Here is a 111911-nt window from a genome sequence, read left to right as displayed (position 1 = left end):
ACTGGTTTCGGTTCGTCGAACTCGTCGCACATGACTAATAGTCGCCCGGGTAGTGGCAGTGCGTCGGCAGTGGCGATGCCGAACTCGTAAGCTGAGCCGATGTCGAGTCGGATCCGCTCCGGCCGGCTTTGAATCTGTGCGTATGATTCGTCCCGGTCGGAGAAGTGTACGGCGGTTGCATCCTTGTCGCCGACATTGACGATCCTATACAACGCGTTACTTACGTGTTCGACCTTGAAGGCTGGCAAGCGTTCTCGATCAGCCTTCCGGCGAGCCGCTTCGATCTCTCTACGGCCCTGCCGGCGGTCCAGTGCGCTGTTCAGCCGTCCGAAGCCGAAGCCGACGCTTCCGCCGAGGAAAGCCGTGAATATAGGAAGCGTGACCTGTAGCCAGACTGGCATCGTGCGTCCTCAAGCCCGTAGTGCCGCCACTCCAGAGCGTGGTTGCGCTGGCTCGCACGGAAAGTGCTGGCTAATCCCAACCTCGCTCGCAGCGGTGACAGGCATAGACCTGGTCAGTCGCCAGCTGCACTGGAGTGCTGGCGAAGTCGCGTACTTGTTCATGTCGTATAGATCGCTTCTGCACGCTAAGTACGCAACATGCGCCGACGATGGTGACCCAACCGTGATCATGCGCGTGGCTGTGCCCGAGTCGCTGGTTGGGGGTGGGCGAGCTTGGTGGGGCGATCGTCGGACGCTGAGCTAGGTGCAGGGGTCCTAACAATCAGATTCGTCGTCCGGTCGACCGCGTCGCTATTGGCTCCGCGAGGCGGGCAATGGGAGGTGGGTGGATAGTGTGCAGGTCGCCCCTCGGACACTTACCATAACCCCACACGTGCGGATCGAGATTTACCTCGATCCGCACGTGTCGTTGACCGGGGTGGTAGGTGGCCTGCAGCTGTAGCTGGCGGTAGACCTCCCGTTTACGGACGGGGTCGGCCGCAGCCAGCACCTTCCTGATGTCACCGAGCCGCTCGACGAGTTCGCGGATCTGGTCCTTGGTCAACCGCTCCTGCTTCGGCTTCACGCTGACACGCGCTTTGGCTTCAGCTCGTCGCGCCTGCGTCTCGGCAATCCATCCAGTGACCAGCTGGACGTCGGCTCCGGCTTCGAGCGCCGCGCGGTGCCGCTCCAGCGCCCGATCGCATTCCGCGATGAGCTTCTCGGCAGCTGCAGCGGCGGGATCAACGTCGAGATCAGGCTGCGCGGCGTAGAGAGCGTCGATGGTGTCGTGGAGCCGGTGCGGGGCGAAGCTGGTCGCGAGCCAGTCGTCGATGGGGCCGAGAAGGTCACGCTCGGCGAGGTAGACGTTGCGCGGGTGCTCGGTCTTGTTCGCCAACCCGTATTCGGTGGGGTAGCGGCAGCGGTAGAACGGCCGTTCGTGGTTGCGCTGGCCCTGCATCCGGCGGCTGCAAACCCCGCAGTGCAACAGACCGCTGAGAACGTAGGGATGGCGGGTCCGGGTCCGTTCCCGGGTCTTGCGGCCCGCACCCTTGGCTGCTGCGATCTCCTGAGCGCGCTGGAAGGTCTCGACGTCGATGATCGGTTCGTGGACGATCTGCTCGGAGAAAATCCACTTGCCCCGGGCGTTCCAGCGCATCTTGGTTTCGTGACCGAGCCCGACGTCTTCGACGTCGATGAGGACCTCCTCTTTGCGTTGCTAGTTCCAGACCTGCCGCCCGGTGTAGCGGGGGTTGGTGAGGATGACGCCGACGGCGTCTTTGGCCGAGGCGACGCCGGTGCGGTGCCGGTTGCGGGCGGGATCGTCCATCGAGGGGGAGAGGATGCCGTCGCGGGCCGGTGCCTTCCGCACCTCGCCGAAGAGGACGTCGTCGGTGAAGTGCACCAGCGCGGACGCGAAGTCGCCGGACATCTTTTCCGCGCCGGACGGCTCGGGCCGGAACGGTCGACGTCGGCGTCATCGTCGAGTTCTTCGCCGTCTGGTCTGTCTGATTCCGTTGGCTTTGCTTGCCGGGTGGAGTTGGCAGCGTGGAACGGCGAAGCAGCCCGCTGGGGGCGTGGCGGGGTAGAATCTCAGCGCTTCACGGCTCCGGATCCGGAACAGCCACCTGCGGTGCGGAGCGTAGATGCTCGGAAAACAACCCGTCGACGCCGTCTTGACCGACGATCACGCCAGCACGCGCTGGGCCGGCGGAAAGCACGGCATCTTCCCAGCGCTGCAACACCAGCGCCGCCGCCATCACCACCCCAGGCGTGAGCAACGGCACGAAAAGCCACCCTAAGCCCGCCATGCGACACACACCCCGCGAAGTCGACGACTCATCGCTTCGGTCATGATCTTGACCATTCAGCCCTCCGAACCTTCGGCCACCTAACCGGTGGCGCCGCCGGGGGCTGGGGCGGTGCACTCGTGAACTACACGACCTGCTGACGATAGACCGCGCCGGCCGAAAAGTATCTGTCAGATCGGGTCCTCTCCGCCACCGAAGAGGAAACTCGGTGCGACTATCCCGTTGCGGCGTGGTTGTTGTCCTGGGTCACCGTCGCAGGGACCAGCCCGTTCGACCGTCCCACGATCGGCTGGGAGATTCCTTTCTTGACAGACTCGAGGATAGCCATGCCCTGCCCGACCAGGCCGGCGGCGATCTCCCCGAGACCGTCACTTCCATTGAGGACGGTGACGTGCGCCCCGCTGAGGCCCTGCGCGGCTTCACGGACGATCTGCGGGAGCTGCTCGATGACCAACCGGTCGAGGGCCACCCGGTCGTGCGACGCGGCCGCCGCCGCCTTGACCTCCATCGCTTCGGCGTCGGCGCGCGCCATCACCCGCACCTGCTCTGCTTGGGCTTCGGCGGGCTTCACGATCTCCGCGACCAGCTGCTGCTGACGCAGCAGCGCCTCGCGCTGGGCCAGCTCGGTCCGCGCGTGGATCACTTCACGCTGCGCCGTGGCCTGGGCCAGCGGGCCCGCTTGGGCGGCTTCGGCCTGGGCCTTGTCGACCTCGGCCTTGTACTGGGCCTGCACCACCGACGTCTGGCGTGCGTATTCCGCCTGCCGCCGCTGCGACTCCTGGGCGGCCTCGGCCGAGGCCTGGTCGGCGCGGGCCTGGGCGATCTGGGCCTCACGCTGGATCGCGGCGTTGTGCGGCGCGGCCATCGCGGCGATGTAGCCGAGCTTCATGTCGTCGATCGACTGGATCTGCAGCGAATCGATCGTCAACCCGATCTTCGCCATCTCCGCGGCCGACCCGTCGAGCACTTCGGTGGCGAGCTTTTGCCGTTCGGTGACGATTTCCTCGACGGTCATCGACCCGATGATCGAGCGCAGGTGCCCGGCGAAGATCCGCCCGGTCAAGACCGACATCTGGCCCTGGTCGGACAGGAAACGCTGGCCCGCGTTGACGATGCTTTCGGTGTCGTTGCCGACCTTGAACGCGATGACCGCGCGGACGTTGAGGGTGATGGCCTGCTTGGTCACGCAGGTCTCGGACACTTCCGATTCGGCCATGCTCAAGGTCAGGAACCGGACCTTGCGGAAGAACGGCATGACGAACGCGCCGTGCCCGGTGACCACCCGGAACGGTGTTTCGCCCACGCCGCTGCGCTTGCCGCCGGAGATGAGCATCGCTTCGTCGGGCGCGGGTACTCGGTAACCGAACATGATCGTTTTCCTAGCTGTCGGTGAAGGGGTCGGACCAGGCGACGACGTCGACGGCGCGGTGTGCGCGGGATTCGACGACCAGGACGGTCGCGCCCTTCGGGAGCGACTCGTCGGAGTAGGCCCGGTAGGTTTCGGTGCCCCCGCGGATCCTGAGCAGGACCTCGCCGGGACCGGCCGATCCGCGGGTGCCGGTGAGCAGGACGCCGATGCGGCCCAGCGGGGACGGATCGGCGGTCATCGGTCAGCGCGGTCCGCCGGCGAGCGCCGCGCGGGCGTGGTCGGCGTGCGCGGTCTCGACGAGCACGTCGAACCGGGTGGGCACGGTGGCGCTGCGGGAGGTGAAGTCGCGGCGTCCGCGGGTCATGCCGTAGCCGATCACGGCGAACACCGCGCCGAACACGAGACCCCAGCCGATGCCCCAGCTCAGCGCCCGCAGCAAGGTCGTGTCCGCGACGATGCTCAGCAGCAGGCCGACGAAGAGCCCGAACCACGCACCGCTGGCCATGCCGGCCACCAGCGCACGCGCCCAGGTGAGCGGCCCGGTGACCTGCTCGACGAGCCGCAGGTCGGTTCCGACGATCTGGGTGGTCTCCAGCTCGAAACGCGCCTTGGCGAGCTGTTCCACCACGCTTTGCGCCTCGGCGTAGGTGGGGTAGGAACCGAGCGAGACGCGTTCGATCGCGGGGGGCGCGGGAAATCGGTGCGAGCGGGTCCAGCCGGATGTCGTGTTCACGATGTCTACCTTCTCGGCGCGGTAGAGGACGGTGCGCCTGTGGGTAGCTTCGTCCGCGTGACGTGCGCGGCTCCAGTCGCCGAAGTCCTCGATCGAGGAGCACTTCGGCACATCGGCTCCGACGTCACTCGCGGCGGCTCGCTCGCCGGCGGAGGTTCCGGCAGTGCCGAAACCGATCAGGATCCGGTCGCTGTCGTCGCCTCCTCGTCAGGGCCGCGTTGACCGCGGTTTCCCAGCCGATCCCCGCAGCTCAGGCGTTGCGGATCGCCTCGATGAGCGTGATCGTCGTGCCCGCCAGGGTGCCGTCCCCGCGGCGGGCGACACCGCCGGCCACCGTGAACTCGACCGCGCTCATGCGGTAGGTCCCGTCCGGGCAGCCGCCCGCGGCCAGATCGTCGGTGACCAGGACGACCCGGCCACTCGCGGCGCGGAAAGCGAGCCGGATGGCCTCGGGGGAGAGGTGGCGGGGATCGGCGTTCACCCCGACGTCGTCTCGGGGCAGTGCCGCGCCCACGATGCCCGGGTCGCGGTGGGTGAACGGCCGCATGGCGTCGAAGAGGTGGGTGACCAGCCGGGCGCCCCGGTCGAACGCGGCATCCGCCTCGGACCAGGAACGTGACCAGGTCCAGCCCCTGGCAGTTCGGGCGCCAGCGTCACCTGGGTGACCGGTCCGGCTGCCGGCAGCCGCGTCGTCAGTTCGAGGTCCGGGCTGCGCAGCAGGTCGGCCGGGTGGGTGCCGGCCCGTCGCGGTGACAGTAACGGGCCCCCCAGGTGGGCGCCGAGGATCCGCGCGCCGTCCGGGTACGACCGGGCCTTGCCGGTCCGCCGCGGCGATCGCGGCGGCGTCTGGCCGGACTCACTGGTGATCAAGGTGGGCTGGTAGGCCACCACACCGGCGCGGGCGAGTTCGGCACCGGCGTGCCGGAAGCCGTCGACGTCCGCGGTGAGGAAGTCGATCCGGCGAACCCGTTGACCTGCAGGTCGATCAGGCCGGGGACGGCCAGCCCGGTCCACCTCGACGTCGCCTTCGCGGTAGGCGCCATCGACGAGCGCACCCCGCGACACCCGACCGCATGACAGGTCTCCTCTTCCGTAGGTGTTCAGGTCGCGGTGGTCAGCCACCGGTGTCGTCATCCGGAGGTGCGCCGGCTCGCTCGACGGTGCTGAAGTACGCGGCCCGGCGGCGAAGGTGGCGGCGGTGGCTGTAGGGTCTCGGCCCGGTCGGCGGCGCGCCCGCGGCGCGGTAGAGATCCGCTTGCCGGCCTCGATCAGGACGAGGTAGCCCAGTGCCATCCCGGCCAGCGCGGCGAAGAACCCGCCCGGCAGGGGCGAGAACCCCAGTGTGGCCGCGAGCGGTGTCGCGGGCAGCAGGGCGCCGACGGTCACGACGCCGAGGGCGCCCAGGGTCAGCGGCAGGCTCGGGTGGCTGCGGAAGAACGGGATCCGCCGGGTGCGGATCGCAAAGATCACCAGCGTCTGCGTGGCCAGGGATTCGACGAACCAGCCCGAGCGGAACTGGTCCGGGCCGGAGTGGAACACCCACAGCATGACGCCGAAGGTGACGAAGTCGAACACCGAGCTCAGCGGACCGAAGAAGACCATGAACCGGCGGATGAACCCGATGTCCCAATGGGACGGACGACGGAGCTGCTCCTCGTCGACGGTGTCGGTGGGGATCGCGAGCTGACTGGTGTCGTAGAGCAGGTTGTTGAGCAGGATCTGCGAGGGCAGCATCGGCAGGAACGTCAGGAACAGCGACGCACCCGCGGCCGAGAACATGTTGCCGAAGTTGCTGGACGTGCCCATGAGCACGTACTTGATGGTGTTGGCGAAGATCCGCCGCCCTTCGGTGACGCCGTCGGCGAGCACGTCGAGGTCCTTCTCCAGCAGGATCACGTCGGCGGCGTCCTTGGCGACGTCGGTGGCCGAGTCCACCGAGATGCCGACGTCGGCCGCGTGCAGGGCGAGCGCGTCGTTGACGCCGTCGCCGAGGAACGCCACCCCGCCGCCACTGAGCCGCTGCACGCGCACGATGCGGGCCTTGTGCTCCGGGCTCACCCGGGCGAACACCGTGGTGCGGGTGATCGCGTCGGCGAGCTGGGTGTCGTCGAGGCGGTCGAGGTCAGCCCCGGTCAGCGCGGCACCGTCGCCGAGTCCGAGGTCGTGGCAGACCTTCGCCGCGACCGCGGGGTTGTCGCCGGTGACGACCTTGACCGCGATGCCGAGGTCGCGCAGCCGCCGCAGGGACTGCGCGGCGTCGTGCTTGGGCGGGTCGAGGAACACCAGGAACCCCAGCAGCGTCAGGCCGTTTTCGTCCGCGGGTGCCGGTGGCTGCCCGCCGGGGAAGGGCCGGGTGGCCACGGCGACGACCCGGTTGCCCGCCGCGAACTCGGCGTCCAAGGCTTGCCGCGCTTCGGGCGGGACGACGGTGCAGCGGTCCAGCACCGTCTCCGGAGCGCCCTTGGTGACCAGGACGGTGTGGCCCGCCGGGTCGCGGACGACGACGGAGACCATCCGCCGCTCGTGGTCGAAGGGCAGCACGCCCAGGGTCGTGTGACCGGCCAGCGCGGCTCGTTGCGCCACCGAGCCCGGCGACGTCCACAGAGCCTGGTCCAGCGGGTTACCGCCGACGGCGGCGGTGTTCTCGGTGCAGAGCAAGCCCCAGCGCAGCACTTCGCCGGGATCGCTGCCGACCGCCGGAACGGCCCGCATGTAGTCGATGCGGCCGAGGGTCAGCGTGCCGGTCTTGTCGGTGAACAGCACGTCGACGTTGCCCAGGTCCTCGATGCACACCAGCCGCTTGACGAGCACCTTACGCCGGCTCATCCGCCGCGACCCGGCGGCGAGGCTCGTGGACACGACGGCCGGGAGCAGCTGCGGGGTGATGCCGACCGCGATCGCGAGCGAGAACAGCAACGCGTCCAGGATCGGCTTGTGCAGCACCACGTTGACCGCGAAGATCGAGGTCGTCAGCGCCCCGGCGACGTACACCAGCAGCATCGAGAACTTCCGCAGCCCGACCTGGAACTCGGTGTCGAGCTGGTGGGTGCTCAGGCCCGCGGCGATCGCCCCGAACCCGGTGCGGGCACCGGTCGACACCACGACGCCGGTGGCGCTGCCGGCGTGCACGACCGTGCCCATCAGCGCGCACCCGGACAGCTCGGCCAGCGCGGTGCCCTCGGGGACGGCCGCCGTGTCCTTCTCCAGCGGCAACGATTCCCCGGTCAGCACCGACTCGTCGCATTCCAGGCCGGCGACTTCCAGCAGCCGCAGATCGGCCGGGACGACGTCGCCGAGCTTCAGTTCGACGATGTCGCCGGGCACCAGCTCGGTGACGTCCACCGCCACGGGGTGCCCGTCCCGGCGCACCACCGTCTCGTGCCGGATCTGCGCGTGCAGTGCTTCCGCGGCCTTCTCCGCGCGGTACTCGTTGACGAACCCCAGCCCGACCGAGACCGCGACGATCACCCCGATGATGACCGCGTCACTGCGCTCGCCGACGAAGTAGGACGCGACGGCGGCGACCACCAACAGCACCAGCAACGGCGAGCGCAGCTGGTGCCAGAGCACCGGGACCAGCCGCGCGCGGTGCGACGACACGGCGTTCGGCCCGTACCGCGCCGACCGTTCGGCGACGTCGCTCGCGGCCAGCCCGCCGAGGGTGACGCCGAGTTCGCGCAGCACCTGCTCGGTCGTCTGCGCTCCCGCCGAGCTGATTCCGGCCTGAGGTGCGGCCGCGCGGGCCGGATCCGTGGCCGGTTGTGCGCTTTTCACGGCTTGCCGCCCGGGGTGATGACGGTGCCTTCGGTGCCGCGCAGCATCGCGGCGGGGGAGTCGAGTGCACCGATCGCGGCGACGTTGCCGGTCAATTCGACGAAGCGGCAGGCGGCGTCGACCTTGGGCCCCATCGAGCCGGCCGGGAAGTCCCGGGACCGCAGCTGCGCCGGTGTGGTGCGGTGGATGGGCGTGGCCTGAGGGGTGCCGTAGTGGTCGACGACCGCGGGCACGTCGGTGAGCAGCAGCAGGGCGTCGGCGTCGAGGGCTTCGGCGAGCAGAGCCGCGGTCTGGTCCTTGTCGACGACGGCTTCGACGCCGCGCAGCCGCCCGGTGTGTTCGTCGCGCACCACGGGAATGCCGCCTCCGCCGGCGCAGACCACGATCGTGCCGGACTCGACGAGTGCGCGGATCACCCGGGTTTCCACCACGCGCTGCGGGCGGGGCGACGGGACGACCCGGCGCCACGCCGGGCCGTCCTCGCGCACGGTCCAGCCGCGTTCGGCGGCGAGCGAGGCCGCCTGGTCCCCGGTGTAGACCGGGCCGACGAACTTGGTGGGATCGGCGAACGCGGGATCGGCGACGGAGACGAGCGTCTGCGTCAGCAGCGTGGCGACCTGCCGGCCGGGCACGACGTTCTGCAGGGCCTGGCCGAGCAGGTAGCCGATCATGCCCTGGGTCTGGGCGCCGAGGACGTCGAGGGGGTACGGCCGGGTCAGCGCGGGGTCCGCGGCGCTTTCCAGGGCGAGCATCCCGACCTGGGGGCCGTTGCCGTGGGTGAGCACGACCTCGTGCTCGGCGGCCAGCTCCGCGATCGCCTCGGCAGCGGCGAGCACGTTGACCTGCTGCAGGTCCGCGTCCGGCCGTTCGCCGCGGCGCAACAGGGCGTTGCCGCCCAGGGCGACCAGGATCCGCACGGCTCAGGCGCCCAGGGTGGCGACCAGGATCGCCTTGATGGTGTGCATCCGGTTCTCCGCCTGCTCGAACACCAGCGACGCCGGGGATTCGAAGACCTCGTCGGTGACTTCGACACCGTCGAGACCGAATTCCCGGAAGGCTTCGGCGCCGACCTCGGTGTCGCGGTCGTGCAGGGCCGGCAGGCAGTGCAGGAACCGGACGCCGGGATTGCCGGTGGCCTCCAGCGTCTTCGCCGTGACCTGGTAGGGAGCCAGCAGCTCGACCCGCTCGTGCCACGTTTCCGCGGGTTCGCCCATGGACACCCAGACGTCGGTGTAGAGGAAGTCCGCGCCCGCGACAGCCGCGTCGAGGTCGTCGGTGACAGTGATCCGGGCACCGGTGGTGGTGCCCACCCGCCGGCAGGCCGCCAGGTGCTCCTCATTGGGGTGCAGCGTGCGTGGTCCGGCCAGCCGGACGTCCATGCCGAGCTTGGCGCCCATCGCGAGCAGCGAGTTCGCGACGTTGTTGCGGGTGTCACCGAGGTAGCAGAACTTGATGTCCCGCAAGGGTTTGCCGCTGTTCTCCCGCATGGTGAACACGTCGCACAGCGACTGGGTCGGGTGACAGGTGTCAGTGAGTCCATTGTAGACGGGCACGCCGGAGTACTGGGCGAGTTGTTCGACGGTGCGCTGGTCGTGGCCGCGGTACTCGATCCCGTCGTACATCCGGCCGAGCACCCGGGCGGTGTCGCGGGCGGACTCCTTATGTCCCAGGTGGGTGTCCTGCGGGCCCAGGTAGGTCGTGGTGGCGCCTTCGTCGGCAGCGGCGACTTCGAACGCGCAGCGGGTGCGCGTGGACGCCTTCTCGAAGATGAGCGCCAGGTGCTTGCCCGCCAGCCGGTGCTCGCTGGTTCCGGCGTAGGCAGCGGACTTCAGCCGGCTCGCCATGTCCAGCAGGAAGACGAGCTCTTCCCGGGTGAAGTCCAGCTCGGTCAGGTAGCTGCGGTTGCGCAGGTTGAAGGCCATTCCGGTTCCGTTCAGCTCGGGTCGCGGTCGATCGGGCAGGTCATGCAGCGCGGGCCGCCGCGGCCGCGGCCCAGCTCGCTGCCGGCGATGGTCACGACTTCGATGCCGTGCTTGCGCAGCATGGTGTTGGTGGCGACGTTGCGTTCGTAGCCGAGGACGGTCCCCGGGGCGACGGCGAGGTAGTTCGTGCCGTCGTCCCACTGCTCGCGTTCGGCGGCCCGGATGTCTTCGTCGGTGCTGAGCAGGGTGACCGCCGGGACCTTCAGGAGTTCGGCGAGGGTGTGCCAGAGGTCGGGATTCGCGCGCACGCTCAGGGTGCCGGGTTCTTCGCCGGCGGTGACCGTCCAGCTGCGGGCGGCGCGGTCGAAGTAGGGGTAGACGACGAACGTGGCCCGGTCGACCATGCTCATCACCGTGTCCAGGTGCATCGTCGCGTGGGAGCGCGGGAGCTCCACGGCGACGACGGTGTGGGCCTGGCAGGTCGAGAACAACTCCCGGGAGAGGATTTCCACGGCCATCGGCGTGGTGCGTTCGCCCATGCCGATGAGGACGGCGCCGTCGCCGAGGACGTGCACGTCGCCGCCTTCGATCGTGGCCGGCTGGTGGCTGACGTCGTCGTCGCCGTAGTAGGTGAGGAAGCCGGCCCCGGCGAACATCGGGTGGTGGCGGTAGATGGCCCGGGTGTGCAGGGATTCCCGCTGCCGCGCGGGTTTCGCCATGGGGTTGATCGACACGCCGCCGTACACCCAGCAGGAGTCGTCGCGCTGGAACAGGTGGTTCGGCAGCGGCGGGAGCACGAAGTCGTCGGCGGCCAAGGTGTCCCACCGCAGGCTCTGCGCTCGCAGCGGCCGCAGGTCGGCCTTGAGCACGCCGCCCACGAGGTACTCGGCCAGGCTTTCCCCGTCGAGGTCGTCGAACAGCCGACGCAGCGGAGTGACCAGCGCGGGGCCGAGGATCTCGGGGGTGCACACCCGGTCCAGCACGAAGGACCGGCCTTCGGGCAGCGCGAGGGTTTCCGCCAGCAGCTGCCCGTAGTAGTGCACCCGGACTCCCTTGTCCCGCAACGCTTCGGCGAACGCGTCGTGCTCCTGCTTCGCCTGCTTGGCCCACAGGACGTCGTCGAAGAGCAGCTCGCCGATGTTGCGCGGGGTGAGCCGGGACAGTTCGAGCCCCGGCCGGTGCACGATGGCCTGGTTCAGCCGGCCGACCTCCGAATGCACGGCGAAGTTCACGGCTGCTCCGGGGCGAGGAAGTACGGGCTGTCGGTGGGGTATCGGATGGGCTGCACGGGTGTTTCGCCGTATTCCTTCCGCTGGGACTTCATCCAGACGTAGACGGGGATGCCGAGGAAGAACACGAACACGCCGTAGTACACGGCCTGGTAGCCGCTGCCGGCCAGCGCCCAGAAGGTGAAGACCAGCGCGAACGCGGTCACGACCAGGTCGCGGACCAGGTGCGGCCAGTTCAGCGCGCGGCCCTGGACGATGAGCCAGTACAGGTGCGCGGCGGCGGAGTACAGGTAGGGGATCACCGCGGTGAACACCCCCAGCAGCACCACGTTGGTGAACACCGACTTGAAGCTCCAGTAGCCGAACGCGGTGAGCACCGACGCCAGCACGGTGGCGACCACGATGCCGAACACCGGGATCTCCTTCTTGCTCAGCTTGGCGAACTGGGTGGGGAACAGCCGGTCGCGGGCCGCGGCCATCGGCATCTCGGCGCAGATCAGCGTCCAGCCGTTGAGGCAGCCGAGCCCGGACACGATCGCCACCACGGCCATGGCCTGCCCGGCCCAGCTCGCGCCGAAGATCGCGGTGGCCGAATCCGAGAACGGCGAGGTGGAGTCCACCAGCGTCTGGCGTCCGACGGTGCCGAACACCGTCACGGTCCCGAGGACGTACACCAGAGCGCAGACCAGCGTGCCGAGCACGGTCGCGCGGGACACGTTGCGCCGCGGGTCGCGGACGCGTCCGGCGGCCACCGAGGCCGTCTCGAGCCCGATGTAGCTGAACAGCGCGATCGCGGCCGCCGCGGAGATGGCGCCCACCCAGGACAGGCCGCTGGGGTTGAACGAACCGAGGTTGCTCGTCTTGACGAAGAACAGCCCGATCGTGGCCATGAAGACCAGCGGCACGAACTTGAGGACCGTGGTGACGATCTGGAACCACGCGAGGTTGCGGACGCCGGAGATGTTCACGGCGGCCGGCAGCCACAGCCCGGCCAGGGCGATGACGATCGACCACCACGGGTTGTGGCCCTTGTTGACGAACACCTCGACGTAACCGACCCACGCGACCGCGATGCCGGCGTTGCCCACCCAGGTGGTCAGCCAGTAGGACCACGCGGTGACGAATCCGCCGAAGTCACCGAAGGCGTCTCGGGCGTACAGGTACGGTCCGCCCGAGCCCGGCACCCGTTTGTTGAGCCACCCGAAGACCAGCGCCAGGGCCAGCGCGCCGAGCGTGACCAGCACGAAGGCCAGCAGGCTCGACAGGCCGTACGGAGCCAGCGACGACGGCAGCGCGAACACGCCCGTGCCGATGACCGAGCCCACCACCAGCGCCGTCGCCGTCGGCAGGCCGAACCGGTTGACGAACTCCTTGCCCTGTGCCGCGGCCGGATTGCCCGATGTGGACTCTTCGGCGGGTTCCTGCTCTGCCATCGATCGTCCGATCTGCCGGTCACGGGTTTGCGTCGAGCATCTACGCCGGGCACGGGGGTACCAGGGGGCTTAGGTCCACAGCCGGCGGGCCGAAGGACCGGACTCACCCGTCGGCGGTCAAATACCGTTGCGGGTCTCCGCCCGCGCGGGCGCCGCTGGCCAGCCAACGGGCGAAGCCGTCGCGATTGCGGTTCTCGAGCTCGTCGAGGTACTCCTGCCGCCGCACCACCACGTCGTGCCGGGCGGCCTCTCCCTCGGCGTTCTGCAGTTCGAGGTAGCTCCGCCGCCAGGCCACGCACAGCTCCGCGGTGGACATGCTCGTCGCGGCCGGCCGCGACGCCGGTGCCGGGGCAGGCTGCCGGATCATTCGAGCGGGTACCCGGCGAACGGCTGACGCGAGCACGATCCGCCAGTACACCCACGTCAACCCGACGCTGAACACCCCAGCCGCGGCCGCGGCCACGCCGACAACAGCTACCAACCCCTCGATCGTGAGACAGACCGTGACCACCGCACCGGCGGCCACGGCACCACAACGCACGTCGGAACTCGCCCATCGGGGACGCAGACGGGTCGCAGGCAGTTCGCTGGCGCCGAGCCACCCGCAGAGGCCGGCCAAGAGCCCCAGCAGACACCAGCAGATCAACGCCGCCACCGTAGACGTCGCTACTCCGACGGAGCCGAAGACGAAACAGAAGACGAGCAGCGCGGTATGCGCGGTACGTGGGAGCATCAGGATGGCTCGGCCTTCAGGAGTGAATCCGATTCGGCGGCCGGCACACGGCACGCCGAGAGGGCAACGGAAAACCGCACCGGGGTCTTGGGCGCCAGAGTCAGCGGAACGTACCAACGATCGTATCCCCACCGGCACCTGTTTTCCGAGGACTTCGGACCCTTGATCGCAAGGCTTTGGTCCTTGCCGCGCGTGGTGAACCAGCCTGCAGTGGAGGAACGTGGTGATCGCCGCCACCTTTGCTCGTGGCGGTCATCGAGGGTGTCGCGGCCGTGCCGAGAGCAACGGCGGTGCGGCACACGGGTCCCCACCGCTGCCACGAGCCGCACGATCTCAGCTATGCCTGCGGTCGATGCTCGGGTTCTTGACGTGCCTTCGTGGTGACTTCTCGTGTGTTGCGAGGCGGCCGCTGGGGTCAGCCGAGCTGTTCGCCGGTCAGGGCGGCGAGGGCATCGTCAACTTTGGTGCGGCTCATCTTGAAGATCGAGCTCTTTCCATCGGAAGTGGATACCAGCAGCGACGCCGTGCCCATTGCGGGCTTGTCTGCGTCGACGGAGACGATCGCCTGCCCGCAGGATGCGGTAAGTCTTCATGTCGAAGAGGATCCTGTACCGGAACTCCACCACCCCGGGCGTGATGTGGAGGCTTCCTGGCTTCTTCTGGTCCTTGCCGTGGTTGCCTGTCGGGATCGTGGCGTTGACATGCCGGATCTCCATTACTTCTCCCGCGCAGTCGACGGATACAGTCCCACTTGACGTTCCTTTCTCCAGAGAGCGTCCGGTCGTGCCCAGCTGCTAGAGGAATTCGTCCCGCCGTGTGGGGACCTCGGCCTCTGGGGGCGAATCGGACGTCAGGCGAGGGTGGGGGTTCGGCACGCCGCAAGAGGGGAAGTGCCGGTTCGGTCGGCCATGTCATCGACTGGGATGCGGGGAGCACTGGACCTGCTGCTGCCGGGCATGGATTGCGCTCGACACGTGTGGAGTTTCCCATGACCAACTGGATAGCGCGTTCGGCCTTGGCACTGGCGATGCCGGGCTTGGTGATCGGCATGACGCCGGCGGCCGCCCACGCCGACGATACGACGGTCACCATCACTGTCGGCGCGATTGGTGCCCTGCTCGACCCGACACTCGTCCGCGTCCCGGCGAACATCACCTGCGCTACACTCGAGGTGGCCACCAACCAGGGAAGCGCAACCCTGAAGCAGGCGGTTTACGGTCGCATCGCTTTCGGCTCCGGCTATGCGGAGAAACCCGTGATCTGCGACGGCACTCCGCACGCGAACAGCTACCTGATCTGGGTCGACTCCACCAGCCGCGCCCCCTTCCGCCAAGGCAGCGCGACCGTGCAGATCTCCGCCTACCTCTGCTCGCCGACGTTCACCTGTGAAAGCGGCGGTTCGGGAATCCAAATTGTCCATCTCAAGCGGTAGCGGAATCCCGGCCCGCCGTGGCGGTAGGCCGGAAAAGCACATCCGGCCGGCTCCACCAGGTCCGAGTCAGGTCGTGGTGCGGAATTGACCGGTGACGCCGCGATCGCGTTCGGCTTCGCCGCTGCCCTGCTCGCGGCCGTACTCGACGGCGTCGCGACCGTCCTGCAGGCGACCGCGGCGCAGCACACGGGGTCCTCCCTGCCGGTACGGGCCGCGCTCTACGGCGCCGGGCTGGTCGTCGACGTCCTCGGCTGGGGCGTGGCCGTGTTCGCGCTGCGGTTCTTGCCCGTGTTCGCCGTCCAGTCGATCGTCGCCGGGCAGACCGCGATCGCGGTTCTGCTGGCGCGGGTGGTCCTGCGCTCGGCGCTGCACAAGGTCGACTTGTTCGGCATCGCCGCCGCCGGCGCCGGACTCGGTCTGCTGGCCGCCGGCGCCACGGGTTCGACCGGCTGGTCCGCGCCGCCACCGGTGGTTCTCGCGGTGCTGCTGATCCTGTTCGTCGTCCTGCTGGTCGCCGGGCTGTCCGCGCTGCGGCGCGGGACCGTCGCTCGTTCGGTGGTCGCCGGATGCGCTTATGGTGGCTCGGTCCTCGCGGTCCGTGCTCTGCTGCTGCGGCCGGGTGCCACCTCGAGCGTCGATGCGCTGCTGGCCCAGCCGCTCACCTACGTGACGATCGGCTTCGCCGCTCTCGGCATCCCGCTGTACGCCGCCGCGTTGCGCCGGAGCACCCCCACGGTGCCCAGCGCGATCGTCACCATGATCGAGGTCGTGGTCCCCGGGGCGCTGGCCATGATCCTGCTCGGCGACCGCATCCGGCCCGGCTGGTGGTGGCTGTCGGGCATCGGCCTGGTGCTCGCCGCGCTCGGCGTGACCGCGCTCGTCGTCCGGGACGCCAATGCCCAGGCACACCTCGGCGCGAACGCCCGGGTACCTCCTCACGTCGCTGCCGTAGCCGTTCGTCGAGACATCGCGCCCGAGGCACTCCCCGATGCGAAGGACGAATCCGCTGTCCAGCCGACCCGTGGTCACAGTCGAGTTCCCTTGCCCGGGGAAGGGGCGTAGGTTGAGGGTGCGGCCGGTCCACCGGCCGCATCAGTGCTGGTGACGTCGGTCCAGACCCCCGCTGACGCGAGATCGTCAACGGGATGCGAGCAGGACATGAGCGAGATTCCCGGCGCTGGGTCCCAGGATGGTCGACGGCCGGACGACTTCGGTCCGCTGGCGTTGCCGTTCCCGGATCTGCCGCGGATGGAGCTGGAGAAGCTGCTGGGCGACGTCGCGGCTCGCGCCCAGGAGGTGCTCGCCACCCAAGGACGGCTCAGAGCGTTGTTGCGCGCCCACGCCATGGTGGCCGGTGAGCTGAGCCTGCAAGTCGTGCTCCAGCACATCGTGACCGCGGCGAGTGAGCTGGTGGCATCCCGCTACGCGGCGTTGGGTGTGATCGGTGAGCACGGGCTGCTCGACGAGTTCGTCCACACCGGTATGGACGCCGAGCTGATCGAACGCATCGGTGAACTGCCGCGAGGCCGGGGAATCCTCGGCCTGCTGACCCGCCGGCCGACGCCGCTCCGGTTGACCGATCTGAACGCCCATCCCGACGCGGCGGGCTTCCCGCCGGACCACCCGCCGATGGACAGCTTCCTCGGGGTGCCGATCCGGATCCGTGACCGGATCTTCGGCAACCTCTACCTCACCGGCAGCGCGAACGGTGAGTTCAGCGCCGAGGACGAACAACTCGCCGTGGCGCTGGCGGCCACGGCCGGGGTGGCGATCGACAACGCGCGCCGGTTCGACGAATCCGAGCAGCGCCGTAGGTGGCTGGCCGCCTCCACCCAAATCACTCAGCGCCTGTTCGCCGGGGACGACGAGCATCCGCTGGACCTGGTGCTGCGGCACGCCCAGGATGGCGCATCGGCCGATTTCGCGACGCTCGCCCTGCTCACGGAGTCCGGGCGCTGGGAGGTCACCGCGGCGATCGGCGCACCGGCCGAGCACGTACTCGGCACCGTGGTGGACCTCGACGGCAGCCTCACGGGGCAGGTCGTGCGTTCCGGGGCTCCCAGCTTGACCGAGGACTACGCCGCAACCGGGTCCGCCGAGTTTCCGGTGCCCGTCGGGTCGGTCGTCGTGGTTCCGCTGTCCGCCGGCGAGCGGGTGCTGGGCGTGCTGAGTGTGGGACGGCTGGCCGGGCGGCGCGGGTTCACCGAGTCGGACATGGGGCATCTCGCCGGGTTCGCCAGTCACGCCGGGGTCGCGATCGAGCTGCAGCGGGTCCGCGTCGAGAAGCAGGCGCTGTCCATTGTCGACGAGCACGACCGGATCGGGTCCTCGCTCAACGAGCACGTGAGCGGGAAACTGCTCGCCGTCGCGACCGGACTGCAGGGGCTGGCCAGCGCGAGCACCCGCCCGGCGGTGCGTGACCGGCTCCGCTCCTACATCGCGGTCCTCGACGACACGATCGGGCGCATCCAGGCCACCGTCTACGACTTCGATCCCCGCTCGCACGAGACGGAGAACCTGCGCGAGCGGCTCCTGACGGTGATCGACACCGCGGGGTCGGTGCTCGGGTTCGACGTGGAGACCAGCTTCGTCGGAAGCCTTGCGGTGGTCCCGCCGGCCATCATCGACGCCGCGGTGGTGATCGTCGAGGACACGCTGTCCGAGATCACCGGGCAGGCCGACGCCACGGCCGTCGAGGTCCGGATCAGCATCCTGTCGGAACTGCTCACCCTCGATGTCGTCGACAACGGCATGACGGCTGCTCCGAGCCGCGCGGCCACGTCGGCGTCAGGCGGGTGCCGGAGCGGTGCGGGCACGCTCGGACGCAGCACGGGCGCGGACGGCAGCAGTCACCGGACCTGGACCGTCCCCCTGCCACGGCGTGAGGGCGAGGACCAACCCCTCGCCCTCGGTGTGGCGGAGACGCCGGGCAACGGTGACTTCCGGCCGTAGCGGGAGTGGTGGCGGCGAAGTCGGCACGTTGGCGATTCAGTTCGCGCCGGTGCCGCGCTGCACCGCGCGGACGCTCAGTGGCCGCTGGTTCGGCATGTGTTTGGCGCAGGCGTGCGCGCCGGGTTCGGGCAGCAGCACGGGGACGGTGGTGCCCGGCGGGTACACCCGCAGGCCGGTCACGGGTGTCGGGCCGCAGGGTTCGGCGTCGTAGTGGCTGACGTTGACCTGGTCGACCATGGCCGTGGCGGTCCGTCCGCGCTGCAGCATCACTACCGGTGTGGCGCCGGGGTCCCGGGCCGCGGCGTCGCCCACTTGGTGGTGGTCGCCGCCGGTGTAGTAGGACACCCCGGGGTAGCCGGTGATCCGGCAGGGTGCGCCGGTGTTGGTGAAGAGGACGGGGGCGAAGTAGTTCCCGGCGCCCATGTCGCCTTGCCCCAGTTTGACGTTGAGATCGGCGGTCGTGCACTGCTTGACCGGGACCGCGGTCGCGGACACGGGGCCTGACGTGCGGGTCGGGGCCGGGGGCGATGCGGTTGTCGGAGCCGAGGACGTTGCCGGTGGTGGTGTCGACCCGGGACCCGTGGTGGCGCTGGGGCTGGTGCCGGCTCCTGAGCCACAGGCGGTGACGGCCAGGAACGCGCCGGCGCCGAGGAGCACTGGGCGGATGTCGAACCCGCGTCTGCTCACGGTGTTCCCTTCGTCGCGCGGCGAGAGAGCGAGCGTGCCTCAGGCGTCCTGGTCGGGAGCGGGTAGCGCGAGGCGGCGGATGAGCGTGGTGACCAGCGCGCTCAGCCCGACCCAGGCAAGCGCCGCGAGGCCGTCGTTGAGCAGCGCCCGCGCTCCGGCCGAGGCCGGGGTGAACAGATCTTCGAACCCCAGCGACACCGCTCCCGACCAGCCGCGGACGAACGCCGCGATCCCGTTGGCGGGATTCGCGTCGCCCATGACCAGCACGATCCGGGCGAGCAGTACGACCGCGAACGTGCCGCAGATGATGTGCACGATCGTGCAGGCCAGCCGGACCTGCCAGATCCGGGCCCACCGCCGGTTGCCTCCCGGCGTTCCCGCTTCCGGTGGGCCGCTGGGCGGTGTCGGAGCGCGCCACCGGGGGTCGGTGCCGGGATAGGGGTCGGAATTGGTCATGGCCTTCGCCTCCGGTGCCGGAAAGCTGACGTGTACGACGAGCGTGCCGCGCCGGTGGTGGCGCCGATGCGGCCGTTGGGCCCTTCGGGGAAGGACTTCGGTGAGTCAGCGTCGTCGAGCGTGCCGACATCCGCCGGCTAACGGGGCGGTCGTTGCTTTCGCGGACGGCCGGCGGGCTGTTCGGGCAGCAACGGCACGATCTGCCCGCCGGGAAGGATCAGCGTCGGCTGCTCCCGGGTGGCGTTCCAGGCCAGCGCCGACCGGACGTTCGCGGCGGACAGCCGGGCGCGAAGCCCGATCTCCCGGACCTCCGCGTCCCTCATACCGTGCTGGCGGCTCGCCCGGCACAGCTGCCCGAACCAGAGTTCTTCGATGGTCCAACTCGCCCGAGCCTGGTCGACCAGCGACTTCAGGTGCCCGGCACTGCACGCGACGACGTATCGCCGCCCGTCCTGGGACAGGCCCACCGGGTCGATGGCCGAAGAATCGGCGACCAGCGCGCCGTGGGCGTTCGCGGCGCGGAACGGGTTTCCACAGTATTCGCAGCGGCGGCCCGGCGTCGGTGTGTCGCCGCGCGTGCTGATCGTCGTCGAGACAGAGCTGTCGACGTTCCCGGGCATTGTCGCCATCCTCGTGTGCGGGATCGCTGGTGCGCCGGGGTCCGGGGCGACGTGGGGCGGATGACCAGCCGGTGACCGGGAGGTCAGGTGCCATGGTGAAGGTTCCTCGACGGTAGCCCTGTCGCTGTGGCGGGTCTACGCCCTTGAGCGTGGGGTTGACGGGAAACAGCGGCCGTTCACCCGGTAGGAGGTAGGAGATGCGCAGGCACCTGCTTCAGCGCGTCGATCACCGTGGCCCGGCCTCGGTCCGAGGGCCCGAGGTCCTGGGCAACGGTGACTTCCGGCCATAGCTCTGCCCGGACTCGGGCGCTTGACTTGGATCACGGCCGCCGGACGGCGGCCGTCCGCCTGGACTCCGGGACGAGAACGCCGGCCCCCGCCGGCACGTCGTGACCGGAACCGATCGGCCGAGCCAAGACCCCGCTCGGGCCGGTGCACCGCGGGTGCGCCGACCGGTGCCGGTCGACGGCGGCGCCATCGGCCCACCGGGCGAATTCTCGGCTGGTGAGCCGGATGACCGTGGTGCGGCCCGCGAAGGCGGACACGTCACGCACCGCCGGAGGACATCCGGCGGCCGGGTTCCACCGACGATGGGAGATTCGCCGTGAATGGCTGGGTCATCGCCGCGATCATCGTGGTCGTGGTGCTTTTGCTGGCGCTGTCGATCCGGATCGTGAAGCAGTACGAGAAGGGTGTGTTGTTCCGGCTGGGCCGGGTCGCCGGGGTGCGTGAGCCGGGGCTGCGGTTGATCATCCCGGTCGTCGACGTGCTGCGCCGGGTGTCGCTGCGGATCGTGACGATGCCGATCCAGTCCCAAGGGATCATCACGCGGGACAACGTGAGCGTGGACGTGTCCGCGGTGGCGTACTTCCGGGTGGTGGACGCGACGAAGTCGGTGGTCGCGATCGAGAACGTGTACGCCGCGATCGACCAGATCGCCCAGACGACGCTGCGGAAGGTCGTCGGGCAGCACACCCTCGACGAGACACTGTCCGAAACAGATGCGATCAACTCCGACATCCGCCAGATCCTCGACGTCACCACGACCGAGTGGGGCGTGGAGGTCACGTTGGTGGAGCTGAAGGACATCCAGCTGCCGGACTCGATGAAGCGGGCCATGGCGAAGCAGGCCGAGGCCGAGCGGGAGAAGCGAGCCAAGATCATCAACGCCGAAGGCGAGTCGCAGGCCGCGGCGGCGCTGGGTGACGCGTCGGACACGATGATGGCGCACCCGCTGGCGTTGCAGCTGCGCAACCTGCAGAGCCTGGTGGAGATCGGCGTGGACAAGAACACCACGGTGGTGTTCCCGGCGCCGCTGATGAGCACGATCGGCGAGCTGGGCACGTTCCTGGCGCGCGAGGCCGCATCGGCCACCGCTGTGGTTCCGGTCCGGGCCAACGGCGCATCGGTTCCGGCCTCGACATGACGCACTCACGGGTCATCAGGAGAAGGAAGAGGATGGACATGGAAACCGGTTACGTGTCCCGTTACGAGCAGCGTGTGAAGCTCGTCGAGGATGTGGTGAAGGACAGTTCGCCGTTGCCGGCCGAAGAAGCGCACGCGCTGGCCATCCGGTTGCTGCGGACGCTCGAGGAGATTCCCGAGAAGGTCCGCTGAGGAGCCGTCATGGGAAACGAGACACCCGTGAAGACGGGCTCGGAGCGTCGGACGTCGCGGCTGTCGGTGAAGCCGGCCGGTTCGCCCGCCGGTTTCGTGGACGGCGCCTGGTGGCCGCGGACGGCCGACCTGGCCGCCGAGCTGCCGGATCTGCTCGCGGCCCTGGCCGGCCGGCTGGGGCTCGCCGAGCGGGTCACGTTCAACCTGGCGGCCTGGGATCCGCCGGGCCGCCGGCTGATCATCGAGGGCCGGGTGGTGCGGCCGGAAGGGTTCCGGTCGCAGCACCCGGACACGCTGACGGTGATCGGGTCCGGCGGCCGGCGGCGGCTCACGCTGCTGACCGTGCCGCCCGGGACGGAAGCCGGGATCGCCGGACAGGTGCTGAGGACGGCCTCGGAGCCGGGCAACGTCGAGAGCCCCGAGGCACTGCTGGGAGCCGACGGCATGGCATCGGCCCGGCAGCGGTGGGAAGCGGAAGGCGGCCGCCTGCGGGCATCGGCCTGAACCACGATCGGGAGGTCGGACCATGGACTCTGTCGCGTCTTCGGCTCAGCGGGAGTCGGGATGAGCTACGGCTGGTGGGCCGGCAGGCGCAACCGCCACCGCGTCAACCCCGACCTCGAGGGCGCCGAGCCCGACATCGACATCACCGCACTGGCCTTCACGGCCCGGCCAGGCCGCGCGAAGCGGGGTTTCCTGCGCTGGATGGCGAAGTACCAGGCATTCCGGTTCTTCCCGTTGCTGTCGGAAGGCCTCGACCTGCGCTGGTCGGGCATCAAGGCCGTGTGGCGCGGCGGGCTGAAGGCCCGGTGGGTTGAGGCGGCCCTGCTGACGACGCACATCGTCTGCTCCCTGACCGCGGTTTCCTGGTCATCTCGCCCAGTAAGGCGTTCGTGTCCCCTCGCGCCGAACCACAAGGGCATGCTGACCTTGACCGCGGGACACCACCTGGACTTCCTGCGCAAGCAGGTCCGCACCTCCCACAAGGTGACCGGTGGCCGCTGGGTCGACTTCGCGTTCGGCGGACTGAACTTCCAGATCGAGCACCACCCGTTCCCCAGCATGCCGCCCCGCGCTGCGCCGGGCCCAGCCGCTCGTGCAGGCGTTCTGCGTCACCAGGGGGTCAGCTACAGCGAGGGCGGTCTGCTGGTGTCCTACGGGCAGATCCTCCGCTACCTGCACGAGATCGGCGCACCCTGCGCGCGGAAGAGAGGCCGCGCGGCAAGTCATTGATCCGAACGTGGTCCGTGGCGGGACTGGGTCCTGCCACGGAGACCAGCGGTTATCCGGCCGCGTACAACGGCCGGAGGCCGCCTGGCCGGGCATGAGGCGATACGGGCGTGAGCCCGTCGACCGACGCACACGGCGGAACTCGTTCCGCCACTCCTGGAGGTTGTCATGGTGATCCTGATCGTTGTTCTGCTGGTGCTCTGGCTGATCACGGCCGTGATCGGGTTCGCGTTCAAGGGCCTGGTCTGGCTCGCCATCGTCGGCATCGTGCTGTTCGTGGGCACTGCGGTCATCGGTTTCGTCCGCCGCAACGCCTTGCGCCGTTGACGGCAGTGCGACACCAGCACGAGTGGTGGTCACCGGCGGGGAAACAGCTCTTCGACGAGCAGCTGCCCGCCACCGTCCCCGCGCGGAGCAAGGCGGCACCCGGGGGCGAGGTGGACCCGACAGTGGCCAGGTCGCCCCAGACGGAGCCGGGGTGCAGGTCGGATGCCCAGTCCACCACGCTGCCGCGATCGCCGCCGTCCTCGAAGTCCCTAACTCGGCTGAGTTCCCTGCGGGACATTCACTCATAGGCCATGTGCGTAGTACGACAAGTGAGGGAAAAATCGTGTCCTGGAGAGCACCTGACGACGAGAGCTGGCGGCGGAGCACCCTGATCACCCATCACATGGATCACCCGCCGCAAGTCAAAGCCCTCGTCGACGAGCTGTACGCGACTCAGTCCGAGAAGGGGCGCCGCGACTACGAGGCCATGATCGCCGCCGAGTACGCCGGCCCCGGCGAGCAGGTCGAGCACTACTCCTGCGGTGGCGGTGTGCTCAGCATGATCGCCCTGCCGTTGCGTGACGCGCAGACGCTGCGGCTGACTCATCTGGTCTACGGCGGCTGTACCGCCCACGAGATCCGGCAGGATCTGGTGGCTCGTGGTCTGGGTTCGCTGGCCATCACCTGGGTGTACCCGCCGGACACCGCTCTGCCCGGGGACGACGGCTAAGCCGGTGCGGAGCCGGAACGCCGTTGGTGTGTCCTTTTCCGCTGGTTGAAGAGTTCGTGCGGCCAGGCCCGGTCGTCGAGAATGGTCCGCGCGAGGTCGGCGAGTTTCAGTTTGTGACCACGCACGTGGTCCCGCAACGCGGTGAAAGCGCCGTCCATGTCGATGCCGAGGCGTTCGGAGAGCACTCCTTTGGCCTGCTCGATGAGTACCCGGCTGTTGAGCGCTGTCTGAAGCTGTTCGGCGAGAACGTCCCGCTGCCGGAGGGAGCGTTGCTGGAGCAGTCCGATGGTGGCGATGTCGACGAGCGCTTGGGCAGGGCACCGACCACCTCGTCGCGCAGTTTCATCGGCAGAGCGTCCACCGCTTCGAAGCCGGCCTCGGCGGCCGAGACGACGAACGTCGGCCAAGTCGTTCCCGCGGTGCTCAGCTGAGGGTGACTCATCCGGGTGCCCGTGCGGAAGGCCTCGAGACAGGGGCCTTCGTCGTTCTGCAGCTGGAGCAGTTCCAGCAGCCGGACCTGTTCGCTGGACGAGGCGACCAGGCGGAGCCGGCCGTGGTGGTCGGCCAGCAGCAAGCCCGCGGCGTCGACCTCGAGCAGCTCGACACAGCGGTCGACCAGCACCTGGAGGAAGGCGATCGTGTCGAAGTCGTCGACCAGGGTGTCGGCCAGCTCGACGACGGTTTCCAGGAGCCGGTTTCCGCCGGTCGGGGCGGGTTCGGGGATCGGTGGCGTCATCACTGGTCATCAAAGCCACGTGCGCGCAAGCGAACGATGGCGTCCCTGGCGCTCTTGCCCGGCTGGGCGATGATCATGCCGGTCGCAGGGTGGATTCGTGCGTCGTGCAGCGGTATCTCCTTGTCGTTCTCCGGTGTGCCGGATCGCCTCATCGATGAGCACGCCCCTCATCGGGCGTATGGGCGCCAGTGGCCGGCCCCCGGCGCGGACGAAGCTGAGACCCTGGCGCGTCGAGACCCAGGCCGGCAGCCGATCGACCTGCTCCGGGTGACCGGCGTGCGACGGGCGAGGCCGGCCAGGCCCGTTGGCGCATGCCCGGTTGCGTGCCGGCCCGGGCAAGCCGGCCCAGCCGGAGCTGCTCTTCGATCCACGCGTCCCGGCCGCGGTCGCGGAGGAGGTGGAGGTGGTCGGAACCGCAGACGTCACCGGGCGCCGGCCGTCGCACCTCGGATCGAACGGTTCCACCGCCCGCCGTTCCGCTTGTCCTTCGGGAATGTGCTTTCCCACTGTGTGCACAGCCGCCTCGACATGGGTGAAACGCGGTCCGAGCCCCCAGCCGGGGTCTGGGGCGTGCAAAGACTCGAGTCGTCTGGTCACGACCTGACCAGCTTGGCACGTCCGGTGCCGCTGGACGTTGCGGGTGCGTCGTGGTGACCCTCGAGTGCGCCCTCACGGGTCGCGGCTGCCTTGGGGCGCCCTGGTGAGCTCCCCGTCAAGGGCCGGCGGGGCTCGCGGGTGCCGGTGTTCCGGTGGGCTCCATCGGGGCCGGGGCGCCGGGCTCGTCGCCGCCGGTGTCAAGGCGGAACGGCGGGTACCGGTCGGTCATCAGTGAGGCGTAAACCGCGACGCGCAGGCCCCAGCGCTGGATGCCGACGATGAAGTCGAACAGCGAGCGGGGGTAGCGGCCGGTGAAGGTCAGGGTGATCGCCGCGATGAGGACGAGCAGGCCGACGAGGCTGCCGCCCCAGGCCCAGCTGCGGTCGTCGAGTCCCCACGCCGCGCCGGTTCCGCCGCCGATCAGGATCGCGAGGACGAGGTAGTGCGGGATGGCGAGCAGCCACCACTTGACCAGCACCAGCCCGCGGGAGAGCCGTTCGGGGTACTCGACGCTCAAGGTGGCTGGGTAGCCGGGTTCTTCGCGGAGGCTGAACGGCGGGTAGCGGTCGGTGCCGAGGACGCCGTAGCCGTAGTAGGCCACCCGCCAGCTCCACCGCAGGACCCCGACGTTGAAGTCGAAGATCTTCCGCGGGTACCGGGCGGTGAACAGGATCGCGAAGAACGCCACGACGCTGAGCACCCAGAACGCGGCCCACAGCGCGATGAGCACCAGCACGTGCGGGACGAGCAGCAGCCACTTCACCAGCCAGAGCCCGCGTGACAGCGGGTCGTCCAGCGCTGCCTGGACGCGTACGGGGTAGGTCCGGTCCGGCGTACCGGGATGTCGGGGATCCGGGCGGATCGTTTCGGTCATGGTCTGCCTCAATTCTGTACGTTGTACAATAACTGTACGCTGTACAGAACCATTCCGATACGACGAAGCGGGGAGGAAAAGTGGACAAAAGGGGTCGCCCGGGTCCCCGGCGGACTCTGAGTGAGCTGGCCATCCTCGACGCGGCACTGGCCCTGCTCGCCGAACGCGGTGCGGACGCGGTCACGATCCGGGGGATCGCGGCCCGGGTCGGTGTCGCGCCCAACGCGGTGTACACCTATTTCCCGGACAAGGCGGCGGTGGTGCGGGGTCTGGCGGAGCACTTGCTCGGCCGCGTCGACCACGACCGGTTCACCGAGCCGTCGCAGCCGTGGCGGGACCGCGTCCGAGCTCTCTCGCTCGAACTGCGGGCGGAGTTGCTGGCCCATCCCGGGTCGGTGCACCTCATGCTCGGCCACCCGCCCGACGGCCCCCACACGCGGGCCGTGCGCGAAACCCTGCTGGCCGTCCTGGCCGACGCCGGCCTGGGGCCGGGGGACGCCGCCGATGCGTCCCACCTGATCAACGTGCACATCCTCGGCTCGGTCGCGTTCGAAGCCGCCGCGCCACCGGAGGGTCCCGCCGTCGCGACGGCCCGGTTTCGCTGGGGCCTGGAGCGGCTGCTCGACGGACTCGTCGCGTACGCCGGTCCCGCCGGCGCCGAACGGTCCGTCTCGCGCTGAGCGACGGCGTGGTCATCGCTGCCCGGGTTTCCCGAGCCGGTGGGGCGGGTGCTCGGCCGGTGACAGGTCGGGCGTCCGATCGGCGAGGGTGAGCAGTTCGGCGTAGCGGCCCAGCGTGCGTTCGCTGACGCGGCGGTAGAACTCCGGGAGGGCCGCGGTCCGGCCTTCGTGGAAGGCCAGGAACTGCGGATCGGAGCGCAGCATTCCCAGGATGCGCCGGAAACTCGCGATGTCGGAGCGGAAGCCCGCGGTGCGCGCCCGGTGGACGTAGCCGATGACGCGGTTGGACGTGGTCCGCAGGCGCCGTCGCAGCATCGCGGGGGATGCGGCGTGCGTGTAGAGCTCGATGAGCTTTCCGTAGTAGGTGATCGGGTCGTAGTGCTTGATCGTCGTCACCAGGTAGGGCGCGTAGTAGAAGTTGAACGGCATGGTGGCGAGGATCCGGCCGGCGGCGGTGAGTTCGTCGTGCAGCGGGGTGCCGCCGAAGGGCACCGGGATGTTGATCGTCGGATAGGCGAACGGGGTCAGGTCCATGAACCGCTTGGTCAGCTCGACGGGTTCGTCGCCCTGGTCGGTGTCGAGCCCGAACATGAAGTTCGCTTGCAAGTAAGGCACGTTCTCGGCCAATTGCGCGAAGTGCGCGGCGACGCGTTCGACCTTCGCGGTCCCGCCGGTCCGGCCGACACCGGCTTTGTTCGAGTAGTCGGTCCAGGATTCGACGCCCGGCGCCACCATGGCGCAGTTCGTTTCCTTGAGCCGCCGGGGCCGGTCGCCGCGCAGCACCGTGAGCGAGCTTTCGATGATGTAGGGCGGCCGTTCGCCGGGAGGCTGGGCTTCCAGTGTTTCGAAGACCTGGTCGAACTTCACGGCGAAGTTGGGGTCGTGGAACACGATCAGCCGGTTCGGCAGGTGCCGGGCCAGGTACCGCAGGTCGGCCTCGAGCCGGTCGGCCGGGAGCGGTCGGTAGGTGCTGTTCCAGTCGATGCAGAAGTCGCACCGGTAAGGGCACCCCATGCTGGCGAGCATGGGCACCGCCGACAGCATCAGCGGTTTGCGTCCCCAGAAGAAGGCCGACGCGCGGATTTCCGGCATCCGTTCTTCGACGGTCGGCACGTCGTCGAACGGGCGGGCGGCCGAGATGACGGTGCCCGGGTCGAACTGCCCGGAAAGGATGTCGGTGACCAGCTCCGGGTCGCATTCGCGGACGACCAGGTCGAAGAACCGCAGGCAGTCCACCGGGAACGCCTTGGTGTGCGGGCCGCCGATCACCGTGCGGACACCGGCTCGGCGGTAGAGCTTCGCCAGCGCGTAGGCGAGGTGGCTGACCTGCGTGTAGCAGGAGATGAACACCACGTCCAGGTCGGTGGGCAGCAGGCGGTGCGGCCGGCCGACGCCGTAGTAGGTGGCGTAGAAGGTCTCGTGCCCCTGCCGGCGGCACCAGACCGAGATGGCCTGCGGCGTGATGCTCGCGTACTGCTTGGTGATGAACAGCTGGTAGGCGAAGTCCACCGGGCGCCGCGCAGGTGGACCGAGAAGATCGAGGATTCCGACTCGCACGGCGTTGTCCTCTCGGAAAGCCGGCCGGGCCGGCCGGAACGACGATCAGCGAGAAGCTGATGGCGGCGTTACCGGGGACTGGGGCGAACGCGGCGATCAGGGCTGACTATACGCCCGGGCCGGCTTCGAACCAGGCGCCGCTGAAGAGATCGGCGCAGCCTGCGTCGCGCGCAAGAAAGCCCGGCCGGGCGTTGCTTGTCCGGCACGTCTTCTCGGCGCGTAGGCTGACCGCGAGTGCCCCGGACCCCGGTGCGACGACCAGTCGACCCGAGGGGCCTGTCATGGCACGCGTCGAGTTCGCCCGTCAATGCCTGCCCACCCGTCAGCCCGCCTCCGTGGACCGGCTTGGAGGCGTCACGCGCTCCCGGAACGGTGAGCCGCGATGACCACCCGGGTGGGTGTCGAGCCGGCCGCCTCCGCGGAACCGCAACCGGACGCCCGGGAACCCGTCGCGCGGTTGCTGCGCGACCTCCGTACCACCACCGAAGGGCTGACCTCGCGGGAAGCCGCCCGCCGGTTGCTGGCACGGGGCCCGAACGAGCTGCCGTCGCACCGGTCCCGGCAGTGGCCGCTCGCCCTGGTGCGCCAGGTGATCCACCCGCTCGCGCTGCTGCTCTGGGTGGCGGCGGGCCTGTCGTGGCTCGCGGGCACCACCAGCCTGGCGTACGCGATCGTCGGGGTGATCGTGCTCAACGGCGTCCTCGCCTTCGTCCAGGAACAGCAGGCCGAGCGGGCCGTCGACGCGCTCGGTGCGTACCTGCCGGCGCAAGCGTCCGTGCTGCGCGACGGCCGGCCAAGGCCTGTGCCGGTGCGGGAACTGGTCCTGGGCGACGTCCTGCTGATCGCCGAGGGCGACCGGGTCCCCGCGGACGTCCGGCTCGTCGACGGCGTACTCGAGGTGGACGCCTCGATGCTGACCGGCGAGCCGGGGCCGGTGACCCGCACGGCGGACGCGGTCGACGACGCCGATCGTGCCCTCGACTCGCCGGTGCTGGTGTTCAGCGGCACCGCCTGCGTCGGCGGTGCCGCCCGGGGCGTGGTCCACGCCACCGGACGGCACACCGAGATCGGGCGGATCGCCGCGCTGACCGCGGGGGTCGGCCACGAGGAGAGCCCGCTGGAACGGCAGGTCCGGCGGGTGGCCTGGCTCATCGCCGGCGTCGCGCTCGCCGTCGGGATCGGCTTCCTGCCGCTGGGCGTCGCGGCGGGCCTGTCGTGGCCGGCCGCGTTCGTGTTCGCGATCGGCCTGCTGGTGGCGAACGTGCCGGAAGGGCTCCTGCCGACGATCACGCTGGCGCTGGCCGGTGGGGTGCGTTCGATGGCGAAGTCCGGCGCGCTCGTCAAACGGCTGTCCGCGGTGGAAACACTCGGGTCGACGACCGTGATCTGCACGGACAAGACCGGGACGTTGACCCGCAACGCCATGCACGTCGTGGAGGCGCATGACGCGGCGGGGGAGCCACTGACCGGATCGATGCCACTGGCCGAGACCCTCGCGCGGTGCAGCACCGCCGATCTCGGCTCGCGCACCGGGGATCCGACCGAGCTGGCCCTGCTCGACTTCGCCGCGGCGAGCGGTGCCCGGCTCGACGCGTCCACCCGGGACGCCGACCGGCTGGTGCTGTATCCGTTCGACCCGCGGCTCAAAATGATGTCCACAGTGGACGGATCGCGCACCGGGCCCCGGATGCGCGACACGAAGGGTGCGCCCGAGCAGGTCGTTCCGCGCTGCCTGACCGCCCTCGACGCGGCCGGTCACGAGGTCGGCCTGACCGCGCCGCGCCGGGCCCGGATCACCGCGCTCGTGGACGAAATGGCCGGCCGCGGGCTCCGGGTGCTGGCCGTCGCCGACGGACCGGTGCCCGGCGAGGTCCCGCTCACCCGCGACGCGGCCGAATCCGGGTTGCGCCTGCTCGGTCTCGTCGGGCTGGCCGACCCGCCGCGCCCGGAAGTCGCCGGCGCCGTCGCGGCGTGTCACTCGGCCGGGATCACCGTGCACGTGGTGACCGGGGACAACGGGCTGACCGCGGCGGAGATCGCGCGCCAGGTGGGGATCCGCGTGAGCCGCGTCATCGACGGCGGCGAACTGCTCGCGATGCCGGAAGCGGAGCTGGACGCGGCGCTGGCGACCGGGGAGGAGCTGGTGTTCGCCCGCGTGGCGCCGGAGGACAAGCTGCGGATCGCCGACGCGCTGCGCCACGGCGGCGCGGTCGTCGCGATGACCGGCGACGGCGTGAACGACGCGCCCGCGCTCCGGCGGGCGGACATCGGCGTCGCGATGGGGGCCGGCGGGACGGACGTCGCCAAGGAGGCGGCGACCGTCGTGCTCACCGACGACAACTTCGCCACGATCGTCGCGGGCGTCCGCGAAGGCCGCCGGGTCTACGACAACGTCCGAAAGTTCGTGCTCTACATCTTCGCGCACGCCGTCCCCGAAGTGCTGCCGTTCCTGCTGTTCGCGATCTCGGGCGGAGCGATCCCGCTGCCGCTGACCGTGCTGCAGATCCTGGCGATCGACCTCGGCACCGAAACCCTGCCCGCACTCGCCCTCGGGCGGGAGCCGGCCGAACCGGGCTTGATGGACCGCCGTCCCCGCAGCCGGTCCGAGGGAGTCGTCTCCGGGCGGATGTTGCTGCGCGCCTGGGGAATCATGGGCCTGCTCTCCGGAATCCTGGTGCTGGCCGCCTTCTTCGCCGTCCTGTACGAGGCGGGCTGGCACTACGGCGCCGACGTCTCGGCCGGGACCCCGCTGCACCACGCCTACCTGCAGGCCACCACGGCGAGTTTCGCCGCCATCGTGTTCTGCCAGCTCGGTACCGCCTTCGCCGCGCGCACCCAGCGGGCGTCGCTGCGTTCGGTCGGGCTCACCACGAACCGGCTGCTGCTGGCCGGCCTGGTCTTCGAGCTGGCGTTCGCCGCGGTCCTGATCTACGTCCCGGCGCTGCAGCCGGTGTTCGGCACCGCCGCGCTGCCCGCCTGGGTGATCGCGCTGCTGCTGCCGATGCCGCTGCTCGTGTGGGGAGCCGACGAGCTGTTCCGCTGGGCGGGTCGCCGGCACGCCGGGGGTGTCCGATGAGAGTGCTCACGGTGAACCCGGGCTCGTCGAGCGTCAAGCTGTCGGTCGTCGAGGACGGCCGGGAGGTGGACCGGGTCACGGTCGGCGCCGCGTCCGCCGCCCAGGCCCGGCAGCCGCTGGCCGGCCTGGTGGTCCGGCGGCATCCGATCGACGCGGCCGGGGTGCGGTTCGTGCACGGCGGCTTGAGCACCGACCCGGTCCCGCTGGACCACGCGGAAACCGCGCGGCTGACCGCGTTGACCCCGCTGGCGCCGCTGCACCAGCCGCTGTCGCTGGAACTGGCCGCGGTGGTCGCCGAGATCGTGCCGGGACCGGTGTACGCCTGCTTCGACACCGCCTTCCACGCCCGGATGCCGGAAGCCGCGGCGCACTACGCGCTGCCGAGGAGCTGGGTTCGCGAGCACGAGCTGCGGCGCTACGGCTTCCACGGTCTCTCCTGCGCGTCCGCCCTGCGCCGCACGGCCGAGCTGCTCGACCGGGAACCCACCGGGCTGCGGCTGGTCTGCTGCCACATCGGGGCCGGCGTTTCGGTGACCGCCGTCCGCGACGGCCACGGCGTGGACACGTCGATGGGCTTCACCCCGCTGGAAGGGGCGGTGATGGCCACCCGCTCCGGCAGCGTCGACCCGGGCCTGCTGCTGTACCTGCTGCGCTCCGGCGTCACCGACGCGGCCGGCCTCGACGACGCGCTCGACCGGGGGAGCGGCCTGGCCGGGATGACCGGCACCGGCGGTGACGTGCGGGACGTGCTGACCGCGCGGGACCGCGGCGACCCGGACGCCCGCACCGCGATCGAGGTCTACCTGCACCGGCTGCGCCGGGAGATCGGCGCGATGGTGGCGTCTTTGGACCGGCTGGACGCGCTGGTGTTCACCGGCGGCGTCGCCGAACACCAGCCGGCCTTGCTGGCCGAGCTCTGCGAGCGGCTGGGGGTCTTCGGGGTGCGAACCGATTCCGGGCGCTTGGCCGCTGAAGGCGACCGGGAGGTCGGCCGGGCGCCCGGGGCCGTGCGGGTGCTGGTCGTGTCCGCGCGGGAGGGCCTGGAGATCGCCCGGCAGACGACCCTGGCGATGGCCGCCCGGGCCGCGGGTGCCGGTGGACCTCGCGATCGGTGACGAACGGCCGCAGCGCGCCCGGCGGGCACGCCCCTAGCGTGAAGGCCGACGGAAGAGGAGTTCGATGCAAGCACGCGACATCATGAGCAGCCCCGTCGTCACCGTGACCCCGGGCATGACGGTGAAGTACGCCGCGAACCTGTTGTCCGCCCACGGCTTCACCGCGCTCCCGGTCCTCGACGACGACGGCCGGCTCGTCGGCGTGGTGACCGAGGCTGACCTCGTGCGGGACCGGTTCCCGCGCGACGCCCGGTACCACCCGGCCGACGGCACCGGCCCGGACGAGCCGCCCGAGCCACCGGCCGGGACCGTCGGCGGCGTGATGACCACCCCGGCGGTCGGGATGGGCGCGGGCACCGACGTGGTCGACCTGGTGCGCGTCCTGCTCGAAGACCGGATCCGCAGCATGCCGATCGTCGACGGCGCGCACGTCGTCGGCATCGTCACCCGGCGCGACCTCGTCCGGGCGCTCGCCCGCGACGACGAGGTCATTTCGGCCGACGTGCGCCACCAGCTGTCGATCTACGGCGGGCCGGGGCGCTGGACCGTCGCGGTGCACGGCGGCGAGGTCGAGGTCGTGGACGCGTTCGACGACGAGACCGACCGGCACGTCGCGACCGTGCTGGCGCAGGCCGTGCCCGGGGTGACCGCGGTCCGCGTGAGCGGCACCAGCCCGGCCGGCTGACCGGCCGGCCCCGACCCACCTGGCGGAAGGCCACGGCGATGCAGCAGACCACGACCTCGACCGGCACCACGACCACGGCTCCGGCGTACGAGGAGCACGAGCGGGACCTGGACCTGAGGTGGTGGGCCGCGGCGAACTACCTGACCGCCGCCCAGATCTACCTGCAGGACAACCCGCTGCTGCGCGAGCCCCTTTCAGTGGAGGACATCAAGCCGCGCCTGCTCGGGCACTGGGGCACCAGTCCCGGGCTGTCGATGATCTACACCCTGCTCAACCGGCTCATCCGCGACACCGGCGCCGACTGCGTCTACGTCGCCGGTCCGGGCCACGGCGGGCCGGCCCTGCTCGCGAACGCCTACCTCGAAGGCACCTACGGCGAGGCGTACCCCGCCGTCTCCGCCGACGTCGCCGGGCTGACCCGGCTGGTGCGGCAGTTCTCCACGCCCGGGGGCGTGCCGAGCCACGTCGGCGTCCAGACGCCCGGCAGCATCCACGAGGGCGGCGAACTCGGCTATTCCCTGGCCCACGCCGCGGGCGCCGCGTTCGACCACCCGGACCTGATCGTGGCCTGCGTGGTCGGGGACGGTGAGGCGGAGACCGGGCCGCTGGCGGGGTCCTGGAAGATCCCCGCCTTCCTCAACGCCCGCCGCGACGGTGCCGTGCTGCCGATCCTGCACCTCAACGGGTACAAGATCGCCGGGCCCACCGTGCTCGGCCGGGCCGACGACACCGACGTTCTCGGGTTGCTGACGGCGCAGGGCTGGGACCCGGTCGTCGTGGCCGGGGACGACCCCGCCGCGGTGTTCACGGACCTGCACCACGCCCTGACCGCGGCACACGACCGGATCCGGGACAACCAGCGGCGGGCGCGCACGGGCTCGGCCGAGCCGTTCCGGCCGGTCCGCTGGCCGGCGATCGTCCTGCGCACGCCGAAGGGCTGGACCGGCCCGACGATCGTCGACGGTGTCGTCGTCGAAGGCACGTTCCGGGCGCACCAGGTACCGCTGACCCTGGTCCGGGAGGACGTCGGACACTTCCGGTTGCTCGAGCGGTGGCTGCGGTCCTACGCCCCGGAAACCCTGTTCGACGCCGCCGGACGGCTCGTCCCGGAACTGAGGGCGCTCGCCCCCGCAGGTGACAAGCGGATGTCCGCCAGCCCCTACGCCAACGGCGGCCGGCTGCTGCGGCGGCTCGACATCCCCGCCCTGGCACCGTATTCCGTCAGCGTTCCGGCGCCCGGTGCCGTGCACCACGGCAACACCCGTCCGTTCGGTGAGCTGCTGCGCGACGTCTACCGCGCCAGTACCCGGGAATCCGACGGCGGCGGCACGTTCCGGTTGTTCTGCCCGGACGAAACGGCCAGCAACCGGCTCGGTGCCGTCTTCGAGGCCACCGACCGCTGCCTGCAGGCGCCGATCCTCACCACCGACGACCACGTCTCACCCGAAGGCCGGGTCATGGAGGTGCTCTCGGAGCACCTGTGCCAGGGCTGGCTGGAGGGGTACTTGCTGTCGGGCCGGCACGGTGTGTTCGCGACCTACGAAGCGTTCGCGATGGTCTCGGCCTCCATGCTGATCCAGCACGCCAAGTGGCTGCAGCACGCCGCGGACCTGCCGTGGCGGCGTTCGGTCGCATCACTCAACGTGTTGTTGACCTCGACGTGCTGGCGCAACGACAACAACGGTTTCTCGCACCAGGGACCGGGCCTGATCGACATCGCCATCCCGCTGGCGCCCGCCGTCGTGCGCGTCTGGTTCCCGCCGGACGCCAACACCACCCTGTCGGTGGCGGAGCAGTGCCTGCGCAGCCGCGACCACGTCAACCTGATCGTCGCGGACAAGCAGGAACACCTGCAGTACCTCGACCTCGAGGAGGCGGCCGCCCATTGCGCCGCGGGAGCGTCCACCTGGGACTGGGCCGGCACCGAAACGACCGATGGCGAACCCGACATCGTGCTCGCCGCCGCCGGTGACGTGCCGACGCTGGAGGTCCTGGCCGCGGCCCGGCTGCTCCGCGACTACGTCCCGTACCTGCGGGTGCGGGTGGTCAACGTGGTCGACCTGATGGGCCTGCTCCCGCCCGCCGACCACCCGCACGGGTTCGGCGAGCGGAAGTTCGAGCGGCTGTTCACCGCCACCACCGACGTCGTGTTCGCCTTCCACGGCTACCCCCGGGCCGTGCACCAGCTGCTGCACGGCCGCCCCGAGCCGGGCCGGTTCCACGTCCGCGGTTACACCGAGCAGGGCACCACCACGACGCCGTTCGACATGGTCGTGCTCAACCGGATGAGCCGCTACCACCTCGCCCTCGAAGCACTGCGCAGGTCCGCCCGGGTCCCCGAAGGCGGCGCGGCGCTGGCCGAGCACTGCCACGCCATGCTGACCCGTCACCACGGCTACATCCGTGCACACTTCGAGGACATGCCGGAAATCCGCGGCTGGACCTGGGCCGGCTGACCGGACGCCGGGTCGGCCCGGGACGGGTCGGGAACGGCGGCCCACGAGCCGTGGATCACCCGCATTCGCCTGCCCGGAAAGGAAGTTGGGCTGAACGATCAGGCTCACCGGTACCGGGGCGCGGTATGCTGAGGAGGACAGCGCCGAAGTGCCGAGTCCCCGCTCTTGCGACGACCGACAGCCGATGACTGAACGTCCGCACCGGACCCGTGCAGTGTCCGACGTGGCGGGAGCCGGACGGCGATGCTTGGAGCGAATCCATGAACCTCAGCGCGCTGGCCACCCGCCGTCGTCACGGCCTCGCAGCGGAACCGTTGGTCCTGGTCATGTTCGGCCCGCACGGGACACCGTCGCTCCCGGCCGGGCTGAAGCTGTCGGAGGAGCTGATCGGCCGCACCGCGATCCTGGCCCTGGACGGCGAATTCGACCTGTACACCGCGCCCGAGGTCGACCTGGCCCTCGACCTGATCCTGCGCCGGGCCCCGCGGCGGCTGGTGGTGGACCTTTCGCAGGTCAGTTTCCTGAATTCGGCGGGACTCGAGGTGCTGCTCGGCTGCCACCGGCGCGCCGCACCGCAGACCGATCTTCGCATCGTGGCGGCGACGCGATCGACGTGGCGGTTGCTGCAAATCGCCCGGCTGCACGAAACCCTGGTGATCCACACCTCGCGCGCGGCCGCCGTCGCCGCTCCGGTGTCCAGGGATCCGCGCACCTGGTCGCCGTGACCGTCGTCTCCGGTACCTCGTTCCGCCGATCAGGAAGCACGACAAGGGCTCGTGGCCGAGCCCGAGCCGGTATTGCGCCGGCGTCCCGCGTCTGCTTGCTGTTGTCCCGGTCGCTGCGCGCGTCGATCACGGCGTTGGCCGCGCGAGGTGAACGCCGAGCAGCAGCCCGCTGCGTGGCCGCGCACTCGAGCACCACACCACGGAGCACCGCGTAGGTGCGGAGGTCCAAGACGGCCGCCGGGCGGACTGCTACGAGATCAACGACGTCTCATCACCGCTTGGCTTGTCGCGACTGGTGATCGCCGGGCTGACGATCGCCGCGAGGCGCAGCTTGGTCTCGTCCTCGCTGCCGGGCGCGGCGCTCATGATCACGATCTTCAGCTCGGAGTCGCCGTCGGTCAGCACGTCGCAGTCCACCGTGACCGGGCCCACCGCAGGGTGTTCGATCGTCTTGTGGTCTTCACGATGAGCGGTCACCGTGCCGGTCGCCCACAGTTCGGCGAAACGCCGATTGCCCTTGTGCAGGAGGCGGATCAGCTCGGCCAGGCGCTGGTCACCGGGGAAGCGTCCAGTGGCGCGGCGCAGGTCGGACACGACGGCCGCGTCGGTGGCGTCACTGTCTACTTCGGACACCGGCCAGAGCGTGAGGTGTGCTGGACCGGCGTTGACCGGGAACCTGTCGCGGGCGAAGTTCCGCAGGTGCGGAGGCGATGAAGCGGGGTGCCCGAGCAGCGCGGCCCAGCCGGGGTTCCACCAGATCAGCTGCCAGTCGGCCGCGAAGACGGCGACCGCGACGTCACCCAGCCGGGTGAGTACCCGGCGGACGCCGGGCGGGATGTGGTCGGAGATCGCGCCGTCCGCCGGTGGCGCGAGGCGGGCCAGCCGGTACAGGTGTTCACGCTCGGCGGTGGACAGCTGCAAGGCGCGCGCCAGCGCCGCGACCACCGGCGCCGAAGGTGTCGTGGCCCGCCCCTGCTCCAGGCGCACGACGTAGTCGACCGACACGCCGGCGAGCTCGGCGAGCTCCTCGCGGCGCAGCCCGGCCGCGCGGCGCGTCCGGCCGGCCGGCAGCCCCGCGGCCGAGGGCGGCAGCCGATCCCGCCACGTGCGGATCATCGCACCGAGCTCGGTGCCGGAAGCAGGGGTCACGACGTCCATCTTCCCGCAGCCGCGGCCGCCCGGCCGGGTAAGAGGGTGGTACTGCTGTTCCTACCGTCGAGGCGTCCCTGGCCGGGGCGCCGTGAGCGGACGAAGGTGGATTCCATGACGATCACCTTCATCACCGGAGCGAACAAGGGGCTGGGCCGCGAGACCGCCCGCCGGCTCGTCGAACTCGGCCACACCGTGCTGGTCGGCGCCCGCAACGCCGAACTGGGCGCCGAAGCCGCTACGGCGCTCGGCGCGCGGTTCGTCCCCATCGACGTGACCGACGACGCTTCCGTCGCCGCCGCGGCGGCGAACGTCGCCGGTCACGAGGGCTCGATCGACGTCCTGATCAACAACGCCGGCGTCAACGGCCCGGTCGGCGACCCCAGCGCCCTGACCGCGGCGGACGCCTTCGGGGTCTTCGACGTCAACCTGGTCGGCGTGGTCCGGACGACCACGGCGTTCCTGCCGCTGCTGCGCCGGTCGGCGGACCCGGTCATCATCAACGTCAGCAGCGGGCTCGGCTCCCTGGCCATCACCCACGACCCGGCGCGGATCGAGTCGAAGGTCATCGCGCCGCTCTACACCGCCTCGAAGGCGGCGCTGACGATGTTGACCACCCAGTACGCCAAGGCGCTGACCGACGTTCGCGTCAACGCCGTCGACCCCGGCTACACCGCGACCGACCTCAACGGCCACAGCGGGCCGCAGACCGTGACCGAAGGCACGGACGCCATCGTCGGCCTCGCGACCGAGAAGCCCGGCGCCCCCTCCGGGCGCTTCGTCGACCGGGACGGCGTCATCGCCTGGTCCTGAGCCAGGCCGCGGCCGACGGTGACCTGCTGGGTCTGGGTGAACCCGGCGAACACTGCTTCCAGTGGCACCTCACGGCCGCTGTCCTCGTCCCCGCCGTCGGACCGCGACCACCTGCCCGCCTGGTCCGGGGCGTGCGACCACACGTGGGCCGCGAGCCCGTGATCGCGTTCGTCGGCCATGCCAATCGCGCTCCTCGCGGTCCCGGCGCGGGATGACCACCAGGACGGGACGGGACCGAAGATCTCCTCCCGAGCGAGCCGGAAATCGTTGCGGGTCGCGGCGAACACCCTCGTCGAACTGCTTCTCGTCGAGCACCCGTGCCCGGGTCGCCGGCCGGCCACGCCGGACTGTCAGCCCGGCCCGCCGGTGAGCAGTGGCAACCGCGCCGCTATTGCCTCGTGAGCACCCACGGCATGAGTTTTCCGGCGAGCGCCCGGGTGAACGGGCGAACCAGTGCCTGCAGTTCGGCGCAGGCGGACTCGCCGATGTGCGCGTAGGGAGTCACGCTGTTCTCGTCGGTCGCTTCTTCGATTTCCGCTCGGCGGACCGCGCCCGCGGGCGTGAACGCCGGGTCGGCGTCGCCGGTGAGCCAGTCTCGCTCACGGAGGCGGGCGGCGGCCCGGTTCCAGTCCCCTTCGGACCACGACCGGGAGGTGCGCAACGTCTCGGCGGGGACGGCGCCGGAAGCAGCGTGGGTGAGGAGGGCTTCGATGCCGTCCAGACGTGCCGTCAGCAGGGCCGCGATGTGCGCGTCGCCGCGGTACTCCCGGAGCAGGGTCTGCGCGTGCCACAGGACCAGATGGGGCTCGGTGGGCCACGGCAAGGCCGCGTGGGCGGCGAAAAGGGGCCGGCCGATGACATCGCCGGCGACCGTTTCGGCGGCCTCGCGCGCCAGAGCGGCGGCCCGGCGCATCTCCGGCGAGCCGGTCGCCTCGCCCAGGATGCCGCGCAACGCCCGGTCGGCCGCGGCGTACCGCGCGGCCAGGACGGCGTCCGGGTCGGTGGTGGACCAGGCGGCGGTGATCGACGCCCGGACGAGGGCCGGGTTGAAGTTGTAGAAGGTCGCGACCACGACCGGCGCCGGGACCGCGCCGAGCGCCGCCGACCTCGACGCGAAATAGCCGGCGCGGCCGGTGAGACCGAGCTTCTCGTACGCGGCAGCGGCTTCCGGGGCGAAGTAGATCATTCCGTGGTAGGGCTCGAGGAGTCGCCAGGTCCGGCGCGCCGCTTCGATCACGCGGGCAACATACCATCCGGTCGGTACGGCGTGGGTCGCCTTTCACCCGGGCAAGGTGGCTTTCGAAGTCACGGTTCGCAGTGCGCCTCGCAGCAGCCGGGCGATCTGGGGGGACGTCCAGCCGGTGCGGATGGCGAGTTCGGCCGTCGTGAGGTGGTCCACCGCCGTCGACCACAAGGCGAAGCGCTGGCGAGGCGGTAGCTGCGTCACCTCGTCGAGCAGCACCGCGTCCCGCAGTGCCGCGTCCAGCCGTGGCCGGTCGATCCGCCGGCCCAGTTCGGTGCGCAGCTGCATCAGGACGCGCGCGCGCACCTGCCGCCCGGCGTCCGCGACCGCTCGTGAGTCGGTGGCATCCGGCTGTGCGCAAAGGATCCGGCTGCACAACGTGGCACTCCGCCGGCGGGAATGGCCGGTCTGGCACGCGACCCGGTAGACCAGCGTCAGCATCCGGCCGGGCAGGTCGACCTCCGCGGGCTCCCACTCCGGCACCGGGCGCGTCGGCGAGGGCCGGGAGTGGCTCTCGGTCGTCATCCGGTCACCTTCGGCCGCGCTGAGTCCGCCGGCAGGTGCTCCAGCAGCCAGACGAGTTCCGCGGCGTCGATGATCCCGGCGTCCGCGGCGCGGACCCAGGCATCGGCTGCTCGCCGGGTGAACTCGCGCGTGAGGAGGGCTTTGGTCGTGTGCTGGACGCTGGTCATCGGCTGCTCCCGGTGGGCGGGTGACGCGGGTTCGGCCACCGGGGTCCGGGGTTGCCGTGACGTGTTGTTCTCCCGAATCCTAGGCCCGCTTCCGCGGGCAAGCGTATCGGCGTTTCGCCTCGCGGCCGGGTTCAGCCGAATAGACCAGTGGTGCCACCGGGGAGCCCGCAGATTGGTCTCTTCGGCGCAGTTGATGTGACACACGGCCCTAGCTGTCACCCCTGCCTCGACCGGATGCTGGGGACACGGAGAGCAACACGCGGACGGCGGGTGGAGTCGTCGCACCGCCTCCGCGTCGCTGGGGGCTCAGTCGCACGTCGTGCTCGCGCCTCCGAGAATCTCCGGCCCCTGAACGATTCCTGGTTCACGAGTGCATGAAGGAGTCATCGTGGTCACCCACCACTATCCGCGTGGTCCGGATCTGTTCGCCGGACTCGGTTCCGGCAAACGTCAGCAGGCCCGCGCCGTCGAGGCGAACCGTCGCGCCGATCCGGTGTTCGTCGATCCGAGCGGGCGCCGGCGGCTGCTGGTTCGCGGTTCGGCCGGGGTACTGGCCGTCGCGGGGGTCGCGTTCATCGCGGGTACCGGGCTGTTGCTGGCCAACCAGCCGGCGACGTCCGCCGCCGGCGACGTCGAGTCCAATTCCGCGCCAGGCGTCCTGCCGGCCGTCCCGGGTGCGGGGCGACAGCCGGCCGCCGGTGCGGGAAAGCAGCAGCCGCCGGGGACGGGCTGGAATCCCGGCCCGCAGATCGCCATACCCGCGAACGTCCTTCCCCTGTCCGCGGTAGCGGGCGGCGCCGTTCCGGGAGGACAGCAGCCCGCAGGCGGTGCGCAGAGTGGCACGAGCGGGCCCGCGGCGGCGCAGCCGCAGGCGGGGAACCAGGCGGCCGCCGTCCCGGCGCCGGTGAACCGGGCCGATCCCGTTCAGCCGGCCCGACCCGTGGCCGTGGTCCCGCCGGTGGTGGTGGTTCCGCCCGTGGCCGTGCAGCCACCCGCCCCGGCGGTGGTGGCGCCGGTCGTGTCCGTCGTCCCACCCGTGCTCGAGGTCGTCGGTGGTGTGGTCGCACCCGTGACCGGGGCGGTCGGGTCGCTTCTCGGTAACCTGCTGTGACCGGGCGCCGGAGGTGGCGAGGCCGCCTCCGGCTGCCTTGGGTGTTCGCGGGCATCGCGGTGGCCCTGCTGTCGGTGATGCTGGTCATCGCGGGGCTGGCGAGCTCTCAGGTCAGCAACGACGCCAAAGCGCACGACCCGGTGGGCACCTCGTCGGTGCCCGCCGCCGTGATCGACGGTGGCGCGGTGGTCGACGCGGCCCGGTCTCCGGTGGTCTCGCGGGCACCGGCCGCCAAGACCGTCGCACTGACCTTCGATGACGGCCCCGATCCGACCTGGACGCCCCAGATCCTCTCCATCCTGCGCAAGCACCAAGTGCCCGCGACCTTCTTCGTGGCCGGCTCGATGGCATCGCGCCATCCGGAACTGCTCCGCAGGATCCACGACTCCGGTTCGGAGATCGGGCTGCACACCTTCACCCACCCCGACCTGGTGGACGTCTCCCCGTGGCGGCTGGACCGGGAGCTGGACCAGACGGAAATGGTGCTCGCCGGCAGCACCGGCCTGACCACCAACCTCTTCCGCCCGCCGTACTCCTCCAGTGTCTCCGCGGTCGACGACCTCGGCTACCGCACCGTGCAGTCGGCTGCGGCGCGCGGCTACCTCAGCGTTTTCACCGACACCGACAGCGACGACTGGGCGCGGCCGGGGGTCGCCGCGATCGTGCACAACGCCACACCGCCCTCGGACGCGGGTTCCATCGTGCTGCTGCACGACGCCGGCGGCGACCGGTCCGAGACGGTCGCGGCGCTGGACCTGCTGATCCCGCGCCTGCAACAGCAGGGCTACCACTTCGCCACCGTCACCGCCGCGGTCGGGATGGCCCCGGCCAACCAGCCCGCCACCGCGCGGGACCGGGTGACCGGCGAGATCCTGCTGGGCGCCATCGGCGTTTCCCTCACCGTGGTCGCCTGGCTGCAGTGGATCCTGCTGGGCGTCGGCGTACTGGTGATCCTCCGGCTGCTGCTGATGCTCGGCTACGCGGGCAGGCACGCCCGGCAGCGCCGCCATCCGCGCTGGAGCTGGGGACCCCCGGTGGCCGAACCGGTCTCGGTCGTCGTGCCCGCCTACAACGAGTCGGCCAACATCGAAGTGGCGCTGCGGTCCATCCTGGCCAGTGACCACCCGGTGGAGGTCGTGGTCGTCGACGACGGGTCCACCGACGGCACGGCCGATCTCGTCGAAGCGCTCGCCCTCCCCGGGGTACGGGTCCTCCGCCAGCGCAACCAGGGCAAGGCGGCCGCGCTGAACGCCGGGATCGCGCACGCCCGGTACGACCTCATCGTCATGGTCGACGGCGACACCGTGCTCGAACCCACCGCCGTCCGGCGTCTGGTGCAACCCTTCGCCCGGCCCGGGATCGGGGCGGTGTCCGGCAACGTGAAGATCGTCAACCGCGACACCTTCCTGACCAGGCTGCAGCACATCGAGTACGTCATCGGGTTCAGCGTGGACCGCCGCATGCACGACCTGACCGGGTCGATCTGCACGATCCCGGGTGCCGCGGGCGCGTTCCGGCGTGCCGCCATCGCCGATGCCGGTGGCCTGAGCTCGCTGACCCTGGCCGAGGACACCGATCTGACCATCGGGATCGGCCGGGCCGGCTGGCGGATGGCCTATGTGGACGATGCGGTCGCCTGGACCGAGGCCCCGGCGACCCTGCGGCAGCTGTGGCAGCAGCGGTTCCGCTGGACCTACGGCACGATGCAGTCGGTGTGGCGGCACCGCCGGGCGGTCGTCCAGCGGGGCACGGCGGGCCGCCTGGGCCGGTTCGGGCTCCTGCACGTCCTCGCGTTCCAGATCGTGCTGCCGGTGACCGCGCCGCTGATCGACGTCTTCTTCGTCTACGGCTTGTTCTTCCTCGATCCCGGGACGACGCTCGTGCTCTGGCTGTCGGTGATGCTGCTGCAGAGCGCGGGCGCCGCGTACGCCTTCCACCTCGACGGCGAGCCGAAGAGTGCGTTGTGGCTGATCCCGATGCAGCAGCTGGTTTACCGCCAGCTGATGTACGTGGTCCTCATCCAGTCGCTGGGCGCGGCGGTGTCCGGGATTCTCGTGCGCTGGCAGCGGATGCACCGCATCGGTGCGCTGCGGGCGACCGTGCGGGCCGGGGTGGCGCCCGCCGAGCCGGTCGAGCCTCGGGTCGCTCCGGCCGCCGAACCCCCGCCGCCGGGGCGCCGTGACCGGTGGCTCGACAGCCTGCGCGCGGTCGCGCTGGTGCGGGTCGTGCTCTACCACGCCACGGGCTGGGGGTGGCTGAGCCTCGCCTTCCCGTCCATGGGCGTGATGTTCGCGCTCGGCGGTTCCCTGATGGTGAGCTCACTGCGCCGCACACCCGCGGTGGACGTCGTCGGCCACCGCATCCGCCGGCTGTTGCCCCCGCTGTGGCTCTTCGGCCTGGTCGCGGTCGGGCTGATGCTCGCGCACGGCTGGGCCCGGGACACCGGCGACCTCGCCCTGAGCTGGCCGCGGATGGTGCTCTGGGTGTTCCCGATCCTGGACCCGCCCGGCAGTCTCTGGGGTGCGGACTTCACGGTGGCGCTGTGGTACCTCCGCGCCTACCTGTGGTTCGTGCTGCTCAGCCCGCTGCTGCTGCTCGCGTTCCGCCGCCGGCCGGTCGTCACCGTGCTCGCCCCGCTGGTCTTCGTCGCGGTGGACGCCGTACTGGGCTCCCCGCTGGCCGATTCGGGGCCGGTCGGCGAGGGGGTGCTGGACTTCGTCACCTTCGGGGCGTGCTGGATGCTGGGCTTCGCCCACCGGGAAGGGTTGCTCCGCCGGATTCGTCCGGCCGTGCTGGCGGGACTGTTCGCTGCCGCGGTGGGGCTGGGCGCCTGGTGGACGGCGGGGCACCCGCTGCCGGACGGGACGTTCGACCTCAACGAGATCCCGCTCGGGCAGGCGCTGATCTCCGCCGCCGCGATCCTCGTGTTCCTGCGGGTGTCGCCCAAGCTCGCCTGGCTGGACCGGACGCCGGTGCTCGGCCGGCTGGTGACCGTGCTCAACGCGCGTGCGGTGACGATCTACCTGTGGCACAACGTCGCCATCGACGTTTCCTATCCCGTCGACGACTGGCTCGGCTGGTCTTCGCTGCCGGTTCGGCTGGCGACATCGGCCGTCCTCACGGCCGTGGCCGTGCTCGCCTTCGGCTGGGTCGAGGACCTGGCGGCCCGCCGTCCCCCGCGGCTCGTTCCCGGTGGCCGCCGGAAGCCGGTCGTTCCCGCGGTCGTTCCGGCGGGCGTCTGACGATCCTCGTGGTGTCGATCTTGTCTCGTTTAGCGGGGATTCTGCGGGGAATCCCGGAGGAGTAAGTGCACCAGTGGTCGCCCCGGTCCCCGGCGCCATGACTTGGGGAAAGGCTTCCATGGTTGTATCTCCGGAGAGCGTCGATGTTCGCGCGAAGTCGCGTGACGACTTCAGTGAACTTGTTCGCCTCGTGCGGGGTGAAGGCCTGCTCGACCGTCGCCGCGGCTACTACGCGGTGAAAACCGGTCTCACGCTGCTCGCGCTGGTCGGCGGGTGCGTGGCATTCGTGGTGCTGGGCGATTCGTGGTGGCAGCTGGCCACCGCGGTCTTCTTCGCGGTGGTGTTCGCCCAGATCGCTTTCCTCGGCCACGACGCCGGGCACAACCAGATCTTCCGCACCGGGCAGGCCAACGATCGCGCCGGCTACGCCTTCGGTGTCGTAGTCGGGATGAGCTACGGCTGGTGGATGGGCAAGCATCGCCGGCACCACGCCAATCCCAACCACGAAGGCGACGATCCCGACATCGACATCCCGCTGCTCGCCTTCACCCGGGGACAGTCGGTCGGCAAGAGCGGGTTCGTGCGCTGGACTTCGAAGCACCAGGCGGCGCTGTTCTTCCCGTTGCTGTTGCTGGAAGGGCTGAGCCTGCACTGGGCCGGCATCCAAGCGGTGTGGCGCGGCGAGGTCAAAGCGCGCCGGCTCGAGGCGGTGCTGCTGATCGCCCACGTCGGTGTGTACCTCGGTGCGCTGTTCGTGGTGTTGTCGCCGCCGGTGGCGGTCGCGTTCATCGCGGTGCACCAGGGGCTGTGGGGCGTCTACCTGGGGTGCTCGTTCGCGCCGGGCCACAAGGGCATGCCCACCTTCACCGACAAGACGCAGCTGGACTTCTTGCGCAAGCAGGTGCTCACCAGCCGCAACGTCCGCGGCGGTCCGTGGGTCGACTTCACGCTCGGCGGGTTGAACTACCAGATCGAGCACCACCTGTTCCCGAGCATGCCGCGCGCCAACCTGCGCCGCGCGCAGCCGCTCGTGCGAGCGTTCTGCGCCGACCACGGGATCGACTACGCCCAGTGCGGACTGCTGAAGACCTACCACTACGTCCTGCGACACCTGCACGACGCGAGCGCGCCACTCCGTGCGAAGAGCGCACCCGCCCGGTAGCCGCGGCCTGACCCCACCGCCGCAATCCCGCGGTCGGCCGCGAGAAGCGGCACTTTCACGTGAAAGTGCCGCTCAGCCAGGGGAGACGTGGGCCGGGCAGCCGGGACGGTTCCGGTCCGGTCGGGCCGGCGGGCCTGCCAGTGAGGAAAGTGCGCCTGGCGTGGGCGAAACCGTGGCGGTCGTCGAAGATGTCGCGGCTCATCTCGGCGAGTTCCCGTACCCGGTAGGTTTCCAGCGGCCGGCGTTGCTCGTCGGCCGTCCGGGTGGCTCTTTTGCGGTCGAGCAGCGCCCTCGCGCGCCCGCCGGCGACCAGTTCGGTGGCGTAGTCCAGCGCGGTCGCGAGGAATTCGGCGCGGTCGCTCGCGGCGAGTTCGTCGACCATCCCGATCCGGGCCGCTTCGGCGGCGGTGACCGGCTCGCAGTGCGTGGTGAGCCGGTCCGCCTGTGCTCCGCCGACCCGGTGCGGCAGCACGTAGGTCCAGTACTCCGAGCCGTACAGGCCCATCTTCCGGTAGTGCGGGTTGAACAGGGTGCCGTCCCGGGCGATCACCCGGTCCGCGCCGAGGGCCAGCATCACCCCACCCGCGCCCGCGTCGCCGGCGAGCGCGGACACCACGAGCTGGCCGGTGCAGGCGATGATCTCCCGGCAGAGGTCGTCGATCGCGGTGATGTTCCGCCAGGCTTCCGCCGCGGGATCCGGATGGGCGTCGATGACACCCAGGTGCAAGCCGTTGGAGAACACCTCGCCGCCGGCCAGGACCACGGCAGCGGTGTCTTGCGCGGCCGCGTGGCGCACGGCCGCGGCCAGCCGCCGGCACTGCGCGGTGGACATCGCGCCGTTGTAGAACTCGAAGCGCACCAACCCCACTTCGCCGAAACGCCGGTAGCCGACCTCCCGAAGGCTCGGCGGGTCCGCGATCTGCGGTGCCTCGGGAACGCCACCGAGCGCGAGTGCGGCGGGGAGCTTGACCGTCGTGCCCGGGGCCTCGGGGGCCAGCCGCCGCGCGTGCCCGATCCACAGCGCGCCATCGCCGGTGCGGACCAGCACCGCGCCGGCACTGCGTGCCGCGATGGTGCCGGGTTCGCCGGGCGAGGGTTCGCCGGGATGGGCGTCGAACACCGCGACCGGCACACCGGCCAGCTCCGTGTGCACTCCGGGACGGCCGTCCGCGGCGCGGATGCGACGCAGGATGTGGTCGGCCGGGTCCGCCCAGGAGAAGGACCGGTCGGCCTGCCGGACCAGGGGGCGGAGCCCGCCCACCGCGCCGGGCCGCCGGCGGTCCTGGCTTCGCGGCGTGAAGCCGGTGTCTTCGGCTTTGGCCACCACCTCGTCGATCAGGCTCATCGCGGCGTCGGACACCTCGGTGTTGTAGAGGGTGCTCTTGCGCGGTGGATCGGCCGGCATCCGGAACACCCGCGTGCCCCAGACCGGCCCGCCGTCGAGGTCGCCGGTCGCCTGCAGGGCGGTCACGCCCCAGGTGTGCTCGGCGTCCATGATCGCCCAGTCGAGCGCGGACGGGCCGCGGTCCCCCGGCGGGCCGGGATGGATGATGATCGTGCGGTATCTCCGCCAGACCGGTTCCGGCACCCGCCGGCGCAGGAACGGGCAGATGATCAACTCGGGATCGACGGCCGCGGCCGCGGCGGTCATCTCCGGCGGGTCGTGCACCGGCCGGACCGTGACGCGGTGACCGCGAGCGCGTAGACCGGCCCAAGCGCGCTGGCTGAGGCCGTTGAACGCGGAGCACAGCAGCAGGATCTTCACCGGGCCTCCGATCACGCGGTCCTCGAGCCGACCTGAGCTGCCGGACGTTCGGCAAGAGGCAACGAGCGGCCGGTCGACGGTACTCGGCGCCGCGACCCCGGTGACGCGGCCAAAGGGGTGGACACGTTCGGCCGACCAGGGCTATCCGGACGACCCCCGCCGGCCGGGTGGCCTGCGGGGGTCGTGGTGGTCGAGCTGGGGCGCTACAGCGGCAGGAGGGGGAGGAGGACGGCGCCGGCGGCGCTGGTGATGGCGACGACGGCGCCGTTGACGATGCCGATGACGGAGTCGATCAAGCCGCCGACGATGACGATGCCCATGATGGGTTCTCCTTCGTGTTCGGTTGGATCTGTTCGCGGGCTGGGGTGTTCGGTGTGCTGGTCATCCGGTGCAGTTGGGGACGGCCGGAACGCTGCCGACGCAGTTGTTGGGGGTATTGGCGGTGATGGGTGTGTTGGTGGTGGTCATGGTGCCGCCCTGGCGGTAGACGCCGCCGGAGTCGCCCAGGAGCAGCAGTGCGTGGTTGTTGGTCACGGCGGTCTGGGTGAGGGTGGTGGCGGTGGAGCCGACCGCGGAGATTCCCCCGCCGCGTCCGGCGCTGTTGCCGGTGACGAACAGGGGGCTGCCGGTGACGCCGGTGACGGTCAGGGTGCCGCGGAGTCCGTTGTAGACGGCGCCGCCGTCGCCGAGCAGGGTGGTGTTGCCCGACAGCGGGCTGTTGGTGAACGTCGCGGCGGGTGCGGTACCGGTGGGGGTGTCGGCGTTGGCGAGGCCACCGCCGTTGCCGGAGGCGGTGTTGCCGGTCAACGTACTTCCGGTGAGGGTGACCGCGCCGCGGTTGAGGACGCCGCCGCCGTTGCCGAGCACGTTGCCGCGGGTGAACGCGACGCCGGTGGTGAGGGTGAGGCTGCCGGTCGGGCCGACTTCGGCGATGCGGAAGAGCCCCAGGCCCAGCAGGGAGGCGTTGGTGACGGTGGCGGGGCCGATCATTTCGATCGGGGTGGTGATCACCGGGAGCGCGTTCGCGGCGCCGCCGTGGGCGGTGGTCATGCCGTAGGTGCAGCCGCCCGCCAGGACGAGGGTGTCCGAGGTGGGGGTGGAGTTGGCCAGGTTGACCGCCGCGACGAGGGCGTTTTCGCTGCAGGCCACCGGAATGGTGATGGCCTGCGCCGCCGGGGCCAGCGCGATCAGGCCTCCGGCCGCGATGGTGGCTCCGAACATGGTCCTGGCTATGGCGTGGATGCGTCGCATGACTATTTCTTTCCTGGAACAGGATAGTGCGGGCCGCGTTGGATCGGTCCACGAAAAAAGACCTCGGCTGGTGATCTGTGCCGCAATCGCGGCGGACAGGCCAGGTACCGAGGTCCGGGGTAACAGCCGATAGTCTATCCTCGGCCGCCGGATGATCGATACCCGGGTCCCCTGAATGGCGGCAAGCAAACGGTTCAGCTGCCACATTCGGACCGATGTGAATTGTTTTCGATCCGGGCCGCTGTGTGATTAATCGGATTCGATGGAAATCGATGGTTTGGCTTCGGATTCGACGCCGGTATTGGGGGAACGTCCTCGCAGGGGAGTGAACTATCGTCGTTTGGTTGCCAAGGATCCGCGACGGGGCGAGTGTGGGTCTTGGGAGTGCCGGCGGAACCTGTGCCGGATATCCGGCGCGGAAACGCCATCGTCAAAGTGGTTTCCCGGCCGCACTCCCGGTTCCGTGGCTTCAGCCCGGATCCACTCGACACCATGAAGGTTTTCCCATGAGATCAAGCGCACGTACCACTACGGCTCGTCGAACCCGTACCGGCCTCATCGGACTGGGCACCGCCGCGGGGTTCGCCTTGATCGTCCCTGGCGCCGCGCACGCCGACCCGGTCGGCTGCACCCGTGTCTTCAACGGTTCCGGTGACACCCTCACCTGCACCGCGGGCATTGCCGCCGGGCAGTTCCTCACCGGTACCGCCGGCAACGACTTCGTCACCGTCACCGGTGGGCCCATGAGCGGCACCATCGACGCCTTGGCCGGCAACGACACGATCACCATGAACGGCACGGCGGGCACCACCGGTGCTCCCGGCGGCGCGGGTGGGTCCGGCACGAGCACCAGCCCGGCCGGATTCGCCGGCGGTGCCGGCGCGGCAGGCGGCGTGGGTGGCCTCGCGCTGGCCGGCACGGGGACGGTCAACGGCGGGGACGGCGCCGACAGCGTCACCGCCACCGGTGGCGCCGGTGGGACCGGTGGCCTCGGCGGCAGCGGCGGAGCCGGAGTCCTCGGCGGAGCGGGTGGTGCCGGTGGCGTCGGCGGCGCGGGCGGCCAGGCCGGCGTCGGCGTCATCCACGGCGGCCTCGGCAACGACACGGTGAAGGTCACCGGTGGCGCGGGTGGCGCCAGTGGGGCCGGTGCGCTCGGCGGCGCGAGCGGACCCAGCGCCGGAACCGGCGGCGTCGGCGGCGTCGGCGGCGCGGGCGGCGTGGGCGGGATCGGTCTCGGCAGTTCGGGGATCGTCAGCGGTGACGACGGCCTCGACGGCACCACGGTGGCCGGTGGCGCCGGAGCCAATGGCAGCGCGGGCGGAACGCCGGTGCGGGTCACGGCGGTGGCGCGGGCGGTTTCGGCGGCGTCGGGGGAGCGGGCGGGATCGGCAGTTCCGGTTCCGTCACCGGCGACGCGGGCAATGACACCTTGAAGGTCACGGGCGGGGCCGGGGGTCTCGGCGGGACCGCGGGCAAGGGCGGCAACGGCATCGGCGGTGGCCAGATCGGTGGCGCCGGCGGTGGTGGCGGCGCCGGTGGTGCCGGCGGCGTCGGCACCAGCGGGACCGTCAACGGCGGGCTCAACGACGACAGCCTCACCGTGACCGGTGGCAACGGCGGCACCGGTGGCAGCGGTGGCAACGGCTGCAACCCGGCCGCCGGTGGCGCCGGCGGCGCCGGCGGGACTCTCGGCGCCGGTGGCGTCGGCAGCTCCGGCACCGTGACCGGTGGCGGCGGCACCGACGTCCTCATGACGGCGAACGGCGTCCCGGGGCTCAACGGCATCGGCGGTACGGCCGGCTTCATCGTCGTGTGCTTCGCCTGATCACCGATCTCGCTGAACCCAGCCCGAGAGGGACGGCTCCGGCCGTTCCCCCCGGGCTGTTCGACGAGCAGGGCGAACGGGTGCGCGGTCAGGAACCCGCTTCCCGGAGCCGGGCGACGAGGGCGTCCACCGGTACGGTGGCCAGGGCGACCCGGGCGTCGCTGCTGCCGTAGGGCAGCCAGAGCGTGCCGTCGTGGATCATCCCGCCGCAGGAGTAGACGACGTTGGGGACGTAGCCATCACGCTCGTCCTCGTCCGGCACGAGCAGCGGCTCGGGCAGCGCGCCCACGATCCGGGCCGGGTCGGCGAGGTCGAGCAGGAGGGCGCCGATGGCGTAGGTCCGCATCGGCCCTACGCCGTGGGTGAGCACCAGCCAGCCCGCCGACGTTTCCAGCGGCGAGCCGCAGTTGCCGACCTGCAGCAGCTCCCAGGCCGCCGTCGGCCCGTGCAACGGCACTTCGCCGGACCACGAACGGCCGTCGGACGAGGTCGCCAGGCTCGTCGTTTCCCCGTCTCCGCGGCACAACGCCAAGTGCGTGCCGCCGACGAGCCGGGGGAACAGCGCCATGCCCTTGTTGCGGGCCGCCGGTCCGGTGAGGGCGAACGCGCTGAACGACGTCAGGTCGGCGCTTTCCAGCAGCTGGGGTGCCACGGTGGCGCCGTTGTACGCGGTGTAGGTGGCCCGATATCCGGTCTCGCCCGTGTCGGCGGTGAAGCGGACGAAGCGGGCGTCTTCCATGCCGTGGCTTTCGGTCGCGCCGACCGGCCACAACAGCCGTTGCGCGAGATCGGTGTCGCCGGGAAAGCTCACCGTGTAGCCGGAGGCGGCGAGTTCGCGGATGCGCTGGGTCGTGCCGGCCGCCCCGGCGCGTTCGAGCAGGCGCGGATCGAGGGTGGCGAGCGCGTGGTCGAGGTCGGACTGGCCGAAGGGATCGGGGAGGGTCGCGGTCACGGTGGCGGTGATCTCGTTGTCGCAGTCGTCGTGGTCCAGGGCGGCGCGCAGCCACGAGCGGCTCCAGGAGTCCGGCTGGCGCTCACCCGTGCTCACCGGACCGGTCCGGGAATGCCACTCCGCGCGTGTCCCGGGCCCCAGGACGCCGGTGGCGAACCCGATCGAGGAGATGTGTCCTTCGCCGATCCCGCGCAGGCTGAGCACCACTCGCACCTGACCGGGCGACAGCCCGTCCTGCCGGGGGTGCGCCACCAGGGACGGGTTGCACAGCGCGGCCGCCTCGACCGCGTACTCGTGCGTGAAGTACGCGCCGAGGAGCAGCCGGCGCCGAGCGTCGAGAGAGCGGGGATCGACGAGCCGGTGGCTCATGATCGACGCGTTGTGCTCGAGGACCGCGAGCAGATCCCGGTGGCGGCCGGCGAAACCGGCCAGTACCCGGTCCACTGTGGAATCGATCGAACCTGCCGGCAGGGCGAGGACGCGCGCGATCAGCGCACCCGCCCGTGACCGGGTCTCCGGTGCCTCCTCGCCGGGCACGAACAGCTTCGTCACCACTCGCGTGGGGTCGGGCCGGAACCCGGCCGGGTGCCGGGTCACCAGTCCCGCGCTCTCGCCGATCACGCCGTACCGACGCCCGTCAGCGCGCCGGTGCGCAGCCGCGTGAGCTGGAACGTCGCGAGCATCGCCAGCGTCGATTCCGCACCCTGGTTGCGGTTGACGCCGTCGGCGCGGAGCCCGTCGCCACAGCCGCCGGTGTCCCGGTCCAGCAACGGCACGCCGGCGTCGTTGGCCCCCAGGAACCAGGCACGGGCCAGCTCCACGATGGACGCCCAGCGGGCGTCGCCGGTGACCGCGTGGGCCCGGGCGCAGGCCGCCGCGAGCGCCGCCACCTCGATCGGCTGCTGGTCGAATCCGGGCGGCGACTGGCTCGGTGCCCAGCCACCGGTGGGCACCACCGACAACCGGGCCTCCCGGGTCTGCCGGTCCGCCAGCCAGTCCAGGGCACGCAGGCCGTCGGCGAGTGCGCCGGAATCGGGCAGCAGTGCGCCGGCGGCGATCAGGACCTCGGCGACCGCGGCATTGGCGTATGCCAGCCGGGGCTCGGGCCACGGCCAGTCCCGGCCGGGCGGAACCGGCCCGATCGCCGTGACAGCGGCGCCGAGCAGCGCCCGCGCCGGCACGTCCGCCGGGAACCGGGTGAGCACCTCGGCGGCGCCCAGCGCGGCGAACACCATCGCGCGCAGGTCCGGAGACCGGCGGCGGGCGCCCGCGTCGAACAGCAGCCGGGCTTCGGTGCGCAGCCACGCGCGTCCGGCGTGCGCTGCCGTGCTGCCGAGTCCCCAGAGCGCGCGGCCCCACCAGTCACCGAGACCGGGGGCGTCCTGCCAGCGGCGGTCGTAGCCGAGCCGGTTGCGGAAGCGGCCGTGCTCGTGCGCGTGCGCGGTGAAGGCGAACAGCGTTTCCTGCACCCGTGACAGCTGGGGGGGCAGGTCCTGCTCGCGGCTCAGCACCACCAGGCCGCGAGCGGCATCGTCGAGGCAGTAGCCGTGCTCGCGACGCGGGATGGCCCCGCACGCGTGCTCGAAGAGACCGACGTCGTCGGACATGCGCAGCAGGTGCCGGTCGTCCAGCATCACGCCACGACCCGGGGCCGGGCGGAGACGAGCTCGGCGCCGAGCCGGCTGTACTGCGCGGCCACCGACGCCCAGCCGAGGTCACCGGCGACGATGCCGGCGGCCGCGGCCATCCGGCCCGCCGCGGCCCGGTCGGTGAGGATCTCCTGGAGCGCGTGCGCGATGGCCGCCGGATCCCGGTGGTCCACGAGCAGGCCCGCACCGCCGGAGAGCAGCTCGACGGCGTGCGGGAAGCGGGTCGCCACGACCGGTGTCCGCGAAGTGACGGCTTCGATGAGCACCCCCGAGGTGACCTGTTCGCGGGAGTCGTAGGGCAGGAGGACCACCTCCGCGTGGGCCACCAGGCGCCGCAGCGACGCGGCAGCGAGGTAGCGGGCGTCGAACCGGACCCGGTCCCGCACGCCGAGCCGCTCGGTCCGCAGCTGCAGCGACCGGCGGTAGCTTTCCCCTTGCTGCGCCTGCACCTTCGGATGGGTGCGGCCGGCCACCAGGTAGCGCGGCTCCGGCCACTGGGCGGGGAGCAGCGCCATCGCCTCGATGCCCCATTCGATGCCCTTGCCGGGACCGAGCAGGCCCCACGTCAGGATCTGGCGGTGCTGGCTGTGGTGCGGCACCGCCGCCGGGCCGCCGTGGTCGGGGGCACCGTGCGGGATCACCACGAGCCGGCCGGCGGGGACGTCGTAGCCGGCGACGAGCCGGGCCCGCGCGGTCTCGCTCATCACCACGACCGCGGCCGCGGTGGCGAGCACGCGGTCGAGGACCACGCGCTGGTGCGGTGTCGGCGCGCTGAGGACGGTGTGCAGCACGACGATCGCCGGCACGCGCAGCAGTTCCAGGACGCGCAGGACGTCTTCGCCGTCCGGGCCGCCGTAGATGCCGTATTCGTGCTGGACGATCGCCACGTCGTCCCGGTCGAGCAGGGCCGCCGCCGCGCGGCAGCTCGCCGGCGAGCCGGCGATCAGGTCCCCGGCCACCTCGGGGCCGCCCGTGGGAGCCGCGGACTCGACCGCGCGGACCACCCCGCCCGCGGAGCCAGGCGGCAACGCGGCGCGCAGCGAGGCCGTGAACGAGGCGAGGCCGCAGAGCGTGGGCGGATAAGTACTCAGAAGACCGAACGTAAGCACACGGGCCCTTCGGGTCGGAGGCTGCACGCGGCAGCCGGGAACGGCTGAACGGTGGCGCTCGGGCTCACCGGGCGGGGGAACGTACCGCGGCCGCGGTACGTCGTCCTCGTGTCCGGGGCGACGCCGAGGTCATGCCGTGACTCTGTTTCCCCACGCGGCCCGGGCCTAGAGTCGTGAGACCTTTTTTCGAGGGGCGTTCGGCGGCCGGGGCCGGAGCGTGGGTGTGGCCGGCACGGCGCGTAAGGTGGAGGTATCGTCCCGGACCCCGGCGTATTCGGTGGAGCCGGGATCCGACGCCGGAATATCCAGCGAATCCTGACTTTTCTCGTCTGATCAGCGGACCGCGCCCGCGTGGTCGGCCATCCGAAAAAAAGGAGAATCCGGTATGTCGGGTATCGATGTCGAATCGGGCGTCGCCGTCGCGGAAATCGGCGATCCGGTGGTGACCGCCTGTGCGGTGTGCCCCCATCCTGCCGAATCGCACGACGTGATCGCGCGCCGATTCTGCGCGGCAACGCAGGCGGGCGCGATCACCCGCGGCTGCGTCTGTTCGGGCGGATCGGAAAAAGCCACCGCCGCGATGCGAGTCCGGAAATGACGTTCTGGTCGGAGAGCACCGCGGGGCCCGTGGTCGGCTCCCCGGCCGTCGAGCAGCGGCTGCGGCTGAAACCGCCGGGTGCGGTCAAGGGCTGCTTCGACGGCGGCTGGTGGCCACGCTCGCGGGAGCCGGTCGCGGAATTCAGCGCCCTGGTCACCGCCCTCGCCGCGGACTCCGGCCCGGTCGACCGGATCGGCTTCAACCCGGGTGTGTGGGATCTGGCTCCCCGGACGCTCGCGCTCGGGAGCGGTTCCGTCCGGCTGGCGGGGTTCTTCGGCCTGGATCGGCACACGATCGTCGTGATCGGACCGCGCATCCGCCGGTTGACCCTGCTGGTGGTCCCGGCCGGCGCCGACCCGGCCGCGGCGGAGCGGGCGCTGGAAGCGGCCGCCGCGCCGGACGCGGTGGGTTCCGCCGAGCTGATCCTGACCACCAGCGGCGTCCTCGGCCCGCCCACCGGGACGGCTTGAGCGCCACCGCCCACGGGCCATAGGTCCCGGCCACCGGTGACCAACGGCCGGCGCGCGGGACGGCCGCCATCCGCGATGCTGGAGTGATACAGGATCCCGACGTCCGGAGCGCGCGATGAGCCGACCGCACCCGACGATGTTCGAGCAGGCCCTCGCCTCGGCCGTCCTCGCACCGTCTCCGCACAACACCCAGCCCTGGCGGTTCGTGCTCGAGGGCGAAGCGATCGAGGTGTGGCTGGATCGCGAGCGCGTGCTCGCGGTGGCGGATCCGCTCGCGCGCGAAGCACGGCTGTCCTGTGGCGCGGCCGCGTTCAACGCGGCCGTCCACCTGGGAGCCGGCGGGATCGCGACGACCGTCCGGACGATCCCGGATCCGGACGCACCCGACCTGCTGGCCGTGATCCGGCTCGACGGCAACCGGAGGGTCACGCAGACCGACCGCGATCTCGCCGCGGCCGTTTTCCGGCGGCACACCAACCGCAGGCCCTTCCTGGACCGGCTGGTGCCGCCCGTCGCCCGCGTCGCGCTGAAGTCGGCCGCGCTGCAAGAAGGCGGGCAGGTGGAATACCTCGACGAGGCCGGGCACTTCTCCACCGTCACGACGTTGGTGCGCCGTGCCGAAGCACTGCAGCGGAACGATCTCGCGTTCCAGACTGAGACCGCGTCCTGGATGCGCCGCGATACCGCGGCCCCGGACGGCGTGCCGGCGAGCGCCTCCGGGCCTCCGCCGTACGGGGCCAGAGCGGTGTCGCTGCGTGCCTCGCACGCCAACCAGGAGCTGCCGCCGCGCGAGTTCGAGCAGGACCCGCTGCTGGCCGCCGTCCTCACCCGGGACCGCGGGCCGCACGCCGAGGTCCGGGCCGGGATGGCCATGCAGCACGTGCTCCTCACCGCTACCGCGGCGGGCCTGGCGACCTCGTTCCTGTCGCAGCCCTTCGAGACACCGCAGACCCGGGAAGCGCTCGACCGGATCTTCGACGGTCACGGGCAGGTCCACACACTGCTGCGCGTCGGCTACGGCCAGCCGACGGCGACGACGGCACGACGAGCCGTGGCCGACGTCCTGACCCGCCGTGTCACCCCGGATGCTCCCGTGCGGTGAGCGACGAGGCGGCGGCCGGGCAACGGTCCGGTGCTTCATTCCGCGACCGGGTCCTCCGGACGGACCACGAGCACCGGGCAGCCGGCGTGCTGCACGAGCGCCTGGCCGGTCGAACCGAGCCGCATCCCGGTGAACCCGCCGTGCCCGCGGTTGCCGACGACGACCAGCTGGGCCTTCTCCGCGGCTTCGAGCAAGGCGTGCCGGGGGCGGTCGCGACGCAGCACACGGCGGATTTCGACGTCCGGGTACTTCTCCTGCCAGCCCGCCAGCCGCTGCGCGAGCAGCCGCTCCTCGTCGTCCTTCACCGCCGCCCACCGCGGCATGATCCGGATGGTGGCGGAGAAGTCTTCGTCGGCGACGTCGCTCCAGGCGTGCACCGCGACGAGCGGCGCACCGCGTGACGAGGCCTCCTCGAGCGCCGCGGCGATCGCCAGCTCGCTCGGCGGGCTCCCGTCGACCCCGACCACCACCGGCCCCGGCTCCGAGCCGGGTGCCGAGCTTCGCCGGCCCCGGATCACCGCCACCGGGGAGTGCGCGTGGTTCACGAGGGTGGCCGTCGTGGTGCCGAGCAGCATCCCGGCGAGGCCGCTCGAGCCGGTCGCGCCGACGACGACCAGCCGGGCCCGCCGCGAACGTTCGGCGAGCAGCGGCGCCGGCGCCTCGATCGGCGTCTCCGTGGTGATCACCAGATCCGGATCGACCTGGGCGGCCAGCGTCCGGGCGAGGGCGACGACGCGTTCGCCGTCCTGGCGGACCGCCTCGACCAGGACGTCCGTGCCCGGCCGGCCGCCGCCGTGACCGAGCGCCGCGATCTGCAGGCCGTGCACGATCTCGAGGTCGAGATGACGGGAGGAGGCGAGCTCGGCGGCCCACGACACCGCCGTCGCCGAGGCTGCCGAGCCGTCGGTCCCCACGACGATCGTGCGGTTCCGGTCCTTCACCGGACCTCCTCGCTTTCCGCGTCGTGGGGCCGGATCACCGCGACCGGGCACGGCGAGTGCACGATCAGCGCCTGGCTGGTCGAGCCGACCAGCATCCCGGTGAAGCCACCGCGGCCCCGGCTGCCGACCACGATCAGCTGCGCGTGCTCCGCGCGCTCGAGCAGCGTCCGGACCGGGCGGCCACGGGCGGCCTCGAGGTCGATCGTGAGGTCCGGGTACTTGTCCTGCCAGGGCCGCACCTGCTCGGCGAGCCTGGCGCGTTCTACCTGTTCGAGCTCGGCGGGGTCGTCCTGCAGCGGATGCGCCCGGAGCACTCCGCCGGCGACGATGTCGCTCCAGGTGCGCACCGCGGTCAGCCCGGCGCCGCGCAACCGTGCCTCCTCACAGCCGAACGCCAGTGCGCCGTCGCTGGGGGACGAGCCGTCCGTGCCGACGATGACCGGGCCGGTGTCCGGTGGCGGATCCTGCGGCCGCCGGCCACGCACCACCACGATCGGGCAGTGCGCGTGCGCGACCACGGAAACGGCCGTCGAGCCCACGAGCATCCCGGTCAACCCGCCGAGGCCGCGGGAACCCAGGACCACCAGCTCCGCGTGCCGTGACTCCTGGACGAGGGCCGCGACCGGGTTCCATTCCCGCGCGGCGACCCCGATGTCGAGGCCGGGAGACTGCGCGAGCACCGCGGCCCGCGCCTCGCCTAGCCGGCCTTCGGCGTACTCGGCCAGGCCGGCGCGCACCTGTTCGCCGGCCCCGACCGCGATCGGCGCGCGGACCGGCGGCAACGCGTAGACCTGCACCAGCCGCAGTGGCCGGTTTCGCCGGAGCGCTTCGGTACCGGCCCAGACCGCGGCGCGCAGCGCGGAGGACGAGCCGTCGACCCCGGCGACGACGGCGCCGTGCGTGGCCCGGGCCGCCCGCCGTCCGTCGAGCGGTGCCGGCCGGACTCCCGGTGACGTGGTCACGACGTACTCCGGGCGACGGCCGCGGTGGCCAGGATCGCGCCGATCTCGTGGCCCCAGGCCCGGATCAGCGGCCGGTCGGCGGTTCCGTCGAACACCCGGTGGTCGCGGGCCGCCAGCTGCCGGACGACTTCGCGGGCGGGTTCGTCCCGCTCGTCCACCGGACCGCGGGAGAACAGCCAGACCGGTAGCCACCGCAGACCGTCCGAAAAGGACTCAGCGAACTTCCGGGCCGGGTCGAGCCACTGTCCCCGGTGCACGGAGCTGCCGAGGACCACGGCGTCGAAGCCCTCGAGCGAAGAAACGAGCCCGACGTCGCGCACCTCGACGTCGGGCACCACTCCGGCGTCGGTCAGCGCGGAGCCGAGCGAGGTGGCGAGGTGCTCGGCGATTTCCCGGGTGGCGCCGTGCCGGGTGGCCACCGCAACGAGGATTCTCATGGTGTCAGCCTCGCGCGTCCGCGGCTTCGTGAGCAGAGGCCAACGACCTCGGCGGACCGGCGAAAGGCTCCGCCACCCGCTCAGTGGACGACGGCGACCGGGCAGGTGGCGTGCGCGAGCAGGTCGTTGCCCGTCGATCCCAGCAGGGCACCGGCGAGCGGGCCGCAACCGCGGCTGCCGACCACGATCAGCTGGGCGGCGGGCGTGATCCCGATGAGCGCACGCGACGGATCACCGTCGTCGACGACCCGCGTCGTGATCTCCAGCCGGGCGTGCTTCCGTGACCAGCCGGCGACCAGCTCCTCGACCTTGCGCCGGTCCTCGGCCTGCTGGTCGGCGAAGGAGGGTTCGATGCTGGGTGCTCGTTGGCGTGCGGCGTGCGCCACGACCAGCGGTACGCCACGCGCGGCCGCCCCGTCGGCGGCGAAGTGCAGCGCTTCCGCACTCGCCGGTGAGGAGTCCACGCCGACCACGACCGGGCCCCGCGGGTCGGCGTGCCCGCGGAAGACGACCACCGGGCACTTCGCGGCCGCGGCGACCCGGAGGGCGACCGAACCGACCAGGACGCCCCGCAGTCCGCCGAGGCCGTGCGAGCCGAGCACGAGCAAGGGGGCGGTCACGGACTCGGCGAGCAGCAGGTCGACCGCGAGGCCGAGCCGAACGTCGATTTCGACTTCGAGGCCCGGTGCCGCGGTGCGGGCGATCTTCGCCGCGTGGCGCGTCCGCCGGGTCACGTGTTCGGGCAGGAATTCGGCCCCGTCGCCCGGATCGACCACGCAGGCGTGGAGCAACCGCAGTCCCGTGGTGCGCCGAGCCGCTTCCCGCGCCGCCCACCGGACCGCGCGCAGCGACCCTTCCGAGGCATCCACCCCGGCGATCACCGCGGCCTTCGTCTGTTCGGACATCGCCGACTCCTGCCCTCCGGCGCCGCCCGGACGGCGGCCCTGCCAGCATGTCCTCCGCCGCGTCCTCGCGGGAGAGCACGAAGACCTTTCGCCGGGTGACCAAATCCGCCGAACGGAATCGCTGCTGCCGGAGAGGGACAACGCGGCCGTCCCCGGAGCCGCCCAGTCGCACCCGGCTGGGGCGTGCTGCCCTCCGACCGCGCTCACCGGGCGGAGACAGCGGTCAGCCGCCGGCGTGCTGCGGTCCCTCGCCCCGCCAGACGAAGTCCATCCGGTTCCGGACCCCGACCACGCCGGGAACGGCGAGGGCCAGCCGTTGCGCGGTGGCCACGTCGGCTTCGTACTCGAGCCGGCCGGTCAGCAGGACCACGCCGTGCTCGACGCTCGCGAGCACGCTGTTCTGGTCGGCGTGCAGCGCGTCCTCGAACACGGTGCGGTCGACGTCGGCCCGCAGGTCTTCGTCCGTGCGGAGGAACGTGCGCAAGAGGTCCCGCCGCGCGACGACCTCGACCAGCTGCCCGCCGTCGAGCACGAACAGCCTGCGGACACCGCTCGTCGTGAGCAGCCGCGCGACCTCCGGCAGGGTGGCGCCCGGGGTGGTGGTCCGCGGCGCCGCGGACATCAGCGTGGCCGCGGTTTGCGCGGCCGCCTTCCGCCAGTCCTCCCGCGTCAGGTGGCCGGCGAAGTGCGGACAGCTCGCGCCGAGGGCGTCGTCCTCGTGTGCCTGCCGGCACAGCAGGTCCGCTTCGGTCACGACGCCGAGCAGGCCGCCGCCGGGGCTCACGACCGGGACCGCGCTGACGCGGTCGGTGACGATCATGCCGGCCAGGTCCTTGAACGACGTCGCCGGCGTCGCGGTGATCACTTCCCGGGTCATGACGTGGCCGACGGTCGTGCTGGTGCGCATGGTTCCTTCTTCCGGTGTCCGTTGTGGACGAAGTGGCGGTGCTCAGCGAAGCCAGCTGTTGCGCCGGACGAGTTCCAGCCTCGCCCAGCGGCGACCCAGGCCCCAGGTGTCGCCGGCCGCGAAGGCGGCCAGAACGACGATCGCGACGAGGTACACGAGGTGGTAGTCGAGCAAGGGATTGGTCGAGGAGGTGGCCGTGCCGTCCGAGGTCGTGCGGGCGAGCGGCCATTCGGCGATCCACATCAAGGCGAGCAGGATCGTGCCCGCGACGGCGGCCGGGCGCAGGCCCACCCCGAGCAGCAACGCGAGCCCGATGCCGAGCAGGGCCAGCATGAACAGCCCGTCGGCCCAGCCGGTGCCCGCCCAGTCCCGGAGCATCGACTGCAGCGGGCCGACCTGCACGTGTCCCAGGAAACCCTTGGTGGGCGACCCGCCGCCGACCCAGGCCTGCGCCGGGCTCGTGGCGTACCCCAGCCCGAACGCCTTGTCGAAGAACGCCCACAGGAAGGTCAGCCCCAGGACGATGCGCAGGATCGCCAGCGCCGGGCGGCGGCCCGGTTCGGCCGCCTCGTTCGCCGGCCGGTCGGAGAGGAACGTTTGCGTGGACGGACTGCGGTCCCGGATGGACATGAGGGGCTCCTTCGGTGTCACCCGGAGTATCAGCCCGTCGTGGCGGCCGGCGCAGGTGCCGAAGTCCCCTTTTCGGAGGGGCTTGGGGAACCGGGACCGCGGCGCCGGGGGCGCCAGAGGAACTTGTCGAGCTCAGCGGCCAGGAACGTGGTGACGGCGAGGCCGAGCACCAGCAGCCAGCTCCCGATGGTCAGCGGCCCGGTGTGGAACAGCTCGTTCATCAGCGGGAAGTAGAGGATCGACACCTGCAGCGCGATCATCACGGCGACACCGCCGAACACCCAGGGGTTCCACCCGGTCGGCCGGAACCGGTCGAGGGACCGGCAGCTGAACAGGTACGCGATCTGCGCGAACACGAACACCGTCACGGTGATCGAGCGCGCTTCGGTGACGGAGGCGCCGGTTCGCAGCTGCCAGGTGAACACCGCGAAGGACCCGGCGACGAGGATGACCGACACGAGCGTGATCCGCCGGAGCAGGTCGGCGGTCATCAGCGCCTGTCCCGGTGGGCGGGGGCGGCGGGCCATGATGCCCGCTTCCTTCGGTTCGAACGCCAGCGCGAGGCCGAGGAAGACCGCGGTGGTCATGTTGATCCACAGCACCTGGACCGGCAGCATCGGCAGCTGGACGCCGAGCACGATCGCGACCAGGATGACCAGTCCTTCGGCGATGTTGGTCGGCAGCGTCCAGGCCATGAACTTGCGGATGTTGTCGAACACTGCCCGGCCTTCTTCGACGGCGGCTTCGACGGTTGCGAAGTCGTCGTCGGCGAGGACCATGTCGGCGGCTTCTTTGGCGACTTCGGTCCCGCTGCGGCCCATCGCGACCCCGATGTCGGCCTTGCGCAGAGCGGGGGCGTCGTTCACCCCGTCCCCGGTCATGGCGACGACGTTGCCGCGCTCCTGCAAGAGGGTGACCAGCCGCAGTTTCTGTTGCGGGGAAACGCGGGCGAACACGTCCACACCGGCGAGGGTTTCGTCCGGGGTGACGGCGATTTCGGCACCGGTGAGGACCACCGGTTCGCCGTCGGTCAGCGCGAAGTTCCGGGCGATCGCCCGTGCGGTTTCGCCGTGGTCACCGGTGATCATCTTGACCGCGATCCCGGCTCGCCGGCACGCGGCGACGGCGGCCACCGCGGCCGGACGGGGCGGGTCGTGCATGGCCTGGAAGCCGGCGAGGGTCAGCTCCGCCGGCGGCGCGCCCGCGGGGAAGGCGTCTTCGCCCACCGGGGTGAACGTCGCGAAAGCCAGTACCCGCAGTCCGCGGCGGGCGAGGACTTCCGCCGTCGCCCGTTGCGACTCCCGCTGCAGCGGTTCGACGGCGCCGTCTTCCCGCAGCTGGTCGTGGCACAGTGCGAGCACCTTTTCGGGAGCTCCCTTCAGGTATCCGCTCAGCCGGCCGTCGGCGGTCCGGTGCACGGTGGCCATCAGGTTCCGGCCGGATTCGAAGGGCAGCACGTCGACGCGCGGCCGGGCCGACCGTTCCGCGCCGACGTCCAGCCCCGCCTCCCGCCCCGCGGTGAGGAGGGCGGTTTCGGTCGGGTCGCCGATCGCCGTGGCCGTGCCGTCGGCGGGTTGCGCGTCGTTGCAGAGGACTCCGGTGAGCAGGCACTCCCGCAGGGCCGGCGGGAGCGGGGCGCCACCGGTCCACTCGTGGGTGCGGTCGCCGGCGAACACGGTGGTCACCGTCATCCGGTTGGTGGTGAGGGTACCGGTCTTGTCGGTGCAGACGACCGTGGTGCTGCCCAGGGTCTCCACCGACGGCAGCCGCCGGACGATCGCGCCGCGCCGGGCCATCCGGACGACGCCGATGGCCAGGACGATCGACACCGCGGCCGGCAGGCCTTCGGGGATCGCGCCGACCGCCATCGTCACCGCCGCGGTGAACATCTCCCCGGCGCGGTAGCCCCGCAGCAGGCCGACGAGGAACAGGACGACCGCCAGCGCCACGATGCCGATCGAGAGCCGGCGGCTGAACCCGGCCAGCTTGCGGGTCAGCGGCGTGGTCGGCACCCCGGTGGCGGTCATGAGCTGGTTGATCAGCCCCAGTTCGGTCGCGGCGCCGATCGCCACGACGACGGCCGTGCCCTCGCCCCGCGTCACCACGGTGCCCGCGTGCGCGATGTTCCGCCGGTCGGCGAGTGCGGTGGCCCGGGGGAGCGCGCCGGGCACCTTCGTGACGGGTGCGGCCTCGCCGGTGAGCGCGGATTCGTCGATCTGCAGGGTGTGCGCCGAAATCAAGAGCGAGTCCGCCGCGACCTTGTCCCCGGCGCGGAGGCGGACGAGATCCCCGGTGGCCAGCTGCTCGGCGCTCAGCCGGATCGGTGCACCACCGCGCACCACCCGGACCTCGGTGGTCACCATGCCGGCCAACGCGGCGAGCGCGTGCTCGGCCCGCGACTCCTGGAGCAGCCCGACGACCGCGTTGAGCAGCACCACGGCGAAGATGACGCTCGAGTCGACCAGCTGGCCGAGGCTCAGGGTCACGGCGGCCGAGGCGAGCAGGACGTAGACGAGCGGATCCTCGAACTGGCGGAAGAACCGGCCGAGCGCGCTGGTGGGCCGGCCGGCCGGCAGCACGTTCAGTCCGTTGTGGACGTTGCGGGCGGCGGCCTCGGCTTCGGTCAGCCCGGTTCGCCCGTCGGTCCCGAGCAGGGTGATCGTCTCGGCCGCGTCCAGCGCGTGCGCCGGTGCCCGGCCGGCGGTGTCGGCCTGGCCACCCGGCCGGGCCGGTGCCGGCACTCGCATGATCGGTTCCCTTCGACGGCCGTGGCGAACCTTTCGTCCCGATCCTCCAGGTGATCGAGGTGCCGGGCACAGGGCCGAACTGCTCCACCTCCGGGGTCCGAGGGCCTCGAACTCCTCGACGTCGCCAACCGGACGCGTAGCATGCGTGGTGAGTGCCCCGGACCCGGCGCGACGATCAGCCGACCGAGGAGCACACCATGGCATCCGTTGATCTCGCGGGAATCGCCGAGCCGCACCGCAGCGCGGTGACCGCCATCATCGACCTCGCCCGGCAGGGGCTGTTCACGGATGCGCAGGCGCTCCGCATGATCGGCCGGATCCGCGCCGTGGCCGATGACCTCGTCGTCCGGGAGCGGACACCGTGACGGCCGCGCGGGTCCGGCCCGCTCACCGGTGACGGACACCGCGAACCTTGTGTCCGCTCACGGTTTTACCGCACTGCCGGTTCCCGGCGCCGACGGCGGCCCGGAAATCCGCGGCTGCCCCGGGCCGGCTGACCGACGTCGGTTCAGCCCGGGACGGGGGGCTCGTCGTCCGGCGCCGTGAGGCCGTCGGCGGGTTTCAGCCCGAGGATCGCGAGCAGCGTGGCGCAGTCGCCGGCGTCGTCGGCCGACGACGCGACCACGCGGGCGCCACGCCGGCGTTGCTCGGAGCTGAGCGCGAACGGGTCCGGCTCCCTGCGCGGGGCCACCTTCGGCTGCCTCACCGGCGTGGGGACACGAAGGGAGCGCCCGGATCCGCCCGCGGGTGAACCGGTGTGCCCGGTGTCGCAATGATCATCACAGCCCTCCGCCCGGTCCGGCCACTTCGAGGTGGCACCGCCGAGGTCCGGGGCGGACACCTCCGAGGATAACCCGCCCGGCCCGCTCGGGGCGTCGGCGAACGGGTGGGCCCGGGTGGCCCGCTGCCGGCGCCCTCGACCAGGTCCTGCGCCGGTGCTTGCACGAAACCCCGGTCAGCCACAGCTCGCGAGCGGCCGCCGTCGCCACTCCCGGGTTCGGGGAGCCACGCGCGTGAACCGCGGTTTCCGGCGGCTTCTAGGGGGTCGCCGTCGCTTCGCGTGCGATCACGTCGTCGGCCAGCCGGGCGAGGACGGTGTCGACGGCGGGGCCGAGCTTCTGCACGCAGTCGCAGCCGGGGCCGTGGGCGTCCCGGTGCCAGGCGAAGAGGTACTGCAGGGCGAGCTGGTCGACGCGGAAGTCGTGCTCGGCTTCGATCCGGTCGCGTTCGGCCTGCCGGTTCTGCGACAGCAGCAGCAACGGGGCCGCGTAGGCGGCTTGGGTCGAGAACACGAGGTTCAGCAGGATGAACGGGTACGGGTCCCAGCCGCCCGCCCAGGCCACGAGGTTGAGCCCGATCCACAGCAGCACGATCACGCTCTGCCCGACGATGAACGGCCAGGAGCCGAACGACGCGGTGACCCGGTCGGCGATCCGTTCACCCGCGGTCCGGTGCTCGTACCGATGCCGGTTGGCGGGGGAGCGGTACTCACGCTTGTGTCCTTTTCGGACGTTCATCGGCCCGTTCCGGTCGTGCCTCGGGGTGGCCGGGCCGGTCTCGGCTTCGGTCATCGTTCTCGGGTCCCGTGGTTCGGCGGGTGAGGTCAGGGGACTTGCCCGCCTTCGGTTTCCCAGCCGTCCTCGGTCGTGTCGGGGTGGAGCCGGGGAGCCGGCGGAGCGACGAGGGCCCCGCTCGCGGCCAGGATGTCCGCGGGCCGGTCGGTGTTGCCGCGACGGGACGCGGTCGTCAGCGCTCGGTGGCCCGCGGGGGCCGCCGCCTCCGGTGGAACGACGAGGAGCGTGAGCTGGTCCGGTTCCGGGCCGGTGATCGACAGGACGTGGCCGTCCCGGTCGAGGAGACCGTCGAGCCGGACGACGTGGCCGCCGATCTCCACCCGCCGCGGCGCACTGTCCCATTCGGACACGGGGTACGCCACCCTGGTGAGGTGGCCCATCCGCGCTGTGAGCGCCGCGGCCAGCCCCGGCAGTTCCGCCGCGAGATCACGCGACCGCGGCCACCAGCCACCGTCGACGTGACCAGCCGGCCCGCCCAGCGGTTTCCACCCCAGCCTGGGGGCGGGAGGGGTGGCTCCACGCGGTCGCGCGGAGGGCGTTCCGGTTCTGGCGGGCGATTCCGGCTTCATGCCGCTGTCCCGTCCCGATCGCGGTGATCGATGTGGAGGGCAACCGAGGACGGCGCGGGCTCTGCCGCCGACGCGCGAAATGCCCTCGGTGCCGCGGATTCTACACCTGTCGCCGCGCATTTCGCGGCTCGCTCCGCTGCGGGACGCGATCTCTTCAGGGGCATCCGGGGACCGGTGGTTCGCCGGCCGGCCGCGCGCTCACGGCGATGATGTCCCGGTCGTCGACCCAGCGCACCGGCGCCGCGGGGCCGTCGTCGGCGACGACGGGGACACGGGTCCCGCCGGGGCCGAACTCGGGCCGGCCGGCGAGGGTGCCGGTCCGCGGCGAGCGTGGGTCCGGGTCGGCGTAGGTGACGCGCCAGTTCCCGACACTGAACGCGATCTGGCGCCGAGGCGGGAGGGGAGTGCCGTCGTCCACCGGCGCGCTGCGATCCGGGTTCCCGGCAGTCATCCGTCTTCTCCTCGGTCGTGGGTGCGTTCCCGCGGTGCGGGAACGGCGGGCACGCCGAGGTCTGGGGCGGTCCGGACAGCCTAGGCGTCCTAGGCCATCCACCAGAAATGAATCCCCCGGATGAGGGACCTCGAATGGCGGCGACGGTTCCGGGTCCGGTCGGCGCGCCGGAACGGTCCGCCGTGCGGCGTCGCAGACCGCGGACGTCGCGGAGCCGGCTCAGCCGTCGTGGACGGCCACCGGTCGTCGCTCCGGCACCGGGCCGTGGCCGCCTCTCCCGGAGAGTGTCGCGGAGGCCAGCTCCGCCACGAGCGCGGCCGGTGAACCGGCCTCCGCGAACAGCGCGCGTTGGCGTGCCGCGCCGGTTTCCCCGGCCCGCACCGCGGCGAGCTGCCGGTCGATCGTCGCGAAGTCCCCGTTGGCCTGCAAGGCCGGCCGGACGTACTCCAGGAGCCGGGCGACGAGCACGTGGTTCGGGACGACCTGGCCGGTGCCGGGGTCGGTGCCTTGGCCGGGGTAGCCGCCGCGGGCCGCCGCGGTGAGCGATGCGGCGACCGGCGCGGTCTGCACCGGCCGGGGCGCGAGGCCGGCCCGGGCCTCCGCGAGGATCGTGACCACCAGGGCGCGGGCCAGCCCGGCGAGCAGCACCGCGTCTTCGGCCGTCAAGCCGACGTCCGCGATGCGGATCTCGACCGTCGGGTACTTCGGTGAGAGCCGGGCGTAGTAGTAGACCCCGTTCGCGTCCAGCGCCTCACCACGGCCTACCGCGCCGTCGACGCTCGCGGTGTAGGCGGTCGCGTCCGGCCAGTCCAGCGGCGGGTTGGCGGTCGGCCAGCGCGACCACAGCGGGTACCGCCCGCTGGCCCACCCGGAGTCCGCGTCGTGGGCGAGCGGCGAATTGGCGCTGATGGCGAGGAGCGGGGCGAGCCAGGGGCGCAGGCCGGCCAGGACCCGGACGCCGAGTGCCGGGGACGGGATGCCGACGTGCACGTGGCAGGCGCACGTGCCGGCTTCCGGGAGGAGCGCGGGGTACCGGGCGGCCAGCGCGCGGTAGCGGGGTTCGGCGGTGACACCGGGCAGGCCCGGCAGATCGCCGCAGGGGGGTGTCCCGGACGCCAGCACCAGGCAGCCGGCGTGGCCGGCCGCATCGGCCACGAGCCGGCGCAACCCGAGCAGCTCCGCCCGGATCTCGTCGAGGCGGGTGTGGATCCCGGTGGCGGTCTCGATCTGGAAGCGCAGGAACTCCGGCATCACGGCGGGTTCGCCGTCGAGCAGCTCCAGCACCCGGGGCGCGGCGAGCGCCACCCCACCGGTCGCCGGGTCCGCGAGGACGAACTCCTCCTCCACGCCGAGGGTGAGATCGTTCCTTTCCGGCAGGGAAAGTCGCACGTGCACGGCCGGGCTCCGTCCCTCGTCGGATCGCCAGTCTCACCGGCTCGCCCGGCCCTGCGTAGGGCCTCAGGTCACCCATCGGGGAACTTTCGGCCCTTCCCCGGACCGGCGGTGGACTGACCCGGAGCGCGCGCGGCGATGGAGGCCGTGCGCATCTCCCATTTGTATTCCAGCGGATGCACGCGAATTTTCCCGCCCTTTTCAAAAGAATCTTTCGGCATTACCCGTCCGGTGGGTTCGCGGCGCTCACGATCGGTTAAACTCGGGTGACGCTCCGGACCCTGGTGGTGCATCCAGTCACACTTGGAATCGGAGGCGCTGCGATGGTCCGTTTTTCCGTGTTGTTCGCGCCCGGGGCATTGCCGGGGAAACGTCGATGATCACCGCCGCGCGCGGCGAACCGCTGCCGTTCCGGGTCGAGGTGAGCGATCTCGAAGCGCTCGAGGCGACGACACGCGCGTTCCGCGCCTTGGACTACCGGTACGGCGGCGGGTACTGCCACGTCCCGCTCGCGGCGCTCGCCTCGTGGACGGTTCTGCTGCGCGAGGGATCCGTTTCGCCACGACTGCGGCGACGGCTTTGCGGCGGTCTGGCCGATCTGCACAACCTGCTGGCGTGGACGGAGTTCGACTCCGGCCGCGACGAGCCCGCCCTCCGGTCGTTCGACGTGGCGGCGGAGCTCGCGGTGGAGGCCGGGGACGACGATCTGCTCGCCAACGTCAGCTACCGGCGCGGTCGGCTGCACCTGCACCGCGGCTCGGTCGACGATGCGCTGGCCGAGTTCGACCGGGGGCAGAACGCGGCAGCGCGGGGGGCGTCGGCCCGGGCGCGGGCCATCCTTTCGATCAACCAGGCGTGGGCCTGGGCGATGCGGGCGGACGAGTCCGCCGCCTTGCGGTACCTGGGCCAGGCGATCGACGCGTTCCCCGGCGACGCGTCCGCGGCGCCCTGGACGCGGTTCTTCGACGCGAACGATCTCGCCGCCATGACCGGAACGGTCCGGGTCGAGCTCGGCCGTACCGTGGATCGCCACCACGCGGTGCTCGCGATCCCGTTCCTCGACGACGCAGTGGCCGCTTACGGGCCGGAAATGAGCAGAAGCCGCTCGCTGACCCAGATCATGCTCGCCCTCGCCCACACCCTCGGGCGTGACACCGAGACGGCCGCACGCGTGGGGACGGAGGCCATCAGCCTCGCCCGCGAAATCCGGTCGGTGCGCGCAAAGGGGCGCTTGCGGCCGCTGGAGGCCGCGCTCCGGGCTCGCCCGGGCAGCCGGGCCGGCGGGGAACTGCTGACCCGGATCGCCGAGTTCCGGGCGGAACCCGGGGACGTCCCGGCCGGCTGAGCCCGGCCGGAGGCTGTCACGGCAGCGCGGTGGCGGCGGGAAAAGGTTCCTTCGGCCTTCGGGCGGGGGACGTGTGACTCTGGGCGGATCGTCGCCGCGGTGGACACGATGGTCGGAGGCCGGACGCCCGCGTCGTGCAGACCCGGGCCGGCCGGCGAGAGGACAACGCATGCAGATCCAGATCAGCACGGACCGGACCGTGCCCGGCGGCGAAGAGCTGGTCCGGTACTTCGAAGGAGAGCTGGCCGCCAAGTTGTCGCGGTTCAGCGACCACATCACGCGGCTGGAAGCCCACTTCAGCGAGGAATCCGCTGCCGCCGACGGAATGGACCGCCGCTGCGTGCTCGAAGCCCGGCCGACCGGACGCCGGACCGTGGCCGTCAGCCACCACGCGGGTTCGGTCGCCGAGGCGTGCCGGGGTGCCGTGCACAAACTCGAGAGCGTGCTCGAAGGTGTGTACGGGCGGACGGACCACCACAAGGGCGGGGACTCCATCCGGCACCAGGGCGGGTGGACCGGGTCATGACCGCCCACTGTGGACAGAGCGGGTCGATCGTGCCGTCCGTCGTCATCGACTTCCCGCGCGCGCCGGTCGCCGGTCGCCGGCACCAGGACCTGACCATCACCGTGGAGCGGCTCGGCGAGACGCTGGTCGTCGCCGTGGCCGGGGACGTCGACCTCTGCACGGCGCCGATGCTCCACGACGTCCTGGACGCGAACCTGAGCCGGGCGCCGCGGCGGATCGTCGTGGACCTGTCGCTCGTGCGGTTCCTGAACGCCGCCGGGCTGGAGGTGCTGCTCGACGCCCACCGCCGGGTCTTCCCGGGCACCGACGTGCGGCTGGTCGCCACGACGCGCGCGACCCGGCGGCCGCTGCAGCTCACTCGCACGGATGAACGCTTGACCGTCCACACCTCCAGGGCCGCGGCCATCGCCGCGCCGCGATGGGCGGCGGCGGGAACCGGCTGACCGCGGACCCCGTTTCACTGCTCGGCCGCGCCTGCGTGAAAGCGCGGCGGCTCAGATGCCGGTTCGCTCGTCGGAACCCGGTGGCCGGGCGTCGAGGATGTCGGTGGCCCGCACCAGGCTGATCTGCGCGTCCGAGGCGGACCCCTGCCGGCGGATGGGCACCCAGGTGGTGCTGGTGTGCTCGTCGCGCAGGCTGCGCCCCGCGACGGTCCCGACGGTTTCGCGCCACGCCGGGGTCGCGCGCGACGCGCGACCGGCGCGGTGGCGGTAGCGGACGAGCCACCCGGGTGGGTAACCACCGCCGTGGCGCGTGGGCCAGGTCCGGTTCGCGCTCCCCGCGGTCCGTCCCGCCGGGTACGCATCGGTTTGCTCGTCGTCCACCGTGCCCGCCTTCGCTCGCGGCGCACGGAGTGCACCGTCATGCTTCGCCGGGGTCCGTGGCGCGATTTTCCAGACCAGAACGGGTGGCCCCGGGCGCGGTTCGCCCGGGCGGGTGGTTCTCCGGCCGCGCGGTCAGGCTGCGCACGCCCGAGCTGAAGACGGCGAGCAGGGGCACGGCGAACAGGGCACCCACGATGCCGGCAGCGACCAGTCCGACCGCGAGGGCGAGGACCACGGCCAGGGGATGCAGCCGGACCGCGCGCCCGAGCAGCAGAGGCTGCAGGACGTGGCTTTCGAGTTGCATGACACCGACGACGACGGCGAGCACGATGACGGCCGCCCACACGCCGTTGGTCACCAGCGCCACGAGGACGGCGATCGCGCCCGCGATCACCGAGCCGATGACCGGGACGAACGCGCCGAGGAAGACCAGCGCGCTCAACGGAGCCGCCAACGGGACCCCGATGATCACCAGGCCGAGGCCGATACCGGCGGCGTCGACGAACGCGACGGCCGCCGTGCCACGGATGTAGTGCGCCAGGGTGGTGAACCCGCTGCGCCCGGCCACGTCCACGCGGTCGCGCAGGCGGACCGGCACGGCCCGCAGCACGAACACCCAGATCACGCGGCCCTGGGCGAGGAAGAAGATCAGGCAGAAGACGACGAGCAGGGACTCGGCGAGCAGTTCCCCCACGGTCACCGCCGTGGTGAGCGCGCCCGAGGCGATCGCCGACTTGTTCCGGCCGAGCATGGCGGTCAGGTTGCCGAGCATCTCGTCGAGCTGGCCCTGGCTCAGGTGCAGCGGCCCGGTGCGCAACCAGGTGTGCAGGTCGGTCAGGCTCGCGGTGATCTGGTCGATCAGCCCGGGCATGCCGACGGTGACGCTGATGACCACGAACGTCACCACGCCGCCGGCCAGCGCGATTCCCCCGACCAGCACGATCGCGGCCGCCAGTCCGCGGGGGACCTTCTTGCCCGCCAGCCAGGAAACGGCCGGGGCGAACAGCCCCGCCAGCAGCAGGGCAACGGCGACCGGGACCAGCACCGAGGCCAGCTTGACGGCCAGGAAACCCACAACCGTCAGAGCGGCCGCGACGACCAGCGCGCGCCAGGCGACGGCGGCCGCGACGCGGAGCCCGTACGGTACCGGGGAAGAGTCGGGGTCCGGCATCGGATCAGCGCGCGATGGGGTGCGTTGCGATCATGAAGATCCTGCTCCTGGGGTGGGACGGCCGGGACCGGCGATACTGCCGGTCGCCGCGAGAGCAGGGTCCGGACGCTCGGGAAGCCGCAGCCCGATCCTACCGCCGGCGGGCTTCCGGCGCGCTTTCGTTTCCCCGACCGGAACCCTCCTGAACGGACCGCCACGCGGGAACGCGCCCCCGCGGTCAGCCTCCCGCCGTTCGCGGTCGTGCTTTCGTCCGGGACGCCGACCGCGACGGCGCGCACGTACTCGCCGAGGTTCGGGTTCGGCGTGCTGCGTGCCCGCCACGCCAGGCGCGGTAGCCGGTCGGTGCCCGAAGGGTCCACGGGAATCTTTCCGGGGGCTCGTGCGTTGTAGAAAGTGGTTGCTCTCGTCCGCGCAGCACCTTCGCGGACCTCTTGCAAGTCTTCACCTCCCCGGGTTTGCTCCGCCGTCGGCGGGCTACCCGATGTTCAGTCGCTCCGGACCCTGGCGAAGGCAGATGTCACGGAAAGAGCGAGGGAAATGACCCACACCCTGGACCGCCCGCCGACCCGGCCGCCCCGGGCCGCCGAGCCGATGCTCGCGGGCGAAAAGTCCCGCACCGAAACCTTTCTCGTCAAGCTGTTCGCGGTGGTGCCGTTGCTCGCGCTGGCCGCGGCGGTGCCGTTCGCGTGGGGCTGGGGCCTCGGCTGGACCGACGTCGCCCTGACGGTCGGGTTCTACTTCCTGACCGGGCTCGGGGTGACGATCGGGTTCCACCGCTACTTCACCCACGGCGCGTTCAAGGCCGGCCGCGGCCTGCGGATCGCGCTCGCCGTCACGGGCAGCATGGCGATGCAGGGGCCGGTGATCGGCTGGGTCGCCGACCACCGCCGTCACCACGCCTACGCCGACCGCGCCGGCGACCCGCACTCGCCGTGGCGCTACGGCACGTCCGCCGCCGCGCTCGCGAAGGGTTTCTGGCACGCCCACATGGGCTGGTTGTTCGACCGGGAGAAGACCAACGCGCAACGGTTCGCCCCCGACCTGCTCGCCGACCGCGACATCGTCCGGGTCGACCGCTGGTTCCGGCGCTCACCGTGCTCACCCTGCTCAGCCCGGCACTGATCGGCGGCCTGGTGACGCTGTCCTGGTGGGGTGCGCTGACCGCGTTCTTCTGGGCCGGGCTGGTGCGGGTGGCGGTGCTGCACCACGTCACCTGGTCGGTGAACTCGCTGTGCCACCTGATCGGCGAACGGCCCTATGCCGCCCGCGACAAGTCCGCGAACTTCTGGCCGCTGGCCATCGCCTCGATGGGCGAGTCCTGGCACAACTCCCACCACGCCGACCCCACCGGCGCCCGCCACGGCGTCCGCCGTGGCCAGCTGGACATGTCCGCGCGGCTGATCTGGCTGTTCGAGAAGCTCGGCTGGGCCACCGACGTTCGCTGGCCCCGGCCCGAACACCTGGCACGCAAGCTCAACCCCGGCTACACCGCGGCCCCCCGCGGGTTCGGCAAGCCGGAACGCGGACTGCTCACCGGGACACCGGCACGGCAGCAGCCCGGCGACGGGAGCCGGTCATGACCGCCGTTCGCGACGAGGTGCGCCTGCAGCTGAAACCGGCGGCCGGCGGCGGGTACGTCGACGGAGCGTGGTGGCCGCGCTCCCGCGACGCCGGCGCCGAGTTCGCCGGCGTGCTCGCGGCGGTGCACGACCAGGTCGGCCAGGTCGAGCGGATCAGCTACCCGCTGGGCGACGGCTGGGAGATCACCCACCGCAAACTCGTGGTGGACGGCCACCTCGTGCGGCTGGAAGGGTTCCACGCGATGCCGGCGGACACCCTGGCCCTCATCGGCACGCAACAGCGGCGCCTGCTCCTGCTCGTCGTGGCACCCGGCACTCCGCACGACACCGCCACCGCCGCCCTGAAAACCGCCGCGGACCCGGACAACACGGCGAGCCCCGACGACCTCCTCGCCGCGCGGACCGGGCTGCCGGCGCGGGCGGACGGGTAGCGAACGGGCGCCGGGGCTAGACTGGGTACCACGCCCCGGACCTCGGCGATCCTGGTTTCCCCGGCACGGCTTACCCGGCCGGCGCCCGACCCGGACGGTGAGGCGCACGATGGTGGGACGTTTGGCGGTAGCCGTTCTGATCGGTCCCGTCAGTGCCCTGGCCGCGATCGGTGCCCTCACCTTGCCGGGCGACGTCCTGTTCGGCTGGATCCTGCTGGGCGCCGGCACGGGGATCCTCGTCGCTTTCGGCGCTTCCCGGCTCCGGCGTGGGCGGGATGCGGCGCGGGGACCCGATCTACCGGTGGGCGTGGCCACGGCGGCGGCGTTCGTCACGGTGTGCCTGGTCCTCGTCGGCTTGCTCGCGACCGTGGGCGGCGCCCTGACGGCGACCTTCCTGGTCCTCCTGGTCTCCGGGGGGCTGGGGGCCGGCTATCGCCACCGCGTCACGCCGCCCACCGCGCCGGGGCTCCACGACGGCCCGGTCGCGCGCCCCGTGCCGCCCGTCCCGGTGGCCGACCTGGCCACCGAGGACCTGTGCGTGGCGTGGCGGCGCAGTTACTTCCTCCTGCTCCTCGCCACCGACGAGCCGGCGCGCCGGCTCGTCGTCCAGCGCCGGCAGGACGTCCTCGACGAGATCGAACGACGGGACCGCCGCGGATTCCTCCGCTGGCTCGACAGCGGTGCCAAGGCGGGCAGCGATCCCGGCCCGTACCTGACCACGCGAAGCTGACCGAGGAGGGAAGGACATCATGTGGGTCGACGGCGCACTCCTGGCGTCAGCGGTGTCGGGCGACCGCGCCGCGACGGGCGCGTTGCTGGGTCTGCTGCACCCGGGCGTGCTGCAGTACTGCCGGGCGCGGCTGGGGGACCGGTGGCACCGCGACAGCGATGCGGACGACTGCGCGCAGGAGGTCCTGATCGGCGTGCTGGGCGCGCTGCCGGGCTACCGGCACGGTGCCGGCAAGTTCGTCGGTTTCGTGTACGGCGTCGCCGCGCACAAGGTCGTCGACACGTACCGGCGCCGCGGTGCCGATGTCAGCGTCCCGGTTCCGGAGTTCGCTCCGGAACCCACCGGGCACCAGGAACCGCTCCGCCACGTCGAAGACCTCGAGTGGCGGCAGCGGCTGCACCACCTGCTCGCCCTGCTGGCACCGCAGCAGCGCGACGTCGTGGTCCTGCGGGTCATGGTCGGCCTGTCCGCCCAAGACACGGCCGCGGTGCTCGGGGTCGCCAGCCCGGGCGCGGTGCGGGTGAGCCAGCATCGGGCGCTGACCGCGCTGCGCCGGCACCTGGCCGCCGCGCCGGTGCCGTGATGGCCCGGCCCGGCCCGCGGTTGCGGGTAGGGTGGGTGCCCGCGGCCGCGACAGCGGTGCTGATCCGGACCTGGCTGTGTCCGAGTTGGTGTGGCGATCACGTGCACCGACATGGGCGGAACTGGATGTGGAAACGCGGTGGCTGAGGTCGAAGTCTTGCGCGCGAGTGTGCTGGCCGCCCTGGGCGAGGGAGGGGCCGGCAGCGGCGTCGACGTCGTCGGGCGGGTGTGCCGGGCGTGTGTGCGCCTGCTGCCGGTGGACGGTGCGGCGGTCTCGATGATGGTCGACGCCGGGCACCGCGAGGTCGTCTACGCCAGTGACCCGGTGAGCACGGCGTTGGCGGAGCTGCAGTTTTCCCTCGGAGAGGGGCCGTGCTTCGAGGCGTATGTCTTCGGCGGGCCCGTGCTGGTGCCGGACCTGGCCGCCGGGCCGCCCCCCAGGTGGCCGGTGTTCGCGGCCGAGGCGGCGACGCAGCCGGTGGCCGCGCTGTTCACGTTCCCCGTGCAGATCGGCGCGGTCCGGGTGGCGACCCTCGACACCTACCGTTCGACGCCGGGCTCGCTGAGCCCCGACGAGCTGTCGACGGCGCTGCAGGTGGCCGACATCGCCGCGCTCGCCCTCTCGGGACTGCGCGCCGGAGGTGGTCTGTGGCTCGACGGGGACGGGCGGTGGATGGAGGGCGCGGGGATGCGGTACCGGGAGGTGCACCAGGCCACCGGGATGCTGATCGCGCACCTGGACCTGCCCGCGTCTGCCGCGTTGGCCCGGTTGCGGGCGTACGCGTTCGGGCACGGACGTTCCCTGCTCGAGATCGCGGCCGACATCGTGGCCGGGCGGCTGCGGTTGGACGAGGAGTTCGGTGAGGTACACCATGAAGGCAGCTGACGAACCAGGAGATGGTGGGCATGGCCGACCGTGAACGACAGGTGACCCGGGCGTTCGTCGCGCTGGCGGACACGCTGGTCGACGACTACGACGTCGCGGACCTGCTGCACACGCTGGTGCAGCAGTGCGTGGAACTGCTCGACGTCGCCGCGGCCGGGTTGACCCTGGTCGACGAGCGGGGCGGCTTGCAACTGCTCGCGTCCTCCACCGAGCAGGCGCGGTTGCTCGAGCTGTTCCAGCTCGACATCGACGAAGGGCCGTGCATCGAGTGCTTCACGACCAGCACGCCGGTGCTGGTGGCCGACATCGCCGCGCAGGCCGCGCGGTGGCCGCGGTTCGCCATCGAGGCGGCCAAGGACGGGTTCGCGTCGGTGCACGCGCTGCCGTTGCGACTGCGCAAACAGACGATCGGAGCGCTGAACCTCTTCGGGCCGAACTCGGGGGACCTGTCGGCGGACGACGTGGCACTGGCGCAGGGGCTGGCCGACACCGCGACCATCGGCATCCTCCACGAACGAGCCTTCCGCCAAGGGGAGATCCTCTCCGAGCAGCTGCAGACCGCGTTGAACAGCCGGGTGATCATCGAGCAGGCCAAGGGTGTGCTCGCCGTCAGCGGGCAGCTGAGCATGGACGCGGCCTTCCGGGCCCTGCGCGGCTTCGCCCGGCGGAACAACCTCCGGCTCAGCGACGTCGCCCGCGCGCTGGCCGACCGCGATCTCGCTCCCGCGGTCGTGCTGGCCCCCGCGGAGACGACCACTCCCGCTGACCGGGGTCCGTTGCGGCACCGGTGAAAGGGTGCCGAACGGTCCACCTGGCGGTGACCAACGGCCCTCGCGCCGCGGACGCGGTGCCGTGATGCTGGAGGCGGCCGAACGGCCTTCGACTCCCGGGAGTGCCCATGCGGTTCCGTGATCGCCGGGAAGCCGGCGAGCGGCTGGCCCTGCGGTTGCGACCGCTGCGCGGCGACCGGGCTGTGGTCCTCGGCCTGTCCGAGGGCGGCCTGGTGGTGGCCGGCGAGATCGCCGACGTCCTCGGCGCGCCGCTGGACATCCTCCTCACCGGCCGGATCGAGGCCGCGGGGCCGCCGCCGACGACGCTCGGTGCCGTCGGGGAGGGCGGCTTGGCCGTCTGGGACCACGACGCCATCCGCCGGTTCGACATCGAGGCGGGCGAGCTCACCCGGCTCGCCGACGAAGCGCGAGCCGCGCTGGCCCGGCAGGTCACCGGTTACCGGGGCACGGTGGTGCCGGCGGCGATCGCCGGCCGCACCGTCGTCCTCGCCGACGACGGCGCCGCCACCGGCACGACCGCGCACACGGCGATCGGCGTCCTGCGGGCCCGCCAGGTCCGCCGGATCGTGCTGGCGGTCCCGGTCGCCCAGGCCGACGTGGTCGACCGGCTCGCCCGGGAGGTGGACCAGTTCGTCTGCCTGCGCACGCTGCCCTGGCTGCACGCGGTCGGCAACAGCTACCGGAAGTTCCCCGCGGTCGCCGACACCGAGGCGCTCGACCTGCTGCACCGCGAACCCCGCCTGCCGACCGAAGTTCGCCGGTGACGTCCACAGTGGACTGACGAGTCAGTTGGGGAGGCGCACGGTGATTTCGTCGCCCAGCGCCGCGCCCGCCAGCTCGAGGTCGTCGCCGCTCCAGAACCGGCCGGCGTCGTACCAGTTCGGCCTGCGGTCGTGGGTCAGCAGGCCCATGGCTTCGTAGGTGAGAGCGACGATCTCGGCGCAGTAAGCGCTTTCGAGGCCGGCCTCCCGGGCCTCCCGCCTGCGCCGGGGCAGCCGGCCGCCGAGCCAGCGCGACGCGAGGCGCGCGGTCGACGGGAACGGCGTGCCGTCCAGCCGCGCGATCGTCCGCAGGACGGCGTCCTCCGCCTCTCCGGTGACCGGGTGGTCGAGCTGACGCAGCCAGACCTGCTGGTGGTACTTCTCCGCCCACACGAGCACCGCCTGGCGCAGGTCGTGCAGCTGGGCGCCCCGCTGGTGGGTCCCGGACCAGACGTCCGGCAGGGCCCGCCCCAGCTCCGCGTGCCACATCAGCGGTGGCAGGTCCTCGATCACCACGGCCATGCCGACGTGGTTGACCGGGCTGTTCGTCACGACGCGGATCGTGCGGTCGGCCGCGGACCGGCCTCGGAACAACCACAGGTCACCCGTGCGCGTCACGGCGACGGCTTCGTCGAGATCCAGCTGGTTCCCCGGCACGGCAGTAGCCTAGGCCGATGCGCTGGTGGAAGACAGTGGGACTGGCCGGGCTCGTCGGGGTCGCCGCGACCGGGGTGGTGATCGCCCGCGAAGAACGCCGGCGGCGGGCCTACACCCCGGACGAGATCCGCGAACGGCTGCACGCCCGCCTGGCTGCTTCGCCACCGGCGGCCGACGACCAGCCCGGCGGCTGACCGGACGTCACTCCGGAGAGCCGTTCCCGGACGGCAGGCCGGGTCGGAACGGGATACCCAGGGCCGCGAAAACGCCGAGCATCTTCGCGTTCCCCTCGTCCACGTCGGCGACGAACATCCGCACCCCTTCGTGTTCCGCCGAGACGACGAGCTGTTCGAGCAGCAAGGCCGCCACGCCGAGCGTCGGGCCGTGGCCGTCGACCGCCAGCGCGACCTGCGCTTCGGTCGGGTCGGCGAGGATGTCGTAGCGGGCGATGCCCACCAGCCGGGAGTGCAGGAAACACCCCACCGCGGTGTGCCCGACGCCGGAGCCGCGGGACAGCTGCGTCGAAAGCTCGGCCAGGCCGGCCACGCCGAGACCGAAGAACCGCAGGTGCCGATCCCGCCCGGAGACCCGGGCCCGCAGCGCGAGGACCGCGGCGGCGTCGCGAGCTTCCAGCGTGCGCACCCAGGCGACTTCGCCGTCCGGGAGCAGGGCTCGTACCGGTGGGGTGGCGGTGGACATGGCGTGCTCCTCACGGTTCCGGCGGCCCGCCCGAGTCCGCGGTGCTCTGTCCTTTTCGGACAGAACACCGCGGAGTCCGTGGGCCGCGGGTCAGCGGTCTTCGGCCCGGGTTCCGTTCACGGCCGCTTTCGGCGGCACGATCGGGGCCGTGGTGACCGGTTCCGGCCGGGTCGCGGCGGCGCTCTCGCGGGCCAGGAAGGAGCCCAGCTCGCCGATGGTGCTCATCAGCGGGGCGGGGAAGACGACGGTGGTGTTCTTGTCCACGCCGATCTCCACCAGGCTCTGCAGGTTGCGCAGCTGCAGCGCGAGCGGGTGCGCCATCATCGTGTCCGACGCGTCGCCGAGTGCGGCGGCGGCCAGGGATTCGCCTTCGGCGCTGATGATCTTGGCGCGCTTTTCGCGTTCCGCTTCGGCCTGCCGGGCCATCGCCCGCTTCATCGTGTCCGGCAGCTGGATGTCCTTCAGTTCCACCAAAGTCACTTCCACACCCCAGTCGAGCGTGGTGACGTCCAGGATCCGGCGGATGTCGACGTTGATGCTGTCGGTCTCGGACAGCGTCTCGTCCAGCGTGTGCTGCCCGACGACCTTCCGCAACGTGGTCTGGGCGATCTGGTCGATCGCGGCGTAGACGTTCTCGATCGCGACGACCGACTTCACCGCGTCCCGCACCCGGAAGTACGCCACCGCGGACACGTCGACCCTCACGTTGTCCCGGGTGATGATGCCCTGGGACTGGATCGGCATCGTGATGATCCGCAACGGCACCCGGCGCAGGACGTCGACGACCGGGATGATCAGCCGCAACCCCGGCTCGCGCACGCCGATCACCCGGCCGAGCCGGAACAGGACACCCTGTTCGTACTGCTTGACGATCCGCACCGCGGTAGCGAGGAGAAGCAGCAGCGCGGCGGCGATGAGGACGATCACGAGAACGTTCATGGTGCTCCAGACTTCGCGGCTAGCGCGGGAGGAGGCTCAGCCGGAGAGCTTCACCTGGTTGTCGACCGCGGTCACGCCGGGGGCGAACCACGCGGTCTGCTCGGCCGAACGGCGTTCGGCCGGGGTGAGGACCTGGCCGGTCAGGGTGACCTGGCCGTCGTCGATGCCGACCTCGACGTGCTGCGCGAACCCCGGCGCGTGCCGGGCGAGCGCCGCGACGATCTGCGCCTTGGTCTCGGCTGCCGAGACACCCGGCGAAGGCCGCAGCGTGATCAGGTTGCGCACCCCGCTGATGCCGGGGAGCACGGCGACCGCCCGGCGGGCGGCTTCGCGCTGGTAGTGCCAGTCCACCGAGCCGCGCAGGGTGACCACCCGGTCGCGCACGTCGACCTGCACCGAGTCCTTCGGCACGACGATCGTGTGGCGGTCGAAAACGGCCATGGCCTCCCGGGCGAGATCCGCGTCCACCGGAACGTCGTGACCGTGCCGGACGAGGATCTTGTCCGCGGTCGTGGTCACGCCCTGGACCCGCGCCGCGGCGCGCAGCGCCTCTTCCTTCTCGGGGTAGGAGCCCACGTGTCCGGACAGCGTCGCGACCCCGTCCGAGACGGTCACGCCGATCCCTTCGGCGTTGACGCTGGGGGTCCAGGCGAGTTCATCGGTGACAGCGGTCTTGAGGTGATGATCGGGCCTGTGCTGGATCTCTGTCATCCCTCCACCGTGGTCCGCCGCCCCCAGGCGGCCTAGTGCCGCCGGACCCTTCTTCCGGGGTCGTTCGGCGCGGGCGGGCGTAGCCTGGGGGAGTGGAGGACAGCACGCAGCACGACCTGCCCGTCATCACGGTCTTCCTGGTCGACGACCACGAACTCGTGCGGCGCGGGGTCGCCGAACTCGTCGACGACGAACCCGACCTGACCGTCGTCGGACAGGCTTCGTCCGCCGCGGAGGCCATGGCCAGGGTCCCCGCGCTCCGCCCGGACGTGGCGGTGCTCGACGTGCGGCTGCCCGACGGGAACGGCGTGGAGCTGTGCCGTGACCTGCGCGTGGCACTGCCCGGCCTGCGGTGCCTGATGCTGACCTCTTTCACCGACGAGGATTCGATGGTCGAAGCGGTCCTGGCCGGCGCCGAGGGGTACGTCATCAAGGATGTGAAGGGTTTGCAGCTGGTCGACGCCATCCGCCGGGTGGGGTCCGGCGAAACCCTGCTGGACGCCCGGGCGGTCGCCGCACTCATGGCCGAGCTGCGGGCGAAGGCCGGGAAACCGGGTCCGCTGGCGGGGCTGAGCGAGCAGGAGCTCGTCCTGCTGGACCTGCTCGGGGAAAGCCTGACGAACCGGCAGATCGCCGAGCGGATGTTCCTCGCGGAGAAGACCGTCAAGAACTACGTGTCCCGCTTGCTGGCGAAGCTCGGGTTGGAGCGGCGGTCCCAGGCGGCGGTGCTGGTCACCGGGATCCACGACGCGGAGCGCCGTCCCGGCGGTTAGTGGCGAACGGGTGCTCGTCGCTGATCACGACGTCCTCGAGCGGTGTCCGCGCCGACGACGGCACCGCGGTGCCGTGGCCGAGGCGCAGCATGATCTGGGGCCAGAGCCCGCCGCCGAGCAGCTGTCGCAGTTCACGCCGGCTCGCCGGCTCGGCCATCGCCTGTGAGGAGAGTGCCGCCGAAATCCCGGCGGCGGCAGCCGTCAGCAGCACCCGCTGCATGGCCTGGCCGGCCTGGAGCCGGCCCAGGGCGGTGTCGTGCAGCGAGCCGATGACCACGACCAGCCGGTCGGGTTCGACGTCGAGGTCACTCCCGCCACCGGGACCCGGGGGTGTCGGCGGGACTTCGGCGTGGCGCATGATGTCGCGCAGCTGTGGCACCTGGTCGGCGGTGATGGTGGCCAGCCACGCGCGTTCCACTTCGGCCGCGCGCCGGAGCTGCCGCTGCACCGCGTCGGGGACGACGGCAGCGGTGAAGGGACGCCGGTTGCTCTGCCGGCCGGCGATGGCCGCCACGAGTTCCTCGTCGTGCGGGGCGATCGTCTCGTACCCGTGCGGCTGCACGACGGCGAGCAGGTCGGGTCGCCCCGCCGTGGGGAACAGCCGGACGTCGGCGTGGCTGCCCTGCGCTTTGATCGCCAGCCGGAGGTTGAGCAGGGCCGCGCCGCAGTCCAGCATCCGTTCCCGTTGCTCGCTGTCGGTGCCGGTGGTGAGCGGATCCGCGTACAGCTCGACGGAATCCGGGGTGCACTGGAACCGCCACGGCCGGGCGGATCGCAGCGGCGGAGGAGCCGTGGCCGCGAGGAGGGCGGCGTGCACCTGGCTTGCGCTGAGGTGCCCGACGGGCATGACACCGGTCTTCATGGACGGCTCCGAACTCCTGGACTACTGGATGCGCTTTCACCGTCCGCCCGGGCCGCGGGCTCCGCCCAGTGCCGAACGGCCTCCGCCTCCGGGCGAAGGTCGTCGGTTGCGACCCGGATCGGGACCGCTGTGTCACAGTGGTGGCATGCCCGAGGAACCGACGTCGGGCCGGGACCGGATGGACGCGCTGCCGACGGCCGTCCTCGCCTTTTCCGCCGGTCTGGAGCTCGAGACGACGCTGCACCGGATCGTCACGGCCGCGGCCGGCCTGGTCGGCGCCCGGTACGGCGCGCTGGCCCTGCTCGACGAGGACGGCCGCACGACCGCGTTCGCCGCGACCGGCGTCGACGACGCCACGGCGGAGCGGCTGGGCCCGCCACCGGACGGCCACGGGCTGCTCGGCGAGCTGGTGACCGGCCGGGCCCCGGTACGCCTGGCCCGCCTCGGAACCGGTGGGTTCCCGCCGGCCCACCCGTCGATGCGCGCGTTCCTCGGCGTCCCGCTGCCGGTGCGGGGCGAGGTCCTCGGGCGGTTGTACCTCAGCCGCGAGCAGCCGTTCACCGCCGACGACGAACGGGCGACCGTGGCGCTGGCGGCGGCGGCCGGGATCGCGGTCGACAACGCGCGGCTCTACGAGGAGAGCCGGAGCAGGCAACGGTGGCTGGAAGCCATCGGGGAGATCTCCGCCGAGCTCCTGGGCGGCACGGACGTCCGTGCGGTGCTGCACCTGATCGCGACCCGGGCCGCCGAGCTCACCGGCGCCGACGACGCGCTCATCGCGCTGCCCGAGTCGCCCGGTGGGGCATTGGTCGTCACGGTGTGCGCCGGCCCCGACGCCGACGTGCTGACCGGTCGCCGGATCCCGCTCGACGGGTCGACCTCGGGTGCGGTACTGCGCGACCACGTGCCGCGCAGCGTGCCGAGCCTGGCGTTCGACCTGGCCGGCGGCCTCGGCGTGGACCTCGGGCCGGCGCTGGTGGTGCGGTTGCGGTCCGGCTCGCGGTCCGGCGCGGCGGTGCTCCTGGCGATCCGCGGCCGCGGCGCGGCGCGGTTCGACGAGCACGAGCTGCAGCTGGTGTCCGCCTTCGCCGACCAGGCCGCGCTGGCGCTGCGGGACGCCGAAAGCCACGCCGCCCGCCGGGAGCTGGACGTCGTGGTGGACCGCGACCGGATCGCCCGCGACCTCCACGACCACGTCATCCAGCGGTTGTTCGCGGTGGGCCTGGGGATCGAGGGCACCCGTCGCCGGTCCGATTCGCCCGCGGTCACCAGCCGGCTCACCCAGCACATCGACCAGCTCCAGGACGTCATCGAGGAGATCCGCAGCGCGATCTTCGCCCTGCACGCGCAGCCGGGAGCCGGGCGGGGCCTGCGGGCCCGCCTGCAGAACGCGATCGCCGACACGACCGCCGACTCCGCGATCCGCACGACGGTGCGGCTGTCGGGTGCGTTCGACCGGGTGCCCGCCGGTCTGGCCGAGCACGCGGAGGCCGTCGTCCGCGAAGCGGTCACCAACGTCCTGCGGCACGCGAGGGCGGCCGAACTGGCGGTCACCGTGTCCCTGGACGACGCCCTGGTCGTCGAGGTATCGGACACGGGGATCGGGATGCCGGAAGCGGTGGCCCGCAGCGGACTCCGCAACCTCGAGCAGCGCGCCGCGGAGGCGGGTGGATCGTTGCGGCTCGACCGCCCGGCCGGAGGTGGCACCCGTCTGGTGTGGACGGTCCCCGTTCCCTGACGCCGGGCGACCCTGCGGACGTCACCGACCGGGTGGTCCGCCCACGGGGTGGTCACACGAGCTGCAGCTCGGTCGTGATCTTCAGGGTGGGGTTATGGATCAACTCGGTCCTCGGACACAAAAATACGAGATATCTCCCGCGCCGCAGAGTAACAGGCCCGCCACGGCGGGTCTTTCTGGCGTTCAGCCCCAGCCCGTCTCGGATAGGCTGATCTTGGCTGTGCCCACCCCGCGCGACCGCTGTCGGGGAGGTGCGTCATGACCGGCATCCAGCCGCTCACGCTCCCGCCCCGCACGCTGCCGATGCCCGCGCTGCCGGACCTGGCCGCCGACGGACAGCGACGGTTCTCCACCGCGCTGCTGGACGCCTCCGGCCGGATCCAGGACCGCGGCATCGTCACCGCCCTGGACTGGAAACCGGGGGACCGGCTGCTGATCACCCTGATCCGCTCGTCCGCGGTGATCTGCCGCCGCGGCGACGGGTCTTCCGGATGACGACCAAACCGTATGTCGTGCTGCCCGCCCCGGTCCGCCACGGCTGCGGCGTGCGGGCCGGCAGCCGAGTCCTGCTCGTAGCCGACCTCGCCCAGGACGTTCTTGTAGTGCACCCCGAGCACGTGGTGCACGCGATGCTGCGCGACTTCCACACCACCTTGCCGCTGGGGAAGCGGACCAATGACCGACACCACCACGGACCCCGCCGACCTCCTCAAGGAATCGGCCGACGACAGCGACCGCAAGCCGGTCCCGACGATCAACGAATGGATCCCCGTCGTCGCCGCGCTCGTCTCGCCCAGCACCGCCGCCTCCTACGGCTCCTGCTGGAAGAAAGCCGAAGCCGCCTGGAACGGCCGCCGGATGGACACCATCACCGCCAGCGAGATCAAGATCCAGGCCGAGATCGTCCGCCGCACCGCCCTGGTCCGGCGCAACTCCCGCGGCGGCCGCAACGCGGCCGAGAACTTCATCGCCGCCGTCCGCTGCCTCTCCAAGCACCTGGTCAACGATCAGCGCATCGATGACCGCCACAACCCGGCCCTCCGCGTCGCCAAACCGCGCCGCAACCCCTCCACCGCCGCGGCCTGGCCAACGACCGACTCGTCGAGCTCTCCGACGTCGTGGCCAGCACCGGCAACGACCCGGAACTCGACGCGCTCATCTGCCGTCTGCATGTCGAGACCGCCTGCCGCAGCGGCGGCGCATTGGCCCTACGTCCCCGCGACGTCGATGCGCAGCAGTGCCTGCTCTTGCTGCGGGAGAACGGCGAAACCGAACGCTCACAACCCGTCTCGCCCACACTGATCCGCCACCTCCTCGCGCACGCCGAGGAACGGGGCGACGGCGACCGCAATGGACAGCTGCTGCGCTACGCCGACGGCAAGCCGATCACCGAACGCCGCTACGACTACATCTTCAACCGCGTCCAGGACGAACTCGACTGGGCCAAAGCCATGGACGTCACCGCCCACTGGCTCCGCCACACCACCCTGACCTGGGTCGAGCGTCGCTTCGGCATCGGCGTCGCACTCGCCTACGCCGGGCACGCCGACAGCGGCAGCGACCTGACCACCACCTACGTCAAAGCCGACATCACCGACGTGGCCAACGCCCTGTCCGCCCTGACTGGCGAACCACATCCGCTCGCACCCGCCTGACAGCCTGCGGGGTGTTCGCGTCTCTGTCGTGTCACGCGTCCGCCGCCACGCGCCCGAGGCCACCGAGGTGCGGGTCCTCGTCCGCCACGAGCCGCCCGGTGCGCTGCGCGTCGAGGGCGTCAACGACGGTGCCGGGCGACCCGCCCGCCGGGGTGGCCATGGGCTGCTCGGGATGGCGGAGCGGGCGGCGGCGGTGGGCGGAACGGTCGAGGCGGGACCGGCAGCGGGCCGGCGCCGGCGCGTCACCGCGCCGCTGCCGCTCGAACCGGGCTGAGGCGAGGGGAGACCGGCGTGCCGACGCGAGTGCTGATCGCCGACGACCAGGCGATGGTCCGCGCGGGCTTCCGGCTCGTCCTCGAGGGCGAGCCGGACATCGAAGTCGTCGGCGAGGCCGCCGACTGCGAACAGGCCGTGCGGCTGGTCCGGGAGCTGCGCCCGGACGTGACCCTGATGGACATTCGGATGCCCGGCGTGGACGGGCTAAGGAGCTACTGGCCGGCCCGGGCGTCCCGGAGCCGCTGCACGCCGTGATGGTCACGACGTTCGGGCTGGACGAGAACGTGCACGCGGCGCTGCGGGCCGGCGCCTGCGGGTTCCTGCTCAAGCACGCGGGGCCGACCCTGCTCGTCGAAGCCGTGCACGCGGTCGCGAACGGCGAGGCGATGGTCCCCCCGCGATCACCGCGCGGCTGCTGGAGCACTTCGCGCGCCGCGGTCCCGGACGGGCCGGCACCCCGGAAAACCCGCTCACGCCCCGGGAATCCGATGTCGTGCAAGCCGTGGCGCGCGGTCAGGCCAACGAGGAGATCTGCCGCTCACTCGTGGTGTCGATGCCCACGGTCAAGACCCACATCGGCGCGGTCAGCGCCATCTGGGCCCGGGAAAGCGGGCTGGTCCGCTGAGCGCGGGGCGCGCACGACGAGCGTGCGCGCCCCAATGTCGCCGATCCGCTGCCGCCGCTTGCTCACCAGCATCACCACGATCCCGGCCAGCCCCCAGGCGAACCCGTCGACCAGCATCAGCAGCTCGCGCGCGGCGAAGGCGCCCAGCGACGGGTGCCCGCCGTCGACGGTGACGACCCGCAGGCGCAGCGAAGTCGAGCGCCTCGTCCAGCAGGAACTGCGCGAGGCAGCGCCCGACGACGCCCAGCCCCGGCCGGGAACCGGTCGTGGAGCCCATGATCTCGGTCCCGGCGGCCCGTCGCGCGCTGAGCGCCCGGCATCTCGTGCGCGGTCCCGCCGGCTTCGGGGCGGCTCCACTCGTCTACATTCTCCCGTTCCGCACAATTCGAATGTTCTAAAGAGACATCAGCAGGCTATCTCTTACCCGCGCTGCGTTGCAGCGCCGTCGGCGACGTGCGCGGTGACCTGGACCGGGCCGCCGGATCTTCGGTACCGAGGCTGAGGCCGAGGAGCCGGCCGGACGCACCGCCGACGTCGTCGACCTCCAGCACCTCGCTGGCGGTCAGGCATTGCGCCGCCTGCTCGACGATGATCAGCATGCCGCGATCCCGGGCGGCCAACGTGGCCGTCACGGCGCTCGCTCCGGTTGCACGGAAGGATTGTCGGGGAACATCGTCGCGACCAGATCCAGTGAATCAGGCCACCTTCAGGCGGCGAGGGTCTCTTTATGCTGGGTGCGATGCTCTGCGCGTCAGGGGGTCGGCAGGTCGACCTCGGTGTGACGCGTTGCCAAGGTCGAGGCCACTTCGGCCAGCTTGACGTTGAGGTCTTGGGAGGTGCGCCGGAGCACGTCGAAGGCTTCGTCGGCTGAGACGCCGCGTCGGGCCATGATGATGCCCTTGGCCTGGCCGATCACGTCTCGGCTTTCGATCGCCTTGCGAAGGTTGGCGGCCTGCAGCTCGGCTCTCGTCACAGCGTCGGTGGTGGCCAGGGCGAGCGATGCGTGCGTGGCCAGCAGGAGCAGGACGTCCCGGTCGGCCTCATTCAGCCCGCCTGCGGACCGCGAGAAGACGTTGAGCGCTCCGATGGACCGGCCGGCCGGGGGACCGGGGATCAGCGCGGTGGCCAGGACCGACCGGACACCGAGGCTCAGCGCCGCAGGCGCCCACTGCGGCCAGCGTCGCTCGTCGGCCAGATCGGGGGAAACAGCCATTGCGGGACCGCTCGGGAGGGCTGCTTCGACGCATGGTCCCTCGCGGAAGCGGTACTGCAGCACATCGAGATCTGTGGCGGTGTCTTCGGTCTCGGCCGGGGTGTGGAAGCCGCCGTCGTCGTCGAGAAGGGTGAAACTGGCCAGGTCGGCGGCCGGGACCATCACGGTGGTGGCATCGAGTATGCGCTGAAGCACGTCTTCGACCGAGGGCGCGGCGAGCAGCGTGGCGGTCAGCTGCGCGAACTGTTCGGCCAGCGGTCCCGGACCGGGCTCGGTCTGGTCGGCGCCTGATGTGAACGCTTTTCGGTCGAGTTGCCAATCCTGCTCACGGGTCATGCCGTTCTCCCTGATGTCCGCGGAGGACGGCTGCTTGCTCAACCATCGCAACGACCAACTTAGCCTCCGGCGTCTCTGCTTCAAGAGTGGGTTTTGATCCGCGCAGGCGGGGTAGGCTGTCTCAGGTCTGGTGGTCTCGTACGAGTTCGAGCAGACCTAGACCCCGTTGGCTCTAAAACCAGGGCCAACGGGGTCGCCGAACGTCGGCAGTTCGATGCGGCTTCGGCGGGGTTGGGCAAGCCACGCGCCGACCTGCTCGCCGTTGACCTTCGACGTGACGCCGGTCGACGACGCAGGACAGCGAGACGCCGGGACGTCCTGTGTCCCGCTTCGCCGGGTCAGCCGAGGTCGAGCAGGCCACGCCGAGCAGGCCGTCGTAGCAGCCGTCGTCGTGGTGGCCGCCGGTGGCGTGCAGGCGGTGGGGGGTGACCGGGTTCGTGGCCGGCGACCGGGTGCGGCGGACAGCCCGCGACGCGCGTACCAGCCCTGTGGGTGACGAACCGGCGGTTCGAGCGAGGCCGGGCATCGCCGGTTCGGTCACGTAAACATCTGCATACCGCCGAAGAAAACCACCAGCGGCGCCCCGATTCCGAAGCCCGTCAAGAACGCGCCGCCGAGGCCGGGCCGGGTCCGGACGCCCGCGTAGGCCACGCCGAGTGCGAGGATCATCCAGGCGCCGACGGCGGCGAGGTACGTCATCATGGTGACCTACCCGTCCCCGGTGATCCTTACCGCACAGTTACCGGGTTTCGGGAGCCTGCAGTTCCTCGGCGAGCATCACGATGATGTCGCTGGGACCGCGAATGTAGGTGAGCTTGTAGATACCTTCGTAGGTGGCCACCCCGCGAAGCGGATGGCATCCGTGTTTCGCTGCCGTTTCGAGGGCTTTGTCGATGTTGTCGACCGAGAAGGCGACGCGGTGCATGCCGATCTCGTGGGGAAGCGTGGGATCCGACTCGATCGCTTCGGGGTGGATGTACTCGAAGAGCTCGAGGCGACCGGCGCCGTCGGGCGTCTGGAGCATCGCGATGCGGGCGTGGTTGCCATCGAGGCCGACGGCTGTGTCGGTCCACCCGCCACTGACGGTGTCGCGGCCGACGACCGTGAGGCCGAGGTCTGTGAAGAAGGAGATCGCTGCTTCGAGGTCGCGGACGGTGATGCCGACGTTTTCGAGCTTTCTGATGGCCATTTGCCGCATGCTACCGAGGCCGGACCGCCCCGACGGCGGTCCGGCACCCGCTCGGATCAGTTGGCGGCGCTGGTGTTCACTTCGCCGTTGACGCCCTTGGGGAAGAAGCCGCCGGACTTGGCGGCCTTGTTCGTCAGGTACACGATGTTCAGCACCTGACCCGGCGAGCGGCTGTAGGCGATACCGTTCGCGTCCGTCGGGACGATGTTCGCGTTGCCGTGGCTGTCGATGACGCCCTGGTCTCCGTCGGCGGGGCCGTCGAGGCTGTCGCGGGCGTTGGACAGCTTGACGGTCGCCTTGGCGTCGCCGCGCTGGTAGAGCGCGCTGCGGATGTTGGCCGCGTGGTACGCCTCCACCGCCAGGATGCCCGCCGCGGCTTCGAGGTAGGTCTTGTTGGTGATCAGCGGTGCGGCCCCCTTGTAGGCCGTGACGCCGACATCCTCGAACAGGAACGCCGCGAGCAGGAAGTTCTCCTCGCACGAGAACGCGTCGAAGCTCTGGCCCGGCTTGACCAGCCCGGCGGCCTGCGCGGCGGCGGTGAAGCTGGACTGCAGGTCGATCGCCGGCCGGCTGACCGCGGCCGAGCCGAGCGCGGTGCGCAGGAACTGGACGTGGGCCTTCTCGTCGCTCGCGATCTCCTGCGCGTACTGGCGGGCGGCGCGGGTCTGGAACCGGACGGCGCGGCCGCCGGTGACGCCGCCGCGGGTGCCCGTGCCGGTCGTCATCGAGTCGGCCAGACCCTTGCCGGTGGTGGCGTGCAGGTAGAACTCGGCTTCGAGGTACTCGAGGTTGAGGGCGAAGTTGAGGACGGCGCCGTCACTGACCTCAGCGGCCGCGGCGGCCGCCGCTGCGGTGGGCTTGGTGTTCGCGGCGGATGCGGTCCCGGTGGCGAGGCCGCCGAGCGCACTCGCGCCGACGACCCCGAGGCCGGTCATGCCGGCCGCTTTGAGGAAACGGCGGCGGTCCTGGTGGTTCTCCGCGCTCCGGTTGATCATCGAAGCGGCATAGCGCTTGCCAAACACGGACGAACTCCTCCCCACCCGCGCGAACGGCGGGCGTCACCCGGCGTCGAGCGTTCCGGCGCTGGGGGATGGATCCTTCGTGGACAGTTCGCTTTCGAGGCTGGGTGCGCTGCGGATGGGTGGTGGCCTTAAGTGGGTGACCGCGGGCACGACTTGGGCGATTCGTGCTGTTCGCCGACGAAAAATACGATGGTTTACCCGCTACTCAGCGGTATAAACCCGTGTGGCCGGAAATAAAAAACTTGGATTTGCACCCAATCCGGTGAAGGTCGCCGCCCCGAAATGCGACTGACAGTGAAGTCCACACTCGAAGGGGGGTGAGATGGATGGATACTTCCCTGACGGATGACGCACCGACGGGGCAGCCGCTCTTGCTGCGGATGCTCGTGGTCGCCGGCGCGTTGTTCGGGTTCGCCCTGCTGGCCTTGGCCGTGTCGGGGGCCGCGGACGCTTCCGAGGGTTCGCCCCCGGATCGGCCCGGGTTGCTCGACCACGTCGGGAGCACGGCTCACAGTGTGCTCAAGCCGGTCGAACCGGTGCTGACGTCGGTTACGAAGCCGGTGCACGCGGTGACGGCGCAGGTGGCTCAGGTCGCGAAGCCGGTGACGAACGGGCTCGAGCCCGTGCTCGCGCCGGTTACGCGTCCGGTGCTGCGCGCGGCGGAGCCGCTCCTGTCGGCCCTGCGCCCGGTCACCGAGCTGGTGGTGCACGCGGTGTCCCCGGTGACCTCGCCGGTGCTGCACGCCACGGCACCGCTGACCGCGCCGGTGGCTCGGTCGATCGGGGCCGAGGACGTGGTCCCGGTGGTGACCGGGCGCCAGGACGGCGACTGGCCGGCGAAGCCCACGCCGCGTGAAGACGTGTCTTCGCCGAGCGTGGCCGCGCCTGCCGGGGGCAGTACTCCGGTCACGGTCACCTCGGCCGATCCGTGGCGTTCGCGGGTCGTGCACGCTGCTGTCCGGTCGGCTGCCGAACAGCCCGGTTCGCGGATCGGTGGTGCCGATCCGGTGCCCCTATCGGGCGGTGGCGGGCTGCCCGACGACGTCTCCGGTGCGAGCGGGACGATGTCGGCGAGCGCGGGTGGCCAGCACGGTGGCGAGTACGCCGTGACCGCGGCCGGGAGCAGTGTTCCCGGTACCGATCGCACGTGGCGGGCACCGCCCGCCGGCGCGTGGTCGTTGCACTGGCTGGAGTACTACGGCAACGACCACCCGAGCTGACGGACCCTTCCACCTCAAAATCCACAATGGACAGAGAGCTAGGAAAGGGAAGTCATGCACAAGTACGTGCGACGCGGCCTGACCGCCGCGGTCATCTCCGGCGGGTTCGTCCTGCTGGGATCAGCGGTGGCCAGTGCGGACACCGGGAACTCGGGCCCGCTCGGCGGGCTCGGCACCACGCTGCACTCGGTGGTCTCCGGAGCTTCGGCCGGCGGCACCGGCGGGGACTCCGGTTCCGGCGGCAACGCGAGCAGCAGCAACAACGCTGTCAGCGGGAACTCCGGCAACTCGGGCAACTCCGGCGCCACCGGGCACAACAGCGCTTACGGCGTCTGTGTCCTGGCCAAGTGCAGCACCTCGGTGTCCTCGGGCAACTCCGGGAACACGGGCGCGACCGGCTCGACCGGGAACGCCTCGAACACCAGCAGCACCGCCGGCGGCCACTCCGGGAACGCCGGCAACGGCGGCTCCGGGACCACGGCGGCGTCGGGCAGGAACACCGCGGACTCGCGGGGCGCCCGCGGCGTTCTCGGCTCGGTGACCGGCACCGCCAGGAGCGGCAACGGTGGCGACTCCGGTGACGCCGGGAACGCCACCAGCTCCAACTCGGCGGTGTCGGGGAACTCGGGCAACTCCGGGAACTCCGGGTCGACCGGCGGCAACAGCGCCTACGGCCTCTGCCTGCTGGCGCAGTGCTCCACCACGGTGACCTCGGGTGACTCCGGGAACACCGGCGCCACCGGCGCGACCGGCGACGCGAGCAACACCAGCACCACCACCGGTGGAAATTCCGGCTGGGCGGGCAACGGCGGCGACGCCGGCGTGGTCAGCACCGGCCAGAACTCCGCGATGAACAACGGTGGGCACGGCTGGGGCTGGAACCGGCACGAGCAGGGCGGCCGCACCGGCGTCCTGGGTGTCGTGACCGGCACCGCCAAGGGTGGCAACGGTGGCGACTCCGGCGACGCCGGGAACGCCACCAGCCACAACAACGCGGTGACCGGGAACTCCGGCAACTCGGGCAACTCCGGTTCCACCGGCGGCAACACCGCCATCGTGTGGACGCTCGGCGGTCAGGACAAGGGCCGCGGCCACGGTGGGCACCAGTACTGCGGTGGGAACCACGGCGGCACCTGGAACCACCACGGCAGCTGGAAGCACGAGGGCACGACGTCGCACACCGCGGTGACGTCGGGCAACTCGGGTGACACGGGTGCCACCGGTTCGACCGGCGCCGCGTGGAACACCAGCAGCACCACCGGCGGGAACTCCGGCTGGGCGGGCAACGGCGGCGACGCCACCGTCGTCAGCACCGGCCAGAACTCCGCGATGAACAACGGTGGGCACAGCTGGAAGCGGCACGAGCAGGGCGGCCGCACCGGCGTCCTGGGTGTCGTGACCGGCACCGCCAAGGGTGGCAACGGTGGCGACTCCGGCGACGCCGGGAGCGCCACCAGCCACAACAACGCCGTGAGCGGCACGTCCGGCAACTCGGGCTCCTCGGGCTCGACCGGCGGCAACACCGCCGTCGTCTCGACCCGCGGGCACGAGCAGCAGGGCCGTCACCACGGCGGCTGGAAGCACGAGAGCACGACGTTGCACACCGCGGTGACGTCGGGCAGCTCGGGTGATACGGGCGCTACCGGTTCGACCGGCGACGCCGGGAACACCAGCAGCACCACCGGTGGGAACTCCGGCTGGGCGGGCAACGGCGGCGACGCCGGCGTCATCGCCACCGGCTGGAACACCGTCGCGCACGCCCCGCACACCGTCTGACGGTTCACGGGGAGCGCATGAGTGGGGCACCGGAGAGATCTGGTGCCCCACTTTTGTCGTGCGGGAGTTCAGTCGCCGAGAGCCGGGCCGCCGTCGCAGCCGTCAGTGTCGTATCCGTGGCCGCTGATCCGTCGGAGGACCGCGCGACCGCTGGGCGGACTGGTGGAGGCGGGCAGCGCGGCAGTCACGAGCAGATGACGGCCGGAACGTGCTCGCGGTGTTCTCCTTCTCCTCAAACGGTCATCGGTCACGATCCGGATGGCGAATGGATCACCAGGAGTTCAGCGGAATGAGGCCCGGCGGACAAGTTCCCGGCACTGGACGAGGCCTGTGGGTGCCAACGCGGAAGGCCCGGTCACCTCGGTGACCGGGCCTTCGCGCTGGTTCAGCTGACCACGAGGCTCGCGACGGACGGTGTCGTCGGCTGCAGCGAACCGGTGGCGGGTTCGACGGTCACCGCGACACCGTCGGTGGTGGCGGGGAGGACGGTCTCGATGGTGCCCCGGGCCCGAGCAGTCCCGCCGATCGTGGCGTGCCCGGCCCGGTGAGCCACAGCTCGTAGGCGTGGTCGGCGTCCAGCTGTGGCAGGGCCTGCGCGGTGACCAGTGCTTTGCCCAGCTGCCGGGAAGCCGTGGCCGAGACCGAGCCTCCGCGGGCCACGGCCGCGCGCACGGTGGTCGCGTCGGGCGCGGATGCCACCGCGCCACTGTCGGCCACCGGCACCGGGCGGCCGGAGACCGACTGGTCCAGCCCGATGCTGATACCGCCGGCAAGTACCGGGGCCGCCGCGGCGACCGACACCGCTGCGATCAGTGCGCGCTTGCGCCATCGGGAGCGTCGTGCCGGGGCGGCAGGCTCAGGGGTGACGCGGGGCGGCTGCTGCCGTGTCTGGGAAATCTCGGCGAGCACCCGCCGTCGCAGTCCCGGGCCGGCAACGACTGTCGTGGCAGCGCCCAGTCTGGCGGCGGTTTCCCGGAATTCGGCGACCTCCTCCGCGCACGCGGCGCATTCGGCCAGGTGCCGGGTGAAAGCGGCATTTTCGAGGTCGTCTACCGCGTCGAGGGCGTACGCGCCGGCGAGGATGTGGACGTCGGCGGTGGTCATCGGTGCACTCCCAGAGCATCGCGCAAGCGGAGCAGTCCGTCCCGCATACGGGTCTTGACGGTGTCGGCGGCGACACCGAGTTTTTCGGAAACTTCCCGGCAGGTGTAACCCTGAAAGTAGGCGGGCAGGATCGACTCCCGCTGGAGCTCGGTCAGGACCGCCAATGCGGCGCGAACCTGCAGCTCGAAGTCGCGTTCGGGAGCAGTAGCCGGAAGTCCCGGAAGTCGGCGTGCGCGCCCCCGTTGGCGATCCGGACGGGTTTGAGCATGTCGGCGGTCGCCGGGCTGAACATGGAGAAGTAGCCCCGCTGTCGTTCGGCGGACGTGGGGCCGCCGAGCAGCTGGGTGACCGCCGCGGCGGCGACGGCGTCCGTCTTCGGCACCGTCCGGGTCACGGCTTCGGCGCGAGACGGGTCGTCTGGTTGCCCGCGGTGGAAGAAGACCTTGACGGTTATGGCGGGAGTCGTGCGCGGGACCGCGTCCGGCGGGCGCTGCTGGATCTGCGGGCTCACGGCCACGGCAGGCGAGAAACACCCCGTCCGCCGTCACCGGTCCGCCCGCTGTGAAAGACCGACGATCAAATCGTGACCGGCACACAACGGTCCCGGTTGAGCGTTTCCCGCCCCCGGTCAGGTTCGGCGTCTCGGCTGCCACTTCCGGTCGATCAGCTTTGGGGGCGCTTGAAGACCTCGGTCGGCAACCCCAGGTTCTCGACGATCCGCTCGGCCGCGTCCCCGAGCCGGGCGAAGTCGGTGCCCAGTGGCTCGATCACCAGGCGGCGGATGTTCGCCACGTGCGATGGGGACGCCGTCGCCAGGTGGGCGCGGCCCGCGTCGGTCAGGGTCGCCGTTGTGAAGCGGCGGCCTTGGCCGGTGCACACCTTCCTGGTCACCCACCCGCGGTCCTCCAGCCGGGCCACCGCGTGGGAGATCCGCGGCAGCGAGCCGTTGGCCATCTCCGCGATCTCGCTCATCCGCAGGCTTCTGCCCGGCACGACCGACAGCCGCGCCAAGATCATGTAGCCCAGCAGGGTCAGGTCGGCGTCCCGCAGCAGCTGGCTTTCCAGCGCTCCTGGCAGCGTGAGCAGCACCTTTGCGACGTTCACCCACGCGTGCCGCTCGTCGTCGCCGAGCCGGGCGAACGGTTCCACTGCTTCTTGCTCGTGCACGCTTGACTTTAACACGCAACTCAACCTACGTTGGGTTTAACACGCAACCCAAGGAGGAGCGATGCCGAGCACCGCCGCCCTGTCTCCCAGCACAGCTCTCCGCCTGGGGGTCGCCGTCGTGGCGGCCGCCGCCGTCAACACCGTCATCGCACTCGCCGCGTCCGCCCTCGACGACGGCGGCACCGGGATGGGCCTCAACCCCGCGGCCTACCTGCCCGCGACGGTGCTCGGCGTGCTCATCGGCGCGGCCGGCTGGGGCCTGATCGCCCGCCGAAGCCCGCGGGCGCTGCGGGTCGTGGTGCCCGTCGTGCTGGTCCTGACGTGGATCCCGGACGTGCTCCAGCTGACCGCGGGCGCGACCGCCGCCAACGTCGCCGGGCTGATGCTGATGCACCTGGCGGTCACCGGCGCGGTCGTCCTCGCCCTCCGTCCGACCCTGCGGGTGCCGGTCGTGCCGGCGCCGGCACCCCATGTGGGCTGACGTCGGACGGCCTCCGTCCCGTCGTGGCGGGCACCGACGGGGGCGGCCTGCGGGCACGGGGGCCCGCCGCGCTGGTCGCGGCCGGGGCCAGAACCCCCGGCGCCGGCCAGCTGCTGGGTTGCGCCCGGCAGCCGGACTGATCAGACCTGTTCACTCAGCTCGAAGAGCGTGCCGCAGCCTTGGAGGCGCCGGTGCAGCGCCGCCGTGAGGCGCTGTGGGTCCTCGGCAGGTACCGGCCGCGACCTGGATCAGTCGGCCCCGGAGGGCTTTCTCGGGGTTCCGCGCGGGGGGTCAAGCAGCGCGGCGCGGGGCTCGACGGCTCACCCTCTTGGGTGGTGACTCGGAGAGCGCCGACGAAGCCGTCAGCCTCCCAGCTGAACGAGCCGTCGATTCGCTCGGGGCGGCATGGCGGCTCACCGAGGCCGTTCGACTACGTGACGCCTGCGTGGAATCACGGTGCGTCGCAAATAGTCGAGGTGCGAAGAGTTGACTGTGCGTGATTGAGATGACACGGGCGAGGTAGCGATCTGTAACTCCGTCGTGACACAGACCCTTTCAAGTGCACGGACTGCGATGTAGCATCGGTCCGATCAAGCCGACGGATCAAGCCGGACGGCACAGTCGCCCTGGACGGTGTGCCCGTCCACTCCGAGAGTGCCGAGGGGTCAGGCCCATGGAGTCCGCAGTAGTCGGCCGCGCGCTGCGCGGAATTCTGGTCGTCGTCCTGTTGCTGGCCGGCAGCGTGGGCACCGCGGGGGCGGTGACCGCGCCCGCCGATGGCCCATCGGCCAAGGAGAAGGAGCGCACCTCGCTCGCCGACGTCGCCAAGACGCCGGAGCCGCAGGTGCCCGACAAGTCGTGGCAGGTCGACGGGAACGGGACGTTCACCGACTCGATCGCGATCCGGGTCCCGGCCTTCCACGACATCACCCCGCAGTTCTCGCTGGCCTACGATTCGTCCGCCCTCAACGGGCTGGCCGGGGTCGGCTGGACGCTGAGCGGCCTCAGCGAGATCGAACGGGCCGGCGCCGGCAAGGGCGCCCCCCGCTACGACGCCTCGGACGTCTACCTCGCGGACGGCGAGGAGCTCGTGCCCTGCGTCGCCGGCAGCGTGAGCCCGAGCTGCACCTCGGGTGGCACGCACGCGACCAGGAACGAGTCCTTCCGGAAGTTCGCGCTGACCGGCACCGGAGCCGCCAGCCGGTGGACCTTGACCGCGAAGGACGGCGTCAAACGCGTCTACGCGCCCGTGCTGTCGGCCGGGACCGATCTCGTCTACCGGTGGGGCCTGAACCAGGTCGTCGACCCGAAGGGCAACACGGTCACCTACAACTGGGCGGCCAACCAGTTCGCGTGCTGCTGGGAGTACCTCGATTCGGTCACCTACAACGGGACGACGGTCAAGTTCACCTACGAGCAGCGCACCGACACCGACCTGCGGGCGATGGGCAACGGCGGCATCCGGACCGTCCAGGGCCGCATCAAGACCATCGACGTGAGCGTCGGCGGCAGCCGGGTCCGCGCGTACAAGCTGACCTACGCCACCAGTGACGCGACGGGACGGTCACTCCTGTCGGCCGTGCAGCAGTTCGGCACCGACGCCGTCCTGGACGCCGCGGGCACCGTCACCGGCGGCACCGCGATGCCACCCGTGACGGCGACCTACCAGGCCGGCGCGCCCGCGTTCGTCTCCGGCAGCAACAACCAGGCGTTCACCGGCAACAACAACGCCGCCAAAGACTTCCCGATGGACATCAACGGCGACGGCAAGACCGACATGCTGGAGCTGTGGCCGAACTTCGGGACCTACCAACGCAAGACGTGGCTGTCCGACGGCACCGACTTCACGCTGGCGTCGGCGGAAGGCGCGACGTCGCTCAACGAGAACGCGCGCTACCTGCCGGGTGACTTCACCGGCGACGGGAAGTCCGACCTGCTGGAGTTCTCCCCCTCCGGCCTGGGTCTGGCGCGGCAGCTGTGGGTGTCCACCGGCACCGGCTTCACGGCGGGTTCGACCGGCGCGGCCCAGGGCCGCAACGACGCGAACGCGCGCTTCCTCCCGATGGACGTCAACGGCGACGGCAAGACCGACGTCCTGGAACTGTATTCCTGCGGCATCTTCCCGGTGAACTACTGCCGCGCGACGTGGCTTTCGGACGGGACCACCTTCACCCTCGCCTCCAACGACGCCGGCATCGCCTACGACGCGAACCGGCAGTTCGAGGCCGCCGACGTCAACGGCGACGGCAAGACCGACTTCGTCGAACTGTCGCCCGCGCTCTTCGGCGCCGGCAACCGGCACATCTGGCTGTCCACCGGAACCGGCTTCGTCTCCGGGGCGAGCGACTCCGGCATCTCCTGGAGCGCGCCGAACGCGGAAGGCGCCGGCAGCCGGTTCCTGATGATGGACGTCAACGACGACGACAAAGTCGACATGGTCGAGCTCTACCCGCTGTTCGGCACGTACACCCGCCGGACGTGGCTCTCCACCGGCTACAGCTACAAACTGGGCGCCACCGACACGAGCATGGCCTACGCCGAGACGTCCAAGCAGCTCGTGATGGACGTCAACGGCGACCACCGGATGGACATGGTCGCCCTCTCCCCGGGATTCCTGGGGGCGTCGACGAAACGCGACATCTGGCTGTCCACCGGCTCCGGCTTCACGCCCGGCGCGAGCGACCCGACGATGGGTACCTACTCCTGCAGCAAGGGCACCTGCACCAGCGACTTCCTCGAAATGGACGTCAACGGCGACATGCGCACGGAGATGGTGGAGCTCTACAACACCAACTTCGGCCTCAACAAGGGGCGCCACATCTGGAACATGGGCGGTGCGGCGACCGACGTGCTGACCTCCCGCACCAACGAGTGGGGCGACAAGACGACGGTGAGCTACCAGCCGTCGTCGGCGTGGGCGAACACGAACAACCCGCCGCTGACCCAGACCGTGTCCGCCGTGACCGACGACGCCGGCCCGGGTGGCGCCGCGACCACGAACTACAGCTACTCCGGCGGGGCTTACCACCACCCGGAGCGCACGTTCCTCGGGTTCCGCACGCAGCGGGAGACCAAGCCGTGCAACGCGGGCGAGACGCAGTGCCCGTACGTCGACACGACGTTCCGCCAGGACCTCGCCGCGATCGGCCGGCCCGAACGCGTCGAGAACCACGGCGGCGACGGCGCGCTGCTGAGCTCGACGGTCACCGACTACGTCACCAACGGCACGACCGTGCCGAGGACGGCGCTGCCGACCGGCACGATGGAGACCGCGTACACCGGCAAGAGCGCGGTGTGCCCCGGAGCGGACTGCAAGCGCAGCTACACGAGCCGGGCGTACAACGCCTACGGCGAAGTGGTGACCCAGATCGAGAACGGCGACAACGAGCAGGCGGGTGACGAGCGCACGACGGTGACCACGTTCGTGCCCAACACGGCCGCCTACATCGTGAACAAGCCGGCCGCGGTGAAGGTCGTCGCCGGGGTCGGCGCCGGCGGGACGAAGCTCAGCGAGACCCGCACCGGGTACGACGGCGCGGCGTGGGACCAGGCTCCCGCGGCCGGTTACGCGACGTCGTCGGCCCAGTGGCTTTCGACCCGGGACGCGTTCGTCGGGACGGGCAAGGAGTACGACGCGTGGGGCAACCTCACCGCTGAGATCGACGCGCTCGGCGGGCGCACCACACTCGGCTACGACCCGGCGTACCACAGTTTCCAGACCTCGGAGACCAACGCGCTGTCCCAGACGGTCGACGCGACGTGGGATCCCGTCTGCGGCACGCCGACCCAGGTGAACGACCTCAACCGGCAGGCGACCACGGTCACCTACGACCCGCTGTGCCGGGCGGCCGAAACCACCCAGCCCGGCGGCAAGTTCGAACGCCACAAGTGGGTGGACGTCGGCGATCCGGCCAAGCAGTACGAGCAGGTCGAGAAGCCGGCCGCGGACGGGACGGGCGTCCCGCAGTGGAGCCGCCGCTACGTGGACGGTCTGCAGCGCCCGTACCGCACCGCGGACAAGGGCCCGGACGCGGCGACCGGTGACATCTACGTCGACACGGCGTACAGCGCCCGCGGCCAGGTCGCGTCGAGGACCGCGCCGTACTACTGGGTGGCGGGCACCGCGCAGCCGGTGACGTACCCGACGCTCACCGCCTACGACGGGCTCGACCGGGTGGTCAAGACCACGCTGCCGGGTGGCGCGGTCCAGACCAAGAGCTACGGCCCGTGGTCGACCACCAGCACCGACGAGAACGGCCACGCCACGACCGACCGCCTGGACGCCTACGGCAAGCGCGCCGAGCGCCAGGAGACGGTCGGCGGCAAGCCCGTGACCGCGCGGTACGACTACGACCTGCGGGGAAACCTCGCGAAGTCCACCGACCCGTCCGGGGCCGTCATCACCTACACCACCGACTCGTTCGGGCGGCAGACGAAGGTGGCGGACCCGGACAAGGGCGTCACCACCTACGAGTGGGACGACGCCGGCCGCGCGGTCGCGCAGACCGACGCGAACAACCAGCGCACGACGTTCACCAACGACAAGCTGGGCCGCAAGACCGCCAAGACGACCAACGCGGGGACCGCGTCCGCCGCGACGGTGTCCTGGACCTACGACCAGGTCCGCGCCGGCTACGCCAACGTCGGCAAGGTCACCGCGAACACGGACGCGGCCGGCACCCGGACGTTCGACTACGACGCCCTCGGCCACACCGTCAAGACCGTGCGGACCGTGGGCGCCGCGAGCTACGAGTTCCGGTACGGCTTCGACGCGGGCGACCGCAAGCTGTGGACCACCTACCCCGACGGGGACACGCAGGGCACCGCGGCGGCGCCGTTGCGCTACGACAGCGCGGGCCGGCTCACGGCGATCCCCGGCTACGTCACCTCGGCGACCTACAACGCCGACGGCAAGGTGACCCGGATCGCCAACGCCAACGGCACCACGACCACCCGCCCGCACGACGCGGAACGCGGCTGGCTCACCGGCATCGAGACGAAGTCGGGCGCGAACGTCGTGCAGGACAACGAGTTCACCCGCGACGCGAGCGGCAACATCACGAAGGTCACCAGCCCGTTCCCCGACGAGAGCTGGAGCTACACCTACGACGACGGCGGCCGGCTCACCAGCGCGACCGACGACGCCGGCCCGGCGAACAACCAGTCCCTCACCTACGATGCGGCCGGCAACATCGCCTCGAACTCCCGGACCGGTGCCTACGCCTACGACCCGGCGCACCCGCACGCGGTGAGCACCGCCGGGGCGAACGCCTACACCTACGACGCGGCGGGCAACATGACCTCCGGCGCCGGCCGCACCCTCACCTGGAACGGCGACGGGCTGCTCGCTTCGGTCGTCAAGGGCGGAGTCACGTCGACGTTCACCTACGACGCCGACGACACCCGGCTCCAGCAGGTCGAGGGCGGCGTCACCCGCCGCTACCTCGGCGTCGACTACGAGGTGAACGTCACCGCCGGCACGACCACCAAGTACATCTCGATCGAGGGCACGCCGGTGGCCCGGGTCGACGGCGGGACGAAGTACTGGGTGCACACCGACATCCAGGGCTCGGTGCAGGCCGAGACCGACGCCGCGGGGGTGGAGGTCCACCGCAAGAAGTACCGGCCCTTCGGCGAGGTCCTGTCGGCCGGTGGGTCGCTGCCCTTCGAGTCGCGCGGCTTCATCGCCGAACGCCAGGACTCGACCGGGCTGGTGTACCTCAACGCCCGCTACTACGACCCGCAGCTCGGCCGGTTCATCTCGCCCGACCCCACCATCGACGGCGAAGACACCATCGGCCTCAACCGGTACGCCTACGCCGCGAACGACCCGGTGAACCAGGTCGACCGCACCGGCCTCTCGTGCCAGAAGGCGGACGGCAACAAGTGCGACCCGGAGAACGAACCCAAGATCACCCGGTCGGAGATCATCGCCCGGGCGCAGTACTGGGTCGACCACAAGCCAGGGCCGTACTACGACCCGGACAACTTCGCCCCCGGTGACAACGGTTTCTCGCCCGGACCGGGTGACGGTCGCGTCTACCGCCGCGACTGCTCCGGGTACGTCTCGATGGCGTTCCACCTCAGCTGGAGCGCGAGCACGTACACCCTGCCCTACTACGGGGAAAAGATCGACCGCTCCGAGCTCCAGGCCGGGGACATCCTGAACTCGACCACCGAACACGTCCTGCTCTTCCACAAGTGGCTCGACGACAAGGGGAACTTCGAGTACTACTCGTTCGGCGCGACCCCGGTGAAGCGCGCCACGGCCAACATCAACGACTCCACCCTCGACAGCCACGCGAACGGCAACTACCAGGCGTACCGCTACGTCAACGTCGTCGACGACCCGCCGCCGCCACCCGGCGTCATCGGGAATTCCGTCGGCCGTTCGCCGTTTTCCTGACGGCCCGCGCCCGCGTGCTCCTGTCCGAGCAGTTCCTCCTGGAGGGAACCCGATCACCGGCTCGCCAGCCAACCTGACCCAGCACTCGGACGCAGTCGGCGAGCGTCTGCGGTCAAAGTGCGGGGATGGTCCCGGCCCAGGGCCCGCGGCATCGACCCGAATCGTGTTCGGGAAGGACGGTGATGCTCCAGTGCTCGAGGCCGGCGGGGTTGGGGTCATCGAGCGGTGGGGTGAACCTGGCGGGGGACACCAGCAGACGACGAGTTACGACGACATCGCGGCGGCCGGACACCGGCACGGTGAACTGTGTACCTGGTCGGACGTATTCGGGATTTCCGAACTGCGGCCCGCTACCGGTGAAGGCGTCGCGGTGCTTTCGCAGAAGTGGCTCGTCCGCCGAACCTGGTGTGCCGATCGGCTCGGCGGGGAACTCGATGTCGACGGTGACGGCGTTGACGAGGAAGAACAGGCCGGGGTGGACGGCGACGGTGCGGTGAACCCGTCGGATCACGGTCATGGATCGCACGCTAGCTCGGCGGCCACCAACCGGCACCTGCGGCTGCTGGTCGAGACCGACGGCTATCTCCGCCCCCAAGAGGCGGCGGCTATGAGCGCAGAGGTCGACGCGGTGATCGACCGCTACCGCCGCGAGCCCGCCGGCGGTGGGGGTCAGTGCCCCCGAAGTCCGATCCTTCCTGGTCGCCGGCGACTGCATGCCGACCGGTGGACCGCCAGAGTCGTTGCCGTCGTCACGGGAACGCTTTGTGCCAGCCGTGTTCGCGGTCGCGGTGAGTCTCTGCCGTAGCCAAGGCGGTCGAGCAACTCGGCTCCCCGCAGGCTTTGCGCCAAGAGACGGAACCTGAGATCCAGATCGTGGCTCGCGCCCACGCTGTACGCCCGATCCCCGCCGGGTGGCTGCTACCGCCTGATCACGCCGCTCACCGGCACAAGAAATAGGAGCGATAGCCAGCTTGTTCGCCATCCGGCGATCGAGGTTGGGGTGAAGTCGTGGGCCTGCGCCACTCGTTCGCCGCAGTGGGAGCGTCACTGGCGTCGGGATACTGGCGGTGTGAACCACGACCCAGCCGACGGTGAGTACGAGGAGATCGCGAGGATCCTCGGCCTGAGCTCCGGCACGGCGAACGTCATCCGCGGTCCGGTGTCAGGCACGGTGGTGCAGGCGGGCACGATCGGCTCGCTGCACGTGCACCACGAAGGCTTGACACGGCCCCGGCAGTCGGACCACCTCGCGATGTGCGTCGCGCGGGTGTTGTCGCGGGTGGACGAGCCCGCCGGCGTGGCGATGGTGGTCGACCGGCGCACACTGGTCACCGACATCGAGGTCGTGAGCCGGGTGCTCGGAGCCGACGCGACGCCAGGCGGGTCGATCACCGTGGACTTCCCGCTGCTGGCTCCGGGCCGCACGCACACGGCTGTGGTCGAACGGTGGCGGCCCGACGGGCTCGACATCGCAGTGCTGAGGCTGACGAGCGCGCCGACGCAGCGACTGCTGCGGGTGTGGCTGGTCGACCCGGGCAACTGCTGGGGCCACCGAGCCGGGCTGGTCGCGATCGGCCTCGGCGCACCGGACGGCGTCCCCGTCAATGCGGTGCTGCTGGCGCACCAGGACGAGAACACGATCGCGATCGACATCCAGGCGCCAGCGCGGCCGGACCTTCTCGGCTCTCCGGTGTGGGACGACGACGCGGCGGGAATCGTCGGCGTCGCGGTCCGCGGGAGCCGGGTCCTGTCCGGGCGCCGGATCGCTGCCGCCGTCGGGCTGGACCTCGGACCGGTCATCGCCCTGGCTCCGCCCGATGACGCCCGCGCCCGGCGAGCCCTGCGGCTCGGGTTCGCGCACGTGCTCAGCGCCCGGCTGGAAGCCCTTCCCGCCGGCGAGGACCGCGACCGCCAAGTGGATGCCCTGCTGCAGGAGTCCGCCGACCACGCCGACTTCCTCGGTGTGGACCTGCCCCAGTCGGCGCCGGACCCTGATCCGCGCGTCGGCGTCCTGCTCGGCCGAATCCGTGACGGACACGCGGTGCGGAACCGGCTGGCCCGCACGCACGGCCCTGGGGTCGCGGCGGCGCACTGGGTGGGCGTGCGGCTCGCGGCCGTGTCGGAGAAGCTGGCGCCCGTCGACGACCGCGCCCGCGACGCCGATGGGATCGCGACCGGGTGCCGCACCTCGGGTCTTCCGGACGACCTCGCTCAACGAACCGCCGACCTGGTGCGCCAGCCCTCAGCCGCCGCCGCGGACCTCTCGGACGTCTGGCGCTGTCGCGACGAGTTGGTGGGCTGGTGGGACGAGCGGCTGGCGACCGACCGATGGACCCGGGCCGCCCAGCGCGACCTGTGGGGCTACACCCGCTCCGCCGCGTTCGCCGGGATAGCCAGAGCGCGCGGTGTCGACACCCGTTTCGCCGCGACCGCCCGCCGGCACGCCGATGCGCTCGACATCGACGTCCCGGCCCTGTTCGACCGCACCGGCGACACGGTGACCGACGACGTTCGGGCGCTGCACTACATCCTGGAGGAGATCCCCGCCCCCATAACGCGCGCGATGGTTGCGCGCTACGGCCCGACCGCGGATCGCATCCTGTCCCTGTCCCGCCGCCTGTTCGGCTGGCTGCTCTACCCCGAACCGGAGCTCTGCCGCGACCTGGCCACCACCATCACCGACACGTGCCACGCGTTGCGTCTCCCGAACACCCTGGGCGCCCCGCACTCGTCCAGTCTCGCAGGCGATGCCGACTACGACACCGCGTCGAGCGCGATCCTGGCCTTCGACCGGGAACTGCGGACGTTCCTCGACCAGGCGGTTCGCACCTGGGCATGAACAAGCTGATGGCGCGCCCGTCTTGGTCATCGCAAACGCCGCGGCTACCTGAGCAGGGAGGAGACCGGGGCGGAGTAGCGACGCGGGCCGGGCACTCCACCGCCGTCGGCGCGCAAACCGTCGCGCAGCTCCAGCTAGGTGTACCTCAGTAGGTGGCGCAGAGCCGGTCGCGGATGGATCGACAGCATGGCCTGCGGGGACGGCTGTTCGAACCACGTTGCCCCATCGGTCGCCGGGATGCGGCCCGGGTAGCTGCCGTCGGCAGTGTGGCAGCTACCCGTGCCTGGCTCCCGTGGCTGCCGTGAAATCATGACACCGCAAGTATTCTTTGATGCGCACGGCGAGACACGTTGGTGGCGATTTGCCGTTTCAAAGCTCTGCCTGGTTCGTGTAGGTTACTTCTCTTCAGGGGTTGCGTTTGATCGATCTCAGCCGCACCAGGTGTTGCCGGTGTAACTGAGGTTGCTCGACAGCACCCAGCCCCATTTGGAGCTGCCGGTGTTGAATCCGTAGTAGCGCGGGTTTCCTTGGATGCGAACGTTGATCAGGTCGCCGACGTACGCATCGCCCACGTAGTTTCCGCCGGACTCGGCGTCCGTCATGTTTCCGGGGTTTGTCACGCGGTACTGCCACACGGTCGAGCACCGGGCTTGTGTGGTCGATGCGTGTGCGGACGGAGCGATGTCTCCGCCGGCGGTCGCAACGCCGATCGCGGACATGGCGACGGCGATGAGGCAAAGCTGTCTCAGCATGATTGTTCCCTCCCTCGGGCAGAAATTTGCTGGCGAGCAACACTGTAGGGCAGGAATTGCTGACTTTTTGGCGTTTCCTGTCAGACTGCCTGATTGGTCCAGGGCGGTCGTCTGTTCTTCTTGATCGTGATACGCAGTGCAGTTGAACAAATGCGCCGGTGGAATGAATCAAGCTGCGGTCGGGTGAATGAGCACGTCATCGATCGGTCCGGTACCGACCTGGGCCGGACCTCCTGTCGCGGGGATGGAGTCGAGGTGGCGTTCGACGAGGAAGATCGTGCTGCACGCGCAGATCGGCGAGCACGACGCCCGGGTGTGCTTACGCTGCCAGGAAATAGCCAAACCTGGCAATCGGACAGCCGGGAGCTGATCAGCCTGCCGATCGCGGTTGCTCGGCGGGGAACCGGACGCTCAGCAGCTCGTACGGAGGTACTGGTTCAGGGCCCAGCCGGTCCGGCCGTCGGCAGTGTGGACGTACGACCAGGGGCCCGCGTCCTCGTGGTGGTCCAGCGTGACGACGTCGCCGCGGGTGAGGTGGCCGATGTCGTGGCCGTCGCCGCCCGGGTGGTCGCGCAACGTCGCCGACTCCGCGCATTCGGACCGGCTCACCGTGGCGTGCGCCGCCGGGGTGGGCCGCAGCACCAGGTAGCCACCCGTCGCGGCCAGGGCCACGACCACGATCACCGCCGCCGCGAGCCACCAGCGGCGGGCCGGGGCGGGTGCGCGGCCGGTGGTCAAGGCGGCGGCGAATGCCGGGACGTCGGGGAAGCGGCGCGCCGGGTCCTTGGCCATGGCGCGGCGGACGACGGCGTCGAACCGGGCCGGGGCACCGGTGCGGCTCGGTGCCGGTGGTGGCTCCACCGCGACGGCCATGGCCAGCTCGGTCAGCGTCCGCTGCGGGTAGGGCCGCTGCCCGGTCAAGGCCGCGTACAGCAAGCCGCCGAGGGCGTAGACGTCGGTGCGGGGCGTTGCGCGTTCGCCGCGCCACTGCTCGGGGGCCATGTAGGTGACGGTGCCGGTCAGCTCGGCCGGTTCGTCGGCGGTCCGGTCGAGGCTGTGCAGCCAGTCCGCCTGCCCGAGCGAGCCGGTGCCGAGGGTGGCGTCCACCGTGGCGACCCGGGCGGCGAGGCCGAAGTCGGTGACGCGGGCGCGCAGCCCGTCGGCGGTCTCGGTGAGCAGGACGTTCGCGGGCTTGAGGTCGCGGTGCACGATCCCGGCCGCGTGCAGCGCCGCGACCGCGTCGGCCACTTGCCGCACCACCGCGACGGCCGTCGCGGTGTCGAGCGGCCCTTCGTCGAGCCGGCGCTGCAGGTCCGGGCCGTCGATGCGCTCCATGGCCAGCCACGCGCCGGCCTCCGGGTCGACGTCGAGGATGCGCACCACGCCCGGGTGGTCGATCGTGCCCGCGCGTCCGGCCTCCGCGCGCAGACGTTCGCCGTGGCCGGACACCGCTGTCAGCTCCGGGTGCAGCACCTTCAGGGCGACTTCGAGGCCGTCGGACTCCCGCGTGGCCGCGTACACGACCCCGGTGCCGCCTCGGCCGAGTTCGGGACCGAGCCGGTAGCCGGTGACCAAGGGGTGCGGCGATGCGGACACAGCGGGAAGGTTATCCGTTCGGGTGGGTTTCGGCCGTGTGTTCGGGATTCGCCGTCCTGGCCAGCTGCGCGAGTGCGGGCAGGACGCCGACGAGCCGGGCCCGGACGGCCGCCGGGGCGCTCTCGCCCGCCAGCGCGGCCAGCACGGTGCGGGCGTGGCGGCCGTCGTCGTCGGCCGGGGTGGCTTCGACGGCTGGCTCGAGCTCCCGCACCGCGGCGACGGCCTGGGCGAGCAGGTGCGGGCGCGGGTGCTCCTCCAGCAGCAGTGCGAGCAGGCGCAGAGCGCGCCGGGCGAGGCGGGCGGCCAGTTCGGGGGAGAGGGGCGCAGCCTCTCCTTCGCCGCGCCGGGCGCGCATCCGGTCGATCCACGGCTCGACGGCCGCGCCCTCCCAGATCGGGCCGGAGGAGAGCTCGGCGGTCGGTTCCGGGATGTCGTGGCTGCGGCGGCGGCGCCACACGGTCACGAGCTGGCGGCTGAGGCCGAGCGCGTCCGCGATCTCGGCCAGGCCGTAGTACGCCCGCCGTGGCGCCGTGTCCTGCTGCATCACGTGATCAATGTAGCTGGAGAAGTCACCACTTGCTATTTGCGATGACGCGACTTACCGTCGAGATGTCATCCAAAATAACGCGAAAGGATCGTTAAGATGACATCAAGGAGTGTTCTCGGCGGTGTCGCCGTCGCCCTGTCGGCGCTGGGGCTCGCGGCCGCCGCACCGGCCGCGTCGGGCGAGGCGATCACCGAACCGGTGACCGTGCACTGCGACCTGGCGCACTACTACGCGAACTACGACCAGGCCAACGACAAGTTCTACGGCGAGCAGACCGACTCCGTCGCCCGCGGCGGCACGATGAACCGCCGCATCAAGACCCCGTTCGAAGGGCCACGCGGGGTCGTCGTCTTCCACGTCGACCAGTGGTACTTCACCACCCGCGCCTGCCTCGGCTGACCCAAGGAACTTCCCCATGAACCGCAGGACCACGTTCGTCGCGGCGCTGGCGGCCACCGGCCTGGCCACCGCGCTGTGCGCCACGCCCGCCGCCCAAGCCAGTGAAGACGTCCTCTACGTCTGCCACGCCCAGGACACCTACGTCCGCGCGCAGCCGGTCGGGGAGATCGTCGGCACGATCTTCCACAGCCAGACCTTCCACCGGCTCGAGCCGACCACGCCCGGCGGCTGGATCAAGGGCTACGCCCCGGCGGTGCTCGACGGGCCGGCCGCGCAGCAGCACGGCCGCATCGACGGGTACGTCGACCACGACTACGTCTGCACGGGACCCCAGGACTGATGCGCGCGACCGCCCTCACCACCGCGCTCGCCGCCGCCCTGGCCGTCACGGCGTCGCCGGCGCAGGCCGCCGACGACACGCACTACACGACCTCGGCGACGCTGACCCAGGCGTCCTGCACCATTTACGAGAATTACCCGAAGGCCGGCGTGCCGGACCGCCACTGGGTCAAGGATCGCACCGCCGCCGACGGAACGCCGTACCACCTGGGAGTGCGCTACACCGTCAACGACTACGCGCTGGTGCTGGACTACGCCCGGTCCGACGCGGCCATCCACTGGGGGTTCACACCCGCGAGCTGCGTGGATCCGGGGTACGCGAAGGACACCCACGGCGCTCGCATCCCGGAGCTGCACGGCTTGGACAGCCACGACGCCGTCGTGGCCATCCCGTTCCAGCCCGCGCACGACGGTGACTCGGTGGCCACGATCCACGCCACCAGCGCGGGTTCGCTGCGCAGCGCCCCGCAGTCGTTCGTGATCGGCAACGTCCGCGACGGCGACGAGTTCCGCATCACGACGGCCCACTGCGGCTCGCACGCCCCGACGGCCTGGATCCTCGGCTACGCGCCGAGTTCCGGGCGGTGGGGGTACCTCGAGGCGATGCACTTGGCCGCCTGCACGTGACCCGTCCCGGGCCGGCCGGATCCGGCCGGTCCGGGTTCCGGCAGTGCGCGTGTGGTACCGGCGATTCCGCCGGAGACCTCGGAAATACGGCAGCGCGGTCGCTCTCTTCGATTTGGCCACGGCCCGAGCTGGGTGAACTGGTCTCGGACGAACGTGTAGCCGCCCTCATGGGTCTGTCCTTTGCCGACCGTACGGGCCGAGCACGCCACCAGCGACCGGGTGTGCCCGCTGTGCCGGGTGCGGGGATGTCCTGGGGGAGATCGGCGGTGTGCTCGGCCAGGAACGCCCGGGTGGTGGCGAAGTTCTGCAGCGACTCGAACGGTTTGACCTCCTCCTCGTACCCGACCGGCAGCAGCCGGTGGTGCGTGGTGGCGATCCGCGCTGCGGGCGGGCGGTCGAGCCCATCGAGCAGTTCTGCACCGAAGCGGCGTTGTTCCTTGCCAAGCCGAGCCATGTCGAAGGTGCCGCGGCGGCGCCAGCTCTCGCGCAATCTCAGGTATGCCGGGTTGTCGCCGAGCCACTCGGCCAGCGCGAAGAGCGCGTCGGCGATATCGGGCGGTGGTTGTTCGTCGACTCCACAGTAGTTCGCGCTGTTGAGTCCAAGGATGACGACCGCGCCCTCAGCCAGACGGGCGCGCCACTAGCGACGCCGCGCCTGGGGGAGTACCAGGGGCAGAGGCTCGGGCGCTGTCGATGTTGCCGCATCGCGCCGAGTGACTGCGGGGTAGTCACCGCGCCGACGTGCGTGGCCGGAAGGTGCGTTCGCTTTCGATTTCACCGTCGAGGTTGTGGACGATGTGCTTGACGCGTCGCTTTTTCGCGGCCTGCCGTCCGGCGACCACGGCGTCCACCCGGTGGGGTGAGGTGTTGGAAGCTCGAACGCCGCCCTCGATGTGGTTCTTCCACTGGCCGTCTTCGAAGTAGGTGTGGATGTCGCCTTCGGCCATGGAAACCCCTTCGTTCGGATGTACGGCAGCGAGGACGAGGCGGCCGCCCGAATGGTGCCGGCGGCGGTAGATGGCGCCCGGGCTGGGGTTGAACCCGGGGCTGTCACCGAAGGCGATCCCGGGGGATTCGGCATCGGTCGTACCTCACCATCTCGTGGATACCCGGGCGGGCGCGGTCGAACCGTTCCCGAGCGCCTTCACAGCGGTAGGTACTCGCCGCGCTGCAGGAGGTGGACCCGGGTAGCCGGCCGGCGGTCTCGCACCTCCTCCAAGAAGTTCGACACCGGGGAGTGGAACAAGCCGTAGTCGTCGAAGTGGACCGGGACCGCGCGGCGTGGTTCGAGCAGGTTCAGCAGGTCGACGCCGCCGCGGTGGTCGAGGGTGACCAGAACGCCGAAGGCGCGCGTACCGCCCAGGTGCACCACGGCGAGGTCGAGGTCGGGGAAGTGTTCGCGGATGGTGCGCAGTTCGTCGTGCAGCACCGTGTCGCCGCTGATGTAGATCCGCAGCGGCGGTGCGTCCGGGCCGGCGTGGTATTCGATGACGCTGCCCATCACCGGCGGCAGGACGCGCCGCATGAGCCCCGGGGCGTGCCGGGCAGGCACGGAGGTGATCGTCAGCCGGGCTTCGCCGTCGGTGAAGCTTTCGCTCATCCAGGTCGCCAGGGGGAGCGGGGCGTGGAAGCCGCGGCGGAGCAGGCGGCCGGCGGCGTGCTCGGTGGTGAGGATCGGGACGTCGCGGGGCAGCTCGCGGGAGGCGATCCGGTCGAAGTGGTCGCCGTGCAGGTGCGAGAGCACGACGGCGGTCAGCGGCGGCAGGTCGGCCGGCTGCAGAGCGGGTTCGGTGCGGCGGCGGGAAAACAGGCCTTGGCCGAAGTAGGACCACTGGCCGCGGTGCAGGAAGTTGGGGTCGGTCAGCAAGGTGAACGGGCCCAGCCGGAGCACCGTCGTCGCGGTCCCGACGAACATCAGGGAGTTGCCGGCGGGAACCTCGGACATCGGTGGTCCTTTCCAGGCGCGCCCGGGGCTCACTGGGGCTGGGGGACGGCGCCGAGACGCCGACGGAGTTCCGGGACGAACGCAGGATCGGTGCGGGCGAGTGTCGTGAGGTCGGTTTCCCGCGGGGTGCCACCGGTTCGGAGCACACCGTCGATGATCACTCCGGCCGCCGCGAGGGCCAGGCCGTCGTCGCCGATCGGCGGCAGGTCCACGAATTCGGGGGACCGGCGGGTCAGCACGAGGTCGAACACGCCGGCCGGGCCGCCGCGGCAGCAGTACCGCACGTGGTAGCGGGCGTGGTCGAGGGGCCGCACCTGCCAGACCGTGCACGCCGTGCTGAGGGACATGCCTGTCGATACCCGCCCGGGTCGGGGACAAACGAAGGAGTACCCAGGTCGGGTTAGCGGAAGACCGGGAATCCAGGCGTGCAGCTCTGCTGTTCGGCGTCGGTCTCGCTTCGGGCCCGCGTCGCGCGGTGCCTGTCGCAGGCGGGGCCGGTTACCTCGTGCTCTGGGCAGGCGCTGCTGGCCGGGCTCGTCACCTCGGCCGAGGACGCGGGATCTGGACGATCCAGAGCGGTGTGTTCCCCGAGAACATCGCGAGCCGGGAACTGCACCGCCGGGCCGGGTTCCGGGAGATCGGGGTTCGGCAGCGTGTCGGCTGCCATCACGCGTCATGATCGAACGCCGTAGCTCCCGCGTCGGGAACTAGCTGTGATGTTCAGGGACGTTGTCCCGAGCTGAGGTGACCCGGTGACGGCCTGTCGTGCAGACAGGTGAAGGCCTCCGGATGTGAAGTGGAGCTGTC

General features: G+C 71.3%; 115 protein-coding genes and 4 pseudogenes (1 of these 119 running past the window's edge). 50 read left to right on the top strand and 69 right to left on the bottom strand.

Translation table 11 applies throughout. The annotated features are described in order from the left end of the window. From AB0B33_RS15205 to AB0B33_RS15135, 15 genes are all read right to left on the bottom strand, one after another. Window positions 1–401, bottom strand: partial view of a hypothetical protein gene (locus AB0B33_RS15205; protein WP_360771476.1) — the 5' portion only. 19 nt of this gene lie to the left of the window's left edge; 401 of the gene's 420 nt are visible here — the first part of the coding sequence; its start codon is at window positions 399–401; its stop codon lies off the left edge, out of view. A 322-nt stretch (window positions 402–723) separates the two neighbouring features. Beyond that, window positions 724–1599 (bottom strand): recombinase zinc beta ribbon domain-containing protein, encoded by an 876-nt coding sequence (locus AB0B33_RS15200; protein WP_360771473.1) that lies wholly within the window; start codon window positions 1597–1599, stop codon window positions 724–726. A 60-nt stretch (window positions 1600–1659) separates the two neighbouring features. Then, a complete protein-coding gene (locus tag AB0B33_RS15195) occupies window positions 1660–1872 on the bottom strand; it encodes a hypothetical protein (protein ID WP_360771470.1) in 213 nt (70 codons plus the stop codon). Window positions 1873–2041: 169 nt separating this feature from the next. Beyond that, window positions 2042–2227: a hypothetical protein gene (locus tag AB0B33_RS15190; RefSeq protein WP_360771467.1), complete on the bottom strand. Its 186-nt coding sequence runs from the start codon at window positions 2225–2227 to the stop codon at window positions 2042–2044. Between the two features lie 238 nt (window positions 2228–2465). Then, the gene (locus AB0B33_RS15185; protein WP_360771464.1) at window positions 2466–3620 is read right to left on the bottom strand and encodes an SPFH domain-containing protein; all 1155 of its coding nucleotides are present in this window, start codon (window positions 3618–3620) and stop codon (window positions 2466–2468) included. 10 nt (window positions 3621–3630) lie between these two features. Then, window positions 3631–3858: a hypothetical protein gene (locus AB0B33_RS15180; RefSeq protein WP_360771461.1), complete on the bottom strand. Its 228-nt coding sequence runs from the start codon at window positions 3856–3858 to the stop codon at window positions 3631–3633. A 3-nt stretch (window positions 3859–3861) separates the two neighbouring features. Beyond that, entirely contained in the window at window positions 3862–4353 is a 492-nt protein-coding gene (locus tag AB0B33_RS15175) for a general stress protein (RefSeq protein ID WP_360771458.1), read from the bottom strand. A gap of 250 nt (window positions 4354–4603) precedes the next feature. Continuing rightward, window positions 4604–4834: a hypothetical protein gene (locus AB0B33_RS15170; protein WP_360771455.1), complete on the bottom strand. Its 231-nt coding sequence runs from the start codon at window positions 4832–4834 to the stop codon at window positions 4604–4606. Next, entirely contained in the window at window positions 4831–8127 is a 3297-nt protein-coding gene (gene mgtA, locus AB0B33_RS15165; RefSeq protein ID WP_360771452.1) for a magnesium-translocating P-type ATPase, read from the bottom strand. The genes AB0B33_RS15170 and mgtA overlap by 4 nt, the downstream gene beginning before the upstream one ends. Continuing rightward, window positions 8124–9044, bottom strand: coding sequence for a carbamate kinase (locus AB0B33_RS15160; RefSeq protein ID WP_360771449.1), 921 nt, complete (start codon window positions 9042–9044; stop codon window positions 8124–8126). The genes mgtA and AB0B33_RS15160 overlap by 4 nt, the downstream gene beginning before the upstream one ends. A gap of 3 nt (window positions 9045–9047) precedes the next feature. Next, window positions 9048–10049, bottom strand: a complete 1002-nt coding sequence (gene argF / locus AB0B33_RS15155; protein WP_360771446.1) for an ornithine carbamoyltransferase — start codon at window positions 10047–10049, stop codon at window positions 9048–9050. A gap of 11 nt (window positions 10050–10060) precedes the next feature. Continuing rightward, the gene (locus AB0B33_RS15150) at window positions 10061–11281 is read right to left on the bottom strand and encodes an arginine deiminase (protein ID WP_360771443.1); all 1221 of its coding nucleotides are present in this window, start codon (window positions 11279–11281) and stop codon (window positions 10061–10063) included. Continuing rightward, complete coding sequence (locus tag AB0B33_RS15145) at window positions 11278–12711, bottom strand: amino acid permease (protein WP_360771441.1); 1434 nt, start codon at window positions 12709–12711, stop codon at window positions 11278–11280. Before AB0B33_RS15145 ends, AB0B33_RS15150 begins: the two co-directional genes overlap by 4 nt. Before the next feature lie 103 nt (window positions 12712–12814). Next, on the bottom strand, window positions 12815–13192 hold the full coding sequence (locus AB0B33_RS15140; RefSeq protein ID WP_360771438.1) for a hypothetical protein: 378 nt from the start codon (window positions 13190–13192) through the stop codon (window positions 12815–12817). Between the two features lie 707 nt (window positions 13193–13899). Continuing rightward, entirely contained in the window at window positions 13900–14160 is a 261-nt protein-coding gene (locus AB0B33_RS15135; RefSeq protein ID WP_360771435.1) for a hypothetical protein, read from the bottom strand. Between the two features lie 272 nt (window positions 14161–14432). On the opposite strand from AB0B33_RS15135, the gene AB0B33_RS15130 reads away from it, so the two are divergent. The 3 genes from AB0B33_RS15130 (at window position 14433) to AB0B33_RS15120 (ending at window position 17828) form a co-directional block, all read left to right on the top strand. After that, on the top strand, window positions 14433–14876 hold the full coding sequence (locus AB0B33_RS15130) for a hypothetical protein (RefSeq protein WP_360771433.1): 444 nt from the start codon (window positions 14433–14435) through the stop codon (window positions 14874–14876). A gap of 84 nt (window positions 14877–14960) precedes the next feature. Then, window positions 14961–15938: a hypothetical protein gene (locus AB0B33_RS15125; protein WP_360771430.1), complete on the top strand. Its 978-nt coding sequence runs from the start codon at window positions 14961–14963 to the stop codon at window positions 15936–15938. Between the two features lie 96 nt (window positions 15939–16034). Further along, window positions 16035–17828, top strand: coding sequence for a GAF domain-containing protein (locus AB0B33_RS15120; RefSeq protein WP_360771427.1), 1794 nt, complete (start codon window positions 16035–16037; stop codon window positions 17826–17828). A gap of 36 nt (window positions 17829–17864) precedes the next feature. Here the strand turns inward: AB0B33_RS15120 and AB0B33_RS15115 are convergent, their stop codons facing one another. The 3 genes from AB0B33_RS15115 to AB0B33_RS15105 all read right to left on the bottom strand — a co-directional run bounded on the left by AB0B33_RS15115 (window position 17865) and on the right by AB0B33_RS15105 (window position 19591). Continuing rightward, the gene (locus AB0B33_RS15115; protein WP_360771424.1) at window positions 17865–18323 is read right to left on the bottom strand and encodes a DUF4232 domain-containing protein; all 459 of its coding nucleotides are present in this window, start codon (window positions 18321–18323) and stop codon (window positions 17865–17867) included. 231 nt (window positions 18324–18554) lie between these two features. Next, window positions 18555–18971, bottom strand: coding sequence for a hypothetical protein (locus tag AB0B33_RS15110; RefSeq protein WP_360771421.1), 417 nt, complete (start codon window positions 18969–18971; stop codon window positions 18555–18557). Window positions 18972–19108: 137 nt separating this feature from the next. Then, on the bottom strand, window positions 19109–19591 hold the full coding sequence (locus tag AB0B33_RS15105) for a hypothetical protein (protein WP_360771419.1): 483 nt from the start codon (window positions 19589–19591) through the stop codon (window positions 19109–19111). Window positions 19592–20195: 604 nt separating this feature from the next. Between AB0B33_RS15105 and AB0B33_RS15100 the strand changes: the two genes are divergently transcribed. The 6 genes from AB0B33_RS15100 to AB0B33_RS15075 all read left to right on the top strand — a co-directional run bounded on the left by AB0B33_RS15100 (window position 20196) and on the right by AB0B33_RS15075 (window position 23435). Then, entirely contained in the window at window positions 20196–21017 is an 822-nt protein-coding gene (locus AB0B33_RS15100; protein WP_360771416.1) for a slipin family protein, read from the top strand. Window positions 21018–21049: 32 nt separating this feature from the next. Then, window positions 21050–21208: a DUF6307 family protein gene (locus AB0B33_RS15095; protein ID WP_360771413.1), complete on the top strand. Its 159-nt coding sequence runs from the start codon at window positions 21050–21052 to the stop codon at window positions 21206–21208. 9 nt (window positions 21209–21217) lie between these two features. Next, window positions 21218–21712, top strand: a complete 495-nt coding sequence (locus tag AB0B33_RS15090) for a DUF5994 family protein (RefSeq protein ID WP_360771410.1) — start codon at window positions 21218–21220, stop codon at window positions 21710–21712. 6 nt (window positions 21713–21718) lie between these two features. After that, window positions 21719–22441 carry a fatty acid desaturase gene (locus tag AB0B33_RS15085; protein WP_360772024.1) on the top strand — a complete coding sequence of 241 codons (723 nt, stop codon included), beginning with the start codon at window positions 21719–21721 and terminating at the stop codon, window positions 22439–22441. A 165-nt stretch (window positions 22442–22606) separates the two neighbouring features. Then, on the top strand, window positions 22607–22765 hold the full coding sequence (locus AB0B33_RS15080; RefSeq protein ID WP_360771407.1) for a hypothetical protein: 159 nt from the start codon (window positions 22607–22609) through the stop codon (window positions 22763–22765). A 343-nt stretch (window positions 22766–23108) separates the two neighbouring features. Beyond that, complete coding sequence (locus tag AB0B33_RS15075) at window positions 23109–23435, top strand: hypothetical protein (RefSeq protein WP_360771404.1); 327 nt, start codon at window positions 23109–23111, stop codon at window positions 23433–23435. Here the strand turns inward: AB0B33_RS15075 and AB0B33_RS15070 are convergent. From AB0B33_RS15070 to AB0B33_RS15060, 3 genes and pseudogenes are all read right to left on the bottom strand, one after another. Beyond that, a complete protein-coding gene (locus AB0B33_RS15070) occupies window positions 23432–23620 on the bottom strand; it encodes an ANTAR domain-containing protein (RefSeq protein ID WP_360771401.1) in 189 nt (62 codons plus the stop codon). The two genes, AB0B33_RS15075 and AB0B33_RS15070, sit on opposite strands and share 4 nt — an antisense overlap. After that, window positions 23542–24171: a GAF domain-containing protein gene (locus AB0B33_RS15065; RefSeq protein ID WP_360771398.1), complete on the bottom strand. Its 630-nt coding sequence runs from the start codon at window positions 24169–24171 to the stop codon at window positions 23542–23544. Before AB0B33_RS15065 ends, AB0B33_RS15070 begins: the two co-directional genes overlap by 79 nt. A gap of 754 nt (window positions 24172–24925) precedes the next feature. Next, window positions 24926–25642, bottom strand: a pseudogene (locus tag AB0B33_RS15060) (DUF4389 domain-containing protein); the annotation flags it as partial. 80 nt (window positions 25643–25722) lie between these two features. Here AB0B33_RS15060 and AB0B33_RS15055 point away from each other — a divergent pair. Continuing rightward, window positions 25723–26322, top strand: coding sequence for a TetR/AcrR family transcriptional regulator (locus AB0B33_RS15055; protein WP_360771395.1), 600 nt, complete (start codon window positions 25723–25725; stop codon window positions 26320–26322). Window positions 26323–26334: 12 nt separating this feature from the next. Here AB0B33_RS15055 and AB0B33_RS15050 read toward each other — a convergent pair whose 3' ends face one another. Further along, window positions 26335–27879 carry a radical SAM protein gene (locus AB0B33_RS15050; protein WP_360771392.1) on the bottom strand — a complete coding sequence of 515 codons (1545 nt, stop codon included), beginning with the start codon at window positions 27877–27879 and terminating at the stop codon, window positions 26335–26337. 382 nt (window positions 27880–28261) lie between these two features. Here AB0B33_RS15050 and AB0B33_RS15045 point away from each other — a divergent pair, with 382 nt between their 5' ends. From AB0B33_RS15045 to AB0B33_RS15025, 5 genes are all read left to right on the top strand, one after another. Next, entirely contained in the window at window positions 28262–30955 is a 2694-nt protein-coding gene (locus tag AB0B33_RS15045; protein WP_360771389.1) for a cation-transporting P-type ATPase, read from the top strand. Continuing rightward, on the top strand, window positions 30952–32070 hold the full coding sequence (locus tag AB0B33_RS15040) for an acetate kinase (protein WP_360771386.1): 1119 nt from the start codon (window positions 30952–30954) through the stop codon (window positions 32068–32070). The genes AB0B33_RS15045 and AB0B33_RS15040 overlap by 4 nt, the downstream gene beginning before the upstream one ends. Window positions 32071–32134: 64 nt before the next feature. After that, window positions 32135–32755 (top strand): CBS domain-containing protein, encoded by a 621-nt coding sequence (locus tag AB0B33_RS15035; protein WP_360771383.1) that lies wholly within the window; start codon window positions 32135–32137, stop codon window positions 32753–32755. A 38-nt stretch (window positions 32756–32793) separates the two neighbouring features. Continuing rightward, entirely contained in the window at window positions 32794–35211 is a 2418-nt protein-coding gene (locus tag AB0B33_RS15030; protein WP_360771380.1) for a phosphoketolase family protein, read from the top strand. A 260-nt stretch (window positions 35212–35471) separates the two neighbouring features. Then, on the top strand, window positions 35472–35936 hold the full coding sequence (locus AB0B33_RS15025; protein WP_360771377.1) for an STAS domain-containing protein: 465 nt from the start codon (window positions 35472–35474) through the stop codon (window positions 35934–35936). Window positions 35937–36185: 249 nt separating this feature from the next. Here AB0B33_RS15025 and AB0B33_RS15020 read toward each other — a convergent pair whose 3' ends face one another. Beyond that, entirely contained in the window at window positions 36186–37094 is a 909-nt protein-coding gene (locus AB0B33_RS15020) for a helix-turn-helix transcriptional regulator (protein ID WP_360771374.1), read from the bottom strand. 105 nt (window positions 37095–37199) lie between these two features. Here AB0B33_RS15020 and AB0B33_RS15015 point away from each other — a divergent pair, with 105 nt between their 5' ends. After that, window positions 37200–37898 (top strand): SDR family NAD(P)-dependent oxidoreductase, encoded by a 699-nt coding sequence (locus AB0B33_RS15015; protein ID WP_360771371.1) that lies wholly within the window; start codon window positions 37200–37202, stop codon window positions 37896–37898. 113 nt (window positions 37899–38011) lie between these two features. On the opposite strand, the pseudogene AB0B33_RS15010 reads toward AB0B33_RS15015, so the two are convergent. The 4 genes and pseudogenes from AB0B33_RS15010 to AB0B33_RS14995 form a co-directional block, all read right to left on the bottom strand. Then, window positions 38012–38185: pseudogene (locus AB0B33_RS15010) on the bottom strand (aldehyde dehydrogenase family protein); the annotation flags it as partial. A 101-nt stretch (window positions 38186–38286) separates the two neighbouring features. Further along, on the bottom strand, window positions 38287–39135 hold the full coding sequence (locus tag AB0B33_RS15005; RefSeq protein WP_360771368.1) for a hypothetical protein: 849 nt from the start codon (window positions 39133–39135) through the stop codon (window positions 38287–38289). 42 nt (window positions 39136–39177) lie between these two features. Next, window positions 39178–39666 (bottom strand): hypothetical protein, encoded by a 489-nt coding sequence (locus AB0B33_RS15000; protein ID WP_247022021.1) that lies wholly within the window; start codon window positions 39664–39666, stop codon window positions 39178–39180. Further along, entirely contained in the window at window positions 39663–39833 is a 171-nt protein-coding gene (locus AB0B33_RS14995) for a hypothetical protein (protein WP_247022022.1), read from the bottom strand. The genes AB0B33_RS15000 and AB0B33_RS14995 overlap by 4 nt, the downstream gene beginning before the upstream one ends. Window positions 39834–40221: 388 nt before the next feature. On the opposite strand from AB0B33_RS14995, the gene AB0B33_RS14990 reads away from it, so the two are divergent. From AB0B33_RS14990 to AB0B33_RS14980, 3 genes are all read left to right on the top strand, one after another. Further along, entirely contained in the window at window positions 40222–40944 is a 723-nt protein-coding gene (locus AB0B33_RS14990; protein WP_360771364.1) for a hypothetical protein, read from the top strand. Window positions 40945–40985: 41 nt separating this feature from the next. Beyond that, entirely contained in the window at window positions 40986–44186 is a 3201-nt protein-coding gene (locus tag AB0B33_RS14985; RefSeq protein ID WP_360771361.1) for a glycosyltransferase, read from the top strand. A gap of 118 nt (window positions 44187–44304) precedes the next feature. Beyond that, window positions 44305–45348, top strand: coding sequence for an acyl-CoA desaturase (locus AB0B33_RS14980; protein WP_360771358.1), 1044 nt, complete (start codon window positions 44305–44307; stop codon window positions 45346–45348). Window positions 45349–45403: 55 nt separating this feature from the next. On the opposite strand, the gene AB0B33_RS14975 is transcribed toward AB0B33_RS14980, so the two are convergent. After that, a complete protein-coding gene (locus AB0B33_RS14975) occupies window positions 45404–47113 on the bottom strand; it encodes a hydrogenase maturation protein (protein ID WP_360771355.1) in 1710 nt (569 codons plus the stop codon). A 381-nt stretch (window positions 47114–47494) separates the two neighbouring features. Then, the gene (locus AB0B33_RS14970; protein WP_360771352.1) at window positions 47495–48571 is read right to left on the bottom strand and encodes a hypothetical protein; all 1077 of its coding nucleotides are present in this window, start codon (window positions 48569–48571) and stop codon (window positions 47495–47497) included. A 380-nt stretch (window positions 48572–48951) separates the two neighbouring features. Here AB0B33_RS14970 and AB0B33_RS14965 point away from each other — a divergent pair, with 380 nt between their 5' ends. Continuing rightward, window positions 48952–49797 carry a hypothetical protein gene (locus tag AB0B33_RS14965; protein ID WP_360771349.1) on the top strand — a complete coding sequence of 282 codons (846 nt, stop codon included), beginning with the start codon at window positions 48952–48954 and terminating at the stop codon, window positions 49795–49797. Next, the gene (locus AB0B33_RS14960) at window positions 49794–50189 is read left to right on the top strand and encodes a hypothetical protein (RefSeq protein ID WP_360771346.1); all 396 of its coding nucleotides are present in this window, start codon (window positions 49794–49796) and stop codon (window positions 50187–50189) included. The genes AB0B33_RS14965 and AB0B33_RS14960 overlap by 4 nt, the downstream gene beginning before the upstream one ends. Before the next feature lie 88 nt (window positions 50190–50277). On the opposite strand, the gene AB0B33_RS14955 is transcribed toward AB0B33_RS14960, so the two are convergent. The 3 genes from AB0B33_RS14955 to AB0B33_RS14945 are packed head-to-tail and all read right to left on the bottom strand — an operon-like array spanning window position 50278 to window position 53899. Further along, window positions 50278–51762, bottom strand: a complete 1485-nt coding sequence (locus tag AB0B33_RS14955; protein WP_360771343.1) for a glycoside hydrolase family 130 protein — start codon at window positions 51760–51762, stop codon at window positions 50278–50280. Next, entirely contained in the window at window positions 51759–52778 is a 1020-nt protein-coding gene (locus AB0B33_RS14950) for a hypothetical protein (RefSeq protein WP_360771340.1), read from the bottom strand. Before AB0B33_RS14950 ends, AB0B33_RS14955 begins: the two co-directional genes overlap by 4 nt. After that, window positions 52775–53899, bottom strand: a complete 1125-nt coding sequence (locus AB0B33_RS14945) for a glycosyltransferase (RefSeq protein ID WP_360771337.1) — start codon at window positions 53897–53899, stop codon at window positions 52775–52777. Before AB0B33_RS14945 ends, AB0B33_RS14950 begins: the two co-directional genes overlap by 4 nt. A gap of 385 nt (window positions 53900–54284) precedes the next feature. Between AB0B33_RS14945 and AB0B33_RS14940 the strand changes: the two genes are divergently transcribed. From AB0B33_RS14940 to AB0B33_RS14930, 3 genes are all read left to right on the top strand, one after another. Beyond that, window positions 54285–54497, top strand: a complete 213-nt coding sequence (locus AB0B33_RS14940) for an RGCVC family protein (protein ID WP_360771334.1) — start codon at window positions 54285–54287, stop codon at window positions 54495–54497. Next, entirely contained in the window at window positions 54494–54967 is a 474-nt protein-coding gene (locus AB0B33_RS14935) for a DUF5994 family protein (RefSeq protein WP_360771331.1), read from the top strand. Before AB0B33_RS14940 ends, AB0B33_RS14935 begins: the two co-directional genes overlap by 4 nt. 115 nt (window positions 54968–55082) lie before the next feature. After that, window positions 55083–56069, top strand: a complete 987-nt coding sequence (locus AB0B33_RS14930; protein ID WP_360771328.1) for a hypothetical protein — start codon at window positions 55083–55085, stop codon at window positions 56067–56069. Between the two features lie 35 nt (window positions 56070–56104). On the opposite strand, the gene AB0B33_RS14925 is transcribed toward AB0B33_RS14930, so the two are convergent. The 7 genes from AB0B33_RS14925 to AB0B33_RS14895 all read right to left on the bottom strand — a co-directional run bounded on the left by AB0B33_RS14925 (window position 56105) and on the right by AB0B33_RS14895 (window position 63598). Further along, entirely contained in the window at window positions 56105–57010 is a 906-nt protein-coding gene (locus AB0B33_RS14925) for a universal stress protein (RefSeq protein ID WP_360771325.1), read from the bottom strand. Next, window positions 57007–57972 (bottom strand): universal stress protein, encoded by a 966-nt coding sequence (locus tag AB0B33_RS14920; protein WP_360771322.1) that lies wholly within the window; start codon window positions 57970–57972, stop codon window positions 57007–57009. The genes AB0B33_RS14925 and AB0B33_RS14920 overlap by 4 nt, the downstream gene beginning before the upstream one ends. Continuing rightward, window positions 57969–58409, bottom strand: a complete 441-nt coding sequence (locus tag AB0B33_RS14915) for a flavodoxin domain-containing protein (protein WP_360771320.1) — start codon at window positions 58407–58409, stop codon at window positions 57969–57971. Before AB0B33_RS14915 ends, AB0B33_RS14920 begins: the two co-directional genes overlap by 4 nt. Window positions 58410–58489: 80 nt before the next feature. Further along, the gene (locus tag AB0B33_RS14910; protein WP_360771318.1) at window positions 58490–59314 is read right to left on the bottom strand and encodes a universal stress protein; all 825 of its coding nucleotides are present in this window, start codon (window positions 59312–59314) and stop codon (window positions 58490–58492) included. 223 nt (window positions 59315–59537) lie between these two features. Further along, window positions 59538–60221, bottom strand: coding sequence for a CBS domain-containing protein (locus AB0B33_RS14905; protein WP_360771315.1), 684 nt, complete (start codon window positions 60219–60221; stop codon window positions 59538–59540). Window positions 60222–60263: 42 nt separating this feature from the next. Next, on the bottom strand, window positions 60264–60851 hold the full coding sequence (locus AB0B33_RS14900; RefSeq protein WP_360771312.1) for a hypothetical protein: 588 nt from the start codon (window positions 60849–60851) through the stop codon (window positions 60264–60266). Window positions 60852–60880: 29 nt separating this feature from the next. After that, on the bottom strand, window positions 60881–63598 hold the full coding sequence (locus tag AB0B33_RS14895; protein ID WP_360771309.1) for an HAD-IC family P-type ATPase: 2718 nt from the start codon (window positions 63596–63598) through the stop codon (window positions 60881–60883). Window positions 63599–63795: 197 nt separating this feature from the next. Here AB0B33_RS14895 and AB0B33_RS14890 point away from each other — a divergent pair, with 197 nt between their 5' ends. Beyond that, entirely contained in the window at window positions 63796–63963 is a 168-nt protein-coding gene (locus AB0B33_RS14890) for a hypothetical protein (RefSeq protein WP_247022039.1), read from the top strand. A 143-nt stretch (window positions 63964–64106) separates the two neighbouring features. Here AB0B33_RS14890 and AB0B33_RS14885 read toward each other — a convergent pair whose 3' ends face one another. From AB0B33_RS14885 to AB0B33_RS14865, 5 genes are all read right to left on the bottom strand, one after another. After that, window positions 64107–64289 (bottom strand): hypothetical protein, encoded by a 183-nt coding sequence (locus tag AB0B33_RS14885; protein ID WP_360771306.1) that lies wholly within the window; start codon window positions 64287–64289, stop codon window positions 64107–64109. 346 nt (window positions 64290–64635) lie between these two features. Continuing rightward, window positions 64636–65169, bottom strand: a complete 534-nt coding sequence (locus AB0B33_RS14880) for a DUF1003 domain-containing protein (RefSeq protein WP_360771303.1) — start codon at window positions 65167–65169, stop codon at window positions 64636–64638. 32 nt (window positions 65170–65201) lie between these two features. Continuing rightward, on the bottom strand, window positions 65202–65741 hold the full coding sequence (locus AB0B33_RS14875; protein WP_360771301.1) for a DUF5994 family protein: 540 nt from the start codon (window positions 65739–65741) through the stop codon (window positions 65202–65204). Between the two features lie 154 nt (window positions 65742–65895). After that, the gene (locus tag AB0B33_RS14870; protein WP_360771298.1) at window positions 65896–66192 is read right to left on the bottom strand and encodes a hypothetical protein; all 297 of its coding nucleotides are present in this window, start codon (window positions 66190–66192) and stop codon (window positions 65896–65898) included. A 219-nt stretch (window positions 66193–66411) separates the two neighbouring features. Beyond that, window positions 66412–67587 carry a YbdK family carboxylate-amine ligase gene (locus tag AB0B33_RS14865; protein WP_360771295.1) on the bottom strand — a complete coding sequence of 392 codons (1176 nt, stop codon included), beginning with the start codon at window positions 67585–67587 and terminating at the stop codon, window positions 66412–66414. A 373-nt stretch (window positions 67588–67960) separates the two neighbouring features. Between AB0B33_RS14865 and AB0B33_RS14860 the strand changes: the two genes are divergently transcribed. The 3 genes from AB0B33_RS14860 to AB0B33_RS14850 all read left to right on the top strand — a co-directional run bounded on the left by AB0B33_RS14860 (window position 67961) and on the right by AB0B33_RS14850 (window position 69898). Next, on the top strand, window positions 67961–68929 hold the full coding sequence (locus AB0B33_RS14860) for a hypothetical protein (protein WP_360771292.1): 969 nt from the start codon (window positions 67961–67963) through the stop codon (window positions 68927–68929). Window positions 68930–69098: 169 nt separating this feature from the next. Further along, window positions 69099–69455 carry an HPF/RaiA family ribosome-associated protein gene (locus AB0B33_RS14855; RefSeq protein ID WP_360771289.1) on the top strand — a complete coding sequence of 119 codons (357 nt, stop codon included), beginning with the start codon at window positions 69099–69101 and terminating at the stop codon, window positions 69453–69455. Beyond that, on the top strand, window positions 69452–69898 hold the full coding sequence (locus tag AB0B33_RS14850) for an STAS domain-containing protein (protein WP_360771287.1): 447 nt from the start codon (window positions 69452–69454) through the stop codon (window positions 69896–69898). The genes AB0B33_RS14855 and AB0B33_RS14850 overlap by 4 nt, the downstream gene beginning before the upstream one ends. 51 nt (window positions 69899–69949) lie before the next feature. On the opposite strand, the gene AB0B33_RS14845 is transcribed toward AB0B33_RS14850, so the two are convergent. Beyond that, a complete protein-coding gene (locus tag AB0B33_RS14845) occupies window positions 69950–70279 on the bottom strand; it encodes a hypothetical protein (RefSeq protein WP_360771284.1) in 330 nt (109 codons plus the stop codon). Between the two features lie 37 nt (window positions 70280–70316). Next, window positions 70317–71450 carry an AI-2E family transporter gene (locus AB0B33_RS14840; protein WP_360771281.1) on the bottom strand — a complete coding sequence of 378 codons (1134 nt, stop codon included), beginning with the start codon at window positions 71448–71450 and terminating at the stop codon, window positions 70317–70319. A gap of 686 nt (window positions 71451–72136) precedes the next feature. Between AB0B33_RS14840 and AB0B33_RS14835 the strand changes: the two genes are divergently transcribed. The 7 genes from AB0B33_RS14835 (at window position 72137) to AB0B33_RS14805 (ending at window position 77214) form a co-directional block, all read left to right on the top strand. Continuing rightward, on the top strand, window positions 72137–73030 hold the full coding sequence (locus tag AB0B33_RS14835) for an acyl-CoA desaturase (RefSeq protein WP_360771278.1): 894 nt from the start codon (window positions 72137–72139) through the stop codon (window positions 73028–73030). Next, entirely contained in the window at window positions 73027–73461 is a 435-nt protein-coding gene (locus AB0B33_RS14830; protein WP_360771275.1) for a DUF5994 family protein, read from the top strand. The genes AB0B33_RS14835 and AB0B33_RS14830 overlap by 4 nt, the downstream gene beginning before the upstream one ends. 112 nt (window positions 73462–73573) lie before the next feature. After that, window positions 73574–74191, top strand: a complete 618-nt coding sequence (locus AB0B33_RS14825) for a hypothetical protein (RefSeq protein ID WP_360772022.1) — start codon at window positions 73574–73576, stop codon at window positions 74189–74191. Window positions 74192–74210: 19 nt separating this feature from the next. After that, on the top strand, window positions 74211–74774 hold the full coding sequence (locus AB0B33_RS14820; protein ID WP_360771272.1) for a sigma-70 family RNA polymerase sigma factor: 564 nt from the start codon (window positions 74211–74213) through the stop codon (window positions 74772–74774). 138 nt (window positions 74775–74912) lie between these two features. Continuing rightward, complete coding sequence (locus tag AB0B33_RS14815; RefSeq protein ID WP_360771269.1) at window positions 74913–75659, top strand: GAF domain-containing protein; 747 nt, start codon at window positions 74913–74915, stop codon at window positions 75657–75659. Window positions 75660–75679: 20 nt separating this feature from the next. Further along, the gene (locus AB0B33_RS14810) at window positions 75680–76450 is read left to right on the top strand and encodes a GAF and ANTAR domain-containing protein (RefSeq protein ID WP_360771266.1); all 771 of its coding nucleotides are present in this window, start codon (window positions 75680–75682) and stop codon (window positions 76448–76450) included. 107 nt (window positions 76451–76557) lie between these two features. Continuing rightward, on the top strand, window positions 76558–77214 hold the full coding sequence (locus AB0B33_RS14805) for a phosphoribosyltransferase family protein (RefSeq protein WP_360771264.1): 657 nt from the start codon (window positions 76558–76560) through the stop codon (window positions 77212–77214). A 21-nt stretch (window positions 77215–77235) separates the two neighbouring features. On the opposite strand, the gene AB0B33_RS14800 is transcribed toward AB0B33_RS14805, so the two are convergent. Then, entirely contained in the window at window positions 77236–77868 is a 633-nt protein-coding gene (locus AB0B33_RS14800) for a hypothetical protein (RefSeq protein ID WP_360771261.1), read from the bottom strand. A gap of 17 nt (window positions 77869–77885) precedes the next feature. On the opposite strand from AB0B33_RS14800, the gene AB0B33_RS14795 reads away from it, so the two are divergent. Beyond that, the gene (locus AB0B33_RS14795; RefSeq protein ID WP_360771258.1) at window positions 77886–78062 is read left to right on the top strand and encodes a hypothetical protein; all 177 of its coding nucleotides are present in this window, start codon (window positions 77886–77888) and stop codon (window positions 78060–78062) included. Window positions 78063–78069: 7 nt separating this feature from the next. Here the strand turns inward: AB0B33_RS14795 and AB0B33_RS14790 are convergent, their stop codons facing one another. The 3 genes from AB0B33_RS14790 to AB0B33_RS14780 form a co-directional block, all read right to left on the bottom strand. Next, window positions 78070–78567, bottom strand: coding sequence for a GNAT family N-acetyltransferase (locus AB0B33_RS14790; RefSeq protein ID WP_360771255.1), 498 nt, complete (start codon window positions 78565–78567; stop codon window positions 78070–78072). 90 nt (window positions 78568–78657) lie between these two features. After that, window positions 78658–79506, bottom strand: coding sequence for a slipin family protein (locus AB0B33_RS14785; RefSeq protein ID WP_360771252.1), 849 nt, complete (start codon window positions 79504–79506; stop codon window positions 78658–78660). A 36-nt stretch (window positions 79507–79542) separates the two neighbouring features. Next, entirely contained in the window at window positions 79543–80217 is a 675-nt protein-coding gene (locus AB0B33_RS14780) for a BON domain-containing protein (protein ID WP_360771249.1), read from the bottom strand. A gap of 92 nt (window positions 80218–80309) precedes the next feature. Here AB0B33_RS14780 and AB0B33_RS14775 point away from each other — a divergent pair, with 92 nt between their 5' ends. After that, window positions 80310–80990, top strand: coding sequence for a response regulator transcription factor (locus tag AB0B33_RS14775; protein WP_360771246.1), 681 nt, complete (start codon window positions 80310–80312; stop codon window positions 80988–80990). On the opposite strand, the gene AB0B33_RS14770 is transcribed toward AB0B33_RS14775, so the two are convergent. Then, window positions 80950–81852 (bottom strand): hypothetical protein, encoded by a 903-nt coding sequence (locus tag AB0B33_RS14770; protein WP_360771243.1) that lies wholly within the window; start codon window positions 81850–81852, stop codon window positions 80950–80952. The two genes, AB0B33_RS14775 and AB0B33_RS14770, sit on opposite strands and share 41 nt — an antisense overlap. A 145-nt stretch (window positions 81853–81997) precedes the next feature. Between AB0B33_RS14770 and AB0B33_RS14765 the strand changes: the two genes are divergently transcribed. After that, window positions 81998–83590, top strand: coding sequence for a GAF domain-containing sensor histidine kinase (locus tag AB0B33_RS14765; RefSeq protein WP_360771240.1), 1593 nt, complete (start codon window positions 81998–82000; stop codon window positions 83588–83590). Between the two features lie 258 nt (window positions 83591–83848). Continuing rightward, on the top strand, window positions 83849–84085 hold the full coding sequence (locus tag AB0B33_RS14760) for a hypothetical protein (protein WP_360771237.1): 237 nt from the start codon (window positions 83849–83851) through the stop codon (window positions 84083–84085). Window positions 84086–84399: 314 nt separating this feature from the next. Here AB0B33_RS14760 and AB0B33_RS14755 read toward each other — a convergent pair whose 3' ends face one another. Next, on the bottom strand, window positions 84400–84558 hold the full coding sequence (locus AB0B33_RS14755; RefSeq protein WP_360771234.1) for a hypothetical protein: 159 nt from the start codon (window positions 84556–84558) through the stop codon (window positions 84400–84402). A gap of 150 nt (window positions 84559–84708) precedes the next feature. Here AB0B33_RS14755 and AB0B33_RS14750 point away from each other — a divergent pair, with 150 nt between their 5' ends. The 3 genes and pseudogenes from AB0B33_RS14750 to AB0B33_RS14740 all read left to right on the top strand — a co-directional run bounded on the left by AB0B33_RS14750 (window position 84709) and on the right by AB0B33_RS14740 (window position 86146). After that, window positions 84709–85245, top strand: coding sequence for a site-specific integrase (locus AB0B33_RS14750; protein WP_360771231.1), 537 nt, complete (start codon window positions 84709–84711; stop codon window positions 85243–85245). A 28-nt stretch (window positions 85246–85273) separates the two neighbouring features. After that, the gene (locus AB0B33_RS14745; RefSeq protein WP_360771228.1) at window positions 85274–85519 is read left to right on the top strand and encodes a hypothetical protein; all 246 of its coding nucleotides are present in this window, start codon (window positions 85274–85276) and stop codon (window positions 85517–85519) included. A 53-nt stretch (window positions 85520–85572) separates the two neighbouring features. Next, window positions 85573–86146: pseudogene (locus AB0B33_RS14740) on the top strand (response regulator transcription factor). Here AB0B33_RS14740 and AB0B33_RS14735 read toward each other — a convergent pair. The 6 genes from AB0B33_RS14735 to AB0B33_RS14710 all read right to left on the bottom strand — a co-directional run bounded on the left by AB0B33_RS14735 (window position 86060) and on the right by AB0B33_RS14710 (window position 89906). Further along, on the bottom strand, window positions 86060–86503 hold the full coding sequence (locus AB0B33_RS14735; protein ID WP_360771225.1) for an RDD family protein: 444 nt from the start codon (window positions 86501–86503) through the stop codon (window positions 86060–86062). The pseudogene AB0B33_RS14740 and the gene AB0B33_RS14735 sit on opposite strands and share 87 nt — an antisense overlap. A 56-nt stretch (window positions 86504–86559) precedes the next feature. Then, window positions 86560–86745 (bottom strand): hypothetical protein, encoded by a 186-nt coding sequence (locus AB0B33_RS14730; protein WP_360771223.1) that lies wholly within the window; start codon window positions 86743–86745, stop codon window positions 86560–86562. 152 nt (window positions 86746–86897) lie between these two features. After that, window positions 86898–87695, bottom strand: coding sequence for a GAF and ANTAR domain-containing protein (locus AB0B33_RS14725; RefSeq protein WP_360771220.1), 798 nt, complete (start codon window positions 87693–87695; stop codon window positions 86898–86900). 537 nt (window positions 87696–88232) lie between these two features. Then, a complete protein-coding gene (locus AB0B33_RS14720) occupies window positions 88233–88394 on the bottom strand; it encodes a hypothetical protein (RefSeq protein ID WP_360771217.1) in 162 nt (53 codons plus the stop codon). Between the two features lie 40 nt (window positions 88395–88434). After that, a complete protein-coding gene (locus AB0B33_RS14715) occupies window positions 88435–88884 on the bottom strand; it encodes a VOC family protein (RefSeq protein WP_360771215.1) in 450 nt (149 codons plus the stop codon). Between the two features lie 56 nt (window positions 88885–88940). After that, window positions 88941–89906 (bottom strand): ferritin-like domain-containing protein, encoded by a 966-nt coding sequence (locus tag AB0B33_RS14710; RefSeq protein ID WP_360771212.1) that lies wholly within the window; start codon window positions 89904–89906, stop codon window positions 88941–88943. A gap of 326 nt (window positions 89907–90232) precedes the next feature. Here AB0B33_RS14710 and AB0B33_RS14705 point away from each other — a divergent pair, with 326 nt between their 5' ends. Together AB0B33_RS14705 and AB0B33_RS14700 are read left to right on the top strand one after the other, a co-directional pair. Beyond that, window positions 90233–91126 (top strand): hypothetical protein, encoded by an 894-nt coding sequence (locus AB0B33_RS14705; protein WP_360771210.1) that lies wholly within the window; start codon window positions 90233–90235, stop codon window positions 91124–91126. 54 nt (window positions 91127–91180) lie between these two features. Continuing rightward, window positions 91181–92902 (top strand): hypothetical protein, encoded by a 1722-nt coding sequence (locus tag AB0B33_RS14700; RefSeq protein WP_360771207.1) that lies wholly within the window; start codon window positions 91181–91183, stop codon window positions 92900–92902. A 453-nt stretch (window positions 92903–93355) separates the two neighbouring features. On the opposite strand, the gene AB0B33_RS14695 is transcribed toward AB0B33_RS14700, so the two are convergent. From AB0B33_RS14695 to AB0B33_RS14680, 4 genes and pseudogenes are all read right to left on the bottom strand, one after another. Further along, on the bottom strand, window positions 93356–94006 hold the full coding sequence (locus tag AB0B33_RS14695) for an anti-sigma factor (RefSeq protein ID WP_360771204.1): 651 nt from the start codon (window positions 94004–94006) through the stop codon (window positions 93356–93358). Then, a pseudogene (locus tag AB0B33_RS14690) lies at window positions 94003–94185 on the bottom strand (sigma factor-like helix-turn-helix DNA-binding protein); the annotation flags it as partial. The gene AB0B33_RS14695 and the pseudogene AB0B33_RS14690, both read right to left, overlap by 4 nt. Continuing rightward, on the bottom strand, window positions 94158–94517 hold the full coding sequence (locus AB0B33_RS14685; RefSeq protein ID WP_360772044.1) for a hypothetical protein: 360 nt from the start codon (window positions 94515–94517) through the stop codon (window positions 94158–94160). The gene AB0B33_RS14685 and the pseudogene AB0B33_RS14690, both read right to left, overlap by 28 nt. 152 nt (window positions 94518–94669) lie before the next feature. Next, complete coding sequence (locus AB0B33_RS14680) at window positions 94670–95188, bottom strand: MarR family transcriptional regulator (RefSeq protein WP_360771201.1); 519 nt, start codon at window positions 95186–95188, stop codon at window positions 94670–94672. Between the two features lie 46 nt (window positions 95189–95234). Here AB0B33_RS14680 and AB0B33_RS14675 point away from each other — a divergent pair, with 46 nt between their 5' ends. Then, on the top strand, window positions 95235–95654 hold the full coding sequence (locus AB0B33_RS14675; protein WP_360771198.1) for a DUF6069 family protein: 420 nt from the start codon (window positions 95235–95237) through the stop codon (window positions 95652–95654). Between the two features lie 673 nt (window positions 95655–96327). Beyond that, entirely contained in the window at window positions 96328–102060 is a 5733-nt protein-coding gene (locus AB0B33_RS14670) for an RHS repeat-associated core domain-containing protein (RefSeq protein ID WP_360771195.1), read from the top strand. A gap of 112 nt (window positions 102061–102172) precedes the next feature. On the opposite strand, the gene AB0B33_RS14665 is transcribed toward AB0B33_RS14670, so the two are convergent. Continuing rightward, window positions 102173–102577 carry a hypothetical protein gene (locus AB0B33_RS14665; protein WP_360771192.1) on the bottom strand — a complete coding sequence of 135 codons (405 nt, stop codon included), beginning with the start codon at window positions 102575–102577 and terminating at the stop codon, window positions 102173–102175. Window positions 102578–103129: 552 nt separating this feature from the next. Between AB0B33_RS14665 and AB0B33_RS14660 the strand changes: the two genes are divergently transcribed. Further along, a complete protein-coding gene (locus AB0B33_RS14660) occupies window positions 103130–104899 on the top strand; it encodes a hypothetical protein (protein WP_360771189.1) in 1770 nt (589 codons plus the stop codon). A gap of 428 nt (window positions 104900–105327) precedes the next feature. On the opposite strand, the gene AB0B33_RS14655 is transcribed toward AB0B33_RS14660, so the two are convergent. From AB0B33_RS14655 to AB0B33_RS14645, 3 genes are all read right to left on the bottom strand, one after another. Next, window positions 105328–105651, bottom strand: coding sequence for a hypothetical protein (locus AB0B33_RS14655; protein ID WP_360771186.1), 324 nt, complete (start codon window positions 105649–105651; stop codon window positions 105328–105330). Between the two features lie 411 nt (window positions 105652–106062). Continuing rightward, on the bottom strand, window positions 106063–107247 hold the full coding sequence (locus tag AB0B33_RS14650) for a serine/threonine protein kinase (RefSeq protein ID WP_360771182.1): 1185 nt from the start codon (window positions 107245–107247) through the stop codon (window positions 106063–106065). Between the two features lie 10 nt (window positions 107248–107257). Then, complete coding sequence (locus AB0B33_RS14645) at window positions 107258–107794, bottom strand: hypothetical protein (protein ID WP_247022114.1); 537 nt, start codon at window positions 107792–107794, stop codon at window positions 107258–107260. Between the two features lie 96 nt (window positions 107795–107890). Between AB0B33_RS14645 and AB0B33_RS14640 the strand changes: the two genes are divergently transcribed. Genes AB0B33_RS14640 through AB0B33_RS14630 form a run of 3 tightly spaced genes read left to right on the top strand, consistent with a single transcriptional unit; the run spans window position 107891 to window position 109159 of the window. After that, window positions 107891–108193 (top strand): hypothetical protein, encoded by a 303-nt coding sequence (locus tag AB0B33_RS14640; protein ID WP_247022115.1) that lies wholly within the window; start codon window positions 107891–107893, stop codon window positions 108191–108193. A 16-nt stretch (window positions 108194–108209) separates the two neighbouring features. Then, on the top strand, window positions 108210–108533 hold the full coding sequence (locus AB0B33_RS14635) for a hypothetical protein (RefSeq protein ID WP_360771177.1): 324 nt from the start codon (window positions 108210–108212) through the stop codon (window positions 108531–108533). Then, window positions 108533–109159, top strand: a complete 627-nt coding sequence (locus tag AB0B33_RS14630; protein WP_360771174.1) for a hypothetical protein — start codon at window positions 108533–108535, stop codon at window positions 109157–109159. Before AB0B33_RS14635 ends, AB0B33_RS14630 begins: the two co-directional genes overlap by 1 nt. 728 nt (window positions 109160–109887) lie before the next feature. Here AB0B33_RS14630 and AB0B33_RS14625 read toward each other — a convergent pair. The 3 genes from AB0B33_RS14625 to AB0B33_RS14615 all read right to left on the bottom strand — a co-directional run bounded on the left by AB0B33_RS14625 (window position 109888) and on the right by AB0B33_RS14615 (window position 111451). Next, complete coding sequence (locus AB0B33_RS14625) at window positions 109888–110106, bottom strand: DUF2188 domain-containing protein (RefSeq protein ID WP_360771171.1); 219 nt, start codon at window positions 110104–110106, stop codon at window positions 109888–109890. 197 nt (window positions 110107–110303) lie between these two features. Further along, on the bottom strand, window positions 110304–111104 hold the full coding sequence (locus tag AB0B33_RS14620) for an MBL fold metallo-hydrolase (RefSeq protein ID WP_360771169.1): 801 nt from the start codon (window positions 111102–111104) through the stop codon (window positions 110304–110306). A 29-nt stretch (window positions 111105–111133) separates the two neighbouring features. Then, window positions 111134–111451 (bottom strand): hypothetical protein, encoded by a 318-nt coding sequence (locus AB0B33_RS14615; RefSeq protein ID WP_360771166.1) that lies wholly within the window; start codon window positions 111449–111451, stop codon window positions 111134–111136. Window positions 111452–111911: the final 460 nt, after the last annotated feature.

This window comes from Amycolatopsis sp. NPDC049159, assembly GCF_040648295.1.
Taxonomy (GTDB): Bacteria; Actinomycetota; Actinomycetes; order Mycobacteriales; family Pseudonocardiaceae; genus Amycolatopsis; species Amycolatopsis pretoriensis_A.
The sequence above is the reverse complement of the archived record's forward strand: the minus strand, read 5'-3'. Positions and strand labels throughout refer to the sequence as shown.

What these genes read in the sequence shown, in the direction of transcription:
- AB0B33_RS14880 (WP_360771303.1), bottom strand. Translation starts at nt 65,169, where the DNA reads ATGACCGAAGCCGAGACCGGCCCGGCCACCCCGAGGCACGACCGGAAC.
- AB0B33_RS15040 (WP_360771386.1), top strand. Translation starts at nt 30,952, where the DNA reads ATGAGAGTGCTCACGGTGAACCCGGGCTCGTCGAGCGTCAAGCTGTCG.
- AB0B33_RS14840 (WP_360771281.1), bottom strand. Translation starts at nt 71,450, where the DNA reads ATGCCGGACCCCGACTCTTCCCCGGTACCGTACGGGCTCCGCGTCGCG.
- AB0B33_RS15015 (WP_360771371.1), top strand. Translation starts at nt 37,200, where the DNA reads ATGACGATCACCTTCATCACCGGAGCGAACAAGGGGCTGGGCCGCGAG.
- AB0B33_RS14910 (WP_360771318.1), bottom strand. Translation starts at nt 59,314, where the DNA reads ATGTCCGAACAGACGAAGGCCGCGGTGATCGCCGGGGTGGATGCCTCG.
- AB0B33_RS15095 (WP_360771413.1), top strand. Translation starts at nt 21,050, where the DNA reads ATGGACATGGAAACCGGTTACGTGTCCCGTTACGAGCAGCGTGTGAAG.
- AB0B33_RS14895 (WP_360771309.1), bottom strand. Translation starts at nt 63,598, where the DNA reads ATGCGAGTGCCGGCACCGGCCCGGCCGGGTGGCCAGGCCGACACCGCC.
- AB0B33_RS14755 (WP_360771234.1), bottom strand. Translation starts at nt 84,558, where the DNA reads ATGAAGTTCTCGGCCGCGTTGCGGCCGCCGCGGGAGTTGCGCCGGACC.
- AB0B33_RS14695 (WP_360771204.1), bottom strand. Translation starts at nt 94,006, where the DNA reads ATGACCACCGCCGACGTCCACATCCTCGCCGGCGCGTACGCCCTCGAC.
- AB0B33_RS14915 (WP_360771320.1), bottom strand. Translation starts at nt 58,409, where the DNA reads ATGAGAATCCTCGTTGCGGTGGCCACCCGGCACGGCGCCACCCGGGAA.
- AB0B33_RS14905 (WP_360771315.1), bottom strand. Translation starts at nt 60,221, where the DNA reads ATGCGCACCAGCACGACCGTCGGCCACGTCATGACCCGGGAAGTGATC.
- AB0B33_RS14850 (WP_360771287.1), top strand. Translation starts at nt 69,452, where the DNA reads ATGACCGCCCACTGTGGACAGAGCGGGTCGATCGTGCCGTCCGTCGTC.
- AB0B33_RS14830 (WP_360771275.1), top strand. Translation starts at nt 73,027, where the DNA reads ATGACCGCCGTTCGCGACGAGGTGCGCCTGCAGCTGAAACCGGCGGCC.
- AB0B33_RS14675 (WP_360771198.1), top strand. Translation starts at nt 95,235, where the DNA reads ATGCCGAGCACCGCCGCCCTGTCTCCCAGCACAGCTCTCCGCCTGGGG.
- AB0B33_RS14700 (WP_360771207.1), top strand. Translation starts at nt 91,181, where the DNA reads ATGCACAAGTACGTGCGACGCGGCCTGACCGCCGCGGTCATCTCCGGC.
- AB0B33_RS15180 (WP_360771461.1), bottom strand. Translation starts at nt 3,858, where the DNA reads ATGACCGCCGATCCGTCCCCGCTGGGCCGCATCGGCGTCCTGCTCACC.
- AB0B33_RS14620 (WP_360771169.1), bottom strand. Translation starts at nt 111,104, where the DNA reads ATGTCCGAGGTTCCCGCCGGCAACTCCCTGATGTTCGTCGGGACCGCG.
- AB0B33_RS14765 (WP_360771240.1), top strand. Translation starts at nt 81,998, where the DNA reads ATGCCCGAGGAACCGACGTCGGGCCGGGACCGGATGGACGCGCTGCCG.
- AB0B33_RS14935 (WP_360771331.1), top strand. Translation starts at nt 54,494, where the DNA reads ATGACGTTCTGGTCGGAGAGCACCGCGGGGCCCGTGGTCGGCTCCCCG.
- AB0B33_RS14930 (WP_360771328.1), top strand. Translation starts at nt 55,083, where the DNA reads ATGAGCCGACCGCACCCGACGATGTTCGAGCAGGCCCTCGCCTCGGCC.
- AB0B33_RS14820 (WP_360771272.1), top strand. Translation starts at nt 74,211, where the DNA reads ATGTGGGTCGACGGCGCACTCCTGGCGTCAGCGGTGTCGGGCGACCGC.
- AB0B33_RS14980 (WP_360771358.1), top strand. Translation starts at nt 44,305, where the DNA reads ATGGTTGTATCTCCGGAGAGCGTCGATGTTCGCGCGAAGTCGCGTGAC.
- AB0B33_RS15110 (WP_360771421.1), bottom strand. Translation starts at nt 18,971, where the DNA reads ATGACCAATTCCGACCCCTATCCCGGCACCGACCCCCGGTGGCGCGCT.
- AB0B33_RS15080 (WP_360771407.1), top strand. Translation starts at nt 22,607, where the DNA reads ATGGTGATCCTGATCGTTGTTCTGCTGGTGCTCTGGCTGATCACGGCC.
- AB0B33_RS15025 (WP_360771377.1), top strand. Translation starts at nt 35,472, where the DNA reads ATGAACCTCAGCGCGCTGGCCACCCGCCGTCGTCACGGCCTCGCAGCG.
- AB0B33_RS14625 (WP_360771171.1), bottom strand. Translation starts at nt 110,106, where the DNA reads ATGGCCGAAGGCGACATCCACACCTACTTCGAAGACGGCCAGTGGAAG.
- AB0B33_RS14665 (WP_360771192.1), bottom strand. Translation starts at nt 102,577, where the DNA reads ATGACCGTGATCCGACGGGTTCACCGCACCGTCGCCGTCCACCCCGGC.
- AB0B33_RS15020 (WP_360771374.1), bottom strand. Translation starts at nt 37,094, where the DNA reads ATGGACGTCGTGACCCCTGCTTCCGGCACCGAGCTCGGTGCGATGATC.
- AB0B33_RS14655 (WP_360771186.1), bottom strand. Translation starts at nt 105,651, where the DNA reads ATGCTGAGACAGCTTTGCCTCATCGCCGTCGCCATGTCCGCGATCGGC.
- AB0B33_RS14705 (WP_360771210.1), top strand. Translation starts at nt 90,233, where the DNA reads ATGGATACTTCCCTGACGGATGACGCACCGACGGGGCAGCCGCTCTTG.
- AB0B33_RS14615 (WP_360771166.1), bottom strand. Translation starts at nt 111,451, where the DNA reads ATGTCCCTCAGCACGGCGTGCACGGTCTGGCAGGTGCGGCCCCTCGAC.
- AB0B33_RS14630 (WP_360771174.1), top strand. Translation starts at nt 108,533, where the DNA reads ATGCGCGCGACCGCCCTCACCACCGCGCTCGCCGCCGCCCTGGCCGTC.
- AB0B33_RS14715 (WP_360771215.1), bottom strand. Translation starts at nt 88,884, where the DNA reads ATGGCCATCAGAAAGCTCGAAAACGTCGGCATCACCGTCCGCGACCTC.
- AB0B33_RS14790 (WP_360771255.1), bottom strand. Translation starts at nt 78,567, where the DNA reads ATGTCCACCGCCACCCCACCGGTACGAGCCCTGCTCCCGGACGGCGAA.
- AB0B33_RS15185 (WP_360771464.1), bottom strand. Translation starts at nt 3,620, where the DNA reads ATGTTCGGTTACCGAGTACCCGCGCCCGACGAAGCGATGCTCATCTCC.
- AB0B33_RS14730 (WP_360771223.1), bottom strand. Translation starts at nt 86,745, where the DNA reads ATGCTGATCATCGTCGAGCAGGCGGCGCAATGCCTGACCGCCAGCGAG.
- AB0B33_RS14805 (WP_360771264.1), top strand. Translation starts at nt 76,558, where the DNA reads ATGCGGTTCCGTGATCGCCGGGAAGCCGGCGAGCGGCTGGCCCTGCGG.
- AB0B33_RS14795 (WP_360771258.1), top strand. Translation starts at nt 77,886, where the DNA reads ATGCGCTGGTGGAAGACAGTGGGACTGGCCGGGCTCGTCGGGGTCGCC.
- AB0B33_RS14875 (WP_360771301.1), bottom strand. Translation starts at nt 65,741, where the DNA reads ATGAAGCCGGAATCGCCCGCCAGAACCGGAACGCCCTCCGCGCGACCG.
- AB0B33_RS15120 (WP_360771427.1), top strand. Translation starts at nt 16,035, where the DNA reads ATGAGCGAGATTCCCGGCGCTGGGTCCCAGGATGGTCGACGGCCGGAC.
- AB0B33_RS15135 (WP_360771435.1), bottom strand. Translation starts at nt 14,160, where the DNA reads ATGGAGATCCGGCATGTCAACGCCACGATCCCGACAGGCAACCACGGC.
- AB0B33_RS15200 (WP_360771473.1), bottom strand. Translation starts at nt 1,599, where the DNA reads ATGCGCTGGAACGCCCGGGGCAAGTGGATTTTCTCCGAGCAGATCGTC.
- AB0B33_RS15035 (WP_360771383.1), top strand. Translation starts at nt 32,135, where the DNA reads ATGCAAGCACGCGACATCATGAGCAGCCCCGTCGTCACCGTGACCCCG.
- AB0B33_RS14720 (WP_360771217.1), bottom strand. Translation starts at nt 88,394, where the DNA reads ATGACGTACCTCGCCGCCGTCGGCGCCTGGATGATCCTCGCACTCGGC.
- AB0B33_RS15075 (WP_360771404.1), top strand. Translation starts at nt 23,109, where the DNA reads ATGGATCACCCGCCGCAAGTCAAAGCCCTCGTCGACGAGCTGTACGCG.
- AB0B33_RS14900 (WP_360771312.1), bottom strand. Translation starts at nt 60,851, where the DNA reads ATGTCCATCCGGGACCGCAGTCCGTCCACGCAAACGTTCCTCTCCGAC.
- AB0B33_RS14940 (WP_360771334.1), top strand. Translation starts at nt 54,285, where the DNA reads ATGTCGGGTATCGATGTCGAATCGGGCGTCGCCGTCGCGGAAATCGGC.
- AB0B33_RS14870 (WP_360771298.1), bottom strand. Translation starts at nt 66,192, where the DNA reads ATGACTGCCGGGAACCCGGATCGCAGCGCGCCGGTGGACGACGGCACT.
- argF (WP_360771446.1), bottom strand. Translation starts at nt 10,049, where the DNA reads ATGGCCTTCAACCTGCGCAACCGCAGCTACCTGACCGAGCTGGACTTC.
- AB0B33_RS14635 (WP_360771177.1), top strand. Translation starts at nt 108,210, where the DNA reads ATGAACCGCAGGACCACGTTCGTCGCGGCGCTGGCGGCCACCGGCCTG.
- AB0B33_RS15090 (WP_360771410.1), top strand. Translation starts at nt 21,218, where the DNA reads ATGGGAAACGAGACACCCGTGAAGACGGGCTCGGAGCGTCGGACGTCG.
- AB0B33_RS14780 (WP_360771249.1), bottom strand. Translation starts at nt 80,217, where the DNA reads ATGACAGAGATCCAGCACAGGCCCGATCATCACCTCAAGACCGCTGTC.
- AB0B33_RS14810 (WP_360771266.1), top strand. Translation starts at nt 75,680, where the DNA reads ATGGCCGACCGTGAACGACAGGTGACCCGGGCGTTCGTCGCGCTGGCG.
- AB0B33_RS15065 (WP_360771398.1), bottom strand. Translation starts at nt 24,171, where the DNA reads ATGACGCCACCGATCCCCGAACCCGCCCCGACCGGCGGAAACCGGCTC.
- AB0B33_RS14860 (WP_360771292.1), top strand. Translation starts at nt 67,961, where the DNA reads ATGATCACCGCCGCGCGCGGCGAACCGCTGCCGTTCCGGGTCGAGGTG.
- AB0B33_RS14760 (WP_360771237.1), top strand. Translation starts at nt 83,849, where the DNA reads ATGACCGGCATCCAGCCGCTCACGCTCCCGCCCCGCACGCTGCCGATG.
- AB0B33_RS15000 (WP_247022021.1), bottom strand. Translation starts at nt 39,666, where the DNA reads ATGACGACCGAGAGCCACTCCCGGCCCTCGCCGACGCGCCCGGTGCCG.
- AB0B33_RS15145 (WP_360771441.1), bottom strand. Translation starts at nt 12,711, where the DNA reads ATGGCAGAGCAGGAACCCGCCGAAGAGTCCACATCGGGCAATCCGGCC.
- AB0B33_RS14670 (WP_360771195.1), top strand. Translation starts at nt 96,328, where the DNA reads ATGGAGTCCGCAGTAGTCGGCCGCGCGCTGCGCGGAATTCTGGTCGTC.
- AB0B33_RS14785 (WP_360771252.1), bottom strand. Translation starts at nt 79,506, where the DNA reads ATGAACGTTCTCGTGATCGTCCTCATCGCCGCCGCGCTGCTGCTTCTC.
- AB0B33_RS14995 (WP_247022022.1), bottom strand. Translation starts at nt 39,833, where the DNA reads ATGACCAGCGTCCAGCACACGACCAAAGCCCTCCTCACGCGCGAGTTC.
- AB0B33_RS14890 (WP_247022039.1), top strand. Translation starts at nt 63,796, where the DNA reads ATGGCATCCGTTGATCTCGCGGGAATCGCCGAGCCGCACCGCAGCGCG.
- AB0B33_RS14725 (WP_360771220.1), bottom strand. Translation starts at nt 87,695, where the DNA reads ATGACCCGTGAGCAGGATTGGCAACTCGACCGAAAAGCGTTCACATCA.
- AB0B33_RS14640 (WP_247022115.1), top strand. Translation starts at nt 107,891, where the DNA reads ATGACATCAAGGAGTGTTCTCGGCGGTGTCGCCGTCGCCCTGTCGGCG.
- AB0B33_RS14970 (WP_360771352.1), bottom strand. Translation starts at nt 48,571, where the DNA reads ATGTGGCAGCTGAACCGTTTGCTTGCCGCCATTCAGGGGACCCGGGTA.
- AB0B33_RS15195 (WP_360771470.1), bottom strand. Translation starts at nt 1,872, where the DNA reads ATGTCCGGCGACTTCGCGTCCGCGCTGGTGCACTTCACCGACGACGTC.
- AB0B33_RS15045 (WP_360771389.1), top strand. Translation starts at nt 28,262, where the DNA reads ATGACCACCCGGGTGGGTGTCGAGCCGGCCGCCTCCGCGGAACCGCAA.
- AB0B33_RS15130 (WP_360771433.1), top strand. Translation starts at nt 14,433, where the DNA reads ATGACCAACTGGATAGCGCGTTCGGCCTTGGCACTGGCGATGCCGGGC.
- AB0B33_RS15105 (WP_360771419.1), bottom strand. Translation starts at nt 19,591, where the DNA reads ATGCCCGGGAACGTCGACAGCTCTGTCTCGACGACGATCAGCACGCGC.
- AB0B33_RS15030 (WP_360771380.1), top strand. Translation starts at nt 32,794, where the DNA reads ATGCAGCAGACCACGACCTCGACCGGCACCACGACCACGGCTCCGGCG.
- AB0B33_RS14855 (WP_360771289.1), top strand. Translation starts at nt 69,099, where the DNA reads ATGCAGATCCAGATCAGCACGGACCGGACCGTGCCCGGCGGCGAAGAG.
- AB0B33_RS14770 (WP_360771243.1), bottom strand. Translation starts at nt 81,852, where the DNA reads ATGAAGACCGGTGTCATGCCCGTCGGGCACCTCAGCGCAAGCCAGGTG.